This is a genomic window from uncultured Pseudomonas sp. (assembly GCF_913774235.1).
GTDB lineage: Bacteria > Pseudomonadota > Gammaproteobacteria > Pseudomonadales > Pseudomonadaceae > Chryseomonas.
On the sequence record NZ_CAJYDW010000017.1, the window covers coordinates 282,486 to 391,068 of the forward strand.

Genomic DNA, 108,583 nt, shown 5'->3' on the forward strand with positions numbered 1-108,583 from the left:
GCCTGCCAGGTAACGCACAACACCGGCCTGGGCATAGCCAGCGCCGCCGCCGTAGCCGCCGTAGTCTCGGCCGGTGTACGGGGCGCTGATTTGCAGGCCGCCCTAGAACTGGGCATCAAAGCCGCCCGCTGGGGCCACAGCCGCGGTCACTGGGTGGCGGGCGGTAACATCGCGGCCCGCATTCTTTGGTCGCGGGCGGTGTGCGCCAGTTGCAACGCCGACAGCCTGCCGGACGTGATCTACGACGTCATCGGTACCTCGGTAGCCTCCCAGGAATCCGTGGTTGCCGCCTTCGCCTTGGCCCAGGCAGTGGCCGAGGGCCAGCTCGAGGCCTGTCCGGCGCTAGGCGTGGCCGCCAGCCTAGGCGGCGACACCGACACCATCGCCGCAATGCTCGGCGCGATGCTCGGCGCCACCCATGGGCTGGAAGTGTGGCCGCTGGAGGCCATCGCCCAGATCAAGGCCGTCAACGGGCTTGATCTCGAACCCCTAACCGAACAACTGCTGACCCTACGCAGCTCAGGTGCCGCCGCACGACCCTGATAGGTATTCGCTACCCAATCGCTGTTTATACCTGCCCCAACCACAACAAGTAATCGCAGGAGTCATCCATGAGTACCTCTAACAACGCGGGACAACTGGAAACACGCGGCATAGAACCGGTGCCGGAGCAGGAGTGCGGCGGCCATCCCCTCCAGCTGTTTTGGGTGTGGTTCGCCGCAAACATCAGTATCCTAGGTTTACCGCTGGGGGCGACGCTGGTTGCCTTTCAGGGCTTGTCGATCGGTCAGGCATTCATCGTCGCGGTATTGGGTGCCGGCGGTTCATTCGCGGTGGTGGGTCTGCTGTCCATCGCTGGTCGTCGGGGCCGCGCGCCGAGCCTGACGTTGTCGCGGGCGATCTTCGGGGTGCGTGGCAATATCGGCCCTACCCTGGTGTCGCTAGGCTCGCGACTGGGCTGGGAAACGGTCAACACCACCACTGCGGCCTTCGTGCTGCTGTCATTGGTCTCGATCATACAAGGCACGCCGGTGGAGGCTAAGTCGGCGCCGATGCTGACCCTGCTGTTCATCGCCGTGTTCGTACTGTTGACCCTGTGCGTCTCGGGCTTGGGTCACGCCACCTTGCTGGTAATCCAGAAGTGGGCGACCTGGGTGTTTGGAGCTCTGAACCTGATCGTGGGCGGTTTCCTGGCGCTGCATATCGATTGGACTGCCGTATGGGCCGCAACCCCTGCGCCGCTGTCGGCCGTGCTGATTGGTGTCGGGACCATGGCTGCGGGCACCGGTATCGGCTGGGCCAACGCCGGCGCTGACATGTCGCGCTATCAGCATAAAAGCGTAAAGGCCGGTGCCCTGGTAGCTTCCGCGGCCTTTGGCGCGGGCATTCCGTTGGTGCTGCTGATCACCCTCGGCGGCCTGATTTCGGTAGGTGACAACCACTTGGCCTCAGCTGCCGATCCGATCGTAGCAATCCGCGAACTGCTGCCGGCCTGGATGGCGGTGCCGTACCTGATCACCGCCTTTGGTGGCTTGCTGCTGTCCAACAACCTGTCGGTGTATTCGGCGGGCCTCACTACTTTGACCCTTGGCCTACGAGTGAAGCGCGTGCACGCTGTCGTGGTCGACGTGGTCGTCATCTTTGCTGGCTCAATCTATTTCATGCTTTTTGCCGACAGCTTCTACGGCCCCTTCATCACCTTCATCTCCCTGCTGGCAGTGCCGATCACCGCCTGGGTGGGCATCTTCCTGGTCGACCTGCTGCATCGCCATCGTTACGTGCCGGCAGATCTGATGAATGTCGGCCCCACCAGTGCCTACTGGTACCAAGGCGGCGTGGAATGGCGCGCGCTGGGTGCCTGGGCAGCGGCCATCTTGCTCGGCTTCAGCTTCACCACGGTCAAGACCACCGCCACCAACGTGCTGTTTCACGGCTGGTTGGCGGACTCCTGGTTCGGCCAAAACGGCCTGGGCTGGATTGTCACCTTCGTGATCGCCGGGGGCCTCTATGCCCTGCTGGGCGGCTGCCGTGACCGCCAGCCTGCTACCCTGATGCAAGAGAACCTCCATGCCCGCTAGATTGCTCTATACCGGCCAGGTGGTCATCGACTTGGTGATGGCGGTGGACGCCTTGCCCACCGCCGGCCAGGACGTGCTCGCCAGCTGCGCGCGCTTTGAAACCGGCGGCGGTTTCAATGTGATGGCTGCCGCCGCGCGCAATGGGCTGGCGACTTGGTACCTGGGGCGCCACGGCAGTGGCCGCTTTGGCGAGCTGGCTCGCCAGGCCATGGTCGAGGAAGGGATCACGGTCCTCCTGCCGATCACCACGGGCGCGGACACGGGCCTGTCGGTTGCGCTGACGGATGCCAGCGCAGAGCGCTCTTTCATCTCCCATGTTGGCGCTGAGGGCGGGTTAGCCGCCGCCGACCTCTCGGAGGTGGTACTCACGGCTGAAGACTGGATCATGGTCAGCGGCTACAGCCTGTTGCACCCAGGCAAGGCCGAGGGTCTGCTGGACTGGTTGGCGCAGCATGCTAGCAGTTGCTCGCTGATGTTCGATCCTGGGCCCTTGGTGACTGAACCGGACGCGCCGTCGATGGCGCGCCTATTACCGTGGGTAAGCTTGTGGAGCAGTAACCGCGATGAAGCCTTGCGCTTCACCAGCGCAGACAATACGGAAGATGCCCTGCAAAGACTGGTTGAGCGGTTACCGGCCAATGCCTTGGTGGTTGTCCGCGACGGTCCCGCAGGCTGCTGGCTGGCGCAAGGCGATTGGCGCCAGAGGGTCGAGGGCTTCGCGGTAAAGGCCATCGACAGCAACGGCGCGGGTGATGCCCATGCTGGTGTGCTGCTGGCGTGCTTGGCGCGTGGTTTGAGCAAGGTGCAGGCCGCTCGCTTGGCGAACGCGGCCGCGGCAATCGCCGTCACTCGGCGGGGGCCGGCGACTTGCCCGGCAAGGGCGGAGTTAGAGGCGTTCATGAAAGAGAGAGAGGCATAACAAAAGCGCTTCAGCACGCCCAGCAGTAGCAGCTTTTCGTGTGCGGGCGGCTAATCTCCGGCGCTGGACAGACAGCGAAATAGCCAGCTTGGCGTCATGATGCGATCTTCTACCGGATAGCAATGTGATTCATCGCAGTCTTTCGGCCATGCGCAGGCTTAGCTTAGGCAGGATGTCCGGCAGCCATGGCAGCGCTGCGGCCATCGGCGAGCGCTGAACATCCCGTTCTTGCCGTTGGGCACCACGAACTAACCATACTGTACAGCTCCGGCTATGAGCTGGATGGACGGCTGCAGGTGAAGTGGCACCGCCGCCAGCACTTCATGAACAGCGTCCGCCTGAAGAGAGTACCGTCGCGCCCAGGGATAAGCCTCGCTGCACAGGATCGCCTGCCGATAGTGGTCTGGGGGGGAGGTAGCCCGTTCCGGGGCGAGGGATTCTATGGATTTCATCTTGGCTGCATGCAGTTGATGCAATCAGCGTATGGAGAATCGATAGAACGCAAAGTTGTCAGCTTTCGGCCAGAGCCGGACAGGTAGAAAAAAGCTAGCAGTGAAGCAGTTCACCTGTCATGTAATCAAACCTATAGACAGACTTGTTGAAGTCAATGGCCTCAATATAGCCTGGCATTAAACGAAATTCCTCAGAAAATATGTCTGCCCCATAGACTTGCCAGATTATGCTGCCATCTGGGGATAGGCGAGTAATCGCCAGCTCGCCGTGTGAATACAGGGCACCTCGCTCATTTTGCAGGTGGATACCAAAACATGTTGCGCTATCGGCCTGAATTGACCAGAGCTTCCGAAAGGGAGGCTCCAGCGAAAAACAGGCGACATGGTCGCCGACGGCCAAGTAAAGCTTATCGCCGAGCGCTAGTGCCGAATTCTTATGGACGGAAGTGCATCCTCCACCAGCACCAACTGCCAGAATGCCGTCTCCGTTTAATCTCACACCATGGATTGACGTGATCCGCTCACTTGAAAGGATGATATCGAGAGTATAGGGCCGAGCATTGTCAGCAGAGTTAAAAGAGTAAGTCGGCTCGTTAACAATTGCTACCAGTCCATATGAAGTGGGTATTTCCATTTGATTGCTAATTTTTAGCCTATTCACGAACATATTATGCATCAGGCTCTGATCCGAGAAGACGTTGTGTGGCGCCATCTGGCTCTGATCGGTTTCTGCCATGGCTGACCGGCCGCTATGGGTCGATAACAGCCCTTCGAGCCTTTCCCTCGTCATTAAAGGCTATCTCTAAACTATTTACCGAAAATTCCGCAGACAGTCGCAGCCAGTACTAGCAGAACCTAGGACCATTGCATTAATCGCCACCAGCAATCGCGCCTATTTCGAAAATCTGGAGCCGCCGATTGGGGCCTTCGCTGGCGAGGAGTCGCCTTTGTTTCGAAACCCGGCAGCTTTCGCTGCTTGTGGCCTTGTAACGGATGCTCAGAGTACTGGCGAGAACACCCGCGCGACCCGCATGGCCACCCGCCGCCAGCGGCGCAAGGCGGCGTTGTCCTCGGGAGTGAGTTCGCGGGAACGGCTGAAATCCTGCTCCAGCATCTTGCGCACCTCCCAGGCGAACTGCACGTCCATGACCATGACCATCACCTCGAAGTTGAGGCGGAAGGAGCGGTTGTCCAGGTTGGCACTGCCCACCGCGGCCACGTCCTCGTCGATCAGCACCACCTTCTGGTGCAGGAAGCCCGGGCCGTAGCGGAATACCCGGATGCCGGCGTGCACCGCCTCGAAGGCATAGAGGTAGGAGGCGGCATAGACCACCTTGTGGTCCGGTCGCGAGGGCAAGAGGATGCGCACGTCCACCCCGCGCAGGGCAGCCAGGCGCAGGGCCGCCGAGACCGCTTCATCGGGGATGAAGTAGGGCGAGGTGATCCAGATGCGATGGCGCGCCGAGTGGATGGCCTCGACGAAGAACAGCGAGCAGGTCTCCTGGTCGTCCGCCGGACCGCTGGGCACCACCTGGCAGAGCACCCCGCCGTCCTCGTAGCGCTCCGGCAGCAGCAGGGTGGGCAGCTTTCTGGTCACCCAGTACCAGTCTTGGGCAAAGGTCTCCTGCAGGGTGGCCAGCGCCGGCCCGCGCAACTCGATATGGGTGTCGCGCCAGGGCGCCAGGGGCGGTTTGAGGCCCATGTATTCGTCGCCGACGTTGAGCCCGCCGGTGAAGCCCACCTCGCCATCGACGATCACGATCTTGCGGTGGTTGCGGAAATTGACCTGGAACCTGTTGATCAGTCCGCGTCGATTGCTGAAGCCCTTCACCTCGCAACCGGCCTCGCGCAACTTCTCCACATAGGCGCGCGGCAGGGCATGGCTGCCGATGGCGTCGTACAGCAGAAAGACCTTGACCCCGGCGCGGGCGCGGTCGAGCAGGGTGTTCTGCAGGGCCAGGCCCAGGGCGTCGTCGTGGATGATGAAGAACTGCACCAGCACCACCTGCTGCGCACCGCGAATGGCACCGAGGATGGCGGCGAAGGTCTCCTCGCCATTGACCAGCAGCCGCACCTGGTTGTTGGCCACACAGGGGGTGCCGGTGAGGGCGGTCATGGCCTTGAGCTTGCGGTTGGCCGCGCTGCACTGCTGGGCGGCCATGGCCTCGGCGATCCAGGGTCGCCAGTCCAGCTCGGCGGCCTGGCGCGCCATCTCCTCGTCCGCCTGGCGCCGCGCCTTCACGTAGCTGTCGAAGCGGCGCCGACCGAACACCAGGTAGGGAATCAGGCTGAGGAAGGGCATGAACACCAGCGCCATGGCCCAGGCCATGGCGCCCTGGGCAGTGCGCACCGTGACGATGGCGTGTACCGCCGCGCTGATGCCGATCAGTTCGAGGACCAGGGCGATGTAGTGGAGATCGAGGGGCAGGGATGGCACGCGGGCGGCTCTCTTCTCCAGGGTGATGTCAGAGGGGTTGGACCGCCTTGAGTATCACGAATTTCGGCGTGGCCGCGATCTGTTCGACGCGCTTGAACAGCCGCTTGAGCTTGACGTGATACCCCAGATGGCGATTGCCCACCAGCCAGAGTTCGCCTTGGGCATCCAGCGCCGCGCGGGCCTGCTGGAACATGCGCCAGGCGAGGAAATCGCCCACCACCTGCTGCTGGTGGAAGGGCGGATTGCACAGGATCAGGTCCAGCGAGCGCGGCGGTTGGTCGGCCAGGCCGTCGGCGGCCTGGATCGTCACCGGGCGCTCGCCGCAGGCCGTGGCCCAGTTCTCCCGCGCCGACTGCACCGCCATGTAGGACTCGTCCACCAGGGTGAACCGGGCCTCCGGATTGGCCAGGGCACAGGCCAGCGCCAGCACCCCGTTGCCGCAACCCAGGTCGGCCACCCAGGCAGTGCCCAGACCTTGGGGCAGATGTGGCAGGAAGGCACGGGTACCGATGTCCAGGCCCTCGCGGCAGAAGACATTCGCGTGGTTGACCAGCGTCAAGGGCGGCGCGTCCAGCCGATAGCGACTGGGGTAGGGCGAGGCCACCGCGGGCCGCGCCTCGGGAGTGGCGAAGAGCAGCCGCGCCTTCTTCACCGCCAGCGAAGCCTGCACCGGGCCGATATGGCGCTCCAGCAGATCGCCGGCAGCGCGGGGCAGGTGCTTGAGCATGCCGGCGGCGATCACCCGGGCGCCGGGTGCCAGCTGGCCATGCAGGCGAATCAGCTGCTCTTCCAGCAATGCCAGGGTCTTGGGCACCCGCACCAGCACCAGGTCGAAAGGACCGTTGATCGCTTCACTGGCCGGCACGAAGGTCACGGCATCGGCGGCGAGGCCGTTGCGCACCAGGTTGGCCGTCAGCGCCAGGGCCGCCAGGTGCGAGTCGCCGCTGGAGGTCACCCGCGCATGAGCGGCAAGACTGGCGGCCAGGGCGCCGAAGCCGTCGTTGAGCACCAGCACCCGGGCGGCCGGGTCCAGGCCGTCCTCGGCGACCTGCTGCAGCAGGTATTCGTCGGCGGCGTCGAAGGCCTGCAGGGGATCGTCGCGGCGTGGTGGCTGACGGTCGAGTTCGAGGGTGGCGAAGGGCGAGACGAGAGAAGGCATGGTTTCTGTCGGTGTTTATCGGCGGCCCAGTGCGGGACAATGGCGCCAAGCAATCGGGAAAAGAGGCCAGTATGACCGCCACCGAAGACAAGTTCACCCGCGAGACGATCACCGCCGTCTGGCCCTGGAGCGACAACCTCTTCAGCCTGAGGACCACCCGTGACCCGCGCTTTCGCTTCCGCGCCGGCCAGTTCGCCCGCCTGGGCGTGCGCAAGGCCGATGGCGACGTGGTCTGGCGTGCCTACTCCATGGTCTCGGCCCCCCATGACGACTTCCTCGAATTCTTCTCCATCGTGGTCCCCGGCGGCGCCTTCACCAGCGAATTGAGTCGCTTGCGTGAGGGCGACGAACTGTTGGTGGAAAAGCAGCCCTACGGCTATCTCACCCTGGAGCGCTTCGGCGGCGGTCGCGACCTCTGGCTGCTGGCCACCGGCACCGGCCTCGCGCCCTTCCTGTCGATGCTGCAGGAGCCCGATACCTGGGAGCGCTTCGAGCGCATTGTGCTGGTCTACAGCGTGCGCGAAGCCCGCGACCTGGCCTACCAGGAGGTCATCCGCGGTTACGGCCAGGTGGAGCACCTCGAAGGCCTCACCGACCGCCTGGTCTATGTCCCTGTGGTGACTCGCGAAGACCATCCCGGCGCCCTGCGTGGCCGCATCACCAGCCTGATCGAGAACGGCGAGCTGGAACGTGCTGCCGGCGTCGAACTCGCGCCCGAGCACTCGCGCATCCTCATCTGCGGCAACCCCGAGATGGTCGACGACACCCGCCAACTGCTCAAGACCCGCGATTTGCAACTGGCCCTGAGTCGCCGGCCCGGTCAGGTGGCGGTGGAAAATTACTGGTAACGCGAGTCGACACCGGCGTCTTTACGTTTTCTTCACAATTGGAAAAGGTTGGGCCTTTAGCTTTGGCCCTGCCTTGCTCTAGGATCGGAATTTCCAAGGTTACTTTCCGAGTCCCGATGAGCAGTGACAGATCCGAGCCGCCCCCGGCCTCCTGGCCAGGTGCGGCTGACACCCCCTCCCGTCTTTCTTCCTCCGTGGCCGTTCGGCCCTCTAGCGCGGAGGCCTACCGCTAATGGAATGGATCGCCGATCCCACCGCCTGGTTGGGCCTGCTGACCCTGATCGTCCTGGAAATCGTCCTGGGCATCGACAACCTGGTCTTCATCGCCATCCTCGCCGACAAGCTGCCGCCCGCGCAGCGTGACAAGGCGCGGGTCATCGGCCTGTCGCTGGCGCTGATCATGCGCCTGGGCCTGCTGGCCAGCATTTCCTGGATGGTCACCCTCACCGAGCCGCTGTTCGAGGTGTTCGGCAAGGCCTTCTCCGGCCGTGACCTCATCATGCTGTTCGGCGGTATCTTCCTGCTGTTCAAGGCCACCACCGAGCTGCACGAACGCATCGAGGGCCACACCCACAAGACCGGTGGCAGCCGTACCTACGCCGCCTTCTGGCCGGTGGTGGCGCAGATCGTGGTGCTCGACGCCGTGTTCTCGCTGGACGCCGTCATCACCGCCGTGGGCATGGTCGAGCACCTGAGCGTGATGATGATCGCCGTGATCATCTCCATCGGCCTGATGCTGGTGGCGAGCAAGCCGCTGACCGCCTTCGTCAACGCCCACCCCACGGTGATCATGCTGTGCCTGGGCTTCCTGATGATGATCGGCCTGAGCCTGACCGCCGAAGGCCTGGGTTTCCACATTCCCAAGGGCTACCTATACGCCGCCATCGGCTTCTCGATCCTCATCGAGCTGGCCAACCAGGTGGTGCGCTGGAAGCGCAAGCGGCAGATGCACGAACGCCTCGGCATGCGCGAGCGCACCTCCCAGGCCGTGCTGCGACTGCTGGGCGGTCGCCTGCGCGAAGACGAAGTGGACGAGGACATCGCCGACCTAATGGACGGCGAGAAGGGCGAAGGCCCGGTGTTCGATCGCCGTGAGCGCCTGATGATCAGTGGCGTGCTACAGCTGGGCGAGCGCCCGGTACGGGCAGTGATGACCGCCCGTGCCGACGTCGACATCCTCGATGCCGACGCCCCGCCGGAGCGCCTGCGCGAGCAATTGCTGGCCTCGGCTCACTCGCGCCTGCCGCTGGTGGTCAACGGCAACATCGACGAACCCCTGGGCTACGTGCACAAGAAGGAGCTGTTCGCCGACATCCTCCAGGGCCAGTCGCCCGACCTGCGTGCCCGGGTGCGCACCCCCATCCACCTGCCGGCCCAGGCCACGGTGCTGGGCGCCCTGGAACAGCTGCGCGCCGCCTCGACCCACGTGGCCTTCGTGGTCAACGAATTCGGTGGCTTCGAAGGTTTGCTGACGCTGACCGACATCCTCGAGGCAATCGCCGGCGAATTGCCGGATGCCAGTGAGGAAAGCCTGCCGGAGCTGGAAAAGGTGGAGAACGGCTATCGCGCCAGTGGTGGCCTGAACCTGCACCCCCTGGCCCAGCGCACCGGCTTCCAGATCCCGGAAAACGAGGATTACCAGACCCTGGGCGGGCTGGTGGTGGACCTCTTGGGACGTCTGCCGACGGTGGGTGACCGCCTGGAGTACCAGGGCTGGCAACTGACGGTCGAGTCGGTCAAGGATCGGCGGATCGGCTGGATCCGCCTGGAGCGACCCGCCTCCGAGTGAGGCGGGCTCAGCTAAGCAATTACAGCGGGTTGATCGGCGGTTCCTGTTTGACCACGGGAACCTCGGTCGCCTTGCTGTTTTGCTCCTTGAGGAGGTCGCGGATCTCGGTCAGCAGCACCTGATCCTTGGTCGGACCGGACGGCGCGGCATCCTGGTGCAGACGCAGGCGGTTGAGCACCTTGATCGCCATGAAGATGGCGAAGGCGATGATCACGAAGTCGAAGATGGTCTGCAGGAACTTGCCGTAGGACATCACCACCGCCGGCTGGTCGCCCACGGCGGCCCTCAGGGTGATCGCCAACTGCGAGAAATCCACGCCCCCCAGCAACAGGCCCAGCGGCGGCGTGATGATGTCGGCGACGAAGGACGACACGATCTTGCCAAAGGCGGCGCCCAGGATGATGCCGACCGCCAGGTCGACCACGTTGCCCCTCATGGCGAATTTCTTGAACTCGGCGATGATGCTCATGCTGCACTCCTTTGGATGGTTTCGAAGAGACGATAGACGATTGTGCTCGCTTCGCTCGAGTTTGGAACCTTGCTAACGGTCTTGAGGTTCCCCGGCAACGGCAAATCACCGGCAAATCGGCAGCTGGTCGTGGCTGTCGCACTTTGTCGAAGGGCTTGGGTCCACCCTTGTACGACGAGGGCAACGGCCCTTGCGACCTCAACCTTTCGAGCCCAGGAGCCCTAGATGGTTGCCAAACACGACCTGCACAAAGACTTTCCCGAATACGCCGAACAGCTGGACAGCCGGCCGCAAACCGATGCCGCCTTCGCCAAGCTGCTGGACGACTACGCGAAACTCGACCAGCAGATCCTCGATCTGGAAGAAGTGGAAGAATCCAGTGGTGACGAGGAACTGGGTCGTCTGCGCCGCGAGCGCGTCCTGCTCAAGGACAAGATCGCGCAGCAACTGAAATACCCTTCCTAGAACGCCCGGTCCCGGCTGTCACCTTTGGCCGCGCTTATCGCGATTGGCAAGGCCAGCGGGCATCGCCATCATGGCCGCTCTCGAGGAGAGCAGCAGATGATCGATGAAGCGGCGATGTACCGGCAGTGGCAGTTGTGGATCACCGAGGCGGCCGTAGAGGCGCAACGCCGACGGGTGCAGCAGGAGTTCGCTGAATACAGTCGGCTTCTGGCCAAGCTCCATCAGTTGGAGCAGTCGCAGTGGCAGGAGGCGTTACCCAGTTGGCTAAGGGGTAATGCAGCCTTGGCGTCGACCCTCAAACACTGAATCCAGAGCTCGCCCGAAGCGAGCTTTGGTCATCGGCGATGAACGTCGAGCGGCGCCTTGCGGTCAATGCCTTAACCCCAGGCGAGTTGCGTGGGGTCAGCGAGAATTGCCCGGCCGAACTGGCCCTCCCGACGAGGATGTCCCATGAAGCGTACCGCCCTGATCGCCCTGATGATGTTTGCCGCCGCTCCCGTGTTCGCCAAGGATCTGTGCGCGGTCCAGCTGCAGAAGCTGGACGATGCCAGCAAGATGAAGACCAACATGATCGGCCCGGGTAGTTCCCAGGCTCAGCAGATCGCCAATTTCCGTAAGAACGCCATGGAAGCCCAGAAAGCCGGTGATGAGAAGAAGTGCATCGCCCAGGCCAACCAGGCTCTGACCATGCTGCGTCAGCCGGGCGGAGAGGGCGGCCAATAAGGCCTGTCGCTTCCGCCTCGCCAAGGCGCGCTCCGCGAGGATCGCGCCTTTTTACTGTCCATGCATCCAGTCGTGCTATGCTCGTCGCCTTCCTTTCGCGACAGGAGCTTCCGGCATGGCCAAGGCCAAGCGTCTCTACGGCTGCACCGAGTGTGGCGCCACCTTTCCCAAGTGGGCAGGCCAGTGCGGCGAGTGCGGTGCCTGGAACACCCTGGTGGAAACCGTCGTCGAAACCTCCGCCGTACCCTCCGGTCGCGCTGGCTGGGCGGGTCAACAGGCGACCATCAAGACCCTGGCCGAGGTCAGCGTCGAGGAAACCCCGCGCTTCACTACCGACTCCACCGAACTTGACCGGGTCCTGGGTGGCGGTCTGGTGGATGGCTCCGTGGTGCTGATCGGCGGCGATCCCGGCATCGGCAAGTCCACCATCCTGTTGCAGACCCTCTGTCACCTGGCTGCGCGCATGCCGGCGCTCTATGTCACCGGCGAGGAATCCCAGCAGCAGGTGGCCATGCGCGCCCGCCGCCTGGGCCTGCCGGAAGACAAGCTCAAGGTCATGACCGAGACCTGCATCGAGTCCATCGTCGCCACTGCCCGCCAGGAAAAGCCGCGGGTCATGGTGATCGACTCCATCCAGACCATCTTCACCGAGCAACTGCAGTCCGCTCCGGGCGGCGTGGCCCAGGTGCGCGAGAGCGCGGCGCTGCTGGTGCGCTTCGCCAAGCAGACCGGCACCGCCATCTTCCTGGTCGGCCACGTCACCAAGGAAGGTGCCCTGGCCGGCCCGCGGGTGCTGGAGCACATGGTCGACACCGTGCTCTATTTCGAGGGCGAATCCGACGGCCGCCTGCGCATGCTGAGAGCGGTGAAGAATCGCTTCGGCGCGGTCAACGAACTGGGCGTGTTCGGCATGACCGACAAGGGCCTCAAGGAAGTCTCCAATCCCTCGGCGATCTTTCTTAACCGCGCCCAGGAAGCGGTGGCCGGCAGTGTGGTCATGGCCACCTGGGAAGGCTCGCGGCCCATGCTGGTGGAGGTGCAGGCGTTGGTGGACACCAGTCACCTGGCCAATCCGCGCCGGGTCACCGTGGGCCTGGACCAAAATCGCCTGGCCATGCTGCTGGCGGTGCTGCACCGTCACGGCAGCATTCCCACCTACGACCAGGACGTCTTCATCAACGTGGTCGGCGGGGTCAAGGTGCTCGAAACAGCGGTCGACCTGGCGCTGATGTCCGCAGTCATCTCCAGCCTTAGGGACCGTGCTCTGCCGCACGACCTGCTGGTGTTCGGCGAGATCGGCCTGTCCGGCGAGATCCGCCCGGTGCCCAGTGGTCAGGAGCGGCTGAAGGAAGCCGCCAAGCATGGCTTCAAACGGGCCATCGTACCCAAGGGCAATGCGCCGAAGGACCCGCCGCCCGGTTTGCAGGTGGTCGCGGTGACCCGGCTGGAGCAGGCCCTGGATGCGCTGTTCGAATAGTCAAAGCGGCTATTCGTAATATTTTTTAAAACTATGGGTGGGGCAGGGCGGTCTATCAGGCGCTTCCATGATCCTGGATAACTGCCATGTCTCGTCTGTTCCCGCTGTCCTTGCTCTTCGCCGGCCTTGCCGCCAGCACCCTCGTCCAGGCCGCCGATCCCAGTGCCCGCGCGCCGGCCAGTCTGGAAGTGGATCAATTGGAATGGCAGCGAGCCGACGAGGGCAGCATCTTCAATTGGGACCTGGAAGGCTGGGCCTTCGGCGGCGGCGCCAATCGCCTGGATTTCCGCAGCCAGGGCGAGCGTAGCAACGGCCACACCGAGCAGGCCGAGGTCCAGGCGCTCTGGGGGCATGAACTGGCCAAGGGCTGGGGCAGCGTGGCCGGCATCCGCCAGCATTTCAAACCCGGCTCGCCGCAGACCTGGGCCGCCCTGGGTATCCAGGAGCACGACCCCGAGGATCTCGACGTCGAGATCACCGCCTTCTTCGGCGAGAACAACCAGACGGCGCTGCGCCTGGAAGCCGAATACGACTGGTCCCTGACCCAGCGCCTGATCCTGCAGCCGCATACCGAGCTCAACTTCTACGGCCGCAACGATGAAGCCCGTGGGCAGGGCGCGGGCTTTGCTGAAAGCGAGGCGGGATTGCGGCTGAGATACCAGGTAACGCCGGAAGTCGCGCCCTATGTCGGCGTCTCCTGGAACGCCACCCACGGCAACACCGCCGCCATGGCCCGCGAAGAGGGCGAAGACACCCACCACGCCCGGCTGGTGGTGGGTCTGCATCTGGAGTTTTGAGGGGCGAGAGCGTCGATAGCCCCAGCCGGAGGCCTGGCGCCCTAGTGGACAAGGCTACGTCGTACTGTCCAGGCCCCACCGTTAGCCGGAGCTATGCGCCAATCTTTGCGCTCGCCATGTCCAGGGCGGCCTTTACGGCTACCGGCGCATCGCGGCCATGCCGTGTGCCCTAGCGACCGCTCCTAAGGGGCATCACACCACTGTAGGAGCAACTGTCTTTATCACAGCTTATCGCGGCCATGGGCCGCTCCTACAGGATAGGTCGGACTCTGTAGGAGCGGTCGCTACGGCGCACCGGCATGGCCGCGATAAAAAGGCAGTATCTAATGACCTAGGGCGCGCCCAGCGCGGCCAGTTCGCGCTCCAGCAGCGTCTCGTCGCCCAGGTTCAGCTCCACTAGGCGGCGCAGGTGGCTGATGGAGTCCAGGTCGATCTGCCGGCAGGCGAAGGCCAGTTGGCCTGCGGTTTCCCGCACCAGCTCCACGTCCATGCTCACCTGGGTCTCGTCGTTGAGCGCGATACTTAGCTGATAGGCGGCGCTCGCCTGCGCTTCCCAGCCGGTGGGGCGGCTCAGCAGCACGCCCTTGAGCGAGATGTCGTCCACGGGCGCTGCCCACTGGCGCTCACCCTGGTGCAACTGCGCGGGGGCATCGAAGGTGAAGCGGGTAAAGCGGCGACGCTCGTTGGTGTCGTTCATGGAAAGGCTTCCTGAGGTTTCCTGATCACTGTAGACGACCGCGGTCGTCCCGTATCGACTGCGCCTGGAAGGGTAGCCGGCTGCGGCCGGCGGAGCCAGAACGAGAGGGCTCATTGGTCGCCTGGATGCGAGCAGCGGCCTTATCGTCAGACGTTGGACGTGCCCTCGGGCCGCCAGCCGTACTCGCGCGCATGCCGGACCAGGTCGGCCGGCTTCTGGATGTCGAGCTTGCGGCGGATGCTCAGGCGATGGGTCTCCACGGTACGCACGCTGAGGTGCAGTCGCTGGGCCATGGCCTTGTTGTTGAGGCCCTGGGCCATCAGCAGCAGGACCTGGCGTTCGCGCGGGGTGAGCTCCCCCTCGCTGGGGCCGCCTTCGCCCAGGCGCGCGGCGATGGCGCGGCTGTAGAAGCGTCCACCCACCGCCAGGGCCTCGACCGCGGCGATGATCTCCTCGGACGGGGCATCCTTGAGCACGTAGCCGGCTGCGCCGACGCGCAGCGAGGTGCTCACGTACTCGCGATTGTCGTACATGCTCAGGATCAGTACCCGGGCGCGCGGTGCGCGCTCGGTGATCAGGGCGGTCAGCTCCAGGCCGTTGATGTCCTTGAGGCCGATATCCACCAGCAGGATGTCCGGATCGAGCTGTTCCAGCAGTTCGAGCGCCTCTTCGCCACTGCTCGCCTCGCCGACCACGGCGAAGCGCTCGATGGTGCCCAGCAAGGCCCGCACCCCGGCACGGACCAGGGCGTGGTCGTCGACCAGGACGATGCGGATCGGCGTCATGTCGGGTTCTCTTCGTCGGCGGGGAGGTCGGAGCGTAGCAGAACCACGTCCAGGGTCGTGCCGCCGGGCCCGGACTGGATGGCGCAGCGGCCGCCGAACAGCTCTACCCGCTCGCGAATGTTGCGCAGGCCGATGCCGCCGCTCTGGTGTTCCACCTGCTGGGTGTCGAAGCCACGACCATCGTCGTGCACGGTCAGGCAGAGCCAGCGGCCACGGCGTTGCAGGTCGATGACCACGTGACTGGCGTCGGCATGGCGTTCGATGTTGGTCAGCGCCTCCTGGACGATGCGGAACAGAGCGACGTCCAGGTCGCCGCCGGACGGGGTGCCCTCCAGGGTCTGGCGATAGTCCACCGCCAGGCCGCTGCGCTGGCGAAATTCCTCCACCAGTTGGCCAAGGGCGGCGGGCAGGCCGAGGGTATCCAGCAGGGAAGGGTGCAGGTCATGGGAGATGCGGCGGATCTCACCGATGGCCGCGGCCAGGCGCTGGGTGCCCTCGCGCAACGAGTCGCTGGCGCTGGCCTTGCCGGCGCCCAGTTCGCGGCTGGCCAGTTCGAACTGGAACTTGATGGACACCAGCAACTGGCTGATGCCGTCGTGCAGTTCCCGCGACAGCCGCGAGCGCTCCTCTTCCTGGGAGGTGATGAGTCTCTGGGTCAGCTGCTTGAGCTTGCGGTCGGCCAGGCGGTGTTCGCTGACGTTGAGCGTCAGGCCGCCGGCGAACACCAGCAGCACCGCCACCAGGGCCACCCCGGCGCTGGCCAGCAGGGTGGTGCGGATGCCGGCGGCCACGTCGTGGCGCACCTGGGCCAGGGCGGCGTCGACGTCATCGAGGTAGAGCCCGGTGCCGAGCACCCAGCCCCACCGCTGTAGCTGGGTGACGTAGGCCAGCTTTTCCGCCATCTGCCCGCTGGAGGGCTTCTGCCAGCCATAGCGTTGGAAGCCGTCGCCTTCGCGGGCGCTCCTGAGCAGCGCCTGGATCACCAGCAGGCCGGTACCATCGGTGAGCTGCCAGAGATCCTGGCCGACCAGCTCCGGCTGGCGCGGATGCATGAGGTTGCGGCCGTGCTGGTCATAGACGAAGAAGTAACCGTCGCTGCCGAAATTCAGGCTGGCCAGTAGCGCCAGGACCCTGGCCTTGGTGTCCTCGTCGTCGCGGCCGCTGCCGTACAGCGGCTGGATGGCGCTGACGCCCATCTCCACGTAGTTGCGCAGCTCAGCCTTCTTGCTGCTGAGGATACTGTGCTCCAGCAGGCGTGCCTGTTGCTCGCCGAGGCGCTGGCTCTGCTCCAGCACCACCAGGCAGACCGCGGCCACTGCCAGCAGCAAGGGGAGGATGCCGAGGGCGACCATCTTGTATTTGAGCTGCATCGGGACCCGTCCAGGTTCTGTACGAAAAGTCGCCGAGCGAAGGTCAGGCGAGGCGAAAAAGATTGAGGAAGCGGATCGGACTCGCGAACGAGTTTACGAGTGGTAAATGAGCAGTCCGAAGTCTTTTTCAACGAAGCATCACCGAGCGCAGGCACTTTTCGTACAGAACTAGGGTGTCTACGTAGAACTACGTAGTAGTCCTTGGGTAGTTCTGCGAATTTCGCTGTCGCGCCGCGCCGCCGATAGTAATATGGCTCCGCTGTGGGCTCTCAACAATAACAAGTATCGCCGCGGCCATAGATGCGCGGCAGGAGAACAAGCATGACCCGAATGGCCAGCCATCTAGCCTGGTTCGCCGTTGCCGTACTGGGCGCCTTCGCGCTGGGTACCGTGGCGCTGAGTCGAGGCGAAGCGATCAACGCCCTCTGGATCGTGGTCGCCGCCGTGGCGATCTACCTCGTTGCCTACCGCTACTACAGCCTGTTCATCGCCACCAAGGTGATGGGGCTCGACTCCAAAAGAGCCACGCCCGCCGTCCTCAACAACGACGGCCTGGACTACGTCCCCACCAACAAGCACATTCTCTTCGGCCACCACTTCGCCGCCATCGCTGGTGCCGGTCCGCTGGTCGGTCCCGTGCTCGCCGCCCAGATGGGCTATCTGCCCGGCACCCTCTGGTTGATCGCCGGGGTGGTCTTCGCCGGGGCGGTGCAGGACTTCGTGGTGCTGTTCCTCTCCACTCGCCGCAATGGCCGCTCCCTGGGCGACATGGTGCGCGAGGAGATGGGTCGCATCCCCGGCACCATCGCGCTGTTCGGCTGCTTCCTGATCATGATCATCATCCTCGCGGTGCTGGCGCTGATCGTGGTCAAGGCCCTGGCCGAGAGTCCCTGGGGCATGTTCACGGTGATCGCCACCCTGCCGATCGCCATGTTCATGGGCGTCTACATGAGATACATCCGCCCCGGTCGCATCGGCGAGATCTCGCTGATCGGTGTGGTGCTGCTGCTGGCCTCCATCTGGGTGGGTGGCCTGGTCGCCGCCGATCCGGTCTGGGGTCCGGCCTTCACCTTCACCGGCGTGCAGATCACCTGGATGCTGATCGGCTACGGCTTCGTCGCCGCCGTGCTGCCGGTCTGGCTGGTGCTGGCCCCGCGTGACTACCTCTCCACCTTCCTCAAGATCGGCACCATCATCGCCCTGGCCATCGGCATCCTGGTGACCATGCCGATGCTGAAGATGCCGGCCCTGACTCAGTTCGTCGACGGCACCGGTCCGGTGTGGAAGGGCACCCTGTTCCCCTTCCTGTTCATCACCATCGCCTGCGGCGCGGTGTCCGGCTTCCATGCCCTGATCAGCTCGGGCACCACGCCCAAGCTGATCGCCAAGGAAACCCATGCCCGCTACATCGGCTACGGTGCCATGCTGATGGAGTCCTTCGTCGCCATCATGGCCATGGTCGCCGCCTCGGTGATCGAGCCGGGCGTCTACTTCGCCATGAACAGCCCGGCCGCCGTGGTCGGTGCCGACGTGGTATCGGTCGCGGCCAAGATCAGCACCTGGGGCTTCGTGGTGACGCCCGAGATGCTGCAGGCCACCGCCACCGAGATCGGTGAGCACACCATCCTGGCCCGCGCCGGCGGTGCGCCGACCCTGGCGGTGGGCATCGCCCAGATCATGCACAACGTGCTGCCGGGCGAGAACACCATGGCCTTCTGGTACCACTTCGCCATCCTGTTCGAGGCGCTGTTCATCCTCACCGCGGTGGACGCCGGCACCCGCGCCGGACGCTTCATGCTGCAGGACCTGCTGGGCAGCTTCGTACCGGCGCTGAAGAAGACCGACTCCTGGACCGCCAACGTCATCGGCACCGCCGGTTGCGTCGCCCTTTGGGGCTGGCTGCTGTACCAGGGCGTGGTCGATCCGCTGGGCGGCATCAACACCCTCTGGCCGTTGTTCGGCATCTCCAACCAGATGCTCGCCGGTATCGCCCTGATGCTGGGCTCGGTGGTGCTGATCAAGATGAAGCGCCAGCGCTATGTCTGGGTGACCCTGGTGCCGGCGGTGTGGCTGCTGATCTGCACCACCACCGCCAGCCTGATCAAGCTGTTCGATTCCAATCCGGCGGTCGGTTTCCTGGCCCTGGCCAAGAAGTACAGCACCGCCATGGCCCAGGGCCAGGTGATCGCCCCGGCCAAGAGCATGGAGCAGATGCAGCACATCGTCTTCAACGCCTACACCAACGCCACCCTCTCGGTGCTGTTCCTGGTGGTGGTGATGAGCATCCTGTTCTTTTCCATCAAGGTCGGTCGCGCCGCCCTGGCCAAGCCCGAGCGCAGCGACCGCGAGACCCCGTTCCAGCCGGCCACGGGCGTTTAAAGGAGAATCCTCATGTTCAACGACCTGGGTCGCATGGGTAAGTACCTGGGGCAGGCCGCCAAGATGTTGGTGGGCATGCCCGACTACGACACCTATGTCGAGCACATGCGCGGCAAGCATCCGGACCAGCCGGTGATGAGCTACGAAGCCTTCTTCCGCGAGCGCCAGGAGGCGCGTTACGGTGGTGGCAAGTCGGGCGCCATACGCTGCTGCTGACCCAGGATCGTTTCCAGGCCGGGCTCCAAGCCCGGCCTCTTTCTGTCTGGAGTTTCCATGCACGAACCCATTCCCGTCACCGTCCTGACCGGCTTTCTCGGCGCCGGCAAGACCACCCTGCTCAAGCACATCCTGCAGGCCGAGCATGGCCTCAAGATCGCCGTGATCGAAAACGAATTCAGCGCCCTGGACGTCGATGGCGAATTGCTGGAAGACGCTGGCGCCGTACAACTGATGAAGGTCGCCAACGGTTGCGTCTGCTGCACCGGCAGCAAGGACCTGGCCTACGCCCTGACCGTGCTGTTGGAGCGGCTGGACAGCGGCGAACTGGACTTCGAACGCCTGGTGGTGGAATGCACCGGCCTTGCCGATCCCGGTCCGGTAGCCCAGACCTTCTTCACCGACGACCTGCTGCGCGAGCGCTATCTGCTCGACGGGGTGCTGACCCTGGTGGATGCCGTCCACGCCAGCGAGCAACTAAGCGATCCGCTGCTGCAGGCGCAGATCGGTTTCGCTGATCGCCTCTTGCTGACCAAGCTCGACCTGGCCGAGCCGGCCGCCGTCGAGGCACTGGAGAATCGCCTGCAGCGCATCAATCGCCGCGCGCCCATCCGCCATGTCGACCATGGCCGTATCGAGCTGGCCGAATTGCTGGACATCCGCGGCTTCAACCTGCACGACGAAGACCTGGCGCCGCCGGCGCTGTTCCGTCCGCTGCGGCCGGTATCGGAAGCCGTCAGCCTCACCGAGCGCATCCAGTCCATCGCCATCCGCGAGGCGCGTCCGTACGACCAGGACAAGATCGGCAAGGTGATGGAGATGCTCCTCGACACCCTCGGCTGCGACCTGCTGCGCTACAAGGGCCTGCTCAACATCGCCGGCGAGGATCGGCGCCTGCTGTTCCAGGGCGTGCAGCAGATCTATGCCGCCGACTGGGAGCGCGACTGGGCGCCGGAGGAGGAACGCGAAAGCCGCGTTGTGCTGATCGGCATGGACCTGCCGGAAGAGCGCATCCGCGCCGCCTTCGAGCGAGCGGTGGCGCGCGCCTGAACCTGGCGGGGCGCGTCGAGCCCTAAGGCGCGTTTGGCAACGCCCTGCGCAGGGGCACGAAGGCAGTGGCGCAGTCGCGGGTGGTGGTGTCCTTGTCGCCATTGCCGGGGGTGACGATCTCGGCGCCTGCGGCCCTCAACTGATCGGCGAAGCTGACCGGTCCCGGCCCCAGGCGGAGCTGCGCCGCCTGCAGCTGCTGCAGCTGCGGTGGGCGGCCGTCGATCACCACGTCGTCCAGCTGGAGCTGCAGCGGATGCTCTGGATAGCCGGCCAGGATCAGTTGGGCCGGCTCACCGTCAACCCGGCCCAGGTCGTGTAGGCCATGGATGGCGATGTCGCGAAATTCGGGTACCTGGATACCCCTGTCCTTGGCGTAGAAGCCGTCGAACACCAGCGGATGGGCCACGCCCTTCAGGCAGATGCCGCTGTAGCTCACCCGGCGCACCAGGCCGCCCACCGCGGCGTTCGACTTGATGCGCAGCCCGTTGCCGTTAGGTTCGTCACCGCCATCCATGACCAGATCCCGGGCCTGCACATCGCTCACCCCGGCCTGGGTCTCGCTGCCGATCGACAGGCCATGGCCGAAGTAGAACCTGTTGTGCGCGAACACCAGCGCCCGGCTGCCCGGCGCCTTGCCAGCCTTGATGGCGACCTGGTCGTCGCCGGTGCTGATAGCGGAATGGGTGAGGAGTACCTGACTCGATCGCATGGGATCGAAGCCGTCGGTGTTCTGCACCGTACCCGGGGTGAAGCAGGTCGCCGGGGTACGCCGATCCGGCGTACTGCCGGGCGGACAGGCATAGCCGGGGCAGCTGTAGGCGCCACTGGGGGTGAGGATCTTCAGCCCCCAGGCGGTGACCCCCTGGACGCCATCGGTCACGACATGGAAATTCGGCGCGTCCTGCAGGCTGAGGTCATAGAGGGTGAAGTCGCGGCCACCATCCACCTGGAGCAGCCGGGGATTCTGGGCGTGCAGGCCCTGGCTCTTGTGCTGGTAGGCCACGTCCCACCAGCTGCGGCGGCCGCGATTCGGACCGGCGGTGAGCAGGCTGCCGCCGCGGCCTTCGATCACCCCACCGCCATAGAGGCCGCTGCCGCGGGTGTCGGTGGCGGTGATCAGCGCCCGGCAGGAGCGGTGCTCATCCGCCGTGGCGCTACCGCAGGTACCGCCGCCGTTGTCGTAGTCGCGCGGATTGCGCGAGGCGAAGAGCGTCACGCCACGGTCGATCCAGAGGCTGACCCCGCTCTTGAGGGTGAGGGGGCCGCTGAGAAAGGCCGCGCCAGCGGGGCCGGCGACCAGCTTGACGGCCCCGCCAGGCGCGCAGGCATCGAGGGCCTGCTGGATACGCACCTGGTCGGGTTGCGAATCCTGCGGATTCTCGTCCAGCGCGTCCAGTCGGCCGTCCGTGGCGCGCAGGTGCGCCTGCAGCGGGGCGCCGCACAGGACGCTGGGTAGTCGCGGCTCGGCAACGCGGCCCCAGGGGGTGGCGACGCCGTCGTCCGCGGTAGCGCTCAGGACGTGCAGCGCCAAACCCAGGACGAGCGCACGCAGCGGCAAGTGGTTTGCAGGGCAGGGCATGGCAGGACTCGCGACCCGGACGACAGGGAAAGCGAACCTTGGTCGGTACGGCTTAAGGCGGCCTTAAAAGGTTGCGCTCCTGGCGCCAGGGTCAGCCGGCTGGAGGCTAGGCGTCGTCTGCGCTCGGCGTCACCTGGGTGCCGGTACGACTGGCCAGTCGCTCCAGGGCTGCCTTGAGCTTGGGGTCGCGGATGCCAGCGGCCACCTCGCGCAGGCTGTCGGCACCCACCTGGCTGACCTGCCGTACCGGCCGCGGCCGCGTGGCCGTGCCCGGATTCGGCTGCATCTTGAACTGCAGGCGCGTCAGCCCGGCGAACTCCGGCGCCTTCTGCAAGAAGCGCAGCAGGCGCGGCTGCTGGTAGCGCAGTCGCGTCGCCCAATGGGCGTCGTTGACCACCAGCAGCAGGGTGCCGTCGCGCCAGCTGGCCACCCGGCAATGGGGGCGCGCGGCGGGCTGCAACTGCTCTTCCAGCAACTGCTGCAGCCGACCCAGGCGCTCGGCCTCGCGAAACAACGCCTTGAGCGGTTTCGCCTGGCGCAGCAGGGCGGCGGGAGCGACGGCGGGAAGGGGACGAAAGGCCATGCGCAGGACTCGCGATGGGCGAAGGGGAGTCGTGGATGGTAACAGATCGCCCGGGCGTCCTGGCGGCTGGGGGCCCGTCGTTCTTTCCTCATCGGCATTTCCGAGTAGAATGCCCGATTACCATTGCGGGACATCGCGGGCCTAGAGTCCGTGCCCAGGCGTCTGGCCAGGCCTTGCCGCCCGTTTCGCTCCCCCCATTCCAGCGGAAGAATTCCAGTCGATATGTTTGCGCCTTTGTTGAAGAAATTCTTTGGAAGCAAGAACGAACGAGACGTCAAACGCCTCGGCAAGGTGGTCCAGGCCACCAATGCGTTGGAGTCTCAGATTGCCTCCCTGAGCGACGAGCAACTGCGCGCCAAGACCGAGGAATTCAAGCAGCGCGTGGCCAAGGGCGAGTCCCTCGACACCCTGATGCCCGAAGCCTTCGCCGTGGTCCGCGAAGCGGGCAAGCGGGTCATGGGCATGCGTCACTTCGACGTCCAGCTGATCGGCGGCGCCGCGCTGCACGAAGGCAAGATCGCCGAGATGCGTACCGGTGAGGGCAAGACCCTGGTGGGTACCCTGCCGGTCTACCTCAATGCGCTGTCCGGCAAGGGCGTGCACGTGGTCACGGTGAACGACTACCTGGCCCGCCGCGACGCCAACTGGATGCGGCCGCTCTATGAATTCCTCGGCCTGTCGGTGGGCATCATCCTGCCGTTCCAGCCGCCGGAAGAGAAACGCGCCGCCTACGCCGCCGACATCACCTACGGCACCAACAACGAATTCGGCTTCGACTACCTGCGCGACAACATGGCCTTCAGCCTGGCCGAGAAATTCCAGCGCGAGCTGAATTTCGCCGTGGTCGACGAAGTGGACTCCATCCTCATCGACGAAGCCCGTACCCCGCTGATCATCTCCGGTCAGGCCGAGGACAGCTCGGAGCTGTACCAGAAGATCAACCTGCTGATCCCGCGTCTGCAGCAGCACATCGAGGAAGAGGAAGGCAATCCGACCCAGGTCGGCCACTACACCATCGATGAGAAGACCCGCCAGGTGGAGATCACCGAGCTGGGTCACCAGTACATCGAGGAGATGCTCACCGAGGCCGGGCTGCTGGCCGAGGGCGAGAGCCTCTACTCGGCGCACAACCTGGGCCTGCTGACCCATGTGTTCGCCGGCCTGCGCGCCCACACCCTGTTCCATCGCAACGTCGAGTACATCGTCCAGCAGGACCAGGTGCTGCTGATCGACGAGCACACCGGCCGGACCATGCCGGGTCGCCGTCTTTCCGAAGGCCTGCACCAGGCCATCGAGGCCAAGGAAGGACTGCCGATCCAGCCCGAGAGCCAGACCCTGGCCTCGACCACCTTCCAGAACTACTTCCGCCTCTACAACAAGCTCGGTGGCATGACCGGCACCGCCGACACCGAGGCCTTCGAATTCCGCCAGATCTACAACCTCGACGTGCTGGTGATCCCGACCCACCGCGCCATCGCCCGGAAGGACTTCAACGACCTGGTCTACCTGACCCAGGCCGAGAAGTACCAGGCGATCATCGAGGACGTGAAGCAGTGCCAGGCCGAAGGCCGTCCGGTGCTGGTGGGTACCGCCTCCATCGAGAGCTCCGAGTACGTCGACCAGTTGCTGACCCAGGCCGGCATCGAGCACAAGGTGCTCAACGCCAAGTATCACGAGCGCGAAGCCGAGATCATCGCCCAGGCCGGGCGTCCGGGCGCCGTGACCATCGCCACCAACATGGCCGGTCGCGGTACCGACATCCTGCTCGGCGGCAACTGGGAAGTGGAAGTCGCGGCCCTGGAGAATCCCACCGAGGAGCAGATCGCCGCGATCAAGGCCGCCTGGCAAGAGCGCCACAAGCAGGTCATCGACGCCGGCGGCCTGCACGTGATCGCCTCCGAGCGCCACGAATCCCGCCGCATCGACAACCAGCTGCGCGGCCGTGCCGGTCGCCAGGGCGACCCGGGTTCCAGCCGCTTCTATCTGTCGCTGGAAGACAGCCTGATGCGCATCTTCGCCTCCGACCGGGTGAAGAACTTCATGAAGGCCCTGGGCATGCAGGGCGGCGAGGCCATCGAGCACCGCATGGTCACCAACGCCATCGAGAAGGCGCAGCGCAAGGTCGAAGGCCGCAACTTCGACATCCGCAAGCAGTTGCTGGAATACGATGACGTGGCCAACGAGCAGCGCAAGGTGATCTATCACATGCGCGATACCCTGCTGGCCAACGAGGATGTCGGCGACACCATCAAGGGCTTCCGCGAGGAGACCCTGACCCAGGTGATCAACGAGCACATCCCGCCGCAGTCGCTGCCCGAGCAGTGGGACGTTCCCGGCCTGGAAGCCGAGATCTACAGCGTCTTCGGTCTGCAACTGCCCATCGGTCAGTGGCTGGACGAAGACGACAAGCTGTACGAGGACACCCTGCGGGTGAAGATCCTCGAGCAGCTCGAAGCCGCCTACATGGAAAAGGAAGACATGGCCGGCCGCGAGGCCCTGCGCAACTTCGAGAAGCAGATGCTGCTGCGGGTGGTCGACGATCTCTGGAAGGACCACCTCACCACCATGGATCACCTGCGTCATGGTATCCACCTGCGCGGTTACGCCCAGAAGAACCCCAAGCAGGAATACAAGCGCGAATCCTTCAACCTGTTCCAGGAGCTGCTGGACAGCATCAAGCGCGACACCATTCGCGTGCTGTCCCATGTCCAGGTGCGCCGCGAAGATCCGGCCGAGGAAGAGGAGCGCATGCGCCGCGAGGCCGAGGCCATGGCCCAGCGCATGCAGTTCCAGCATGCCGAGGCGCCTTCGCTGGTCGACCCCGAGGTGCTCGAGGACGAGCAGGGCGAAGACACCGTGGTGCCCTTGCAGCCCCAGCGCAACGATCAGAAGATCGGTCGCAACGAACCGTGCCCCTGTGGCTCCGGCAAGAAGTACAAGCAGTGCCACGGTAAGCTCGACTGATCGCCCCGGACTGCCGGCCGTCGTCGCAGGCGATGGCGGCGGTCCGCAGCAGGTGACAGCCCGTCGGCAGCGTTGCCGCCAGGCTGTAAACTCCGCCCGCTAGGCTGTCCGCTTCAGGTGCTTGGCGTCGTCGCAAGAGACGCCTGAAGCTTGGTTATCACGCCGCGACCGGCCGTCCGTTCGCGGCGTTTCCTTTTCTCTCACTGGAGTTTTCCCATGGCTGTCGGTCTCGGTCCGCTCTCCACGCTGCACCCGGTTCCCGGTTTCGAACTCGGTATCGCCTCCGCCGGCATCAAGCGCCCCGGGCGCAAGGACGTGGTGGTGATGCGCTGCGCCGAAGGCTCCAGCGTGGCCGGGGTCTTCACCCTCAACGCCTTCTGCGCGGCGCCGGTGATCATCGCCCGTCAGCGTTTCACCGGTCCGGTGCGTTACCTGCTCACCAACACCGGCAATGCCAATGCCGGTACCGGCCAGCCGGGCCTCGCCGCTGCCGAGCGCACCACCAAGGCCCTGGCGACCCTGGCCAGCGTGGGCGAAGAGGCGGTGCTGCCGTTTTCCACCGGAGTGATCGGCGAGCCGTTGCCGGTGGAGAAGATCGAGGCCGCGCTGCCGGCCGCCCTGGCCGATCTGGCCGAGGACAACTGGGCCGCCGCCGCCAGCGGCATCATGACCACCGATACCCTACCCAAGGGCGCCAGCCGCCAATTCCAGGTGGGCGGAACCACCATTACCGTCACCGGCATCAGCAAGGGCGCCGGCATGATCAAGCCGAACATGGCCACCATGCTCGGTTACGTGGCCACCGACGCCAAGGTCAAGCGCGAGCTGCTGCAGGACCTGCTGGCCGACGCCGCCAACCGCTCCTTCAACCGCATCACCATCGATGGCGATACCTCCACCAACGATTGCTGCATGCTGGTCGCTACCGGCCGCGCTGACATGGCGGAGATCACCCAGGCCAGCGGCGAAGCCTTCCAGCAGCTGCGCGAGGCGGTCTTCGCGGTGTTCGCCGAGCTGGCCCAGGCCATCGTGCGGGATGGCGAGGGTGCCACCAAGTTCGTCACCGTGCAGGTCAACGGCGGCGCCAATGCCCAGGAATGCCTGGACGTCGGCTATGCCGTGGCTCATTCGCCGCTGATCAAGACTGCGCTGTTCGCTTCCGACCCGAACTGGGGGCGTATCCTCGCCGCCGTCGGGCGGGCCGGGGTGCCCAATCTGGACGTCAGCCTGATCGACGTCTTCCTCGGCGGCGTGCAGATCTGCCAGCAAGGTGGTCGTGCGGCGACCTATACCGAAGACCAGGGCGCGCGGGTCATGGCCCAGGCGGAGATCGAGATCCGCATCGAGCTGGGTCGCGGTAGCCACCAGGAGACCATCTGGACCACCGACCTGTCCCACGACTATGTGAAGATCAACGCCGAGTACCGTACCTGACCGGCGCTGTGGCGTGCGGCCTGGCCGCATGCCTGCTGCGGTCCCGATGGTCGCATCGTTTCGAGGAATCCTGCATGTCCCAGCTGCAACTCGTGATCGGCAACAAGAACTTCTCCTCCTGGTCGCTGCGGGCCTGGCTGGCCATGGAACTCAGCGGCGCCCCCTATGAGGAGGTGTCGATCCCGCTCTACGCGCCCAACAGCCGGGCTTTGCTCAAGGCGCAGTCGCCCACCGGCAAGGTGCCGGTGCTCAAGCTGGCCGAGGGCACCATCTGGGATTCCTTGGCCATCGTCGAATACCTGGCCGAAGCCTATCCCGAGGCCGGTCTGTGGCCCGCCGATACCCTGGCCCGCGCCCATGCCCGGGCGCTGTGCGCCGAGATGCACAGCGGCTTCCTCGCCCTGCGGCGTGAGTTGCCGATGGACATGCGCCGGCGCCAGCGGCTGAAGTCGACCACCGCGGAAGCCGTGGAAGACATCCAGCGTATCCAGCGCCTGTGGCGCGAATGCCGCGAACGCTACGGTGCCGAGGGCCCTTATCTGTTCGGCGCCCCGACCATCGCCGATGCCTTCTATGCACCGGTGGCTAGTCGCTTCCGCAGCTATGGCGTGGAGCTGTCGGCCGAGGCGGCCGCCTATGTCGAGACCATCCACGCCTGGCCGGCTTTCCAGCGCTGGCTGGCGGAGGCCGAAACGGAGGAACAGGACGCATGAGTCGTCTGCATGTCGTTGCCGCAGTGATCCGCAATCCCCAAGGGCAGATCCTCATCGCCCAGCGTCCGGCGCACAAGCACCAGGGTGGACTCTGGGAGTTTCCGGGCGGCAAGGTCGAGGCCGGCGAGGCCCCGGCCGCTGCCCTGGCGCGCGAGCTGGTCGAGGAGCTGGGCATCCAGGTGACGGCGGCCCGACCGCTGTTGCAGGTGCGCCATGACTATCCCGACCAGGCGGTGCTGCTGGACGTCTGGCAGGTGGATGCCTTCACCGGCGAGGCCCATGGTGCCGAAGGCCAGCCGCTGGCCTGGGTCGCCCCACGCGAACTCGCCGGCTACGACTTCCCGGCGGCCAATAGGCCCATCGTCCAGGCGGCGCGTCTGCCGGAGCGCTATCTGATCACCCCCGGCGAGCTGACCACCGCGGAATTGCTCAATGGGCTGCATCGGGCATTGGATAACGGCATTCGCCTGGTACAGCTGCGCACGCCGGACAACTTCGATCCCCAGTACCGCGATCTGGCGGGGGACGTCCAAGGCCTTTGCACTGGCCGCGCCCAGCTAATGCTCAAGGGCCCTTTGGAATGGCTGGGCGACTTCCCCGCAGCCGGCTGGCACCTGACCGCGGAGCAACTGCGCCGCTATGCGCCCAATGGCCGACCCTTCCCGGAGCACCGCCTGCTGGCGGCCTCTTGCCACGATGCCGAGGAACTGGCCCTGGCCCAGCAGATGGGCGTGGACTTCGTCACCCTGTCGCCGGTGATGCCCACCACCAGCCACCCCGGCGCGCCGACCCTGGGTTGGGTCAAGGCCCAGCAGTTGCTGGCCGACTGCAACCTACCGGCTTACCTGCTGGGCGGGCTGGGCGAGGACGATCTCACCAGCGCCTGGCAGGCCGGTGCCCAGGGCGTAGCGGCGATCCGGGCGTTCTGGCCTGGGGCTGTCTAAGTCGGTTAGCGCGGCGGCGGGAATGGAGCATAAGCAATCGCGGCCATGGGCCGCTCCTACAGGTTCAGACATTCCTGTAGGAGCGGCCCATGGCCGCGATATCGTCACAAAAAAGCCCGCCAACCGGCGGGCTTTTTCATCCAAGCGAAAACCTACAGCCGCGGATAGTCGATGTAGCCCACCGGGCCCTTGCTGTAGAAGGTGTCCGGGCGCGGTTCGTTGAGCGGCGCATCTTCGGCCAGGCGCTGGGGCAGGTCCGGGTTGGCGATGAAGGGCACGCCGAAGGCCACGGCGTCGGCCTTGCCTTCTTCCAGCCAGGCATTGGCCTGGGCCTTGTCGAACTTCTCGTTGGCGATATAGACACCGCCGAACGCCGCCTTGAGCTGCGGGCCGAGGCTGTCGCTGCCGGCCGCTTCGCGGATGCAGATGAAGGCGACCTGGCGCTGACCCAGTTCGCGAGCGACATGGCCGAAGGTGGCGGCGGGATCACTGTCACCCATGGTGTGCATGTCGCCACGGGTGGACAGGTGCACGCCGACGCGATCGGCGCCCCAGACGTCGATGCAGGCGTCAGTCACCTCCAGCAGCAGGCGGGCACGATTCTCGATGGAGCCGCCGTAGGCATCGCTGCGCTGGTTGGTATCGCTCTGCAGGAATTGGTCGAGCAGATAGCCGTTGGCGCCATGCACCTCGACGCCATCGAAACCGGCACGCTTGGCGTTCTCGGCGCCACGGCGATAGGCGGCGACGATGCCGGGGATTTCCGCGGTTTCCAGCGCCCTGGGGGTGACATAGTCACGCTTGGGTCGCAGCAGGCTGACATGGCCCTGGGCGGCGATGGCACTCGGTGCTACCGGCAGCTCGCCATCGAGATAGCTGGGATCGGAGATGCGGCCCACGTGCCAGAGTTGCAGCACGATGCGGCCACCGGCCTTGTGCACGGCGCTGGTCACGCGCTGCCAGCCGGCTACCTGCTCGTCGGACCAGATGCCGGGGGTGTCGGGATAGCCCACGCCCTGGGGGTCCACCGAGGTGGCCTCGGTGATGATCAGGCCGGCGGAGGCGCGCTGGGTGTAGTACTCGACCATCAGGTCGCCGGGTACGCGACCCGGTTCGGCGCGGCAGCGGGTGAGGGGCGCCATGATGACGCGGTTGGACAGTTCCAGGGCGCCGATCTTGATCGGGTCGAACAGCTGAGTCATGGCTAGCTCTCTTGGTTAGCTGGCGGTAGCCAGGCCGCTCTTGCGGGCCTGGCTGGCGGTCAGCAGGGTGGCGATGAGCGCCAGCAGGGCGAGCCCGCTGGCGGCGAGGGGTACTGCGGTAAGACCCAGGCCGTGATCGATGACCAGGCCGCCGACCCAGGCGCCGAGGGCATTGCCCACGTTGAAGGCGCCGATGTTGAGGGTCGAGACCAGGTTCGGCGCGTCCTTGCCGAAGGTGACCACGTTGATCTGCAGGGCCGGTACGGCGGCAAAGGCGGCCGCGGCCCAGAGGAAGAGGGTGATCTCGGCCGGCAGGAAGGCCTGGCCGGTCCAGCGCAGGGCGGCGGAAGTCAGCGCCAGGGCGACGAAGATGCCTACCAGACTGGTGGCCAGCCGCCAGTCGGCCAGGCGCCCGCCGATGAAGTTGCCCAGGGTCAGGCCCAGGCCGATCAGCAGCAGGGTGCCGGTCACGCCACGGGGCGAGACGCCGGTGACTTCCTGCAGCAGCGGTGCCACATAGGTGAAGAGGGCGAACATGGAGGCGGCGAAGAACACCGTCATCGACAGCGCCAGCCAGAAGCCCAGACCCCGCAGGGCGAGCAGTTCGCGGCGCAGGTCGGCACGGGTCTGGTTACGGTCGGCGGGCAGCACGCGCCAGAGGCCGAGCAGGGCCAGCACGCCGATGGCTGCCACCGCCCAGAAGGTCGAGCGCCAGCCGGCGGCCTGGCCCAGGGCGGTACCCAGGGGCACGCCCAGCACATTGGCCAGGGTGAGGCCAGTGAACATCAGGGCCACCGCCGAGGCGCGACGATTCTCCGGGACCAGGCTCGCGGCCACCACCGCACCAATGCCAAAGAAGGCGCCGTGGCAGAGGGCGGTGACCACCCGCGCCAGCATCAGCATCTCGTAGCCACTGGCCAGGGCGCAGAGCAGGTTGCCGACGATGAAGATGCCCATCAGCGCGAGCAGGGCGCGCTTGCGTGGCCAATGTGCCGTGGCCAGCGCCATGAAGGGGGCACCGACGGCCACGCCCAGGGCATAGCCGGTGACCAGCCAGCCGGCGCTGGGGATGGAGACACCCAGGTCGGCGGCGACATTGGGCAACAGGCCCATGATGACGAATTCGGTGGTGCCGATGGCGAAAGCGCTCAGCGCCAGCACGATGAGAGAAGCGGGCATAGGATTCCTTGCACAGACTAGAGATCGCGAGCGAGGTGTTGCAGGAAGGCCTGGATGGCCGCCTCGTCGCGTTGGTAGAACACCCATTGGCCGACCCGCCGTGTAGTGACCAGGCCGGCCCGGGCCAACACCGCCAGGTGCGCGGACACCGTGGATTGCGACAGACCCGCCCGCGCCTCGATCTGCCCGGCGCAGACACCTACACCCAGGTCGTGCTCCTGGTGCGGGAAATACTGCCGGGGCTCGCGCAGCCAGCCGAGGATCTGTCGACGCAGGGGATTGGCCAGGGCCTTGAGGATGTCGTCCATCACGGAGGTATCGTCATATCGGGTTGCCACGAACCTTAGATCGCAAAAAATCGATATGCAAGCTATCTATCTTCGTTTCTTCCTATCACCTGTTTAGAGTCGCGCTATCGCCAGAGGTGTCCGGGGTCGCCGCTTCGTTCAGTCGCGATTCAGATCGGACGGCTAGAATTCAAGGTGCGGCTCAGTCCGCCGCGATCGTTCAAGGAGTAAAGACATGGCGCTGCCCACCCGTATCCTTCTCGCCAGCCTGGCCGTGGCCACCCTGGCCGGATGCGCATCCCCCAACCCCTACGAAAACCAGGGCCAGGCTGGTGGTGGTATGTCCAATACCGCCAAGTATGGCGGTATTGGAGCGCTGGCCGGCGCGGTTGCCGGCGCCGCCATCGATCACAATCATCGCGGCAAGGGTGCTCTGATCGGTGCCGCCGCCGTGGGTGCCGCGGCCGCGGGCTATGGCTACTATGCCGATCGCCAGGAAGCCGAGCTGCGCAAGCAGATGGAGAACACCGGCGTTCAGGTACAGCGCCAGGGTGACGACATCAAGCTGATCATGCCCGGCAACATCACCTTCGCCACCGACTCGGCGGACATCGCTGGCAGCTTCTACAAGCCGCTCAACGATCTGGCCAATTCCTTCAAGCAATTCGACCAGAACAGCATCGAGATCGTCGGCTACACCGACAGCACCGGCAGTCGCGCGCACAACATGGACCTGTCGCAGCGCCGCGCCCAGGCCGTGGCCAACTACCTGACCGCTCAGGGCGTCCCGGCGGCGCGCCTGAGTACCCGCGGCGCCGGCCCGGACAATCCCATCGCCAGCAACGCCACCGCCGATGGCCGGGCGCAGAATCGCCGCGTCGAGGTCAACCTGCGCGCCCTGCCGGGTGCCACCGGAACCCCCGCCCAGTAACGACCGTCCGTCGTCCCTGACCAGCAGTTTCCGCCCCTTTGCCAGTCGGGGTTGAAACTGCTTTTTCATTTTGCGTTCTGAGACACGTCGCGAAGGATCCCGTCTGCCGATCGGCAGAGGGCAGACGCCTGTCTGGCTGCTACCCTAGTAAGGTTGGAGAGACACTTCGTACAACGATCACGACGGGAAGGGATAGTCAGCCGCCTTGGCTGCTGCATGGCGGCCCAGGGCCGCGGGGAGAAGAGGTTGATGGAGTGCCCGTTGCCGCAGACAGAGCAAGGCCCGGTATTACTGGTGGTGGACGACCGCCTGGAGAACCTGCTCGCCATGCAGGCCGTGCTGGAGGTGGGAAACTGGCGGGTGATCACCGCGGCCTCGGGTGAACGCGCCCTGCAGTACCTGTTGGACGAAACCGTGGATCTGGTGCTGCTCGACGTGCAGATGCCGATCATGGACGGCTTCGAGGTCGCGCGCATCATGCGCAGCAATCTGCGCACCCGCTTCACCCCGATCATCTTCGTCTCCGCCGAAGCCCACTCCTACGAATCGGTACTGCGCGGCTACGCCACCGGCGCGGTGGACTACCTGCTCAAGCCGGTCGATCCCAACATCCTCAGGCACAAGGTGCGCTCGCTGCTCGATCACGAGCGCAATCGCCGCGAGCTGCTGCAAGCCACCCAGCAGCTGGAGCTGGCCAAGTCCTTCAGCGACTCGCTGCTGGACAACGCCGCCGAGGGCATCCTCACCGTCAACGAACAGGGGCGGGTGACCTTCGCCAACGCCGCCATCGCGCGGATGCTCAGGTGTAGCGTCAGCGACCTGGTGCACGCCAATTTCCTCGATTTCCTCGAAGGTGGCAGCGGTCTGGACGACTGGCAGACGTCGCCCTTCATGGAGCATTACGACCGCCGCGAGACCTATCGCCTGCACGACGCCCGGCTGCGTACCAGCCGAGGCGACAGCCTGCCGGTGGCGCTCTCCTGCGCGCCGCTGCCGCGCATGCAGCGCGCCATGGTGATCATCGCGCTGGACATGTCGCGCATGCGCGAGCTGCAGGAGCAGCTGGAATCCCAGGCGGTCACCGATGCCCTGACCGGGCTGCTCAATCGCCGCGGCTTCAACCAGACACTGGAAGCGGCGCTGGCGCGGACCGGGCGCAACGGCAAGCGCATGGCGGTGCTCTATATCGACCTCGACGGCTTCAAGCGCATCAACGACTCCCTAGGTCACGAGGCCGGGGATCGAGTGCTGTGCATCGTCGCCGAGCAGCTCAAGAGCTGCATGAGACCCTATGACATCCTGGCGCGCATGGGCGGCGATGAATTCACCGCGCTGCTCGATTCCCTGGAGCACCCCGAGGATGCCGCCCGGGTCGCCGAAAAGCTGCTGGAGCTGCTGGCCACGGTGCATCGCATCGATGGCATGGAGGTCAGCCTGGGCGCCAGCATCGGCATCGCCAGCTATCCCGACTGCGGCCATACCGTCGACGGCCTGCTGAGATCCGCCGACATCGCCATGTACGAGGCGAAGCGCGGCGGGCGCCAGCAATATCGCTTCTTCTCGCCGGAGATGAACGGCCGTGCCCGCTCGCGGCTGATGCTCGAAGAAAGCGTGCGCAACGCCATCGACAACAAGGACTTCGTGCTCGCCTACCAGCCGCAGGTCTATCTGCGCGACGGTCGCCTGCGTGGCTTCGAGGCGCTGCTGCGCTGGGAGCACACCGTGGCCGGCAAGGTCTCGCCCAGCGTCTTCATCCCGCTGCTGGAGGAGACGCGCCTGATCAACCGGATCGGCGACTGGATCTTCCGCGAAGGCGCGACCAAGTTGCAGTCTCTGCAGGAAATCTACGGCGATGACCTGCTGTTGAGCATCAACCTGAGCCCGGTGCAATTCGGCATGCCGCAACTGGCGGAAAGCCTGCGCCAGATCATCGAGACCCACGGCCTGCGTCCGGAGCAGATGGAAATCGAGGTCACCGAGTCGGCGCTGATGCACGACATCGACTACACCCGCGCCCAACTGTCGCAGTTGCGTGCCCTGGGTGTGCGCATCGCCGTGGACGACTTCGGCACCGGCTATTCCTCGCTGGCCTACCTGCGCCACTTCGAGCTGGATACGCTGAAGATCGACCAGTTGTTCATCGCCAACATGCTGGATTCCTCCCGCGATGCGGCCATCGTCAGCACCATCCTCGAACTGGGCCGTAACCTGGATCTCGAGGTCATCGCCGAGGGGGTGGAAACCCTGGAGCAGCGCGACTGGCTGATCGATCACGGCTGCGAGATCATGCAGGGCTTCCTGGTCTCCCGGCCGCTCAGTGCCGAGGTGACCGGGCGCTTTCCGCAGCAGGTGGACTGGACCGCGCGCCGGCCGGAGCCGACGCTCTAGCCCGGCCAGGCAGGCAAGGCTGCACCGCCTTGCTGTCCGTCCGTCAGCCGGATGGCGCGGGCAGACGGGGTACCCCGGACTAGACCTTTCGCGCTCGGACGCTGCCCCGCCAGGCGCCGAATGCCAGTGAACGAACCTGCGGCAGCGCCTTCTTATGCTGTGGCCATCGGCACGGAGTAGGAAGCATGCGGGGCGCCGTCTTTCCATGGCGGGAAAACAACAGGTTCGAATTGCTGGTGGACGGCGGACGGTTCTTTCCGGCCATGCTCGAATCCATCGCTGGCGCCCAGCGCCAGATCGACGTCGAACTCTATCTGGTGGAAGCCGGCAGCTGCGCCGAGCGTTTGCTCGTGGCCCTGACGGAGGCGGCTCGCCGCGGCGTCAGGGTGCGGTGCCTGTTCGATGGTTTCGGCACCCTGAAGATGGATGGCGAGCGGCGCCGCGAGCTGGAAGCGGCCGGCGCCGAGATCCGGCTGTTCAATCCGGTGCGCTTCCTGCACGGCCTGCACAACCTGCACCGGGATCACCGCAAGATCTTCATCGTCGACGGCCACGAGGCCTTCGTCGGCGGTAGCGGTGCGACCGACGACTTCTGGGACCCGGACCAGAGCGACTGCAATTGGCACGAGGTCATGGTCCGTATCCAGGGCCCGCTGGTGGACGACTGGCTGGCCCTGTTCGAGCGCCAGTGGGAGGCGGTCCGCCGCCGCCGCGCCTGGAAACCGCGAGCCAGCCGGGGGCGGGAACGCCCACCGCCGCCGCCCGTGGGGCAGGAAGGGCAGGGCCGGGTCGCCTATGCCGATGCCCGCCAGCACCGCGACATCCTGCAGGCGCTGATCCGCGCCCTGGTGGGCGGTCGCGAGCGGATCTGGTTCGCCACGCCCTATTTCCTGCCGACCTGGCGCGTGCGCTGGGCGCTGCGTCGCGCCGCTCGCCGCGGCGTCGACGTGCGCCTGCTGCTCACCGGTCGCCACACCGACAATCCGCCGGTGCGCTTCGCCGGACAGCGTTACTACCGCAGCCTGCTGCGCGCGGGAGTGCGTATCTACGAATACCAGCCCCGCTTCATCCACGCCAAGATGGTGCTGGTGGATCACTGGGTGAGCGTCGGTTCCTGCAATTTCGATCACTGGAATTTGAGATTCAACCTGGAAGCCAATGTCGAAGCCGTAGACAGGGGGCTGAGCCAGGCCGTCGCGGCCAGCTTCGTCAAGGATTTCGCCCAGAGCCGGGAGATCACCCTCGACTTCTGGCGCAGTCGCCCCTGGTGGTTGCGTGCCCGCGAGTGGCTGTGGGGCTCGCTGGATCGGTTGGTGATCGGAGTACTGGGGCGCGGTTAGCAGCCCCGGGTGTCAGGTGCGGGTAACATAACCGGTCCGGCGCGGTTGGCCGGATCCATCGTCCCTTGGACGAGGCCAGACGAGTAACGCTCTAGTGCAGACTTTAGATAAACACCGCTTCATCGGTCTGGAGTGGCTCAGGTTCCTGATGGGTTTCTATGTGGTCGTCTACCACACCATCCATTTCTATCCCGAGCGCAAGACCGTCCCCCTGCTGGACGAAATCACCAGCATGGGCTTCTTCGCCACCAGCACCTTCTTCGTGCTCTCCGGCTTCCTGCTTGCCCACGTCTACTGTGGGCGCGGCAGCCTGCGCGAGCCGGCGCGCAGCTTCTGGATCAAGAGATTCGCCAACCTCTATCCGATCCATATCTTCGCCTTGCTGCTGGCGATGGCGGTGGTGACCTGGATCGGCAGCCTGGGCATTCCGCCGGGTGCGGCCACGGCCAGTGTGCGCTTCGTGGTGTTCGACACCAACGAACCCCTGGCACGGACCAATCCCGAGTTGTTCCAGCACTTCATGACCAACGGCGAGCTGGCCTTCAACGCCGTGCTGCAGCTGTTCATGCTGCAGGCCTGGAATCCCTATTACCTCACCTTCAACGCACCGCTCTGGTCGATCTCGGCGCTGTTCTTCTTCTACCTGACCTTTCCCAAGCTGGCTCCGCGACTGATGACCAGCGAGCGGCCCTGGCAGCTGTTGCTGCTGGTCTGGGCGCTCTATCTGATCCCGCCGGTGCTGGTGATCATCCACCAGAACTACGGCATGCCCTTCACCGGGCTGCTGCAGCGGGTACCCCTGTTGCGTCTGCCGGAATTCCTCGCCGGCATCCTGCTGTACGCCATCTTCCGCCGGCAGCACGAAAGCGGCTGGGCGCCCTCCGAGCGGCAGCGGACGCTGTTGGCGAGCTATCTGATCCTGAGTTTCGCCGTAGGGACGGCGCTGTTCACCCACGGGCCCAAGTTCTGGTACTTCCTGTTCCACAACGGCCTGTTCCTGCCGTCGCAGCTGATCCTGGTGTACCTCGCGGCCCTGGCGCGGGAGCCGGCGAGCGAACGCATTCGCCACTGGTCACCACGGTTGGGTGGGGCGTCCTTGTCGATGTTCGCTCTGCACGTCCCCCTGTCGGGCATCTATATGACGCTGGAGCAACTGATCGGCGGCGATCTCAAGGCCTGTCTGGCGGGCCAGCACCAGACCTGCATCGCGGCGGCCGGCGCCTACACCAACTCCATCGAGTGGTACTGGCTGTTCCTGCTGCTGGTGGTGGTGCTTTGCGTACTGTTCCAAGAGCGGCTGGTGGTACCTACCCGCAAGCGTATCCTCGCGGTACTGCTGCCGCGGCTGGCGCCGCAGCAGCCACCGGCCCAGCCTAGCGGCGGAAGCCTTCGGCCATGACGAAGAAGCGGGCGTTCAGCGCTGCCAGGGGCTCGCGCAGCAGTTCCAACTGGTCCGCGGCGCCGAACACCTCGAAACGCTCCAGGGTGGCGATGGCCTGGGCCTGCTCCAGCAGATCGCCGACGTTCTCCAGATGCGCGAGCAGCGCCTGGGCATCGCGATAGCCCTCGCGGCAGCGCGCCGTGGCACCGTCGTAGCAGAAGCCGTAGTAGAGGCAGCCAGGTTCGTTACGGGTGCGTTGCAGCATGGCCTCGCCCAGGCGCTTGAAGGCCTCGAGCTGATCGGGCTGGATGGCGAAGACGGGTGCCAGGCTGCAGACGGAATCGCTGGGAAGGGGGGACATGAGAGGCTCCGAGGTCGGGGGACGTCTGCATGCGACACCCCACCGGCGCCCTGTGCTCCCGGCAGCTGACGGGCGTCAGCCGTCGACCTGGGCGATCCAGTCGCCGAGGTTGTAGTAGTTGGTCACCCGCGCCACCTTGCCGTCGCGAATCTCGAAGAAGGCGCCCACCGGCAGTTCGTAGGTCTGGCCCCTGGCCTCGGGCAAGCCCTCATCGCTGACCAGATACTCGCCGTGGATGACGAATTCGGCGGCAGCCCGTCGACCACTGGGTTCGGTCATCACCACCAGGTCGGTCAGGCGCTCGCGGTAGCAGCGATTCATGTGCGCCATGAAGTCCGCGAAGGCGGCTTTGCCCACCTGGCGCTCGCCCTGGTTGATGTCGTGGACGACGTCCTCGGTGAGCAGCTCCAGGAAGATGTCCATGTCGCCGGCGTTGAAGGCGGCGTAGTAGGCGTCGATGAGGTCGGTCGTGGTCATGGTGGCTCCTGTCGTTGGCGAAAAAGCGCGATCGCCGGCGCATGGTAGGGTGCCTGGACGATCCCGACATTGCCATTCGCGTCTCCCGCTTAACCGAGAGAGTCCATGGACATCCAACGCCTGCATGGCACCGCCATTGCCCCGCTGATTCCCGAACTCGCCGAACTGCGCATCACTGTCTTTCGCGAGTACCCCTATCTCTACGACGGTACCCTGGACTACGAGTCCCGCTATCTGCAGACCTATGCCAATGCACCGGACAGCCTCTGCGTGCTGGTCCGCGACGCCGGTCGGATAGTGGGCGCCGCCACCGCCCTGCCGCTGGCCGATGAAACAGTGGAGTTCCAGCAGCCCTTCCGTGAAGGCGGTTGGCCGGTGGAGCGGCTCTACTATTTCGGCGAATCCCTGCTGCTACCGGCCTATCGCGGCCGTGGCCTGGGCCGGCGCTTCTTCGCCGAGCGCGAGGCGCGGGCACGGCAGCTGGGGCGTTTCGCCTGGTGCGCCTTCTGCGCCGTGCAGCGCCCGGACGACCATCCACGCCGGCCATCGGACTACCGATCGCTGCACGGCCTCTGGCACCGCGAGGGCTTCGTCGAGCATCCCGAGTTGACCACCCAGTACCTGTGGCAGGATCTCGACGAGGCGACCGAGTCGCCCAAACCCCTGACCTTCTGGCTCAAGGAATTGCCATGATTCGCCTCGCCGCTTGCCAATACGCCATCGACCTACTGGAGACCTGGGACGCCTATGCCGCGCACCTGAGCGAACTCTGCGAAGAGGCGGCCGCCGAAGGCAGCCAACTGCTGCTGCTACCCGAATACGCCGGGTTGGTGCTCAGCGGTCAGTTGCCTTCGGCCGAACGCGGCGATCTGCAGGGCTCCATCGTCGGTATCCAGCCGCTGATTCCTGCCTGGCGCGAACTCTGCGAAGGGCTGGCGCGACGGCTGCAGCTCTACCTGCAACCCGGCTCGCTTCCGGTCCTCGATGCGGATGGTCGGTACCGCAACCGCGCCTGGCTGTTCGGCCCGGAAGGCTGCCTGGGCTACCAGGACAAACTGATGATGACCCGCTTCGAGCGGGAGGAATGGAACATCGCTGGTGGCCGCGAAGGCTTGCGGGTGTTCGACACGTCCCTGGGGCGTCTCGGCATCCTGATCTGCTACGACAGTGAATTCCCGCTGTTGGCCCGGCACCTGGCTGACGCGGGGGTGGATCTGATCTTGGTGCCGAGCTGTACCGATACCGTCGCCGGTTTCCACCGGGTGCGAGTGGGCGCCCAGGCGCGAGCGCTGGAAAACCAGCTCGCCGTGCTGCAATCACCGACGGTGGGGTTGGCGCCCTGGTCGCCGGCGCTGGACGAGAACGTCGGGCGGGCCGGACTCTTCGTCCCACCGGATCGGGGCATGCCGGCCGATGGGGTGATCGCCCAGAGCAGTGAACTATGCCCCGAGTTCAGCCAGTGGCTCTATGCCGACCTCGATCTGGACGAGGTGCGGCGGGTGCGAACCCAGGGCCAGGTGTTCATCCGCCGTGACTGGCCGGAGCAGTGGCAGGTACTGAACGCAGGTCACTGAATGAAAAAAGCCCAGCGCTGGGCTGGGCTTCTTCAAGGGCGCAGTGTTAGATCTCGACGGCTAGGCTGTCGGCGATCTTCTTCTGCCACACCTGCGGACCGGTGATGTGCACCGACTCGCCACGGGTGTCGACCGCCACGGTCACCGGCATGTCCTTCACCTCGAACTCATAGATGGCTTCCATACCGAGTTCCGGGAAGGCCAGCACCTTGGCGCCCTTGATGGCCTGGGCCACCAGGTAGGCGGCGCCGCCGACGGCCATCAGGTAGACCGCCTTGTGGTCCTTGATCGCCTCGATGGCGATGGGGCCACGTTCGGACTTGCCGATCATGCCCAGCAGGCCGGTCTGGTCGAGGATCTGGCGAGTGAACTTGTCCATGCGGGTGGCGGTGGTGGGGCCCGCCGGGCCGACCACTTCGTCGCCCACCGGATCGACCGGGCCGACGTAATAGATGAAGCGGCCCTTGAGGTCCACCGGCAACGGCTCGCCCTTGTTGAGCATGTCGACCATGCGCTTGTGGGCAGCGTCGCGGCCAGTGAGCATCTTGCCGTTGAGCAGGACGGTCTCGCCCGGCTGCCAGCTCTGGACTTCTTCCGGAGTCAGGGTGTCGAGGTCGACGCGGCGCGCGCTCGGACCGGCTTCCCAGACGATTTCCGGGTAGGCGTCCAGTGGTGGGGCTTCCAGGCTGGCGGGGCCTGAGCCGTCCAGCACGAAGTGGGCGTGACGGGTGGCGGCGCAGTTGGGGATCATGCATACCGGCAGGGAGGCGGCGTGGGTCGGGTAGTCCTTGATCTTGACGTCCAGCACCGTGGTCAGGCCGCCCAGGCCCTGGGCACCGATGCCCAGCTGGTTGACCTTGTCGAAGATCTCCAGGCGCAGCTCTTCCAGACGATTCTGCGGGCCGCGGGCCTTCAGCTCATGGATGTCGATCTCGTCCATCAGCGATTCCTTGGCGAGTACCGCGGCCTTCTCGGCGGTACCGCCGATGCCGATGCCCAGCATGCCCGGCGGGCACCAGCCGGCGCCCATGGTCGGCACGGTCTTGAGCACCCAGTCGACGATGGAGTCGGACGGGTTGAGCATGGCCATCTTCGACTTGTTCTCGGAGCCGCCGCCCTTGGCCGCGACATCGATCTCCACGGTGTTGCCGGGGACGATCTGGTAGTGGATCACCGCCGGGGTGTTGTCCTTGGTGTTCTTGCGGGCACCGGCCGGGTCGGCCAGGATCGAAGCGCGCAGGACGTTTTCCGGCAGGTTGTAGGCGCGGCGCACGCCCTCGTTGATCATCTCGTCCAGGCTCAGGGTGGCGCCGTCCCAGCGCACGTCCATGCCGACCTTGGCGAAGACGGTGACGATACCGGTGTCCTGGCAGATCGGCCGGTGGCCGGTGGCGCACATCCGCGAGTTGATCAGGATCTGGGCGATGGAATCGCGCGCGGCGGCGGACTCTTCGCGCAGGTAGGCCTCGTGCATGGCCTGGATGAAGTCGACGGGGTGGTAATAGGAGATGAACTGCAGGGCGTCGGCGACGCTCTGGATCAGATCATCCTGCTTGATCACGGTCATGTACGCGCTCCTCTTGGCGGTTTCTTGCGCCTCGCCACAGGTGGTGGCGAGGCGGGCGCGCAATTCGGGTCGCACGGACCGGGCCGCGAGGGAGCCCGATCGGAGGGGTGGCCTGGACACACTGAGAGGCCCACCCGGCCGGGGCGGCCGACCCGAGAGCGGCGCGGCAGTATAGCCCGTTCAGGCGCCCGACGGCAGCGACTCCAGTCGGCGCTGGGCGATCAGCGCTCAGCGGCGCTCGAGGGCTGCCGGATTGACCAGGTCTGTCGGGCGCTCGCCGGTGAGGGCCGCGATCAGATTGTCTACCGCCCGCTCGGCCATGGCGTAGCGGGTTTCGTGGGTGGCCGAGCCGATGTGCGGCAGGGTGACCACGTTGGGCAGCTCGAACAGCGGCGAGGCCTCCAGGGGTTCGCGGGTATAGACGTCCAGGCCCGCACCGCGGATCTGGCGGCTACGCAACGCCTCGATCAGCGCCGGCTCGTCGATCACCGCACCGCGCGCCAGGTTGATCAGGATGGCACTGGACTTCATCAGCCCCAACTCGCGTTCGCCGATGAGCTTCTCGGTGGCGGCCGACAGGGGCACCACCAGGCAGACGAAATCGGCTTCTCGGAGCAGGTCATCCAGTTCCCGGCGTTGGGCGCCCATCTGCTCTTCCAGCTCGGGCTTGGTGCTGTTGGCGGTATAGAGAATGGGCATGTCGAAGCCGAAGTGGCCACGCTTGGCGATGGCCGCCCCGATGCGACCGGCGCCGACGATGCCCAGGGTGCGGCCATGAATGTCGGTGCCGAAGTGCTCTTCGCCGATGCCCTTGCGCCAGAGACCCGCCTTGACGAAGGCGTCCAGCTCCGGCACTCGCCGGGCGGCGCTCATCAGCAGGGTGAAGCCGAGGTCGGCGGTGGTGTCGGTAAGGACGTCCGGGGTGTTGGTGAGCAGGATGCCGCGCTCAGTCAGGTAGTCGACGTCATAGCTGTCGTAACCCACCGAGACGCTGGCGATGGCTTCCAGGGTAGTGGCCATTGCCAGTTCCTTCGCGCCCAGCTTGCGGCTGGCGCCGATCAGGCCCTGAGCCTTGGCCGCGGCTGCGGCGAAGAGGTCGAGGTTGGCGCTGGCGGGAAGCACCTCGACGGTGAAGTGTTCGCGCAGGCGCTCCACCAGCGTGTCGGGCAGGCGGTTGAAGACCAGTACGTGCTTCTTGCTCATCGATACCTCGGCGTGTGGAAAAAATATTAGGCCAGGCCAGCCGCGGCGAAGCGCGGACGCTCGGGATGCTGGCTCAGCAGGCTTTCGAGTCCCTCGCGGCTGGGCTCTTGGTTGAATGCCAGTCCCAGGGCTTCCCGGTGGATGCCGGTAGCGGCCAGCCAGAGGCAGTCGATCTCCGCCGCGACTGCGCCCGGAACGTCGGTCACCAGGGAGTCACCGACGAACAGCAAGCGGCTGGCGCCTCGCTCGCGCAGCTCCTGCGCCGCACAGCGATAGGCATAGGGATCGGGCTTGCCATACCAGGTCACCGCGCCGCCCAGCTCGGCGAAGCGATCGGCCAGCTTGCCGGCCGCGTAGAAGGGTAGACCCCCGGACACCACGTTGCGATCCGGGTTGGCACAGAGAAAAGGCTTGTCGAGTGCGCCGGCCAGGGGCGCGAAGCGGGCTTCCAGTTCGTCTTCCGGGAAGCTGCCGACGCCGAGGATGATGGCGGCTTGGTCGATGTCGTCGACGAAGCGTTCGCGGATAACCGCGGGCCAGCCTACCTGGCCGGTACCGGGGCCGGACAGATAGATACCGCCCTGGCTGAATGTGGGGTCCTTGAGAAAGGCATCGATGGCCAACTGACCGGAGGTCGTCACGCCAGCGAAGAGGTGGCGGGGCACGCCCAGCTTGACCAGCTCTTCGGCCATACCCTCGGCATCGCGCGAGGCGTTGCTGAGGAACCACACCGGCTTGCCCTCGGCCGCGCGGCGTTCCAGCCAGGCCAGGGCGCCGGGGAAGGTCTCGTAGCCGTCGATCAGCACGCCCCAGAGGTCGAGGATGAAGCCATCGTAGCCGGCCAGGGCTTCGTCCAGTTGATCGAGGCGGAGCAGGGTGGGGGCGGTCATGCAGAGGAATCCGATGGCGAAAGGGGAAACGACAAGCCTAACCGGTTTTGCCGAGCGGCTGCCGAAAACGCAGACACCGGCCTGGGCCGGTGTCTGTTTGTTGCTCTAGACGAGGCTTAGCGCGTGGACGCCTTGCCCGCCTTGGCGACTTCCAGGGCCTGGGTGTCGACGCGGCCGTAGATGTCCTCGAAACGGACGATGTCGTCCTCGCCCAGGTAACCACCAGACTGCACTTCGATCAGCTCCAGCGGTACCTTGCCGGGGTTGGCCAGGCGGTGCACGGAGGTCATCGGCAGGTAGGTGGACTGGTTTTCGGTCAGCAGGAAGACCTTGTCGTCACAGGTGACCTCGGCGGTACCCGACACCACGATCCAGTGTTCGGCACGGTGGTGGTGCATCTGCAGCGACAGCTGGGCGCCCGGCTTGACGGTGATGCGCTTGACCTGGAAGCGCTGGCCCATGTCGATGGAGTCGTAGGAGCCCCAGGGACGGAAGACTTCCTGGTGCGCCTTGACCTCGTTGCGGTTCTGCTTCTCGAGGGCGTTGACCAGCTTCTTGACGTCCTGGACCTTGTCCTTGTGGGCGATCATGACGGCGTCCTTGGTTTCCACCACGACCACGTCATCCAGGCCGACCAGGGTCACCAGCTTGCCGTTGCCGTGCACCAGGCAGTTGCGGCTGTCGTGCAGGACGACGTCGCCCTTGAGCACGTTGCCGTTGCTGTCCTTGGCATGGACGTCCCACAGCGCGGACCAGGAACCGACATCGTTCCAACCGGCGCTCATGGGCACCACGCAGGCGCGGGTGGTCTTTTCCATCACGGCGTAGTCGATGGAGTTGTCCGGGCAGACGGCGAAGGTGGCGGCATCGATGCTGATGTTGATGCCGTCGATGCTGCTGCGCTCCAGCGCCAGCAGGCAGGTGTCGTAGATATCGGTGTCGTGCTTCTTCAGCTCTTCCAGGAAACGGCTGGCGCGGAACAGGAAGATGCCGCTGTTCCAGCAGTAGTCGCCGGAAGCTACGTATTCGGTGGCGGTGATGGCATCGGGCTTCTCGACGAAGCGCTCGACGCGGGCCACGCCCTCGGGCAGGCCGTCGTTGGTGCCGGTCTTGATATAGCCATAACCGGTCTCGGGCGCGGTGGCAGGGATGCCGAACAGCACCATTTCGCCACGCTCGGCGGCGGCGGCAGCCTGTTGCAGGGCAGCCTTGAATTGGGCTTCGTCCTCGATCACGTGATCGGCGGGCAGCACCAGCATCAGGTCGTCCTTGCCGTCAGCGACCAGTTGCATGGCGGCGATGGCCACGGCTGGCGCGGTGTTACGGCCGAAGGGCTCCATGATCAACGCCTGGGGTTTGCACTCCACGGCCTTGAGCTGCTCTTCCACCAGGTAGCGGTGTTCGGCGTTGCAGACGATGATCGGGCAATCGATGCTGCCCTCGCAGCCCAGGCGGTTGATGGTCTCCTGGAACATGGTCTGTTCGCTGGTCAGGGCCAGGAACTGCTTGGGGTAGAGCTTGCGCGAGAGGGGCCAGAGTCGCGAGCCGCTACCACCGGACAGGATGACGGGAATCATGGGCGTTACTCCTTCAGCGTCTGCTGATTTGTGGCCGCTGTCCCTAGGGTCGGGACGAAGCGTCCGTGCTTCGAAAGGTCAACCGTCCGGAAACCGTGACGGTACAACTTGAACTATGCGGACTGATTGCCAAGGGCCATCACGGCCGCTGGCAAGGACCAGACAAAGACAGAATCAAACGAAAGTGGTTCTCAGCGAAGTTTCCTTTTTCCGGAAAGGCGACGGTTTTGAGAGGTCCGGCAACTTTTCTCATCCGGAACTCCACCGCTGCGCGGCTGAAACCTTTTTATTGGAGGGAGATGACAGTCTTTCACGGAAGTGGATCACCGAATGTGAGCTCTTCACCAGTTCTGGGGCGCAAGACAGGGTTCGCGCGGTCATCCGTCGATTCTACGAGTTATTCCGCGGGTGAATCACGCAGAAAAATCAACTTGTCGGCCGTGGAACGCTCGGCGCAGAAGGCATAGCCCTGCTCGGCAAAGTCGCGGAGGTCAGCCACCTGGGTGATACGCCCCTTGATGACATGCCGCGCCATCAGGCCGCGGGCCTTCTTGGCGTAGAAGCTGATGATCTTGTAGTCACCGTTCTTGAGATCGCGAAACTCCACCTCGACCACCCGGGCCCGCAGGTGCTTGCGCCGCACGGCGCTGAAGTACTCGTTCGACGCCAGGTTGAGCAGGACGTCATCGCCCTGGGCGGCAAGGTCCGCATTGAGCCATTCGCTGATGCGCTCGCCCCAGAAGGCGTAGAGGTCCTTGCCGCGAGCGTTGGCGAACTTGGTGCCCATCTCCAGGCGGTAGGGCTGCATCAGATCCAGCGGACGCAACAGGCCGTAGAGTCCGGACAGCATGCGCAGGTGGCGCTGGGCGAAGTCGAAATCATCCTCCTCGAAGCCGTCGGCGGCCAGGCCGGTATAGACGTCGCCCTTGAAGGCCAGGATGGCCTGCTTGGCGTTCTCCGGGGTGAATTCGGGTGTCCAGCTGCCGAAGCGAGCGACATTGAGGGCCGCGATCTTGTCGGACACGCCCATGAGCTGGGCCACATCCGCGGGAGTCAGGGCACGCAGTCCCTCGATCAGTTCGCGGGAATGCACCAGGTGTTGCGGCAGGGTATGACGAGACGTGCGGGGCGGGGTGTCGTAGTCCAGCGTCTTGGCCGGCGAAATCACCATCAACATCGGCTTGGCTCCTCTTGGCGAGGCGCCATTCTAGAGGCCGGCCAGGCGCTACTCCAGTACGCCTTGCCGATGGCATCGATAGATATCGACCGCAGGTTTACGACGACGTTACCCGCCTGACCGACGATCTATACCGGTCCGCGAAAAAAACCGGGCGCGGACAAAAAAAGCTTTTGTGCCCAAGGTCTTTTGCGTTATTACCGAAGTGTCCGTCGCATCTCTCGGGTCCCGTGCCCTCATGTTGGCCGGTCCGTGAACCCGTTGCTGGAGCGACGGCACCTTTCGCCGCGGAGCGCCGCCTGGTGCTCCGTCGACTGGCTTGCGAGTCAAGCGTTTCTGACGAGGTGACCGAGTATGGATGATCACGGACGTTCCCGCCCCACCCAGCCCACCCTCTATGTGCTCGACACCAACGTACTGATCCACGACCCGAACGCTCTGCTCAATTTCGAGGAGCACCACGTCGCCATTCCCATGACGGTCCTGGAGGAACTCGACAAGCTCAAGACCGGCAAGCACAACGTCGCTGCCGAGTGCCGGCAGGCGATCCGCCTGATCGACAGTGTCCTGGCCGAATCCTCGCCCGAGGACGTCGAGCGGGGCGTACCCATCCCCCGCGGCAAGGGCGAGGCCAAGGGGCGCCTCTCCATCCTCATGGGCCGCCGGGCTGGTCCCATGGCCTGCCTGCCCGACGACATCAACGACAACCGCATCATCAACCAGCTCGTCGAACTGCGTACCCAGCATCCCCAGGAGCGGGTCGTCCTCGTCACCAAGGACATCAACATGCGCCTCAAGGCGCGGGGTTGCGGCATCGCGGCGGAGGATTACCAGACCGATCAGTTGCTCGACGACGTTTCCCTGCTCTCCCAGGGCTACCACAACATCCCTGGGTCCTTCTGGGACAACGTCAGCAAGGTGGAAAGCCGTCAGGAGCTGGGCCGGGTCTGGCATCGCGTCCAGCTCTCCGCCGAGTTGCCGCCCTTCAACGTCAACGACTTCGTGCTCGACGAGCAGGGCTTCGTCGGCTGGGTCAAGGCGGTGCGCGACGGCGAGGTGATCCTGCTCGATATGCATCAGGAACCCTTGATGCACCAGGAAGCCTGGGGCCTCAAGCCACGTGACATCTATCAGGCGCTGGCGCTGTTCGCCCTGCTGGAGCCGGACATCCACTTGGTCAACCTCACCGGCGCCGCCGGTTCGGGCAAGACCATCCTGGCGCTGGCCGCGGCCATCGAACAGACCATGGTCACCAAGAGGTATCGCCGGATCATCGCCACCCGTAGCGTTCAAGGGCTGGACGAGGACATCGGCTTCCTGCCCGGCACCGAAGCCGAGAAGATGGAGCCCTGGTTGGGTGCCATTACCGATAACCTCGAAGCCCTGCACATGGATGATCACAACCCCCACGGCAGTGTGGACTACATCCTGAGCAAGGTGCCGCTGCAGTTCAAATCCCTGAACTACATCCGCGGTCGCAGCTTCCAGCAGAGCCTGATCCTCATCGACGAATGCCAGAACCTCACCCCGCACCAGATGAAAACCATCATCACCCGTGCCGGCAGCGGTTCCAAGGTGATCTGCCTGGGTAACCTGGCGCAGATCGACACCCCCTACCTCTCGGCCACCAGCTCGGGCCTCACCTACCTCTCCGAGCGTTTCAAGGGCTTCAACCACGGCGTGCATATCACCCTGCAGGGCGTGCCGCGTTCCGTCCTCGCCGAATACGCCGAGGCTCATCTGTAACAGCCAAGATCTCCGCCCGGCCACGGGCGGGGATCAAATCCCTAGTGGCGGGTCTACAATGGCAGGTCTTTTTCAGGAGTCATGCCGTGCTGACCCATCTCGATTCCCAAGGCCGTGCCAACATGGTCGACGTCACCGACAAGCAGGTGACCTTCCGTGAAGCCACCGCCGAAGCCCGGGTGCGCATGCGTCCGGAAACCCTCGACCTGATCCAGAGCGGCGGCCATCCCAAGGGCGACGTCTTCGCCGTCGCCCGTATCGCCGGCATCCAGGCGGCCAAGAAGACTGCCGATCTCATCCCGCTCTGCCATCCGTTGATGCTCACCAGCGTCAAGGTCGCCCTCATCGCCGAAGCGCCCGATGCCGTGCGGATCACGGCCACCTGCAAACTCTCCGGCCAGACCGGCGTGGAGATGGAGGCCCTGACCGCTGCCAGCGTGGCGGCGCTCACCCTCTATGACATGTGCAAGGCAGTCGACCGCGGCATGACCATCGAGGCGGTGCGCCTGTTGGAAAAGAGCGGTGGCAAGAGCGGTCACTTCCGCGCCGAGGAGCAGTCGGCATGATCCGCGTGCAATTTTTCGCTCGCTATCGGGAAGCTTTGGGCTGCGCCGAGGAAAGCCTGGCCTGGGAGCCGGACCTCGCCACCGTGGGCGATCTGCGTGAGCACCTGGTACAGCGCGGTGGCCGCTGGGCCGAAATCCTGGGCGAGCAGGGCTTGATGTGTGCCCGCAACGAAGAACTCTGCGGTCTGGCCGAGCCGCTGCGCGACGGCGATGAGGTGGCCTTCTTCCCCACCGTGACCGGAGGTTGACCATGGCTATCCGTGTGCAGGCTGATGCCTTCGATCCCGGCCAGGAGCTCAATGCCCTGCATGCCGCCAACACCGGTGTCGGTGCCGTAGTAGGTTTCGTTGGCTACGTCCGCGACTTCAACGACGGACGCGACGTCGGTGGACTGTTCCTCGAACACTTCCCTGGCATGACCGAGAAGGCCTTGGCGCGCATTGTCGAAGAGGCCCACCAGCGCTGGCCGCTGCTCAATGTCGATATCCTGCATCGCATTGGCCGGCTGGAGCCGGGCGAGCCCATCGTCTTCGTCGGCACCGCCAGCGCCCATCGCCTCGCCGCCTTCGAGGCCTGCAACTTCGTGATGGACTACCTCAAGACCCGCGCACCCTTCTGGAAGAAGGAAGACACGTCCGAAGGCCCGCGCTGGGTGGAGGGGCGCGCCAGCGATCAGGATGCCGCGGAGCGTTGGGCGAAGGAGTGATGGGGTAGGGTAGAAACCTCGTTAGCGTTTTCCACCTGCTGCCTCAAGGCTGGCGATGGATGAGGCTACGCCGTCATCCACCCTAGGATTGTGGCCATTTCTAGAGCTTGGTCAGCAATTCGTGTACGCGTTGCGGGATATCGCGGCCATGGGCCGCTCCTACAGATGCATCAAGCTCTGTAGGAGCGGCCCATGGCCGCGATGGGGCCGACACAACTTAGGAGCAGCACAGCCGGCTGACCGCCATAGCCGCGGTCGAATGGACTACCTCAGCGCTGCCGGGGCACCGACTTGAGCAACTCGGCCGGCGGCATCTCGCAGGAGATCTTGCGGCCGAGCAGGGTCTCGATGGGCGGCAGGGCGAAGGCGTCGTCCTCGCCGGCGAAGCTGATGGAGGTGCCGCTGGCGCCGGCACGACCGGTACGGCCGATGCGGTGCACGTAGTCGTCCGGGTCTTCCGGCAGGGTGAAGTTGATCACGTGGCTGATGCCGTCGACGTGGATGCCGCGACCGGCCACGTCCGTAGCCACCAGCACGCGGATCTTGCCGGCGCGGAAACCTTCCAGGGTCTTGATGCGCTTGTGCTGAGGGACGTCGCCCGACATCTGGGCGGCGCTGATGCCGTCCTTGGTCAGGCGTTCCTCGATACGGCGCACCTCGTCACGACGGTTGGCGAACACCATCACCCGCTCCCAGTTGTTCTGGGCCACCAGGTTATAGAGCAGCTTGTACTTGTCGCTGGAGGAGACGGCGTAGACGTGCTGCTCGACGGTGTCGCTGGCCACGTTTTCCGGCTCGATCTCGACGATGGCCGGGTTGGTGGTCCACTGCCGCGCCAGGTTCATCACGTCTTCGGTGAAGGTGGCGGAGAACAGCAGCGTCTGCCGCTCGCTCTTGGGCGGGGTCTGGCGGATGATCTGGCGTACCTGGGGGATGAAGCCCATGTCCAGCATGCGGTCGGCTTCGTCCAGCACCATGACCTCGACCATGTCCAGGTGCACCTCGCCACGCTGGTTGAAGTCCAGCAGACGACCCGGAGTGGCCACCAGGATGTCGCAGTAGCGGGCTTCGAGCTGCTTGAGCTGCTTGTCGAAGTCCATGCCGCCGACGAAGCTCATGACGTTCAGCCCGGTGTACTTGGCCAGGTCCAGGGCGTCGTTGGCGATCTGCACCACCAGCTCGCGGGTTGGCGCGATGATCAGCGCCCGCGGCTCGCCCATGTATCTTTCCTTGGGCGGTGGCGTGGTCAGCAGTTGGGTGATGGTGGAGATCAGGAAGGCCGCGGTCTTGCCAGTGCCGGTCTGGGCGCGGCCGATGGCGTCCTGGCCCTTGAGGGTGAAGCCCAGCACCTGCGCCTGGATCGGCGTGCAATAGGGGAAGCCGAGGTCATGGATGCCGTGCATCAGCCGCGGGTCCAGCTTGAAGTCATGGAAGCGCGTCTTGCCTTCCTGGGGCTCGACCACGAAGTCTTCCAGTTTCCAGGTATCGACCGGCTTGGGTTTGCGCGGGCTGCGTTCGCGGCGGGGCTTGGCCGGCTTTTCCGCGGGCGCACGGGCGTCCTGCGCGGGGGCGCTGTCCTGGGGCTTGGGTTTACGGGGCGCGCGCTCGGCCTGGGGCGCGGGTGCAGCGACAGCAGGCGCCGCAGGGGTTGCGGGGGCGACGCTGGGGTTCACGTGGGGCGTAGCGGGGGAGGTCGGCTGAGCGCCGTCCTGGTCCTTGCCCAGAAATTTTTTGAGTGCCTTGAGCACGGAGGGTCTCGATCATCGAAAGCGGAATGAGACCGCAGTGTAAAGCAACCTACGTGCCCAGCAACAACTACCTGCCGAATGCAGTGACGGCCGGGCTAGCCGCAGATCCGATTTCGCCCGGCGCCCTTCGCCTGGTAGAGCGACTTGTCGGCGCGCCCCACCAGTTCGTCGAGGGTATCGGCCTTGCGCATCTGCGCCAGGCCGATGGAAACGGTGACGCCCGGCAGCTTGCCGCAGGGCGAATAGAAGTCCTTGATGTCCGCCAGGCTCTGGCGCAGGCGCTCGGCGATGGCGATGGACTCGTCGCGGTCGATCTCCGGCAACAGGATGACGAATTCCTCGCCACCGTAGCGGGCCATGCTGTCCTTGGGGCGCAGCTGATCCCGCAGCGTATTGGCAACCAGGCACAACGCATAGTCGCCCGCTAGGTGGCCATAGGTATCGTTGTAGTGCTTGAAGTGATCGACATCGAGCATCAGCAGGCTGAGCGGCTGCCGATTGAAGGCGCAACGGGTGCTCTCGCGCTCGAACAGTTGCTCGAGTCGCCGGCGGTTGAACAGGCCGGTCAGGGTATCGACGTTGGCGTTGCGTTCGGTGTCGACGATGAGCTGGTTGCCCCGGCGCATCCGCTCGCACAGGATGCCGAGCAGGTTGTGCATGGCCTTGGCGGAGCGCTCGATCAGCTCCAGCACCAGGTCGCGATGCAGGCAGAGGACCCGGGTGTCGGCCTCGGCGATGACATGGGCACTGGGTCTTTCGCTATCCAGAAAGCTGATCTCGCCCGAGCACTCACCCACTCCCAGCAGATAGATGGGGGGATTCTCCAGAGAGCCCAGATGCACCCGCAACCGTCCCTCGAGGATGAGGTACATAAAGTGGTTGGGCTGCGCGGGCGACAGCAGGCATTCGCCAGCCACCAGGCTACGCGTCGCCGAACGGGCGATAAGGGCTTCCAGCAGATAGGTTTCCACGCCCTTGAACAGGCGCAGATCCTTCAGGGAAGAGACCGGCACTTCGGCCAACCATAGCGACAAGGGCGCAGCCATCAACAGATCACCCCATGGGCTGAAAGGAAAACTCGGACCATAGCTGCTCCATGCACATCACGACCTTCAGGCACCCACACTGGACCGGACGAGCCCTGCAAAGTTCGTTCGTTTCCCACCATGGGAGCCCGCTTTCAGCGCCAGATGTCGCGAAGTGTCGACCGGTTTCCAAAAATCGCCCCGAAGCGAAATGTTGCCTGTCGTGTCAGCCGAGGCGGCCCTGCAACCAGGCCTGGATGTCCTTGATTTCCGCCGGAATGACCTCGTGGCGCATGGGATAGTCGTGCCAGAGCGCTTCGACGCCCGCGGCCGCCAGTGCCTCGTAGGCGGCTCGTCCCAAGGCGAGGGGTACCACGTCGTCCTGGACCCCATGCAGGCACAGCGCCGGCGTGGTACCGCCGCGGTTCGGCTGGTCACTGTCGAAGCTGGGGGCGTAGGTCGAGAGCGCCATGACGCCGCCGAGCGTCACGCACGGTGTGTTGTAGGCGGCGTGTAACACCACTGCGCCACCCTGGGAAAAGCCCGCCAGTACGATGCGCTCGGCGGGGATGCCCAAACCGCGCTGTTCCGCGATGAGCGCCTGGACGGTGGCAGCGGACTCTTCGAGCTGCGCCCGATCGATGGCGCGGGCCGGATTCATGGCCAGGATGTCGTACCAGGACGGCATGGCCCAGCCGCCGTTGATGGTCACGGGGCGGGTCGGCGCCTGGGGCAGCACGAAGCGGGTACGTGGGAGCCTTTGTTGCAGCAGCTCGGCCACGGGCTCGAAGTCGTGTCGGGAGGCGCCCAGGCCATGCAGCCAGATAACGCAGCTATCGGCCGATCCGCTCGCCGATTCCAGCACAAGAGGGAGGTTTTCCAAGGTTTTGCTCCAAAGTGGGGCTCTCAAAGAGCGGTGTGGTAACAGTTGGTGCGTAGCGCTGATGTCGCATTATCGTAATTTTTTTTGGCGAATTTTTGCCAGAAGTCCACAACCCGGCGCTTTGCGAAGAGAACGGACTTGTCGCATCCGCTGGTCCGCTAATTGCCTCAATCAATGCAAGACTGGGCAGTGCACCAACAGGTAACACCGCCGCGCTGCCTGGTTGTGCCCATGTCAGACCGCTGTCTTCGCACTGTCGAAGAGCGCCGGTTCGGGCAAGTTGTACGGTCATCACGCGAGAGACATCGCGGTGCCGTGCCGCTGGAACGCAATTCATAAACACATTGGAGCTTATCGATGAAGATGGTGAAGTCCACCCTGGCAATTCTGACCACCGCCGCCGCTCTGGGTCTTTCCAGCATGGCTCATGCGGGCGCTACTCTGGATGCAGTGAAGAACAAGGGTTTCGTGCAATGCGGCGTCAGCGATGGCCTGCCGGGTTTCTCCTTCACCGACTCCAAGGGTGAATACAAGGGTATCGACGTGGACGTCTGCCGCGCCGTCGCCGCCGCCGTCTTCGGCGATGCCTCCAAGGTGCGTTTCACCCCCCTGACCGCCAAGGAGCGCTTCACCGCGCTGCAGTCCGGTGAGATCGACGTCCTGTCGCGCAACACCACCTGGACCAGCTCCCGCGATGGCGGCATGGGCCTGATGTTCACCGCCGTGACCTATTACGATGGCCAGGGCTTCCTGGTGAACAAGAAGCTGGGTGTGAAGAGCGCCAAGGAACTGGACGGCGCCACCGTGTGCATCCAGGCCGGTACCACCACCGAGCTGAACCTGGCTGACTACTTCCGCTCCAGCGGCATGAAGTTCACTCCCATCACCTACAGCACCTCCGACGAAAGCGCCAAATCCATGGAAGCCGGTCGTTGCGACGTGCTGACCTCCGACCAGTCGCAGCTGTACGCCCAGCGCATCAAGCTGGCCAAGCCCGACGACTACGTCGTATTGCCCGAAGTCATCTCCAAGGAGCCCCTGGCTCCCGCCGTCCGCCGTGGCGACGAAGACTGGTTCACCATCGTCAAGTGGGCACAGTTCGCCATGGTCAGCGCCGAGGAAATGGGTCTGACCTCCGCCAACGTGGAAGCCCAGGCCAAGGATTCCAAGAATCCCGACGTCCGTCGCCTGCTGGGCGTCGACGGCGAATTCGGCAAGGACCTGAAGCTGCCGAAAGACTGGGCGCTGAACATCGTCAAGCAGGTCGGCAACTACGGCGAAGTCTTCGAGCGTAACGTCGGCATGGGTTCCGATCTGAAGATCAAGCGTGGTCTCAACGCCCTGTGGAACGCAGGCGGCCTGCAGTACTCCCCGCCGGTCCGTTGATCTCGGCGCCTTAGTCGCCGACACCTTCCGGATGTGCAGATTCTCGCCCTGCAGCGCTTGTCGTGCTGCGGGGCGAGGGTTTAATGAGGCTTCCAGTAGATGCAAAACGTTAGCAAAACCTCGCCACCAGTTCGTGGGTCGCTACTGACCGACCCGCAGGTACGTTCGTGGCTGTTTCAGGTAGTCGCCGTAGTCGCCGTCGTGGCCTTCGGCTGGTTCCTGTTCAACAATACCCAGACCAACCTGTCTCACCGGGGGATCACCTCGGGCTTCGGCTTCCTCAACAATTCCGCCGGCTTCGGCATTCCCCAGCACCTGATTCCCTATACCGAGGGTGATACCTACGGCCGAGTGTTCCTGGTCGGCCTGCTCAACACCCTGCTGGTCTCGGTGATCGGCATCGTGTTGGCGACCATCATCGGCTTCACGGTGGGCGTGGCGCGGTTGTCGAACAACTGGCTGCTGCGCAAGGTCGCCACCGTCTACATCGAGATCTTCCGCAACATTCCGCCGTTGCTGCTGATCTTCTTCGTGTACTTCGCCGTACTCGCCCCCCTGCCGGGTCCGCGCCAGAGTCTGAGCCTGGGTGACGCCTTCTTCGTCAACAACCGCGGCCTCTATATGCCGGCCCCGACTGCCGATACGGGCTTCATCCCGGGCCTGATCGCGTTTCTGATCGCCGTCGTGGCCAGCGTCGTGGTGTTCCGTTGGGCCCGCAAGCGTCGGCACGCCACCGGTGAACGCTTCCCGGTGCTGTGGACGATCCTGGCGCTGCTGATCGGCATTCCGCTGCTGGCGACCCTGGTGTTCGGCAAGCCGTTCCACTGGGAGCTGCCGGAGCTGCAAGGCTTCAACCTGCGCGGTGGCTGGGTGATCATCCCGGAACTGGTTTCCCTGGCGCTGGCGCTGTCAGTCTATACCGCCGCCTTCATCGGTGAGACGGTACGGGGCGGTATCCAGGCGGTCAGCCATGGTCAGACCGAGGCGGCTAGCTCCCTGGGCCTGCGCCCGGGGCTGACGCTGCGCCTGGTGATCATTCCCCAGGCCATGCGGGTGATCATTCCCCCGCTGACCAACCAGTATCTGAACCTGATGAAGAACTCCTCCCTGGGCGCCGCGGTGGGCTATCCGGAGATGGTGGCGCTGTTCGCCGGTACCACGCTGAACCAGACCGGCCAGGCCATCGAGACCATGGCCATCACCATGAGCGTGTACCTGGCCATCAGCATCAGCATCAGCATCCTGATGAACTGGTACAACAAGCGCATCGCGCTGATCGAGCGTTAAGGAGCGCGTATGAGTAACCAGACCCATACCTTCAAACCGGACCTTCCGCCGCCGCCCTCCAGCGTCGGTGCCCTGGCCTGGATTCGTGGCAACCTGTTCTCCAGCGTCGGCAATACCCTGCTGACCCTGCTCGGCCTCTACCTGGTCTGGCTGATCGTGCCGCCAGTGGTGAACTGGGCCTTCCTCAATGCCACCTGGAGTGGCACGACCCGGTCCGATTGCGCGCCGGGTGGTGCCTGCTGGGTGTTCATCAAGGAACGCATCGGCCAGTTCATGTACGGCTTCTACCCGGAAGACCAGCGCTGGCGGTTCGATCTGACCGTGGTGCTGGCCGTGGTCGGCGCCATTCCGCTGCTCCTCGACAGCTTCAAGCACAAGGCCCGCTACGGCCTGTCGCTGCTGGTGATCTACCCGTTGGTGGCCTTCTGGCTGCTGTACGGTGGTCTGGGTCTGCGCGTGGTTCCTACCAGCGAGTGGGGCGGCCTGATGCTGACCATCGTCATCGCCGCGGTGGGCATCGTCGGTGCACTGCCGCTGGGTATCCTGCTGGCCCTCGGTCGCCGCTCGAAGCTGCCGGCGATCAAGGTCATCTCCGTGACCATGATCGAGTTCTGGCGGGGTATTCCGCTGATCACGGTGCTGTTCCTGTCGTCGGTGATGCTGCCGTTGTTCCTGCCGGAAGGCATGAACCTCGATAAGTTGCTGCGCGCCATCGTGATGGTGATCATCTTCGAGGCGGCCTACATCGCCGAGGTGGTCCGTGGCGGCATGCAGGCCATTCCCAAGGGCCAGTACGAGGCCGCTGCGGCGATGGGCCTGGGCTACTGGCGCACCATGGGCCTGGTGATCCTGCCCCAGGCGCTGAAGCTGGTGATCCCGGGTATCGTCAACACCTTCATCGCGCTGTTCAAGGATTCGAGCCTGGTGATCATCATCGGCCTGTTCGACCTGCTCAACAGCATCAAGCGCGCCACCTCGGACCCGGCCTGGCTGGGCATGTCCACCGAGGGCTACGTATTCGCGGCGCTGATCTACTGGATTTTCTGTTTCGCCATGTCCAGCTACTCCGCTCGCCTGGAGCGCAAGCTGAACACCGGCCACAAGCGTTAGGAGTCATCAGATGAACGTAAGCAACAAGCAGCAGGTCGACAGCAGCAAGGTCATGATCCAGCTCAAGGACGTGAACAAGTGGTACGGCCAGTTCCACGTGCTCAAGGACATCAACCTGACCGTGACCCAGGGCGAGCGTATCGTGCTGTGCGGCCCCTCCGGTTCGGGCAAGTCCACCACCATCCGTTGCATCAACCGCCTGGAAGAACACCAGAAGGGCCAGATCATCGTCGATGGCACCGAGCTGACCAACGATCTCAAGCAGATCGAAACCATTCGCAGCGAAGTCGGCATGGTGTTCCAGCACTTCAACCTCTTCCCGCACCTCACCGTGCTGCAGAACTGCACCCTGGCGCCCATGTGGGTGCGCAAGATGCCGAAGAAGCAGGCCGAAGAGATCGCCATGCACTATCTGCAGCGAGTGCGTATCCCGGAGCAGGCCAACAAGTTCCCGGGGCAGCTCTCCGGCGGCCAGCAGCAGCGGGTGGCCATCGCCCGGGCGCTGTGCATGCAGCCGCGCATCATGCTGTTCGATGAGCCGACCTCGGCTCTCGACCCGGAGATGGTGAAGGAGGTGCTGGACACCATGATCGGCCTGGCGCAGGACGGCATGACCATGCTCTGCGTGACCCACGAGATGGGCTTCGCCCGCACCGTGGCGAACCGGGTGATCTTCATGGACAAGGGCGAGATCGTCGAACAGGCCGCACCGGACCAGTTCTTCGACAATCCGCAGAACGAGCGGACGAGGCTGTTCCTGGGGCAGATCCTCCACTGAGGAAGAGCGGGGCGGGCCTTGGTCCGCCCCGTCAGCCTGCGAACCCAATCACGGGCGTTCGGCGGGAAGGCGGGCAAAGCGCGCCAAGGCGCGGTATCCTCGATCTTTGGCGCCCGGTTTCCGGGGTCGGCGGCTGAGGCTCGCCCTGCCGTGCACAGGCTTCTTCGCCGATTTCGTGACGCATCGTCAGAACATGCGCTGCGCCGGGCAGTCGAAGCCGTCATCATAGAGAGACGCCCGTGAACTCCATTTCCCATCCGCTCATGCTGACAAAAGCCAAAGCCTGGAGCGCCCATGCGGTGACTTCCAGCGGTGTGATCCTCGCGCTCCTGGCGCTGCTCGCCCTGGTCGACGGCCAGCCCAAGGGTTGCCTCATGTGGCTCGGCATCGCGCTGCTCGTCGATGGCCTCGACGGCACCCTGGCGCGCAAGTTCGAGGTCAAGCGGGTACTGCCCCATTTCGATGGGTCCGCCCTGGACCTGGTGGTCGACTACCTGACCTACGTCTTCATTCCAGCGATCTTCATTTATCGCTTCGTGCCGCTGCCCGTGCACTTCGAGCTGGTGGCGGTGGGCATCATCCTATTGTCGTCGCTGTTCTGTTTCTGCAATGTGAACATGAAGAGCGCGGACAACTACTTCGTCGGCTTCCCCGCGGCCTGGAACGTGGTAGCCCTCTATTTCTATGTGCTAGACCTGGCGCCCTGGTTCAGCATGGCGGTAGTGCTGGTGCTGGCGGCCCTGACCCTGACCCGGGTCAAGTTTCTGCATCCCTTCCGCGTCCGCCAGTTGATGGCGCTTAACATCACCGTGACTTCCATCTGGCTGCTCAGCAGCGCCCTGATGGTGTTCGTGCATCCCGACAAACCGCTGTGGCTGATGGTGCTCTGGTTCGCCAGCGGCATCTACTTCGTCGGCGTGTGCGTCTGGCGTACCGCCCGGGAGTGGTTCGCCTGACGGTGAGCGACGCCCCTCAGCCAGCCCCGCGCACCTGGTACGTCTACCTAGTGCGCGCCGAGAATCAGGCGCTCTACTGCGGCATCAGTGATGATCCCGAGCGCCGTTTCGCCCAGCACTGCAGCGGCCGCGGTGCCCGCTTCTTCGCCTCCAGCCCGGCCCAGGCGCTGGTCTACGTGGAAGCCTGCGCGGACAAGTCGAGCGCCCTGCGCCGGGAAATTCAGATCAAGAAACTACCCAAACGAGCCAAGGAAGCGCTGGTGCTAACCCCGTCCGCTGCGCTGCCCACGGCTGCCTCAGGAGCGTTGTCATGTCCGAGTTGATTCTGCATCACTATTGGCAATCGCCCTTCGCCGAGAAGGCGCGCCTGCTGCTGGGCTTCAAGGGTCTGGCCTGGCGTTCGGTGATCATTCCGCGGATGCTGCCCAAGCCCGAGTTGACGGCGCTGACCGGTGGCTATCGCAAGACGCCGGTGCTGCAGGTGGGGGCCGACGTCTATTGCGACACGGCGCTGATCGCCCGCCGTCTGGAGCAGCAAAAGGCGGTGCCGGCGCTGTTCCCGGAGGGACAGGAAGCCGTGGTCGCCACCTTCGCCGGTTGGGCGGACTCGGTGATGTTCCAGCATGCGGTGGCCCTGATGTTCCAGCCCGAGATCATGGGACCGCGCCTGGCCAGTCTGCCACCGGAGCAGGCCCAGGCCTTCCTCGATGATCGCAAGGCGCTGTTCAGCGGTGGCAACCAGACCCGGTTGACGCCGGAGCAGGCTCGCCAGCAACTGCCAACGCTGCTGGCGCGCCTGGAAACCCAGCTGCAGCGCAGCCAGGGCGACTACCTGTTCGGCGCGCCCTCGGTGGCCGATATCGCCTTGGCGCACAACCTCTGGTTCCTCAAGAGCACGCCGCAGCTGGCGCCGTTGGTGGACGAGCGACCGGCGATCGCCGCCTGGTTCGCCCGGGTGCTGGGCTTCGGTCACGGCACCCATGAAGAATTGAGTGCAGAGCAGGCGCTGGAAATTGCGCAGAAGGCCGAGCCGGTCGCCTTGGCGCGCGAACGGGCACTGCCGGTGGAGGGCTTCGCCTGGGGCGCTAGGGTAAGCGTGGCCGCGACCGATTACGGGGTGGATCCGGTGGTCGGAGAGTTGGTCCATGCCGATGCCGAGTCCCTGGTGATCCGCCGCCAGGATGAACGCCTGGGGGCGATCCAGGTGCATTTCCCGCGGCTGAATTTCCGCGTCAGTGCGGTCGAGTAGGGCGTTGCGGCAAAGCGAACGGCGCCCAGGGGCGCCGTTTTGCATGGTGGAAGAGGGCGGGTCGCTCAGTCGGGGCGGCGCATCCGAAACAGCGTGGACTCGGTGATCTCGAAATAGTCGGCCGGACCACCGCCACGGACGATGGGGCGGGCTGCCGCGGTCTGGTAGATGCCATCCTTGAGCAGGCGCTTGTCGATATGGGCAGCGACCACTTCGCCCAGCACCAGCCATTGATCCAGTTCTTCGCCAGCGGCGGTCTTGAGGCGGACGATCTGGCTGAGCTTGCATTCGAAGGCCACCTGGGCGCGGGCCACCCGTGGCACCTTGACCACCGTCGACGCAGCAGGCTCCAGACCGGCCAGGGCGAACTCATCCACTTCCGGCGCGACCATGGCGCTGCTGGCGTTCATTTCCTCGGCCAGTTCGCGGGTGGCCAGATTCCAGACGAATTCGCCGGTGCGCTCGATGTTGGCCACGCTGTCCTTGTAGCCCTGGCTGGAAAAGCCGATCAGCGGTGGCTTGTAGTTGAAGGCATTGAAGAAGCTATAGGGCGCCAGATTGAGGATGCCGGTTTCGCTATGAGAGGAAATCCAGCCGATCGGGCGTGGGGCGACGATGGCGTTGAAGGGGTCATGGGGCAGGCCGTGGCCCTGGCTGGGTTCGTAGTAGTGGTAATCGATGCTCATCGGAATTCCTTCAGGGGGTGAGTTCCAGGATCTCGGCCTGGACCTGGCCGGCGTCCAGAGTCAGGCGGCCGACGCTGATCGGCAGCCGAAAGCGGCGCGGACCGGCACTGCCGGGGTTGACGTAGAGTACGCCATCGCGCTCTTCGATCAGCGGCTTGTGCGAGTGCCCGCTGACCACCACGCGCACCTTGGCACCGGCGGCCTGCAGATCGAGCTCGGGCAGGATGTGCAGCATATGGATATCGACCCCGCCCAGGGTGAGGGTGACGCGCTCGGGGATGTCGTCGGCCCAGGGCAGGTCGTCATTGTTGCCCCGGACCACGGCCAGGGGGGCCAGCTCGCGCAGGGCATCAAGGATCTCGGGTTTGCCGATGTCACCGGCGTGCAGAATGAAGTCGCTGCCGGCGAGGGCCTCGAGGGCCTCGGGCCGTAGCAGGCCATGGGTGTCGGCGATCAGGCCGATCTGGAAGGGCTGGGGCATGGGATGTGCCTCGGAGTGGGGAAAGCAGGTTTCATTGATCCAGGACAGTCTCGCTGGATGACCGCTGGGGCCATCATCGACGTCAGCTTTTGACGCATGAGGAGCAGGGCATGCGGGCACCAGGACGTCTTGAGATCGAACACCTGGCGGTGGGGGCGTGCGGCTTCCATCTGATACTGACCTATCAGCTGGAGCCGGTCCGGACACCGCGCGAGGTCCATTTCCGGTTGCGCGGCACCTTGGGTGACCAGCCGCTGGACGAAGCTTTCGTCCTGCCAGCGGACCGGGCCTTCGATTTTCTGCATGAGGTGGATCGTCGCCTGCGCCTGAAAGGTCTGCCCCTGGCAGAATCGCGAGTCTTCACCACTCATGCCGACTACGATCCCTTCTTCGCCGAATTGCAGTCTGCGCTTGGCCGACATTCCGGTGATCCCGTTGACTTGAGCCATCTCGACTAGTCGGCCGCCAGGACCGCGAGCGCCCGCGCCCGCGGCAGTGGCTGGCGCATGAGCTGGGCCAAGATGGCAGTGGCACGTTCCCGCTGACAGGCCACGACGCCCACCACCAGATCCTCGGCCAGCAGCAGGGCGACGAAGCTCTGGTCGCCCAGGCTGCCGTCGAGGTGCATGTCATCCCAGTGGCGCGGATGGCCGAGATATTCGTATCTCTTGCCATGGTGCAGCGTCCAGAAAAACGGCACGTCCGCGTAGCTCTCGGCCTGACCGAGCAGGTTGCGCGCCGCCAGTCGGCCATGCTGTTGGGCCAGACGCCAGTGCTCGATGCGGGTCGGCTGACCGGCGAAGGGGAAGGTGGCCAGATCGCCGACGGCATAGAGACCTTCGGCGGCCTTGAGCTGGGCATCCACCGGGACGCTGCCGTCATCCGCCAGCGGCAGATTGGCGATAAAGCCGGTCTCCGGCGCGATGCCGGTGCCGACCAGCACGAGCTCGGCGGACAGGCGAGAGCCGTCCCTGAGTAATACCTGGCGTACGCGACCATCGCCTTCGAAGGCCACTACCTCATTGGGCGCGTGAAAGATCACGCCGTTGGCCTCGTGCAGGGTCTTGAAATGCTGGCCGAGGGTCTCGCCCATTTGCTTGACGAAGGGCAGGGAAGCGGTGGAGACCACGTCCACCGCCAGGCCCTGCTTGCGCAGGGCTGAGGCCGCTTCCAGACCGATGAAGCTGGCACCAACGATCACCGCCCGGCCCTCAGCGGGCAGGTCGGCCAGGATGGCGGCCGCGTCGGCACGGGTTCGCAGCAGGTGAATGCCCTCGAGGTCGGCACCGGGCACGGCCAGCGGCCTGGGGTTGCCGCCGGTGGCGAGTACGCAGCCGCCGTAGGTCAGGGTCTGGCCATTGCTCAGTTGTAGCTGGCGCGCCTGGGCGTCCAGGCGTACCACCTCGGCGTGCAGGCGCTCGATGCGCTGCTGGCGGAAAAAGTCGGCGTCACGTAGCGGTGGAGTTTCCTCCGGGGCCTTGTCGCCCTGCAAAACGAATTTGGACAGGGCTGTCCGGTCATAGGGCTCGCCGGGTTCACGGCCGATCAACAGGAGGCGCCCGCCGAAGCCGAATTCGCGCAAGGCCGCAGCTGCGGCGGTACCCGCAGCGCCCGCGCCGACGATGATGAACAGGCGGTCGTCGGGCCGGGTTACGGCTGTCTGCGGGGCGAGGGGTTCGCTGCCGACCAGGACTTCGCCATCACGCACTTCCACCGGATAGCGTTGCAGGGCGTCCAGCGCCGGCGGTTCGCAGAGGCTGCCGTCGTCGACGGCGAAGCTCGCCTTGTGCCAAGGGCAGGCCAGTCGCCCCTGGCAGACCGCGCCCTCGGCCAGCGGCGCGCCGGCGTGGGGGCACTTGGCCTGAAAGGCGCGGGCTTCGTCGCCGACGCGCAGCAGCAGGATGTCGATGTCTTCGATCTTGACCGCGGTACCACGGTCTTCGCGCAGGTCGGCGAAGCGCGCGACCGGGTGCATGGCTTTCATGGTGGACTCCGGCGCCATCTGGGGCGCTCTCAAATCAGGCTCAGCAGATTCGAGAGAGCGCAGCGGCGCCGGGTTCCGCTCAGGTGGCGGGCGGCAGGGGATGGCGGTGCGGGACGTCCGGGGCATCCAGCGGATCGGCGTGGACCAGCACCTCGGCCTGGGGATATTCGGCGCGAATGGCGGCTTCCACCTCTTCGCACAGCACATGGGCGCGGGACAGGCTCATCTCGCCCGGCAGTTCCAGGTGCAGTTGCACGAACCAGTGATTGCCGGAGATACGGGTGCGCAGGTCATGGGCACCGGCTACGCCGGGTACCTGGCAGGCCAGCTGGAGCATGTGCTCGCTGATATCGGTGGGCAGTTCCTGATCCATCAGCACGCCGAAGGAATCGCGGGCGATGCCGTAGGCACTCCAGAGGATATACAGGGCGATCAGCAGGCCGAACAACGGGTCCAGCCAGTACCAGCCGAAGCCGGTCAGCGCCAGGGCGATGAGGATGCCCAGGTTGAGCAGCAGGTCGGAGCGGTAGTGCAGGGCGTCGGCGCGGATCACGGTGGAGTCGGTGAGGCGGATGACGTGCTGTTGGTAGGCCACCAGGACGGCAGTGAGGGCCAGCGAGAACAGGGTGACGGCGATGCCCAGCGCCTGGGCACCCAGTGGTTCGGGGTGTTGCAGGCGGCCGATGGCCTGCCAGGCGATGAGCACGGCGCTGACGCCGATGAAGACCGCCTGAGCGATGCCGGCGAGGGACTCGGCCTTGCCGTGGCCGTAGCGATGGTCGTCATCGGCCGGCTTGAGGGCGTAGCGCACGGCCAGCAGGTTGAAGATCGAGGCCAGGCCGTCGAGCAGGGAATCGGTCAGCCCGGCGAGCAGGCTGACCGAACCGCTGAGCCACCAGGCCACGGCCTTGGCCAGGATCAGCGTGGTCGCCACCACCACCGAAGCGGTGGTGGCACGACGCAGCAGCCGTTCGGTGCGATGTGGATCGCTCATCAGCCGCGGGCTACCAGACCCAGGCTGGCGAGTTGCTCGTTGCTGCCGCTGCGCTGCAGCAGACGCGGATCGTCCAGCGGCAGGTTGTGGCCGGTGGCTTGTTGGATGATGGCCTTCAGGCGAGCGCGGTCGACGCTGCCGTCGGGATTCACGGCCTTGTTCAGCTCGGCCGGGTCCACTTCGGCGCGCTTGTTGTCGGGCAGGTAGATGGCGCCGCTGGCGAAGTCCACGCCGAAGGCGATCAGGCCCGGGATGATGTAGAACAGCAGACCGATGGCATCCAGGGCGACGATGCCCGGATCGATACGACCACTGCCGGTGATCTGGCCGCGGCGATCAGGATAGAACAGGGTGCCGCAGGCGGTCAGTTGGGTGAACAGGGCGGCGGCGAGGACGCCACACACCGCGCGGGTACGCATCGACATAGACAACCTCCTGTTGGATGAGGCCGCCACTATAGCGGCCGGAATCAAGGCGGGCGAGACGCTTTAGAGCGACAAACAAAACTACTGAGCGTCTGCCATACAGGCGCGTGCAGTGCTCGGAATCCTCATGTACCACTTGTACACTCCGGTTCCTGCGCGCCGCGCGCACCTGCCTGACAGCCGCTCGCTACGTTTTGTTAGCCGCTCTTATACTGCCCGCCCCGTTGAGACCACCGGCCGCAGCAAATGACGCCCTTGCCCATCGATGTTGTCCTGCCCGCCCTGTGTGACGCCCTCGCCAGCCGCGATGACTGCGTGCTGGAGGCGCCGCCCGGAGCCGGCAAGACCACCCGGGTACCCCTGGCGCTGCTTGGAGAGCCCTGGCTGGCCGGCCAGCGCATCCTGCTGCTAGAGCCCCGGCGGCTGGCGGCCCGCGCCGCGGCCGAGCGCCTGGCCGCGGAGCTGGGCGAGGCCGTGGGCGAGACGGTGGGCTATCGCATCCGCCTGGAGAGCAAGGTCGGGCCACGTACCCGGATCGAGGTGGTCACCGAGGGCATCCTCACCCGTCGCCTGCAGGACGATCCGGCGCTGGACGGCGTCGGCCTGGTGATCTTCGATGAATTCCACGAGCGCAGCCTGGACGCCGACCTGGCCCTGGCGCTGACCCTGAGCGGTCGCGAGCTGCTGCGCGACACGCCGCTCAAGGTGCTGGTGATGTCCGCCACCCTGGAGGGCGAGCGCCTGGCGTCCTTGCTGGGCGGCGCGCCGGTGGTGCGCAGCGAGGGGCGGATGTTTCCAGTCACGACCCGCTGGAGCCGGCCACTCGGCCAGGACGAGCGCCTGGAGGGACGGGTGGCTGCCACGGTGCTGCAGGCGCTGGACGAGGAAACTGGCAGTCTGCTGGTATTCCTGCCCGGTCAGGCGGAGATTCGCCGTGTCGCCGAGCGTCTGACGGACCAGTTGCCGGCCGGGGTGCTGCTCTGTCCGCTGCATGGCGAGCTGGAGCTGGCCGCCCAGCGTGCCGCCATCGAGCCGGCACCGGCCGGCGGCCGCAAGGTGGTGCTGGCCACCAATATCGCCGAGACCAGTCTGACCATCGAAGGCGTACGGGTGGTGGTCGACGCCGGCCTGGCACGGGTGCCGGCCTTCGATCCGGGTAGCGGCATGACCCGCCTGACCACCCGGCGGATCTCGCGTGCCTCGGCTACCCAGCGCCAGGGGCGGGCGGGACGGTTGGAGCCGGGCGTCTGCTATCGACTCTGGTCGGAGGAGTTGCACCAACAACTGCCGGCCTACGATAGCGCCGAGATCCTCCAGGCCGATCTGGCCGGGCTGGCGCTGCAATTGGCGCGCTGGGGCATGAGCGCCGACGACTTGGCCTGGCTCGATCCACCGCCCGCGGCTGCCCTGGCCCAGGCCCGTGACCTGCTGGTGCGCCTGGGCGCCCTCGACAATCAGGGAGTGCTCACCCCCCACGGTCAGGCCATGAGCGGCCTGCCGGCACATCCACGCCTGGCGCACCTCTTGTTGCGCGGTCAAGCCTGGGGCCTGGCCGACCGCGCCTGCGAGATCGCCGCCCTGCTGGGCGAGCGCGACCTGGCACCGGGGCAGGGCGCCGACCTGCACACCCGCTTGCTGCTGCTGGCCGGCGAAGGTCGGGGCCCGCGCGGCGGGGTGGCACGTATCCGTCAGTTGGTCCGTCAGTACCGCGGCCTGTTGCGTGGCAAGGCCGAAGCGTCGGTGGCCGATCCCGAGCACCCGCGCTGGACCGGGGCGCTGTTGGCCTGCGCCTATCCGGATCGCATCGCCCAGCAGCGTAAGGCCGGCGGCCAGGACTATCGGCTGGCCAATGGCCGGGCCGCCAGCTTTGGTGAGCCGGATGCGTTGATGAAATCCCCCTGGCTGGTGGTGGCCGACCTGGGCAGTCGCCAGGGGCAACGCGAAGAGCGTATCTATCTGGCTGCCGAACTGGACCCGGCGCTGTTCGACGGCCCCCTGGCCGAGCAGGTCGTGAGCCACGACGAATTGGATTGGGACGAACGCGAGGGCGTGCTGCGTGCCGAGCGCCAGCGGCGGATCGGCCAACTGGTGCTGAGTCATGAACCCTTGAAGAATCTGGATGCCGCCGCTCGTAGCCGGGCCCTGCTTGGCCTGGTGCGGCGCAAGGGGCTGGAGCTGCTGCCCTGGACACCTGAGTTGTGCCAGTGGCAGGCGCGCGTTGGCCTGTTGCGCGAGCTGGATCTGCAGCAGAGGGGGGCAAGCGATTGGCCGGACGTGAGCGACAGTGCGCTGCTGGCGACGCTGGAAGACTGGCTGCTGCCCTACCTGGATCGTGTCACCCGTCTGGCCCACTTCGCCAACCTGGATCTGGCTGCCATGCTTCAAGGCCTGCTGCCCTGGCCGTTGCCGCGGCAGTTGGACGAGCTGGCGCCACGCAGTCTGGCCGTACCCTCGGGGTCCAGTATCCGCCTGGACTACAGCGAGCAGCCCCCGGTGCTGGCCGTGCGCTTGCAGGAACTGTTCGGCCTGGCTGACACGCCGCGCATTGCCGGCGGACGCCTGGCGGTCAAGCTCCATCTGCTCTCGCCGGCGCGGCGGCCGGTACAGGTCACCCAGGATCTGGCGAGCTTCTGGGCCAACACCTACGCCGAGGTGAAGAAGGACCTCAAGGGACGCTATCCCAAGCACTACTGGCCGGACGATCCGCTGATCGCCTCACCGACCGCGCGAGCCAAGCCGCGCGGCCAGTGAGGCAACCATGTCTGCGTAGCGTCACTCGGTCTGCCAGGCCTTCTGCAGGTTGGACCAGAAGGCGCCGCCATCCTTGAAGGGCACGCTCGCGGCACCGAAGTCGTAGCTGTTGAGGGTGTTCTTGGCGGGGACCGGCATCCGGCTCCAGCTGATCAGCGGCTGGTTCCGGCCGTTGTCGTTGGTCCAGTCGAGAGAGTGATCGGCGAAGCCACCGTAGGTGGCGTGGTAGCCGACCTTGGGATGCACGCCGTTGACCAGGTAGCCGTCTCGGCCACGCCAGAGCGGCGGGTTGTAGTTGACCCGATACTTGCCGTGGGTCGAGTAGTCTATCTTGAGGATGGGCGAGCCGACCTTGCACTGGTTGGTCCAGACCACGATGTTTTCCCAGTCATGGCGATGACCGGGGCCGGTGCCCAGATAGTTCGGCGGTTGATCCTTGGGGAAGTAGTAGGAATACATGATCGCGCAGTGATCATAGTATTCGGCCATGCGCGAATAGACCTGGCCATTGGTGCCGCGGCAGTGGCCATCCGGAGCGCCCGAGGGGTGCAGGCCGCCGCTGACATTGCCAGCGGAGTCCACGGCGGGATAGTTGTTACAGGAGTCCGGGCCGTCGGCAATCATCGGCTGGTAGTAGAGTTCCACATCAGTGGCATTGGCAGGAATCTGTTGTACCTGGTCATGGTCGAGCACGGCGGCGAAGGCCGGGGTCGTCAGGCAAAAGGTGGTGGCTGCCAGGCATAGCGAGATCTTACGGCTCATAAAGACTCTCTCCATGAAGTCGTGCAGTGGATGTTCGGGAATCCTCGTCGAGCTGAAACCGGGCAGGACCCGGATCGGCGCTCATTGTCCTGGCGGTTCTTGTTAGTTCTGTTTAAGCGCGATGACGCTTGGGTGGCAGTGGCGAGTCAGGCAGGCGCCAAGGCCGGGTTTTCCCGTGGCCGTCTCCTGCCCGGCGCTATTCGTATAGCGACCTGCAGGCCGATGGGTATCTGTCCTGCAGCGGCCCGAGGTGGCTTGTCAGGGCACTCTCGACCGGCCGCCATGCCGCTGGCCGCGTGCTCCGCGGTCGCGATACGCCCCTCGTCCGAAAAACCCCAGGCGTCTCGTCACGGCGGAACCGAGCGGCATCGGCTCCCGGTCTGAAGGCAGACGGGCACTGCCTGCCCGTTCAACTGGAGCGACCCCCCATGGCCGACAAGACCCTGCACGACCTTTCCAAAGCGATGCGTGATCTGGATTTCTGCATGCTGACCACCGGCCGCGGACGCCTGAGCAGCCGACCGATGAGCAACAACGGCGACGTCGAATACGACGGCGATTCCTGGTTCTACGCCTACGAGGACTCGGCCAAGATCCGCGACATCGAGGAGGACCCGGCGGTGGGACTGAGCTTCAGCGAAGGCAAGAGCCTGCTGGGCAAGCCTGGTCTCTTCGTCGCCATCGATGGCCGGGCCGAACTGATCCGCGATAAGGCGCAATTCGAGGCGCACTGGACCAAGAGTCTGGACCGCTGGTTTCCTCAAGGTACCGACACGCCCGGCATGATCCTCATCAAGGTGCATGCCGAGCGCATCCGTTACTGGGATGGGGAGGAAGAGGGCGAGCTGCGCCCCTAGGCTTTGTCTGAAAGGTGCCTGCACTCGGTCATGCTGCGTTAAAAATCTGTTCGGAATGCTCATTTACCATTCGTAAACTCCGCTTCCTCACAGATTTTTGCCTTGCCTGACCTTCGTTCGACGACCTTTCAAACAAGCCTAAAAGCAGGTCGCGAAGGTCTCCACGACCTGCAGTCCTTCGTCGACGATGCAGCCCTGGCGCCACTTGTCGAAGGTCAGGCAAGGGTGGGAAGTGCCCAGGGCGATGATGTCGCCGATGGCCAACGCGGTCCCCGGGGCCACGACCATGAAGGCGTGCTGGTCCATGATGGCCGTGACCGTGCAGTCGCTGACGTCGACGACTTCGGCTGCGGTCTGGCCGGGCTGGTAGCGGCGCAGCGGCAGCGGCAGGCCGGCGTCATGGGCGATGTCACGCTTGCCCAGGGCCAGGATGGCGAAACCGGGTTCGGGCAGGGATTGCACGTGAGCCCACACTTCCAGCGCCGGTTGCAGGCCCTCGTTCAGCCCTGTGCGGGCCAGGACGCCACACTGGGCATCGCGATAGATCCCGTGGTCGTGGACCACATAGCTGCCCGGGCGCATGACGGCGAGAAAGCGCTCGCGAACTTCCAACTGGTCGAAGGCGGTGGCGATCAGGTCGTACCAGGCTGACCCCGAGGCGGTGACGATGGGCCGGTCGAGGGCGAAGGCGCCCTGGCCGCGCAGTTCTTCGGCCAGGCGCACCAGGGAATCGGCGAAGGTGCGGATGTCGGTGGCCGCCTCGGCGCCGTGGATGACCCCTTCGTAGCCTTCGATACCGGTCAGGCGCAGGGCGGGCTGGGCGGCGATGGCCTTGGCCAGTTCGCGCACCTCGGCTTCGCTGCGGCAACCGCAACGGCCGCCGGGTACGCCGTATTCGATCATCACCTGCAGCGCCAGGCCGCGCTCGCCGAAGAAGGCGCCCAGGGCGGCGATCTGGTCGGGATGATCCACCAGGCAATGGAAGTCGAAGTCCGGGTCAGCACTGAGCAACTCTGCGATCAGCGCCATGTTCGGTGCGCCGACCAACTGGTTGGCCATCAGCACCCGGCGCACGCCCTGAGCCTGGGCGGCGCGGGTCTGCACCGCGGTGGCCAGGGTCATGCCCCAGGCACCCGCGGCCAGCTGCCGCTGGAACAGCGCCGGGGCCATGCTGGTCTTGCCGTGGGGCGCCAGTTCGGCGCCGCGCTCGCGGGCGAAGGCCTGCATCCAGGCGATGTTGTGGTCGAGGGCTTGCTGGTGGACGACCAGGGCGGGCAAGGCGACGTCGTTGAGCAGGCTGTCGCCCGGATTGGCGGCGCCTTTCTCGGGGGCGGTGAGGATGGTCATGAATTCTCCTGGCCGCCGAGGCGCTGGGACAGGCGACGGGCACTGTCGACCAGTACCTGGCGGTACTCGGCATGGTGGGCCTGGGCATCGGCGCGGGGCGCCACGATGCACAGGGTGGCGATGCACAGGCCGCTGGCGTCGAGCACCGGGGCGGCGAAGCAGTGGGTGTAGGTGTCGGCGATACTGTCGAAGGAAAAGAAGCCGGCGGCGCTGGCGCTGCGGATCTCGGCGATGAAGGTCTCTGGCGGCAGGCGACTGCCGTCGGGCAGGATGAAGTCATCCGCGTCGATCAGGGCGAGGATTTCCGCATCGCTCAGGTGGCCGAGCAGCAGCCGGCCGGAGGCGGTCCAGGGAATGGGTGCGTCCTCGCCGACGTTGGACGAGATACGAAAGGCGCGGGCACCTTCCTTCATCAGGGAGACGGTGTACTTGCGGCCATTGAGCTGGCACAGCTGGGCGGTCTCGCGAGTCTGGGCGACGATGTCGTCCAGCAGCAGTCCGGCCTCGCGGGCCAGATCGAAATGGCGCAGGTGCGCCTGGCCGAGAAAGTACAGCTCGCGGCCCAGGTAGACCTGACCGTCGCGGCCCACGGCATCGAGCATGTGTCGCTCCAGCAGCAGGCCGACCAGGTCGTAGACGGTGGACTTGGGAATGCCCAGGCCCGCAGCGATCTCGTTGGGTCGCAGCGGCCGACCCACCCGCTTGAGGTGATCGAGGATGTCGAAGGCGCGGTCCAGGCCGCGGGCTCTCTGGCGGGTAGGTTCGGTCATCTGTGCGGTTTGTCTCAGGCCTTGGGTTTGTAGGCGATGCAGTCGATCTCGACCTTGCAGTCCACCATCATGGAGGACTGCACGCAGGCGCGCGCCGGAGCCTGGCCGGCGAAGTACTCGGCGAACACCTTGTTGAAGCTCCAGAAGTCGCGCGGATCGTCCAGCCAGACGCCAGCGCGTACCACGTGCTCCAGACCGTAGCCGGCTTCGTGCAGGATGGCGATCAGATTCTGCATGGTCTTGTGGGTCTGGGCGACGATGCCGCCGTCGATGATCTCGCCATTCTCCATGGCTACCTGGCCGGAGACGTGCAGCCAGCCATCGGCTTCCACCGCGCGGGCGAAGGGCAGGGGTTGGCCGCCTGCGCCACGTTCGCCGGCGCCGTAACGGGTGATGCTCATAGGGTTGCTCCTGTAACGAGGGGATGATTCAAAAGGAGGTCCGGCCGAGGAATTCGGCGAGACGGGTGGATTTGGGCTGCTCGAACAGCTCGCGGGGCGGACCCTGCTCCTCGATGCGACCCTGGCTCATGAAGACGATGCGATCGGACACCTCGTAGGCGAATCTCATCTCGTGGGTCACCAGCAGCATGGTCATGCCGTCCTGGGCCAGGTCCTTGATCACCGCCAGCACCTCGCCGACCAGCTCCGGGTCCAGCGCCGAGGTGGGCTCGTCGAACAGCATCAGGCTGGGATTCATGGCGATGGCCCGGGCGATGGCCACGCGTTGCTGCTGGCCGCCGGAGAGTTGGCCGGGATGATGGTCGCGCCGTTCGATCAGGCCGACCCGGCGCAGCCACTGCTCGCCGATGGCGATGGCTTCGTCCTTGCCCAGCTTCTTCACCTTGCGCAGGCCGAGGGTGACGTTTTCCAGGGCGGTGAGGTGGGGAAACAGATTGAATTGCTGGAAGGCCATGCCGGTGAGCGAGCGTTGGCGCGCGATCTCCCGCTCCGGCAGGCGCTGGCGGCGACCGCCGTCCTCGCGATAGCCGATGGCCTCGCCGGCCAGCTGGATGCTGCCGCCCTGGAAGTCTTCCAGCAAATTGACGCAGCGCAGCAGAGTGGTCTTGCCCGAGCCACTGGAGCCGATCAGGGTGACCACGTCGCCGCGGTCAAGGGACAGGTCGATGCCCTTGAGCACCTCAGTGGCGCCGAAGCTCTTGTGCAGGCCGTTGATGCTGAGCAGGGGTTCGGTCATGGCAGGGTCACCCGTTTTTCCAGGTAGCGGCCAAGCCGCTCGATGGCGAAGTTGATGAGAAAGAACAGCAGGCCGGCGAACAGATAGAACTGCAGGGTCATGAAGGTGCGGGCGATGACCTGCTGGCTGCTCAGCAGCAACTCGGCCACGCCGATCACCGAGAGCAGGGTGGAAGCCTTGACGATCTCGGTGGAGGCGTTGACCCAGGTCGGCAGGATCTGGCGCAGTGCCTGGGGCAGAAGCACCTCCTTGAGACTCTGGGTAAAGGTCAGGCCGATGGCCTTGGCCGCCTCGTGCTGGCCACGGGGGATGGCTTGCAACGCGCCGCGGACGATCTCCGCCACGTGGGAGCCGCAGAACAGCAGCAGCGCCGCGGTGCCGGCCTGGAAGGGCGTGGGCTTGAGACCCAGAGCGGGCGCCATGTAGTAGCAGGCCAGCACCAGCACGAACACCGGGGTGCCGCGGATCAGGTCGGCATAGAGGCGGAACGGCAGGCGCACCGGCCAGCGGCCGTAGGTCAGCGCCAGGCCGCCAAGGGTACCGAGGAGGGTGCCGCCCAGCACGGCCAGCAGCGAGCAGGCCAGGGTGGTGGCGAAACCGGCGGCCAGGGTCTGGCGGGCGTTCCACAATTCCAGGAACCAGGAGGGGGCTTCGTACAAGATCGGGCTCCTAGCGGGCGAGGCTCAGCCGTCGCTCCAGCTGGCGCAGCAGCAGGGCGATGGCGTAGCAGGTGAGGATGTAGAGGGCGCTGGTCACCAGCCAGGTCTCGATGACCCGGTAGCTCTCCAGGTTGATCTTGCGCGCCTGGTAGGTCAGCTCCGGCACGGCGATGGCCGCCGCCAGAGAGGTGTCCTTGAACAGCGAGATGAAACTATTGGAAAGCGACGGCAGCACGTTGCGCAGCATCACCGGAATGATGACGTAGGCCTTGATTTGCCACTCGCGCAGGCCAATGGCCAGGCCCGCCTCGCGCTGGCCCTTGGGAATGGCCATGAGCCCACCGCGAAACACCTCGGCCAGGTAGGCCCCGGCATAGAGCGCCAGGGTGATGAGAAAGGAGCTGAGCTTGTCCAGGCGGATGCCGACGCTGGGCAGGGCGAAGTACAGCAGCAGGATCAGCACCAGGATCGGGGTGTTGCGCACCAGGGTGACATAGCCCCCCGCCAGCCAGCGCAGCGCCCGCACCGGCGAGAGCAGGGCGAAGGCGGTGGCCAGGCCGATCAGGCAGCCGATGGCGATGCCCACCAGTGCCAACTGCAGGCCGAGGGCGAGCCCGGCCAGCAGATGGTCCAGGTTCTGCCACACGGGGGCGAAGTTGAGGGTGTAGTTCATGCTCGACGTCTACCTAGAGGGCGCGGACGGGCCGCGCCGGGGCCAGGATCACTTGAACTCGACGGGGAAGCCGATCGCCGGGGAGGGCAGCTCGACGCCGAACCACTTCTTGAAGGAGGCCTGATAGGTGGGGAATTCCACACCGGTCATGGCCTCGTGCAGGGCGGTGTTGACGAAGTTCAGCCAGTCCTGATCGCCACGCTTGACCGCGCAGGCGTAGGTCTGGGGACTCCAGGCGTAGTCGGGCGAGCGGTAGCGACCGGGATTCTGGGTCATCAGGTACTTGACCGAAGACTGGTCGGTGGCCACGGCGTCGGCGCGGCCGGTGCCGAGGGCCTGGTAGAGCAGGTCGACGCTGTCGTACTGGTCGACCTTGGCGCCGGGCAGCGCCTGGTGCACCAATTCCTCGGCATAGACGTTCTGCAGCACGGCCACGGTCAGGTCGCCCTTGGCCGCCTTGAGGTCGTCGATCTGCTGGTAGCGGCTGTTGGCCGGCAACAGCAGGGCCACGCCTTCGCGGTAGTAGGGCAGGGTGAAGGCCACCTGCTGGGCGCGGCTGGCGGTCACGGTGATGAACTGGCAGCTGATGTCGACCTTGTCGGTGAGCAGGTTGGGGATGCGCGCATCCGAACCCTGGACCACGAACTCGACCTTTTCCGGATCGTTGAACAGGCCCTTGGCGATGACCTTGGAGATATCGATATCGAAGCCCTGCAACTTGCCGTCGGCGCCTTGGAAGTGCCAGGGCGCATTGGTGCTGCCGGTGCCCACGACCAGATGGCCGCGCTTGAGCACGTCATCCAGCTTGGCCGCCTGGGCGCCGGTCATGGCGACCAGGCCGACCAGCAGCGCCAGCGTCTTCCACCCCTTCGTTTTGCCTGTCATCGCGTCTCTCCTTTTCCGTTATAGCGGAATTATGTTCGTAACAACGGAATAGACTGCAGCGACTGTGCCAGCTCTTCGCGTGGCGTTGCAAATCAAGGGCTTGGCATGGGGGACAGGCAGCGGAAGGTGCTCCCGGTGTGCAGGAGGGCACCGGGAGGTGGCGGAAGGTAACGGGGATGCACCAGGTAGAGGCGTTACCCGGTAGCGCTTAGCAGGAACTTGGGAAGGTCGACCGCAGATCCCCAGCACGGGGCAGGAAACGACCATGACGCGCTTCGATGGCCTGGTCCGGGGCGTAGGCCAGCCGGCCATTCACCCAGACGGCGTGGATGCCTTCGGCAGGCCGCTGCGGCTCGCTGAAGTCGGCCACGTCGCGGATGCGGGCGGGATCGAACAGCACCAGGTCGGCTTGGGCGCCCGGCTCGATCAGGCCGCGGCCCCTGAGACCGAAGCGGGCGGCGGAGAGGCCGGTCATCTTGTGCACGGCCGTGTGCAGAGGGAAGAGACCGAGGTCGCGGCTGAAATGGCCCAGCACCCGGGGGAAGGCGCCCCAGAGGCGCGGATGGGGGAAGGGGTCCTCGGGCAGGCCGTCGGAGCCGATCATGCTCAACGGATGGGCGAGGATCAGCCGCACATCGGCCTCGCTCATGCCGTAGTAGACGGCGCCGGCCGGTTGCAGGCGGCGCGCGGTGCTCTCCAGGTCCAGGCCCCAGTCGGCGGCGATGGCGGCCAGGTCAAGGCCGCCGCATTCCGGATGCGGGGTGGACCAGGTGATGGTGATGCGGTGGCGGTCGGTGACCTGCTTGAGATCGAGGGTGGAGGAGCTGGCGGCGTAGGGATAGCAGTCGCAGCCAACCGGCTGGCGTTGGGCGGCCCGCTCCAGGGCACCGAGCAATTCCGGCGCCCGGCCCCAGTTATCCACCCCGGCGCACTTGAAGTGGGAGACCACCACCGGTGCCCGGGCCCGGCGACCGATGTCCAGGGCTTCGTCCAGCGCCTCGTGCACCGCGGCGAATTCGCTGCGCAGGTGAGTGGCATAGAGGCCGCCCACCGCATCCAGCTCCGCGGCCAGTTGCGCGACTTCCTCGGTCGGCGCCGCGGCGGCGGACGCATAGGCGAGGCCACTGGAGAGGCCCAGGGCGCCAGCAGCCAGGCTGTCGCGCAATTCAGCGCGCATGGCGGCGATCTCCGCTGGCGTGGCGGCGCGCTGGAGATCGTCCAGATGATTGCTGCGCAGCGCCGTATGGCCAACCAGGGCGGCGACGTTGACCCCGGGGCGGGCCTGCTCCACCGCCGCGCGATAGGCGGCAAAGGTGGGATAGCCGAAGGCCGCCGCCGGGCCGAGCAAATTCAAGGGGTCCGGCGGCTCACCGCGCAGCCGCACCGGGGCAGCGCTGATGCCGCAGTTACCGACCACCACGGTGGTCACCCCCTGGCTGAGCTTGGGCAACTGCTCGGGGCGGCGGATGACCATGGTGTCATCGTGGGTATGGACATCGATGAAGCCGGGGGCCAGCACCAGGCCGCGGCCGTCACGGACCTCTTGCGCCAGTTGGCCGGCAAGCTCGCCCAGGGCGACGATACGCCCCGCCTTGACGGCCAGGTCGGCCATCCGGCCGGCGTGGTTGCGACCGTCCAGAACGAAGGCGTCGCGAATGAGCAGGTCATGCATGAGCGGACCTCGCATTACCTCGCACCACATCAAGCCAACCGTTTGGCGCCAACTTTTGACCGTATGGTGGCAAATAGCCGTGCAAATTAGTTATCGCGCATACGGGCAGCGCACTATCTATGAAAAAATCTGTCCATTCGCCCGTCCAGACCGTGACCAAACACGGCTTCCAACGCCTTTCCCTTTTTGAGTCTGCCATGAATCTTCTCACCCCCGTCGTTGCCGTAATGAATCGTCTGAGGTTTTCCGCCAAGTTCGCCTGTCTCGCGACCATCGTGCTGATCCCCTTGCTGTTGCTCAGCTACTACCTCTACCAGGACATCCAGGAGCAACGCGCCAGCCTGGAATTGGAAATTCAGGGGCAGCGCTACCTAGTGCAACTGACGCCGATCGCCCGCCTGAGCATGCTGCAGCGGGCGCTGACCAAGCGCCTCCAGGACGGGGATGCATCCGCCCAACAGGATTGGCAGAACAACCGCGATGCCCTGCTCAGGGCCTATGACGAGCTGGGCCGCCTGGATCGGGAACTTGGTGGCCAACTGGAGACCGGGAGTCGCGTCGCCCAACTGCGGCAGAACGCCGAGCGGCTGTTGCAGGGCGTACCGGGAACCCCCCTGGAGGTGTTCGAGGCCTGGAGCGAGCAACTGACGCAGACCCTGAACCTCTTCTATTACGTCTCGGCTACCTCGGGTCTGGTACTGGATTCCGACTATGCCAGCCTCTTTCTCATCGATATCTCCTCGCTGCGCTTGCCGCGGGAGATCAACCTCATCGGTCAGCTACGCGGCCTGGCCTCCGGGCTGAGCGCCACCAATAGCTTCGATCCGGCCAGTCTCAACGTGGCGCGTAGTGTCATGCGCCAGGAACGCCAGGCTGCCGAAGAATTGGAGCAAGCTCTGGGGCTGCTGGCACGCCAGATGCCTGAGCTGGCCCAACGGCTCAAGACGTCGCTAGGACAGGCCCAGGACGACTATGGCAATTTCCGGCAGGGCATGCTGGCCGTGATGAAGGGTGAGGGCACGGTCTCCGGAAAGACCTTGGGTGCCCAGGGTAATGCCGTAGTCACGCGCTACTACAAGGTGCAGGAAGAAGCCCAGGGCATGCTCTCCCAGTTGCTGGTCGAGCGCCTGGCCCAGGAGACCCTGGTACGCGATCTGGTGCTGGGCATGATCGCGGCGGCCCTGTTGCTGCTGAGCTATACCTTCGCCGGTATCTATCAGGCCTTGCGCCTGGGAATCGCCGAACTGGTCAGCGTGACCGCCGCCGCTGCCCAGGGCGATCTGAGTCGCCGGGCCGCCTTGCCCGGTCGCGACGAGATCGCCGACATCGGCCGCAGCCTGGATGCCATGCTGGCAGCCTTCGGCCGCTCGCTGCGCGAGGTCGATCAGGCCTCCGATGCGGTCGCCCAGGCCTCCGGTGACCTGGCCAGTTCCATCGGTCAGGCACGCTCTACCATGCAGACGCAACAGGGCGAGACCGATCAGGTGGCCACCGCCATCACCGAGATGACCGCCAGTGTGGCGGACGTCGCCAACAACACTGAGGGCGCGGTAGCGGCTGCCCAGCAGGCCGATCAGGCCACGCGAGAAGGCACCCGGGTGATGCAACAGACGCAACAGGCCATCGAGGCCCTGGCCGCCGAGGTGGATCTGAGCGCCAACAAGGTCGCTGCCCTGGAAAGCCATAGCCAGGCCATTGGTGGGGTCATCGCGGTGATTCGTACCATCGCCGAGCAGACCAATCTGCTGGCGCTCAACGCCGCCATCGAGGCCGCCCGGGCCGGTGAGCAGGGGCGCGGCTTCGCCGTGGTAGCCGACGAGGTCCGCACCCTGGCCTCGCGTACCCAGACCTCCACCGAGGAGATCCGCCGCATCATCGAGCAACTGCAGTCGGCGACCGGCGATGCCGTGGCCCAGATGCAGGCCAGTCGCGGTCATGCCCTGAATGGCGTGGCGGCCGCCGAGCAGGCCAGCGTCAGTCTGAACAGCATCGGCTCCGCCGTGGAGCGCATCGTCGACGTCAACGTCCAGATCGCCAGCGCGGCGGAACAGCAGGCCGCGGTCTCCGAAGACATCAACCGCAACACCACAGGCATCCGCGCCAGTACCGTGCAGGTGCTGAGCGGGATCGAGTCCGACGCCGCTACCGCGGAGCAACTGGCGGGGCTGTCCCAAGAGCTGCGTAGCGTCGTTTCACGTTTCCGCTTCAGCGCCTGATCGCGCCACTCATCGGCCGGTCCCGAGCGGCGCTTTACAGGCTTGGCTCCTGTGGATAACTGTATATATAGACAGTTATTTGCAGGAGCGCCTTGTCATGTCCGTTACCGTCCTGGGTCCGCTGGAATCTTCGGCGATCCAGTTGCCGCTCTACGATTTCCGCCTGCCGTGTGGCTTCCCCTCGCCGGCCCAGGATCATCTGGAGCGCCAGGTATCGCTGGACGAACTGGTCGACCTGCGCGCGCCCCACACCTACGTCATTCAGGTCAGTGGCGACAGCATGACCGGCGTGGGCATCTTTCCCGGTGACCTGGTCATCGTCGACCGGGCGCGGCCAGCGCGGGTCGGCGACATCGTGGTGGCGGTGCGCGACCGCGAGCCCACCCTCAAGCGCCTGGGCCGGCGTGGCGCGAATTTCGTCCTGCTGGCGGAGAACCCGGCTTACGCGCCCCTGGTCATCGGCGAGGGTAACGACTTCGAGGTCTGGGGCGTGGCCACCCACAGTCTGCGGCGCTTCGGCCATGGCTGAGTCGATCCTGGCGCTGATCGACTGCAACTCCTTCTATTGCAGCTGCGAACGGGTCTTCCGTCCGGATTTGGCCGAGCGGGCGGTGGTGGTGCTCTCCAACAACGACGGTTGCGTGATCGCCCGTTCGCCCGAGGCCAAGCGCCTGGGCATCGCCATGGCCGCGCCCTGGTTCCAGGTGCGCGAGCTGGCGCAACAGGGCCTGGTGACCGCCTTCAGTTCCAACTACGCCCTCTACGGCGACCTCAGCGACCGGGTCATGCGCACCCTGGCGACCCTGGTGCCGCGCCTGGAGCGCTACAGCATCGACGAGGTGTTCGCCGATCTCGCCGGTCTGCCCGAGCCCCTGGATGCCCTCGGTCACCGGCTGCAGGCGCGGGTGCAGAAATGGACGGGCATCCCGGTCAGCGTTGGCATCGCCGGCACCAAGACCCTGGCCAAACTGGCCAATGCCGCGGCCAAGCGCTGGCCGCAGCGGACCGGTGGGGTGCTGGATCTGCGCGATCCGACGGTGCGGGAGTGGGTCCTGCGTCATTCGCCGGTGGACGACGTCTGGGGCGTCGGGCGACGCCTGGCGGCGCGGCTGCGGGCGGATGGTGTGACCACCGCCGGGGAGCTGGCGCGCCAGGATGCCTGGTCGCTGCGGCAGAGATACAGCGTGGTGCTGGAGAAGACCGCCCGCGAGCTGCGCGGGCTGGCCTGCCTCGGCCTGGAGGAACTGGAGGCGCCACGGCAGACGATCTGCAGCAGTCGCATGTTCGGCCGGCGGCAATACCAGTTCGGTGCCCTGGCCGAGGCGGTGGCCAGCTACACCGCCCGCGCCGCGGAAAAGCTGCGGGCCCAGGGGGCGCTCTGCCGCGCCCTGAGGGTCAGCATCCAGACCGGCATGCATGGCGCCGACGAGGGACGTTACGCCAACGCCAGCCTGCTCAATCTGCCTGTGCCCAGTGACGATACCCGGGTGCTCAACGACTACGCCCAGGCCGGCCTGCGCGAGATCTTTCGCGATGGCTTCGGCTACGCCAAGGCAGAAATCCTGTTGCTCGATCTCTGTCCGCGCGAGGCACTGGCCGCCGATCTCTTCGCCACGACGCCGGACCCCGCCAGCACCCGGCTGATGGCGACTCTGGACGCCATCAACGGCAAGTTCGGTCGCGAGACCCTGAGACCTGCGCGCATCCCCCGCGATCCGGCCTGGCAGATGCGCCGCGACCTGCTCAGCCCGCGCTACACGACCCGCCTCGATGAACTCTGGACAGTCAGCTGACGCCAGCCGTCAGGCGGCCCGGGTGGTGCGGCGTCGCTGCCAGGCATAGCCCGCGCCCAGCAGCAGGAACCACAGGGGGCTGGCCAGCAGCGCCTGGCGGGTGTCGTCCTGCAGGGTCAGCAGCACCAGCACCGCGGCGAAGAAGGCCAGCACGGCGTAGCACACCCAGCGCCCGCCCGGCAGGCGGAAGGTCGCGGCGGCATGCTGTGCGGGTCGCTTGCGTCGGTAGGCCAACCAGGCCAGCAGGATCAGCGACCAGACGAACATGAACAGCACCGCGGCCAGGGTGGTGACCAGGGTGAAGGCGGTGACCAGGTTCGGGATCAGGTAAATCAGCAGCGTGCCCAGCAGCAGGCACAGGCAGGACAGCAGCAGCCCGCGCGCCGGCACCGCCGCCCGCGACAGGCGCGTGAGGGCGCGCGGCGCATGGCCTTCGCGGGCCAGGCCATAGAGCATCCGGCTGGTGGAGAAGATGCCGCTGTTGGCCGAGGAGGTGGCCGAGGTCAGCACCACGAAATTGATCAGGCTGGCGGCCATGGGTACCCCGGCCAGCACGAAGAGTTCGACGAAGGGACTCTTGTCCGGCACCACCTGACGCCAGGGCGTCACCGCCATGATCACCACCAGTGCCAGCACATAGAACACCAGGATGCGCACGGGAATGGAGTTGATGGCCCGCGGCAGGTTGCGCCTGGGGTCGGCGGTCTCGGCGGCGGTGGTGCCCACCAGCTCGATACCGACGAAGGCGAAGACGGCGATCTGGAAGCCGGCGCAGAAGCCGCCCAGCCCCATGGGGAAGAAACCGCCGTCGTTCCACAGGTTGGCCAGGCTCGCCACATTGCCCGAAGGCGACTGGAAGCCCCAGGCCACCAAGCCAAAGCCGGTGACGATCAGGGCGCAGATGGCGACGATCTTGATCAGCGCGAACCAGAATTCCAGTTCGCCGAACAGCCGTACCGTCACCAGGTTGAGCCCCAGCAGGAGCAGCACGCAGAGCAGCGCCGGGATCCAGGGTGCCAGGCTGGGAAACCAGAACTGGGCATAGGCGGCGATGGCGATGACATCGGCGATGGCGGTGACGATCCAGCAGAACCAGTAAGTCCAGCCGCAGAAGAAACCGGCCCAGGGTCCGAGCAGGTCGCTGCAGAAATCGATGAAGGACTGGTACTCCAGATTGGACAGCAGCAACTCGCCCAGGGCGCGCATGACGAAGAACAGCGCGCTGCCGATGATCAGGTAGACCAATAGGATCGAGGGACCGGCCAGGGCGATGGTCTTGCCCGAGCCCATGAACAGTCCGGTGCCGATGGCGCCGCCGATGGCGATGAGTTGCAGATGACGGTTGGACAGGCTGCGTTGCAGCCCTTCGGGCGGGGTGGAGGACGCGGACATGAGGAGCGGATACCTGACAGCGACAGCGGGGGCGACAAGGTAAGAGATGCACGCCGGCCGTGCCAGTCGTTTTGCCCGGACAGCATGCCGCAGGGGTGAGCTACCGCTGATGGCTGGCCTCGCACCGTCGGTCATGCGTGGGGCTACTGGACGAGCGCCGGGCTGTCTATCATGGCGCGACCGGGCCCAATGCAGAGGACCCGGGCGACCTCGTGGTCCATCAGTGCCTCTGCCAGTGAGTCGCCCTTGTCCTATCTCGAATCCTTCGCCTGGGAAACCACCCCGCTGGGGCGGCGCGCCGACTGGTCGGCCGCGCTGGAAGCCATCTATGACATGCTGATGGCCTCGCCCTTCGCCATGTGCGCCACCTGGGGGCCGGAGCAGACGCTGATCTACAACCATGGCTATGCGCCCTTTCTCGGCGCTCGGCATCCCGCGGCACTGGGCCAGCCGGTCCAGGAAGTTTGGGCGGAGTTGTGGGACGAGATCGGGCCGCTGATCGACCAGGTCCTGGCCGGCGAGGCCCTGCACTTCGTTGACAAGCATTTCGTGATGACCCGCAACGGCTATCCCGAGGACACCTACTGGAGCTTTTCCTATAGCCCGCTACGGGATGGCGCGGCCATCGTCGGCATGCTCAACATCACCACCGAGACTACCGCCAGCGTCCAGGCCCACCGCCAGCGCGACGTGGCGGAAGCCGCGCTGCGGCGGCACAACCTGACCCTCGAACAGGAACTCTCCGCACGCATCGACGAGCTCGACAGCGCCCGCGCCGCGGAAAGCAGCGTGCTGGCGGCCGCCGAGCGTGTGCAGCTGGCCCTGGCCGCCGGTGCCATCATCGGCACCTGGTACTGGGACCTGCCCACCGACAGATTCACCGTCGACGAGGCCTTCGCCGTCAATTTCGGTCTCGATCCGGCCCTGGGGCGCGATGGCCTGAGCCTGGCCCAGGTGGTGGCCACCGTGCACCCGGACGACCAGGCCGGGCTCGCCGCTGCGATCGCCGAGGTGATCGGCCGCGGCGGCCGCTATGCCCACCAATACCGGGTGCGCCGCCGCGACGGCCGCTACTACTGGCTGGAAGCCAACGGTCACGTCGAGCTGGCGCCGGACGGCACCCCTTTGCGCTTCCCCGGCGTACTGCTGGACGTGGATGCCCGCCGCGCCCTGGCCGACGAGCGCGACCGTGCCCTGGCAGATCTGCGCGACCTCACCGCCACCCTGGAGCAGCGCGTCGAAGAACGCACCGAAGAACTGCGGCGCTCGGAAGAGGCGCTGCGCCAGTCGCAGAAGATGGAGGCCGTCGGCCAGCTCACCGGGGGCATCGCTCACGATTTCAACAACCTGCTGGCGGGAATCTCCGGCAGTCTCGACCTGATGAACCTGCGCATCGGCCAGGGTCGCTTCACCGAACTGGACAAGTACCTGACCGCCGCCCAGGGCAGCGCCAAGCGCGCCGCGGCCCTGACCCACCGGCTGCTGGCCTTCGCCCGCCGCCAGACCCTGGCGCCCGAGGCGACCGACGTCAACCAACTGGTGGGCGGCATGCTCGACCTGGTGCAGCGCACCGTCGGCCCGGCCATCCAGGTGCAGTTCAGCAGTCTGCCGGACAACCAGCCGCTGCTGGTGGACCAGTCCCAGCTGGAAAACGCCCTGCTCAACCTCTGCATCAATGCCCGCGATGCCATGCCCGCCGGTGGCCGCATCCTCATCGCGGCCAGCGAGCGCCTCATCGAAGTGCAAGGGGCTAACGGCTTCGAACTGGTTCCCGGCCGCTACCTGCACCTGAGCGTGACCGACACCGGCAGCGGCATGACTCCAGAGGTGGCGGCCAAGGCCTGCGAGCCCTTCTTCACCACCAAGCCAATGGGGCAGGGTACCGGCCTCGGCCTGTCGATGATCTACGGCTTCGCTCGCCAATCCGGAGGCCAGCTGCGCCTGCGCTCGGTGGTGGGCGAAGGCACCACCGTCTGTCTCTACCTGCCCCTGCGCCCGGCGGAGTGCCCGAGCGAATCCGCGCGCACCTGCGGTCTAGCTGGCACCCTGGAAGGGGTCAACGCCACCGTGCTGGTGGTCGACGACGAACCCACCGTCCGCATGCTGGTCACCGACCTGCTGCGCGAACTGGGCTACGTCATCATCGAAGCCGCCGATGGCGCTGGCGGCCTGGAAGTGCTGCACTCCGATGCTCGCGTCGACCTGCTGGTCACCGACGTCGGTCTGCCCGGCGGCATGAACGGCCGCCAACTGGCCGACGCCGCCCGCGTCCACCGCCCGGCGCTCAAGGTGCTCTTCATCACCGGCTTCGCCGAAACCTCGCTGCTCAGCGACGGCCACCTGGAACCCGGCATGGCCATCCTGACCAAGCCCTTTGCGGTGGATACCCTGGCGCAGCGGGTGAAGGGGTTGGTGGAGGGGTAGGGTCTTCGCCATTACCGTTTCACCGCCTGCTGCACCGTCGCCTTGCTAGCGTAGAGGTGCTGCAGTCGCCGGGGCTTTGTCTGATCACCCGCGGTGAGGGTGCTTCACGGGCCGTGCGGCGGCATCTACCGATCAGGCCGCCCTGGATTCCACTTCCCATCCCCGCATGGCCAAGGCAACGGTGCGGGGTACCGGCCTGGCACCGCTGCGGTAGTAGGCCAACATCCGACGACTCAGGCCGAGGGCCTCGGCGGCGCTGTCGAGGGTGAGTTCGTGCTTGGCCATCCAGTTCCAGAGGCGTTCGTGGGAGCAGCCACCGGCTTGCTCGATGGCGCGGGCGCGCAAGTTGTCGGCAGCCAGTTCCAGGGCGTCGTCGTCGCTCCAGCTGACGCTACCTCCCCATTCACCCAGGCGGGCTGTGGCGAAGATTGCAGGCTCGTTTAAGGCTGCCAGGCTCTTGTGCGTGGCGATGAGGCCTGCCACGTCGACGACGAAGTGCTGGTCGTCGGCGTAGGTCAGGTGAAGGGTGGCAGGAGCCTCGGCCCGGACATGGGTCAGGGTGAAGTGCTTGTTCATGGGTTGAGTTCCTTCCATTTGCTACATAGCAAGGCGCGGTTATTGGCGGCCCAGGCCAGTGCGGGGGCCAGTTCACGACGGGCGATACGCCCGGAAAGCACGCTCAGGTCGCTGATCTGCACCAGGGCCTCGCGGCCATCCTGCATCCGGACGTGGAAATGGGGCGGCAGGTGGTCCGCGGCGTAGAGGGCGATGGTGCAGTTGGGTAGGCGCGCGAGTGTTGGCATGCCTCCATCTTAGGTGCAACCATTGCACCATTCAACTGTACTACGCTGGGCCAGGGGTTGCCTGACCCAGCGCGAGCTACAGGCAGAAGAATAAGCAGATTGTCTGAAGACGTAGCGGCCACGGTCAGAGCCTCCGTAAGGACTGATTGGAAACGGGTAAGGGCGAAGGGAATCGAACCCTCGTCATGAGCTTGGGAAGCTCTACCACCTGCTATCTCAATCCATCTCTCTTGATTCCAGCCTGACTCGAAAGCCTTGTAGAATGCGGGCTTCGTGCAAGGTCGCGGGTCTGGGGTCGTCTCAGCGGGTCTCACCTTGTTTCAGGCCAACTGTCACCAGGAACTGTCACCAGATGCTCACCGAACGGCAGATTCGCGCGCTCAAGCCGCGGGAGAAGGACTATGTCACCTCCGATGGCCGCGGCGCGCGGGGGGAGGGGGTGTTGGTGCTCAAGGTGCGGCCCAGTGGCACCAAGGAGTTCTATTTCCAGCGCCACGTGGGTGGGGCGAAGAAGCTGACCAAGCTGGGCAACTGGCCGGAGCTGTCCCTGACCCAGGCGCGGGATAAATGCCGGGCGGAGGCCGAGGTGCTGGTGACGGCCGGGACCTTCCAGGAGTTGCTGTCGGCCTATGTGGCCAAGCTGGAGGGGGAGGGCGCGGCCTCGGCCGGTAACGTGGCCTGGTCGTTCCGCCATTACGTCAGCGAGCCCTTTCCGGAGCTGGTGCGACGGCCGGCGGCGCTGGTGGGGCCGGCGCAGATCCGCGACATCCTCAGCCGCATGATCGACCAGGGCGTGACCACCTATTGCAACCGGTTGAGATCCCAGCTGCATGCGGCCTTCCAGGTGGGGTTGGAGCAGGAGTACAACCCGCGCAGCTATCTTCAGGTGAAGGTGCGCTTCGGTCTGCAGAGCAATCCGGTGGCGAGCATTCCGGTGCAGGAGGATTGGGAGCAGCCGGGCGACCGGGCGCTGTCGAAGGCGGAATTGCGCACCCTGTGGCAACTGCTGCCGGAGCAGCTGTCCCTGACCACCGCCGAGCTGATTCGCTTCCTCATCGCCGCCGGCGGGCAGCGGCCGGAGCAGTTACTGGCGTCGGAGCGGGCGCTGTACCAGGACGATCACCTGGTGATCCGCAGCACCAAGGGGCGGGTGCAGGGCGAGCGGCAGTTGCATGTGGTGCCCTTCAATGCGCCGATGCGCCAGGTGTTGCAGACCATGGCGGAGATCGATGCTCAGGGCGCCTATCCGTTCCAGGGCCGGGTGCCGGGGCAGCCGCTGAATGTGCAGTCGTTGTCGCGGGCGGTGACCAATCTCTATCGCCGCCATGCCGCGGCGTTCACCGCGCCCTTCACCCTGCGCGACCTGCGGCGGACCTGCAAGACGCTGATGGCCAGCGCCGGTCTGAGTAAGGAATTGCGCGATCGAATCCAGGGCCATGCCTTCAACGATGTCTCTTCCAAGCACTACGACCGCTACGACTATTTCGCCGAGAAGCGCGCCGGCCTGGAGATCTGGGCGGACTGGTTAGAGAAACACATCATCCACTGAACGCTGCTTCAGGCCGCACCGTCGGCATTCCAGCGCATGGGGTCGACCTGCCAGGCGGCGATCGCCGATTCGCGCCAGCCGACGCGGCCGGCGCTGAGGTTCACCGGGCTGGGGAACTGCTTGGCCTTGATCGCCCGCCAAAGGGTGGCGCGCGACAGGGAGGTGACCCGCAGCACCTCGTCCTCGCGCAGGAATCTATCCAGTTGGGTCATGGTGCTCTATCTCCTCGGGTGGCCGGCACGGCCGGCGGCGGTCGGGGTACGCGACGGCTGCCGCGGGGTGCGTGGGGTGGCGTGCTTCATGCCGGACTCCGGCTGGCCGGGCGGCCATGTTCGGCGGGGCTGTAGTGCGGATTGGCGAACACCCAGCAGCGCACCTTGTCCGGGCGGTCTTCCAGCGGATTGCGCTGTTTCTGCAGGGCGCGGATGCGGCTGGTGACCACCTTGTTGTCGATGAATCTGAATTGGCGGCTGTCCTTGAGCAGTTCTCTCAGGGTGCCGAGGTCGGCCAGGCGCTGGCGGTGCTCGGCGGCGCGCTCGACGAATTCGTTGAGGTTGATGGCGATCTCCCAGCCGTGGAGGCTGTGGTTGACCACCGGGTCGCCGCTGAGCGACTGCAGGTAGTCGTAGACCTGCCAGAACTCGACGACCGCCGGGTGATCGGCGCTGATGGCCGCCTGGCGCTCCAGGGCGATGCGCACCAGGGCGCGCTGGGTCTCGGCCACCATGCCCGGTGGCAGTTCCACCACCAGGCCCAGGCCGTCGAGCAGGGCCAGCAGCATGGCGTGGTTCTTGACGATACGTTCGATGCGCAGGTGGCCGACCAGCTCGTTCTGGCAGCTGCGGCAGCGGTGCTCGTTGGCCGCGAGCGGGGCGCCGCAGCAGAAGCAGTTGTCGCCCAGCCGGCGCAGCTTGCTTTCGTAGCGGGGAAAGGCCTCGTGGAACAGCGCCAGCACCTCGGCTTCCCGGCGGGTGGCCAGCAGCAGGAAGTGGCTGAGGGCGGCGCCGTCCATGCGGCTCAGGCTGTCGGCGGCGGCGCGGCTGGCGTCGGTCAGCACGGGGCGGGTGAAGTGCAGCTTCACGATCCGCGTGAGGATGGCCTCGGAAGCGCTCACCGGGGCGTTCTGGCTGATGGCGATGGTGCCGCGGAAGGGCGGTTCGTAGGTTTCGTTGCCGGCGGTCTTCATGCCGCGGGTGCGCAAGGTACCGCCGCCGAAGAAGTCCTTGAGTTCGTCCCAGTCGAAGCTCTTGGCGTGGGCCTTTTCCGGGTCGTTGCGGTCACCCTCGATGAGCACGATGGGCATGCCGGCGACCTGACCCATGGCGCGGCTGCGGCCGGCGGTGGAGGACTTGGACGGGTCGAAGCCCTCGTAGCCGGCGCGGCCGAACAGCTTCCAGAGAAAGGTCAGCAGGGTGGTCTTGCCGGCGCCGGCCTCGCCGGTAGCTTCCAGGAAGGGGAAGGACTGGTAGCGGGCGCGCAGCTGCTCGGCGAATAGCGAGCCGAACCAGAAGGTGAGGGCGGTCAGGCCATTGCTGCCGAAGCAGGTCCACAGCAGCGGCAACCAGTCGTGGCGGTAGTCGCCGGCGGCCGGGTTGGGCTTGAGGCCGATGGTCTTCTGCAGGGTCTTGAGGCGCAGCCGGCCGAAGTCGAAGTAGTCCTCGTCGTTGACCCGGTGCAGTTGGCCATCGCGCACCGCCAGGTCGCCGAAGACGTAGCAGCCGTGCTCGCGGCTGTAGCCGACGTAGTCGATGGTCTCCACGGTCTTCAGGCCGAACAGCTGGTCCTTCATGATCTTGTCCAGCTGGGTGCCAGTGCCGGTGAAGACGGCGCCGGCGGCCATGCCCAGCAGGCGTTTCTTGAATTCGCTGGCGGCGGCGACCTGGGCGCCGGTGAAGGTGTTCTTCACTGCCGGACCGTCGTGGGGGAAGTCGACGCGGAAGTAGTACCAGGATTCGTCGGTGATCTCGTTGCGCTGGAAGTACAGCGCCTGGGGCGCGCAGTTGGCGATCTCCACCACGTTGCCGGCCAGGCGCATGGCCTTGTCGCGCTGCTGCTGGCTAGTGAGCTGGCGATCCTCGTCGCGCTCGGACTCCTCGAGGTGGGTGAGGGCCTTGTTGTACTTGTCCAGGTCGAGCTTGAACCAGTAGAGGCGATTGTCGAAGGTGAAGTGGAATTCGTGGCGCTCGCGCCATTCGTAGAGCAGCACGGCCTTTTCGCTGGCGGTCTCGGCCAGCAGCAGGGCGCCGTGGTGGCGGGCTTCGGCCAGGTCGCGTTCGCGTTGTTCGGCGCGCGTCGCCGCCTCGGGCTCGAAGGCCCAGCGCTGGTGCAGGTCGTTCCAGTCGACCTTGCGCCCGGGCTGGGGGATCTGCGCGGCGGTGCAGGGGTAGCCCAGCGCCCGCGCCTGGCGTACCCAGCGGCGGGTGTAGCGCTGGGCGCCGGGTTCGTTGTCCAGCGCCCAGACCAGCCGGGGCAGGCGACCGCCGCGCAGCCGCGCCAGCTCCTGCAAGGACTCTTCCGGATAGGCGTTGCTGCTCATTGCCGAGACGGTGGCGAGGCCGTGGTGGCGCAGGGCGATGGCGTCGAAGATGCCCTCGACGATCCACAGTTCCTCCACCTGCAAGAGGTCCAGGTCCGGCGGGCACCACCAGACACCCTTGTAGCTGGCTCCGGGCTGGAAGCGGGCCTTCTGCTTGCCGAAGCGCGCCGGGCGATCGATCAGCCGTTCCCAGTAGCCGCCCTTGGCCAGCGGGAAGCGCACCGTGGCCGAGCCGATGCCTTGGGCGCGGTCCCAGTAGGTTTCCTGGCTGTACCAGCCCCTGATCAGGCCCAGGTCGAAGCCGCGGGCGAATTGCAGGTAGCCGTCGGCGCTGGCGGCCGGGGCCGCGGCGCTGGGCTTGAAGCGCTCCGACCAGTCGTCGAAGAGATCGGCGAACAGCTCCTTGACGTGCCAGCTCTGGCCGCACTTAGCCTCGCGACCGCACTTGACCACCCAGGGGGCGTCGTAGTCGGTGAACAGCTCGCGTTGGTGGCAGGCCGGGCATTCGCCCTTGCGCAGGTAGTGGGTGCCGGGGCTGAGCTTGAGGCCCAGCTCGCGTTCGAGGCGTGGCAGCAGGTCGGCGCGCAGTTGCGGGTCCATGGAGTAGCGGCTCAAGGGTTCACCTGTGCATCCGCGGTGAGCTCCCGTACCAGGCGCAGCGCACCCTGAGGCTGGCGCTCGGCGTCGTGGGCGAGGATCTGGAAGCTGCGGGCGATTTCGCGTAACTGGGCGCAGCTGTAGGCCTGCTGCACCTGCAGCAGGGGCAGGTTGAAGACGATCCGCGGCGGCTGCTGCGGATCGCGGATCAGGGTGACATCGAGGCACAGCTTCACGGACGCTTCTCCAGGTTGCGCAATTCATCGCGCAGGGCGCGGGCGGTACCGGCCACGGCGGCCAGCGCCGGGTGGTCGTGGTGGATGCGCCAGCGGCGCAGGGGACCGGCCGGGACCGTGCGGTAGCGGTCGTCCCACCAGTGCTCCTGCAGGCCGGCGCGATACTGGGCCGCCAGCCAGCGCAGATAGGCCCGGGCTTGCGTAGGGGTGAGTTGGAGCGGAACGCGGAGGTCGGCGGGCATGGTCTTTCCCCTCTTCAGGGCGCAACTCGCCCCTACCCACGCAAGGCGGGCATAGCGGGGACGTGGAGGCGGGCGGTTTAGCGGCTGGAAGGGCGCGTGGGTGCTTCGATCAGGGCGGCGGAGATGTCCGCCACCGGGATGCGATAGCGCTGGCCGTGCGGGTCGACCAGTACCAGATGGTCGGCGCTGCTGGCGGCCAGGTCGAGCCAGGGGCCCTGTGGCTGGGTGTCACGTCGGCGGCGAAAGCCGGCAGGGGGCAGGTCGTGGCGGGTCATGGCGTGGGCTCCTCGAGCGGATCCAGTAGGTCTTTCTGGTTGCTGGTCATGCGGCTGGCCTGGGTGGCGGCGCGCTTGAGCTTCGAGGGCGCCAGCGGCAACACCAGGCGCGGTGCCTCCAGTCCCGAGGGGCTGAGCTGGTAGTCGATGGTCTGGGTACCGCCGAAGGTGGCGCCGCACGCCAGGTTCTTGCACTGGTACCAGAGCGAGCGGAAGCAGGGGGTTTCACCCTTGCTGCAGCGGATCACCAAGGGGCCGTTGCAGGCGGGGCAGACCAGACGGAATTCACTCATGGCAGGCTCCAGGTGCGCGATGGACGCGCGCTGCAGTGAGACGATGCAAGGGGTGACAGGCTGAACGCGGTTCCGGGGTGGACATGACTTCCTCCAGGGGATGTTCCGGGGCAACGGCCCCTAGGGGTGATCGATGACGACCACGGATGGCTCCGGCTTGATACCGAGCAACACCGCACTGCGGTGAGCCTCGCCGCGCAGGCACTTCTTCTGCCCGTTCAGTACCGCGTAGACGGTGCTGGGGCTGAGTTGGTGGCGCAGAGCGAACTCCTTGACGGAAATACCCTGCATTTCCAGGCGTTTTCGCGCCTCTTTGCAGGCTTGCTCGGTGGCATAGGTGTCGGCCATAGTTCACATTCGTGTGATTTCAAGTGATTAAGGTGAACCATATTCAACGTTTGTTGGATAGTCAATCGCCTAAGAGAGGCTTTTGTTGAAAATCGGTGATCGATTACGGCTTGAGCGCCTCCGGTTGGGTCTGAACCAGGCCGATTTCGCGGCCTTGGCGGGCGTGACCAAGACCAGTCAGTTCAACTACGAGAAGGGTGAGCGCAGTCCGGATGCCAACTACCTGGCGGCCCTCCAGCCCCACGGCGTGGACATCCACTTCGTCATCACCGGCGAGGCGCTGCCCGTGGCCGAGTCGGCGCTCTCCAAGGTTGAGACGGAGCTGCTCGGCTACTTCCGGGGGATGTCCGAGACCAGTCGCGATGCGGTGCGCCGGATGGCGTTCGCCATGGCGGTGGCCGACGGCGCGTTGGATACGGGAGCGCAGTAGGGCGCTGGCCTGCTAGGAAGTTGCGTAGGCTTGGCAAGCTTTTGCACAGCTACGACGAGAAGCACTTGGCGATCCGCATCACAAAAATGTACTGTATTCGTATACAGTGTTTTTGGAGCCGGCGACCGATGGAACAGGCGCGTTTGACATTTCTATGGCATGAGCGACAACCGGTGCTGCTACCCACTCGCTTCGAGTTGGAGCTGGTACAGGCGTTTCGTCAGCTGTCCTGCGACGATCAGGCGATGCTCTGCCGCCTCGCCAATAGCCTGGTGCAGGTAGAAGGCCCCTTGCCGCCCCGCATCGATCAGCCAGTCGCCGCCCCACGCTTTCTGCCCCGTCCGCACTGAGTCCACCCGGACTCGCCAGGCCCCTCCCGGTCGTATCGGTCTGGCTGACCTGCAGATTCGCCTGCTCTGAGTTTCGCTGTCGCCTGACTTGGCGTCTGGCCTCAGCTCAACGGCTTGGTCGTTCCCTGGCGCTCCTCGATCTTCTTGGCCTCGCGCTCCACGGCCCTGAGCGCCGCTTCCTTGCTCGCATAGAGAAAGCGCAGGTGGTAGGGGTTGCTCTGGTCGCCCTGGGTCAGGCTGACCTGCTTGCCGGTCGCCGGATCCCGGTAATAGGCCAGCACGCCGCTGTACTTGGGCGGCACCTCGGTGACCAGGTCCGCGATTAGATCCTCCGGCTGCCTGGCCTGCAGGCCGCTGAGTTCGGTGACGAAGCCGCCGTCCGCGCTCAGGCTGTGCTTGATATCGCCGCCGTACCAGATGATGTCGTCGATCTCCGGCTTGATGCCCGTCAGGGTGTAGCTGAGTTCCGGGATGAGGTCGGCGCAGCCGAGGGCCAGGTGGTAGGAGAGGGTGGCGGCGCCGCGCTGCAGACTCTGCCATTCCGTCTCGGCCGCCTGGTGCGCCTGGGTTTTGTTGGCATAGGTGTGGCGCAGGTCGCGCGGATTCTTGCCGTCGCCGACCACCTCTTCCAGGCGCTTGCCCTGGTCCACGTCGTAGTAATAGGCGCGCACCCCATCGTTGGGGACGGTGAGCAGGTACTGGTGCTGATCGCCGTCCTGGCGACTGAGGATGATATGGGGCAGGTCCTTGCCGCTGGCCGTCTTGCCCTGGCCCTTGGGCATGAACAGCAGGCGCCCGGCCTTGACCGTGGCGACGGCATCGTACTCTTCACCGAGGCGGGTCAGCAGGTTGGCGTCGGATTCCCGCGCCTGGTCCAGCTGGAGAATCGGTTTCGCCTCCAGGGTGGCATCCACGGCGGCGGTAAGGCCCTGGCGCGCGGCCAGGATGCGCAGCACCTCGCCCAGGGTGGTGTTGCTGTAGCTTTGGTCACGCTGGGTCTTGAAACTCTTGCTCAGGTCGGCGCTGCGGGCGCGCAGCTTGAGCAGATCCGGCGCGCCGTTGTGGTTGATCTCGGCGATCAGGTAGCTGCCCTTGTCGACCAGGCCGGTGTTGCTCCAGCCCAGTTCCAGCTGGAGGGTGCCCCCGAGCGGCGGCAGCGGCAGGCGGCCGTCGTGGTCGGACAGGGTCAGGGTCAACTCGTCCACCTCCAGGCCGCGCTTGTCGGTCAACTCCAGGCTGACCAGGCGCGGGGCCAGGCGATCGCTGATGTCCTTGCCATCGAGCCGCAGGCGATAGATCGGCTGGGGATAGTCGCCACGCTCCGGCCCGCGCAGGAAGGTCCGGCGCACCTGGCCGGTGGTGGGGTCCAGGACTTCGCTGATCATAGGAGTTTCCGCAGCAGGCCATTGGTGGCGGCCAGCGCGGTCCCGAGGAATTCGGCGGCCTGGTTGTCGTCGATGCGCTTGAGGGTGAGGGTGAAGCCGATGCGCCGCGGGGTGCCGTCGGAAAAGAAGATCGTCTTGGTCTCGTTGACGCTTTCGATCACCCAGAGGCCATAGATCCGGCCGGAGCCCTCGATCAGTGGCCAGGCGCTGCCGGTACTGGCCATGAGGCGCAGCACATCGAGGCTGGTGGGCGAGCCGGCCAACTCCGGGGCGAGCCAGCCGGGCAGGGTGATGGAGTCGTCGCCCTTGCCGACGAACTGGCGGGCCGGCTGGGCGCCGACGCGCTTGGTCACGGCGTGGGTGTAGGCCGTAGTACGGTTGAGCTCGTTGTAGGCCAGGGTATGAAGGCTGAAGACGAAGGTGCCGAGGGCCATCATCATGGTGGTCAACTCCAGTCTCGGAGGCTGCTGCGGTTACGCGCGGCCTGTTCGGTTTTCTCGCGGGCGATCTCGCTGCGTACCAGGGTGGCGATCTGCTGGGCGTCCGCATTGGCCGGGGCGTTGATGGTGATGTTGAAGAGGTCGTTGCCGGCCGGTGCCGCGGCGGCGGGACTGGTCAAGGGTGGGCGGCTGTCGATGGTCAGGGGCGCGCCGATCCCGGGTAGCGGGGCGGTGGCCGGGGCGGTCAGCAAGGGGTTGCTGCCGGTGAGGCGTTGCGCAGCATCCAACTGCGGCAAAGGGGCGCCGATTCCAGGTAGTGGGGCGGCCGCGGCTCCCAGCACCAGGGCACCGGCACCGACGAGACGCTTGGTGCCGCCCAGTTGCGGCAGAGCCGCACTGGCGCTGCTGACCGTTTCGGGCAAGGCACAGGTGCAGGCTTGCTGGGTGGCGTTCGAATCCTTCCCACCGAAGATTGAGCTCAGCCAGCTGCGTACGCGGCTGCCCACGTTACCTATGGTTTGTTGAACGGCTGCCAGACGGCCGCTGAGGCCGCCGATCAATCCGTCCAGCAATTGGCTGCCGAGGGTAGTAAAGGTGTTCGGTAAGTCCTTGCCGAAGTAGGTCAGCAGGGGCTGGAACGCCTGATAGAGCAGATTCAGCGGCGAGAAGCTGATCAGCAGCGTGCCGAGGCCATCGAGCGCCGTCGAGAAGGTCTGCTTGATGCTGTCCCATAGACCTCCCAGCCAGGGCAGCAGGGATTCCTGGAGGCTGCCTAGGCTTATGCCGAGGCTACTCATCAGGCCGCCAAACAGCTGTCCGCCCAGTTCGCTGAGCTTGCTCGGCAGGTCAAAGCCGAAGTAGTCGAGCAGGGCACTGAAGCCCCGGTAGATCAGGCCGATCGGGGAAAAGTCGAGCAGCACGCTGGCGATGCCACCCAGGCCCCCGGAAACCCCTGCTTTGATTTCTTCCCAGAGACCGGTGAACCAGGGGCCGATGGTGCCCCAGTTGGCGTAGATCAGGGTTGCGGCGGCGGCTATGCCGGCGATGATGGCCAGGATGGGGTTGGCCAGCATGGCGGCGCCAAGCAGGCGGACGCCATTGATGAGCAGGTTGAAGGCGCCCGTACCGATTTCGCCCAGCAGCCGCAGACTGCCGCCGGCTACGCTCAGGGTACCGCCACCCAGCTTGGCGAGGAGCTCTAGGGTGCCGAACAGTGCCGGGCCGGTCAGGCTCAGCATGCCTTTGAACAGCGTGAAGGGCGCCATCAAGCCGGCCAGGCCCACGGCCAGGGCGCCGAAGGTGGCGGACAGGATGCTCGCACCCATGGCGAGATCGACCAGGACGATACCGGTTTTGGGATTGTCCTCCAGCCACTGGGTCACCTTCTGGGTGACCGCCGCCACGATCTCCAGCGCCTTGACGTAGGTCGGCAGGATGGTCGAGCCCAACTGACGGTACAAGTCGGCCTTGCGTGCCTGCAGTTCGAGCTCCGCGCCTGCGGGGGATTGCTGGGCCTGGGTGACCAAGCCATCGATACCCGCGGAGCCCCGCGTCTTGGCGGAGCTTTTGTCGAGTTGCTCGCGCTGCTTATAGATCTGGGTGAAGAGTTCGGCACCGGCCTTATCGGGCAGGATGGTGCGGATGGCGTCGAGGGTCTGGCGATCACCGGTGATGCCCTTGGCCTTGAGCGCAGGCAGCAGGACCTGTTGCAGCCAGGCGGCCTGATCCTGGGCGAACAGTTCGCTGCCTTTGAGCGCGCCGGCGTCCAGGGTGGCGTGGGTGCCATTGGTCTTGACCCGCCCCGGATCGACCAGGCCCAAGCTCTGCAGCTTGCTCGCCGCCGCGGCGGTGGTAGTGCCTTGGTAAAGATTGCGATAGCTGGCAGATAGGCCATTACCCACCTTTTCGCCACCCAGTTGTTGTACCAGCGGCTCGAGACCGTTGTAGAAGGCGTCGGCATTCAGGCCGCGCGCGGCTTGCCCACCTTTTTCCACCACCTTGAGCCATTCCGGCGCGGCGACCCGCCCCTGGGTGTTGGCCAGGGTCTTCTGTACGGCGTCGGCCTGCTGCTTGAAGTCGGCCTCGTCCTTCGGACCGCCGCGGGCGGCGATGACCTGCAGCATGGCGGTGAATTGGGCGGATTTGGCTGCCCCTGCGTCTTTGCCGTAAAGGGCTTGGTTGGCGAATTGGAGCTTGGCCAAGGTGGGCGCGGCCAGTTTAGCGCTGCTGACGTCGCCGAAAGCCTCCAGGGCCTGGCGCATGGCGCCCAGTTTTTCGGTGGTGCTGGAGCCATAGACCCCCATGGCCTTGGCGTATTTGACGGCGTCGGCGGTGGCTTTTTCGCCCAGGTTGAGGGCGCCGATACGGTTGAGTTCTTGGTTGAAGCGTTTGGCTTCTTCTATAGCGGGGCTCAGCAGGCCGAGGCTCTGCTCGACGGTGGCAGAGCCCGTCTCGCGCAAGGCGGTCAGGCGCTCGGAGACCTTGTCGAAAGCCTCGCCGCGTTTCTCCGCCTTGGTTTGGGCAGTCGCCCGGGAGGCTGCCAGGCGCTGCTCAAGGAGCTTGATGGAGGCCTGAATCCTACCGGTGGCGGATGGCATGCTGCGGGTCTGGGGATCATTCGCCATCGGGAGCGGCTCTCATACGGGCGCGTTCGCGCCAGTCCATCAATTCGGCCAGGCTCATGGCAGCGAGCTGGTCCAGTGGCCAGTGGAAGGTGATGGCGAGATCTGCCATCGCATCCTCTACGTGGCGGGGAAGAGCGCCGCCTTGTCGGACTTCTTCAGCAAAAAACCGACGATTTTCCCGCCCAGGTCGACCAGGTCGGCCGGGTCCAGGGCACGCACCTCGGCATCGCTCAGGCTGGGCTGGCTGATGCGCGGGACGATGCGGACGATGGCGTCGACGTTGAGGTTGAGCAGTTCGGAGAGCGACACGCCGCGCAGTTCGCCGGCAGTGGGCTTGCGCAGGCTGAGCTCTTCGATGCGGGTTTCGCCGCGCTGCACGGGTTGGTCGAGAAGCACGAGGTTGTCTTGGGTGGTAGCGGTCATGGGGCAATTCCTTGAAGGGTGGACCGGACCCGCCGCGGCGGGCCCGGGTGGGGTCAGATGCCGAGGGCGGCGCGTTGCTGGGCCAGACGATCCTTGCCGTCGACCTTCTCGACGAAGGCCAGCAGATCGATCTCGATGACGGTGACGCCATCCACGGTCAGCTTGTAGTAGCTGCAGGTGGTGGTGATCTTGTGCTCGGTGGTGCCACCGGCACTGGCTTCGCCCATCTCGATGGATTCGTGGCGACCGCGCACGACGATCTCCACGGCGGTGACGTCGCCGCTGTCGTCCTGCTGGTAGGCGCCGGCGAAGCGCAGCGGCACGGCGTCGGCGCCGACCGCGCCAAATTGCTTGAGCGCCGTCAGGTCCAGGCCGCCGAGGGTCCAGTCCAGTTGGATGCCCTCTTCGCTGAGGCCCATGTCGGCCTTGACCGGGCCGCTCATGCCGGCGCCGCGGAAGGCTTCCATCTTGCGCGCCAGCTTGGGCAGGGTGCAGGACTTGGCAACGCCGAGGTAGCTGTTGCCGTCGTTGAACAGATTGAGATTCTTGAGGGTGCGGGGCAGGGCCATGGGATGCTCTCCAGAGGCGCGCCGCGGGGCGCGCCGGATCAGGTTCAGGCGTTGACGCGGGCGGCGAAGTCGACCAGGAAGCGGTCGGTGATGCGCTGGCGCAGGGTGAGGTCTTCCAGCGGCGGCACTGGGGTGTAGTCGTAGTCGAGGAACAGCTTGCCGGCCTTGAGCGACTCCTTCTCGTTGCCGTCGGCGTCGTACCAGCACTCGCCGCCCAGCAGGTAGCCCTGGCGGGTCAACTCGCGGAACTTGGCGTTGATGCCTTCGACGATGTCGCGCACCAGGCTCGGGTGCATGGGGCGGTCGTTGGCCCAGAAGTGCGCCTCGGCCATGGTGTCGGCCAGCACCTGGGCGGTGCGGGTGTAGTTCTCGAAGGCGAACAGCGGATCGGCGCTGGTGGTGCGCGAGCCCCAGAAGCGGTAGCCGTCGTGGTTGATCAGGGTGGTGACCTGGTTGCCGTTCAGATAGTCGCTGTCGGTGGCGGTGTTCTGCAGATCCCAGAACACGTCCTTGCTGATGCCGGTGACACCGTCGACGGCGACGTTGGACAGGGTCTTGTGCCAGCCGATGCTCTGGTCCAGCTGGGCACGCAGGCCCAGGGCGCGGGCGGTGGCATTGGCGGTGACGGTGCTGTTGGTGCTGGTGGACCAGGCCAGGAAGTCCGGCCAGTGCAGCATCAGCTCGCGGGCGCCGAATTGCTTACGGTAGGCGACGGCATCTTCCTTGGTCACGCAGCCGTTGCAGCTGGCGTAGACGAAGCCGCGCAACTGCTTGGCGATGGCCACCAGGGCGGTGGTCACGGGTTGGGTGTCCAGGCCGGGCACGCCGAGGATGCGCGGGGTGACGCCGAGCTGGGCCTTGGCGGCCAGCAGGGCCTTCATGCCGGTGTACTTGCCGTTGGCCGCGCCACCGATGATGTTGGTGGTGAGCTCGGCGGCGTTGGCGCCGTCGGCGACCCGTACCACGACCACCAGGGGTTGGGCCTGGTCGGCGATGGCCTGCAGCGAGGCCGCCAGGGTGCCCTTGGTGCCGGCCTTGGCGACGGCGGCCTGGACGTTGGTCAGCAGGACGGGGGTGTCCAGCGGGAAGGCGGTGGCGTCGGCGTCGCTGGCGGTGCAGACCATGCCGATGACCGCGGTAGAAACGGTGGAAATGGAGCGGGTGCCTTCGTTGATTTCGAGGACACGGACGCCGTGATGATAGTCAGCCATGAGGGTTTGCCTGCGCGGATGGTGAGGTGACGTTGCACAGGCTGGCGCAATCCCTGGCGCCTGTCGTGGTGGGGGAGTTGTGGGCGCTGGGGGTACAAGTCAACAGCTTGTCAGGCGGGTTGGGGCAGAAATGAAAAGCCCCCTGGGCGGGGGCTTGTCGGTACCAGGTGGGCTAGCCGCGCATCAGTACTTGATGCAGGCGAGCAGGGCGATGTTACGCGGGCGGGACTCGTTGCCGCCGGAGGCCGCGATACTGATGGTGTGGGTGTGATCGCCGGCCACGGACGATGTTAGGGGAACGTTGTCGCTATACCAGTTCTCGTCGCCGTAGACGGCATTGCCTTCGCCATTGGCACGGTCGGCTTTCACCGAGGTGGTGTGACTGTGGGCACCCGCGTTACTTGCCGTAGCGGCATGGCTGTGGCTGGCGTTCTGACCACTTTGCAGGCTGCCGAAGGTCCGTCCGCTATCCACCCCGCGGCTGTCATCCCAGCCGCGAATGAATTCACCGCGCAGATCGGGCAGGTTGAAGGTGGTGGAACCGTCGCCGGCCCCGAAGGAGGTACCGATGGCGGCGAATAGCGTCGCATAGGTGGTGCGGCTGACGGCGGCACCGTTGGCCTTGAGATAGCCATTCGGAGCGGTGGTGCGGGCGAAGTATTCGATGGCACCGGCACGATCGCCGATGGCGTTGAGCACGTAGGCAGTGGAGGCCGCGTTGTTGCTGCGGTCACCATAGGCGACGGTCAGGGTCTCGAGTCCGGCGGACATGGCTACCCGGCCGGTAGCCAGATTCACGGCGAAGGGACGTAGGTCGTTCCAGTTGCCATAGGCATCACCTTTGGCGGTGAGCAATAGATAGAGTGCAGTACCATCGTTGCGCCAGAAGGAGCCGTAATCGCTGCCCACATGGCGCCAGCCGTTCGAATTGGCAGTCTGGACTTCGCCATTGAAGCGCTTGGTACCGTTGGCCGCCTGATCGCCTTCGCTGGTCAGGATCTGTCCGGTACGGCCAGCAGGTAAGGTGGCACCGCCCAGCTTCACCACGCCATCGGTGTAGACGGACAGCCACTCGACCCGGCGGTCCTTGGCGATATCTCCCGGCGGCGTATAGAAAAGTCTTTGCGACCAGCCACCATTCCCGTCCTGGACACCTTGAATGGATCCGACAATCCAGCCCCCAGCGTTGGCCATCTCCAGGGCAAGGTTGCCGGTGGGCTCCTGGTTCTGCAGGTAGACGCTTTTCCAGCCATTGGTAGCGGATTTGCCAGCGAGCCAATGTTGCAGCTCGTTGGGTAGGTCAGCGAAGCGACCGCCGGTGGCGACCTTGGCCAGGGTGTCGGTCATCGCCAGCTCACGCCAGTCGAACCAGGTGCTGTCATGCCGGACGCGCATGAAGGAGCGTGCCCGGCTACCAGAGCTGCCGAACACCTCGGTGGCCAGCTGCACAGTGCGGATAGACGAACCATGGGTGATGACGTCGAAGGCGACTAGCGCGGAGTCGGTAGCGGTGACGCGTGGGTAGTTCTGGGCGACGGCCTTGCCCTGAGTCCCCTCGTAGCGGACGGTGCTGCCGAGTGTGGCCTGATTGAGGTTCAGGTCGATGCCGTTCACCGACTCGGCGCCCACGCCGAAGGCCGCTAATTGCGCCAGTACGCCAGCTGCGGTCTGCACCTGGTCGCTGGTGGTGCCCGGTGCTGGACGCGGCGCAATGGGCTTGCCGGTCAGCGTGGGCGAGTCGAGCGGTGCCTTGGTGGCGTCCTGGACGGTGATGTCGGTGCTGCCGTCGAAGGCCACGCCGTTGATCTTGCGGGGCGTGGCCAGGCGAGTGGCCAGGGCGGCGCTACGGCTGCCGTCGAGCAGGCCGTCCAGGCGTGTCTTGAGCCAGCGGGTGCGGTTAGCCAACTGGTTGGCCTGGCGGTTGGAGATGCCGTCCGCACCGCCGACCACCGGGTCGCTCTTCTCGATCTGGTAGATCCCGTCTTCGTACTGGTTTTGCTCGGTGAGATTGGTCATCAGGCGACTCCGTAGGTATAGCTTGCGTCGTAGTGGAAGGTGCCGCTGTGGTCGTTGAGTGCGGCGGTGAAGTTGAGGGACAGCAGCTCGCAGCGCGCCGGGGCGACGTCGGCCAGGGTGCTGCGGATCAGTGCCGCCTGGGCGACGCTGATGGGTTGCCGGACGTACAGGCGGTACTGGGCCCAGTGCTCGGCATGGCTGTGGAAGCGCTCGCCGTCGTAGACGTAGCTGGCGTCGTAGTGACCGCCCTGGGCGCCTTCGAGCAGGGTGAAGTCCTGGTTACCGAGCAGGTTGGCCAGCGCCCGGCTCACCGCGCCGCGGGTACCCTTATGGCGATGGATGCGCACCGAGTCGGCGATCACCTGGCGCTTCCTGTCCTCGCCCCAGTTGGCGTCCCAGTCGTCCACCGAGACGGCCCAGGCCAGCCAGGGCAGCAGGCCGGCCGGGCACTGCCAAGGATTCCAGAGATCGCGCAAGGGCACGGGCAGCGCCGCGAGGTCGGCGCCGGCCGTGGCCAGGGCCGTTTCGAGACGGGTGCGGTTGGGTGGCAGCAGCGACTCAGGCGTCATCGGCAACCTCCGTGATCAGGCTGATGGCGCTGCAATAGGCCGCCTGGTCGGCGGCCACCACGAGGTCGCTCGCCGGGCTGGCCAGGCGCACGTTGTGCACGCCGCTCTGGTGCAGGGCGGCGAACAGGCCGGAGCGGGTGACGTCCTTGCCCAGGGCATGGCGTTCGGCGACATAGGCCTGGGCCTTGGCCAGGGCATTCTGCCGGACCACGGTCAGTTCGGGACCGGGGTAAAGCTGCAGGGTGGCCTTGACCTCGTAGGTGACGATCGCAGCGGCACCGACCTCGACGGTGTCGCACAGCGGGCGCACGTCTTCGTCATTGAGGGTGGCCGCCACCTGAGCCAGCAGGGCGGAGTCGGGGGTGCCGTCGCCCGTGGCCGCGAGCACCACCACCCGTACCGTGCCCTGGAGTGGGCGCAGGATGGCCACGTCCTTGACCTGAGGCGAGGCGGACAGGGCGTGGTAGCGGTAGGCGTTGCGCGAGCCGGCGGTGGTGAAGCCCTCCAGCGCCAGCTGGGTGCGCTGGCGCAGGCGTTCATCGCTTTCGTAGACGGCTGCGCGAGGCGGCTTAGCGGTGGAATCGGCTGGAGTGACCAGTGCCCGGGTGACGCCATACCAGGCGGCCAGGTTCTCCAGGTCACTACCGGTCGCATAGGCCAGCAGCGTGGCCTTGGCGCCTTCGTTGATGCGCTGGCGCAGCAGCAACTCGCGATAGGTGTTTTCCTCGAGCAGCTTGGTCAGCGGCTCGGATTCCAGCGCCAGCCGGGCGGCCAGGGACTCCTGCTCGGCCGCCGGCCAGAGGGACAGCAGCCGCGCCTTGCGCTGCGCCAGCAGCGTCTCGAAATCGAGCGGCTCGACGACGGTCGGTGGGGGGAGTTGCGAGAGATCGATCATTGGTGGACTCCGCGAGGGTGGGGCGGATGGGCAACGCCGGGGGCACGCGCTCGGCGCTCCGGATCGCGGTTGGAGTTGGATCGGCAACGGCGATGTGCAGGACTGGACTGGCGGCTGGGTATCGCGGGATCGGCCATGGTAGGGAGGCGCCGGGAAGGGATGACGCTGCACAGGCTGGCGGACCCGGCGAGCCGGGTCATGGGGTGGGGGTTGTAACGGGGAGCACTACAAGATCGAGCTCAGATTAGTGGCCCGGCCTGGGCCAACTTTGCTGGGCTGTAGAGTTGTGACTGCGTGAGCCCTGGTACTTGGTCGCAGAACGCCGAGGAGAACCAGCCTGGTTGGCTCCACAGCACCAGTTGGTGTCCTCAATAGCTAAATCGGCGAAAACTTCTTTCCGACGTGCAGCGTGATGCGCAACTACGATAGAACGCTGTACAAGGCGTGGCACTGATCGAAAACTTCTTCGCCAAGCTCAAGCAGCATCGTGCTATAGCCACCCGCTACGATAAGCAATATGGTTCGAAATTTCCTGGGTGCTATTGCGTCGCTACTGTCATCTCGCTCAATTGATTACGCCCTAGGCGGTCGAGTGGCCGCCAGCCAGGTTGGAGCGACCGGGCGTGACGTGCCGTCAGGGAACGCTTTCGCCGCGGGCCAGTGGCGCAGCGCCTGCCGGTAGGCTAGTAGCTCGGCGAACTGATCCGCCGAGAGAGTGGTGGTGGTGCCGGCGTCGAGCTCGTCGCGGTGCCGTGCAACCTGCCATTCTGTCTCGCCCAACTCGGCATCACGCCAGGCGCGTTCGGCGGCGATGGCTGCAAGACCGGATGCAGCAACCGCCGCAGCGGCCAGGACCTCGGTGCCAGGGGCCTTACTATCGAGATTCCATTGCGCGATGTAATCGCCGTCGCCATCGTTCCGCAGCACCCAGGATATCGCGGGATCAACGGATGGAAACAGACTAACTAACGCATCATGTAGCGAGGCGACCATCAAATAACCCTCCTGCCTGAGCACCACGACAGAGCTTGATCAACATAAGTATCGTCTGCGATGCTGGTGTTGTAATAGAAAGAAACAACGTCGCCTGCCGAAAGTTTCACGACGCCACTTGTTCCACACATTGCTGATTGATTGGCGACATAGGTGTCTTCTTGCAGTCTGCTTATTTCTGCGCCATTTGCATATAGCATTAATACACGCGATGCTTGTTTATTTGAGCTGGGGATGCCATGTATGGCTGCCGAAAATTCATATAACCCATCATAGGTGGTCGTGAATTCACCACGCGCTGCGTTATATTCTCCGAGCACATCTATAGTTTTTGTGGAATAAATTAATTTGGTAAATGTAGACGCTGAGATCGATTGCGAAACAGAGTTCCAGGCCCGGAACGCGCTCATGTTTATCTGCGCGCCAACCTTGGCGCCTAACGAACCGCCTGTTACAAACCAGTTAATCCCGTCCGTAACGGACAGCTCAACGCTTTCGCCTGGTGCCAGAACTAATGACTTAACAGCAATCAAATTGCCTCTGGCGATATAGTCGTCACTACCGCTAACTTTAAGAATAAAAGGATGATCAGTGTTCGAGAAAAATCTAAATGTATCACCAATCCTGCATGTCGCCACAATAGGGAGTGTTATGGTAACCGTAGATGTCGCGCACATTTGAAAAATAGCACCAGCCATTTCTGGCTTTAAAGCAGTCGATACGTATATTTGCGCAGAGCTTGAGCTTCTATTGCCTATAACTTTTTCAACATAAGCGACGTCCGCGAGCTCCTTTGAAGTGCTCGACCGATTTGGCGATAAGGTTCGCTTCGGCGCGACAAGTTCAGGGCTATTGATATTAGCTTTCTTGTCCAGCATGGCTGCCAGCTGCGTGCCGTTGTAGAACGGCACGAAGTTCAGCGACGTCGTGCCGAGCACAATCGGCCCATCGGTCACCAACTGCCAAAGGGTGTCTGCATTTGTCGTGCCCTCCTCGACGGCCACCAACAGGCCTGATGTTACTTCGGTAGCGCTGTCAGTATCGGACGTGCGCGACCAAGACCCAGCTGCCACGATGTATAGACCATTTGCCGAGGCGGTAGCTTGGTCCTTCACCAGCACCCGCTCACCCACCACCAAGGCCACGCCATCGACAGTCTGGGTACCGCTCAGCGTGAGGTTCGCAGTGGTAGCCACCCGCACCGACTGCTTGAAGTCCAGCCGGTTGACGGCCACGGTAATGGCATCGTCCACATACTGCCGAGTGGCCAGGATCACGCTGGGATCGATCTTGAGCTCCACGGCACTGGTGCTGCTCACCACCAGGATCATGCGCAGCACCTGGGTCCGGCCGGAGCCCTCGGCCAATTGTGGCTTGTAGCTGGGCGGGGTGTTGGCCACGGCGATCAGGTTGCCGTCGCTGTCGTAAAGCCCCATTTCGCGGATCCAGTTGCCGCCGGTGGCTTCGGGAATGACCAGCTCGGCAATGATCTGGCTGCTGTTGCTGGGATCGACGCTCAGGGTATTGAGGCCGGCGCGGTACCACTCGCCGGCCAGGGCCGTCTGGGTGCGTGTGGGCGTAGGCACGGCGCCACCACCATCGCCGACCGCCATCTTGGCGATCTTCAGGGTGGTGTTGAGCGCCGCGGCGTTGGCCAGCTTGGCCTCGCCGATGGCCGTGAGGATGGCGTAGTAGGTCTGGCTCATGGATAGATGCTCAGGGTGTCGAGGGTGTGGGTGCTGCCGGCGCCGAGCAGGGCTTGGCCGCTGACGACGATGGCGTCGGGCTGATAGGCGTAGACGCTGAGGATCTCGCCCTGGTAGGTCGCGAGGCCGACACCTGCGGTACCGCGGGTTTCCAGGCTGATGGCCAAACCGATCAGGTGCCGGCCGACTGGGCGGGCATCGTCGATCAGCAGGCTCATGGCGTCATACATGGTCTCGGTGATGCCGCTGTCGAGTACCCCGACGTCCAGGCGGAAGGTGCCCGGGATGCCGGTCGGGCTCTCCTGCCACCACTCGTGCACGCGGATCAGGTAGCCCAGGGGTTCCACCACCCGACGCAGGGCGCCGATGGTGCCCTTGTGGGCATGGACGAAGTAGGCGGACTTGATGACCTGGCGCTTGGTGGCCTCGCTCCAGGTGCTGTCCCAGCGATCCACCGAGCGGGCCCAGGCCAGGTAGGGCAACAGTTCTTCTGGGCAACGGTCGGGGTCGGCCAGGTCGCGCAGCGGGACGGGCACCTCGCCGATGCCGGCCAGGGCTTCGGCGGCTAGGCGTTCCAGCGGGGTGCTGTTGGGCGGCAGCAGCGTCTTCATGGTCAGGCGCCCAGGGTGACGCTAATAGCGGAGCAGTAGGCCGCCTGGGCTTCGGTCGGGGTCAGGTCCTGCCAGTCCTTGAGCTCGACCCAGGCCACCCCGGCGACGTGCAGCGCGGCATCGATGCCGGAGCGCGATACTCGCACACCGAGACGGCGACGCTGGTTAACGTAGGCGGCCAGTTGCTGGCGGGCGGTGGCCAGGATGACTTCGCCCTCGGCCCCGGTGTTGGCCAGGTGCAGCACGGCCTTGACCTGGTAGGTGAGGATCTGCGCCGATTGCACGGTGAGACGATCGCCCACCGGACGCACGTCCTCGTCGTTGAGGGCCTGGCTGACGGTAGCCAGCAACTCCGCCGAGGCACTGCCGTCGCCCTCCAGACTCTGCACGGTGACGGTCACCACGGCGGGGCTGGGACTGATGGCGCTGGCGTCGGCGACCTTACCGCTGGCGTTGCGCGCATGCAGGATGTAGGCATTGCGCGGCCCGGCCACGCTGAGGCCCTCCCAGGCCATCTGCACCCGTTCGCGCAGGGCATCGTCCGTCTCCAGCACGGCCGCGGTGGGCGGCATGGCGTTGGGGTTGGCGGGGGTGACGACCAGGCGCGCGAGGTTGACGCCCGCGGCGATCTGCTCCAGGTCGCTGCCAAGCGCCTTGGCCAGCATGGTGCCCAGCGCCGCCTCGTTGACCCGCTGGCGCAGCAGCAATTCGCGATAGGTGTTTTCCTCGAGCAGCTTGGTCAGCGGCTCGGACTCCAGCGCCAGACGGGCGCGCAGGGCGGCCTGCTCGGCTACGGGCCAGAGGCTGACCAGCCGCTCCTTGCGCGCCTGCAACAGGCTTTCGAAATCCAGCGGCTCCACCACGCTCGGCGCTGGCAGCTGGCTCAGGTCGATGGGGGTGAAGGTAGTCATGACAGGCCACCGAGCACCAGCGGAGCGCGCAGGTTGACGGCCGCGTCGTTGACGGTGCTGTAGCCCTCCAGCTCGATGAAGGCCTGGCCGGGACGTTCGCCCTGCACCAGATCGATATGGGTGAGGTTGAGGCGCGGCTCCCAGCGCAGCAGGGCGATCACCGCGACGGCCTTGGCCTGCAGGCCGAGAGCACCGTTGAGCGGCTGGTCGAGCAGGCGGAACAGGTCGCAACCGTAGTCGCGCCGCATCAGGCGGCTGCCGATCGGCGTGGTGAGGATGTCGGTGACCGATTGTTGCAGGTGCTCGAGGTCGCCCAGGGCCTGGCCGGTGTTGCGATTCATGCGGGTGCTCCTGTCTGGCTGCCGCCGCTCTGGACGCCGCCGTGGGTGTGCTTGACCAGGCTGATGCCGGCCGCCACCACGTCCTGGCTGACGGTGACCTGGCCGGTGACCTGCTGGTTGCCGGTCTGGGTGTAGTCGCCCTGGTGGGTGATGGGGCCGACGATGGTGATGCCGCCGGGGCTGGTCAGCTGCGTGACCCCGCCCGCGGGCAACACGGCGCTCAGGCGATGGGCCTGGCTGTCGTATTCGATGACGGCGCCGTCCGGGTAGCTGCGTCTATGCAGGTCGGCACGATCGCCATTGGCCGGCAGCAGCTGGCTGAACAGACCGCAGAGGACGATGCCCTGTGTGGTCTGGCCGCTGGGGCTGAGCAGCACGACCTGCTCGCCGATAGTCGGCGGGTCCCACTCGCGGCTGCTGCCGGCGCGTAGCGTCAGCCAGGGCAGCCAGCCGGTGAGCAGCTCGCCGCTCTGCACGCGCACGCGGGCGGGGCGGGGTTCGGTGAGACTGCCGTGGTCCACCGCGGCGATGGTGCCGAGGCGGATCAGGTTCTCGAGGAGGCGGGAGAGCGCGGCGAAATCGTTCATGCCACCAGCATGGCGCTCGCCCGGGCGCCGTGCAGCCGGCGGGCGTTGTCGGCACACGGCCGACAAGTTCAGGCGGTGCCGATCAGCCGGGCCACGTCCGGGTTGGCCGCCAGGAAGGCCTTGAGCTTGTCGACCGGGTCCTCGGCTGCGTAGGCCTTGGGACGGTTGACCAGGCGCCAGGCGCTGCCGTCCCAGCGCGGCCACTGGCTGTCTTCCCAGGTGGTGGGCGGCGGCGTTTCCACGCAACGCGCCGGCAGGAGATAGACGCCGGGATCGAGCGGGGACTCGTCGGCGACGGTCTCGCCCAGGTAGAAGCCGGTGTGGTCGAGCTGATAGACGAGCTTGTCCATGGGCACTCCTTCAGTACTTGATGCTGGCCAGCAGGGCGATGTCGTGCGGGCGGCCGGTGCCCTCGCTGAAGGCGCGGCAGGCCTGGGTCGACAGCGCTATGACGACAGGCGGTCGCCTCAGCCCTGACTGCGCTTCGGATGCGGCATGGCCAGCGCCACGGCGTCGCCGGCGGCGCTGGACTGCCATTCGCCGAGGGTGCCATCCGCCGTGGACAGCTGCCAGGTACCGGCGTCCAGGTAGGGGCTGTAGTGCGGCTCGGCGGGGCGGGTCAGTTGGTAGGAGCCGTCCGCCTGGCGCTCGGTCACCACTCTTTCGGTGAGCGGCAGCAGCAGGGTGAGGCCGTTCGCGGTCATCTCGAAGCCGATGCCCTGGGCGGCCTGGTCGAGATTGACCAGCAAGTCGGACTGGTTCTCCCGGACCCAGAGCAGCAGCGCCAGGAGCACCAGGTCGACGTCGCCGGCGAAGTCGCTGAGGCTCAGGCGCACCTGGTAGGCGTACTCCCAGGACAGGCTGGTGGCGCCGGTGCAGTGCAGCCGGCCCTGGGTGACGGTGAGCGCCAGGCGACTGGGGTTGTCGTGCAGTTCCGGGATGCTGGCGAGCAACTGGGCGCGAAGACTAGCGGGTTTGTTCATGCTGGGCCTGCTGTAGGGTGTAGATCTGGTCGACCTGGGCGGCGCAGTCTGCCCACGCCGCCTCCAGGGTGTCGGCGTCGGCGAGCAGGTCGCCGTTACTGCGCGGCGCCGTGGCCGGCAGCTGGCAGGGCGTCACCAGCGGACAGCCAGTCACGGTAAGCGCCGGCACCGTCGAGGGTGGGGCGCTGGCGCAGCCGGCGAGCTGCAGCAGGCAGAGGCTGAGCAGCCCAGGCCTTGAGATCGCGGTTTTCATCTTCGAGCTCCTGCAACCGGCGCCGGCGAAGATCCAGTTCGCGGCGCAGGTCGTGTTGGGTGGTCTGGAGTTGGCGCTGGGCGGCGCGTTGCTGGTCCAGCACCTGCTGTAGCTGGCGCAGTTCGGCCTGGGCTGTGCCGGCGGCCTGGCGGGCACTGTCGCGCTCGGCACCGGTCAGCTGCAGGCGCAACTGCTGGGCATGCAGCAGCAAGCCGAGCAGGACGCAGCCGACCAGCAGCGCCAGGGCGCCGAGCAGACGTGCCGCCAGCAGGTTCATAGCGGTCGCCAGCCGGCGTGGCCGAGCGCCGCGCGGTCCAGGTGGCGGGGATCGCCGACCACCACGATGGCCTTGACCCCCGGGCTGGTGCGCTGGATGGTCTCGGCCAGGCGTTCGGCGTCTTCCAGGGAGGCCCCGGCCGGCAGGATGAAAACGTCGCCATCGCTGCTGGGCCACTGCGGGTCGTGGCTCATCGAGCGGACTCCGCTTTATAGCGAGCGAAGGCGCGCGCCAGCTTGATGTCGTAGAGATTGCGCGCATAGCCGGGGCCGTTGTAGCCGCGGGCGAAATCCGCCCATTTGCCGGTGCGCAGCGCCTGCAGCAGCCCCGGCTGGGTGCGCAGGAAGCGCACGAAGGCCTCAAGTTGCGCCGCCGCGCCGCTGCTCAGGCGCTCGGCGAAGTCCTGGATCCCGGCATAGCCCAGCGTCTGCCAGTGGTAGCCCATGATCTGGAACAGGCCCCAGCTGGCCGACTCCAGGGCCAGGTTCTCGTCGAGCTGGCGCGCCAGGGTGATCCGTTGCCATTCGCTGGCGCCGTTGCCATAGCCGCCGGGTTGCGGATTGACCAGGTTGGGATAGTCCCGAGCCAGCAACTCGGCCGTGGCGCGGCCGCGGCGTTCAACCAGGCGGGCGTAGAAGACGTGGCGTTCGAAGAGGATCACCGGACGGCCGTCTTCCAGGAAGCCACTGCCACGGGATTCGACTTCGGTGACCGCCTGGACGGCGGCCAGGGGCACGGCCAGGGTGGCGGCGGCGCTCTGCAGATCGGCGGGGGCCAACTGGCGGGGATCCGCGGCGCCGCCCAACGCGGCCAGGGTACGCGGACCGGCGAGGCCATCCGCCGGCAGGCCGGCACGGCTCT

Annotated in this window: 111 protein-coding genes, 1 other RNA gene and 1 pseudogene (2 of these 113 only partly in view); 45 read left to right on the forward strand and 68 right to left on the reverse strand. The window is 65.6% G+C overall.

From position 1 onward, the window contains the following. From QZ471_RS18310 to QZ471_RS18320, 3 genes are all read left to right on the forward strand, one after another. Nucleotides 1–543: the 3' portion of an ADP-ribosylglycohydrolase family protein gene (locus QZ471_RS18310; protein WP_295466426.1), read on the forward strand. The gene continues 492 nt to the left of window position 1, outside the view; 543 of the gene's 1,035 nt are visible here — the last part of the coding sequence; its start codon lies beyond the left edge, outside the window; it ends in the stop codon at nucleotides 541–543. Between the two features lie 68 nt (nucleotides 544–611). Next, nucleotides 612–2,078, forward strand: coding sequence for a cytosine permease (locus QZ471_RS18315; RefSeq protein WP_295466428.1), 1,467 nt, complete (start codon nucleotides 612–614; stop codon nucleotides 2,076–2,078). Then, the gene (locus tag QZ471_RS18320; RefSeq protein ID WP_295466430.1) at nucleotides 2,068–2,997 is read left to right on the forward strand and encodes a PfkB family carbohydrate kinase; all 930 of its coding nucleotides are present in this window, start codon (nucleotides 2,068–2,070) and stop codon (nucleotides 2,995–2,997) included. Before QZ471_RS18315 ends, QZ471_RS18320 begins: the two co-directional genes overlap by 11 nt. A gap of 546 nt (nucleotides 2,998–3,543) precedes the next feature. On the opposite strand, the gene QZ471_RS18325 is transcribed toward QZ471_RS18320, so the two are convergent. The 3 genes from QZ471_RS18325 to QZ471_RS18335 form a co-directional block, all read right to left on the reverse strand. Further along, nucleotides 3,544–4,185, reverse strand: a complete 642-nt coding sequence (locus tag QZ471_RS18325) for a hypothetical protein (protein ID WP_295466432.1) — start codon at nucleotides 4,183–4,185, stop codon at nucleotides 3,544–3,546. A 261-nt stretch (nucleotides 4,186–4,446) separates the two neighbouring features. Next, the gene (cls, locus tag QZ471_RS18330) at nucleotides 4,447–5,886 is read right to left on the reverse strand and encodes a cardiolipin synthase (RefSeq protein WP_059230255.1); all 1,440 of its coding nucleotides are present in this window, start codon (nucleotides 5,884–5,886) and stop codon (nucleotides 4,447–4,449) included. Between the two features lie 28 nt (nucleotides 5,887–5,914). After that, a complete protein-coding gene (locus QZ471_RS18335) occupies nucleotides 5,915–7,045 on the reverse strand; it encodes a class I SAM-dependent methyltransferase (RefSeq protein ID WP_295466434.1) in 1,131 nt (376 codons plus the stop codon). 71 nt (nucleotides 7,046–7,116) lie between these two features. On the opposite strand from QZ471_RS18335, the gene QZ471_RS18340 reads away from it, so the two are divergent. Both QZ471_RS18340 and QZ471_RS18345 read left to right on the forward strand, forming a co-directional pair. Then, on the forward strand, nucleotides 7,117–7,893 hold the full coding sequence (locus QZ471_RS18340; protein WP_295466436.1) for a ferredoxin--NADP reductase: 777 nt from the start codon (nucleotides 7,117–7,119) through the stop codon (nucleotides 7,891–7,893). Nucleotides 7,894–8,125: 232 nt separating this feature from the next. Beyond that, nucleotides 8,126–9,682: a TerC family protein gene (locus QZ471_RS18345; protein WP_295466438.1), complete on the forward strand. Its 1,557-nt coding sequence runs from the start codon at nucleotides 8,126–8,128 to the stop codon at nucleotides 9,680–9,682. 19 nt (nucleotides 9,683–9,701) lie between these two features. Here QZ471_RS18345 and mscL read toward each other — a convergent pair whose 3' ends face one another. Beyond that, the gene (gene mscL, locus QZ471_RS18350) at nucleotides 9,702–10,151 is read right to left on the reverse strand and encodes a large-conductance mechanosensitive channel protein MscL (protein WP_007162692.1); all 450 of its coding nucleotides are present in this window, start codon (nucleotides 10,149–10,151) and stop codon (nucleotides 9,702–9,704) included. A 225-nt stretch (nucleotides 10,152–10,376) separates the two neighbouring features. Here mscL and QZ471_RS18355 point away from each other — a divergent pair, with 225 nt between their 5' ends. From QZ471_RS18355 to QZ471_RS18375, 5 genes are all read left to right on the forward strand, one after another. After that, entirely contained in the window at nucleotides 10,377–10,616 is a 240-nt protein-coding gene (locus tag QZ471_RS18355; protein WP_059230250.1) for a DUF465 domain-containing protein, read from the forward strand. Between the two features lie 96 nt (nucleotides 10,617–10,712). Then, nucleotides 10,713–10,922, forward strand: a complete 210-nt coding sequence (locus QZ471_RS18360; RefSeq protein WP_295466442.1) for a hypothetical protein — start codon at nucleotides 10,713–10,715, stop codon at nucleotides 10,920–10,922. Between the two features lie 144 nt (nucleotides 10,923–11,066). Continuing rightward, nucleotides 11,067–11,339 carry a hypothetical protein gene (locus tag QZ471_RS18365; protein WP_295466444.1) on the forward strand — a complete coding sequence of 91 codons (273 nt, stop codon included), beginning with the start codon at nucleotides 11,067–11,069 and terminating at the stop codon, nucleotides 11,337–11,339. 115 nt (nucleotides 11,340–11,454) lie between these two features. Further along, the gene (gene radA / locus QZ471_RS18370; RefSeq protein ID WP_286736979.1) at nucleotides 11,455–12,816 is read left to right on the forward strand and encodes a DNA repair protein RadA; all 1,362 of its coding nucleotides are present in this window, start codon (nucleotides 11,455–11,457) and stop codon (nucleotides 12,814–12,816) included. A gap of 86 nt (nucleotides 12,817–12,902) precedes the next feature. Next, a complete protein-coding gene (locus tag QZ471_RS18375) occupies nucleotides 12,903–13,613 on the forward strand; it encodes a copper resistance protein B (RefSeq protein WP_295466447.1) in 711 nt (236 codons plus the stop codon). Nucleotides 13,614–13,944: 331 nt separating this feature from the next. Here QZ471_RS18375 and QZ471_RS18380 read toward each other — a convergent pair whose 3' ends face one another. The 3 genes from QZ471_RS18380 to QZ471_RS18390 all read right to left on the reverse strand — a co-directional run bounded on the left by QZ471_RS18380 (nucleotide 13,945) and on the right by QZ471_RS18390 (nucleotide 16,465). Beyond that, nucleotides 13,945–14,310, reverse strand: a complete 366-nt coding sequence (locus QZ471_RS18380) for a PilZ domain-containing protein (protein ID WP_295466449.1) — start codon at nucleotides 14,308–14,310, stop codon at nucleotides 13,945–13,947. A gap of 146 nt (nucleotides 14,311–14,456) precedes the next feature. Further along, nucleotides 14,457–15,095: a response regulator transcription factor gene (locus tag QZ471_RS18385; protein ID WP_295466451.1), complete on the reverse strand. Its 639-nt coding sequence runs from the start codon at nucleotides 15,093–15,095 to the stop codon at nucleotides 14,457–14,459. Then, complete coding sequence (locus QZ471_RS18390; RefSeq protein ID WP_295466453.1) at nucleotides 15,092–16,465, reverse strand: cache domain-containing protein; 1,374 nt, start codon at nucleotides 16,463–16,465, stop codon at nucleotides 15,092–15,094. The genes QZ471_RS18385 and QZ471_RS18390 overlap by 4 nt, the downstream gene beginning before the upstream one ends. 321 nt (nucleotides 16,466–16,786) lie before the next feature. Between QZ471_RS18390 and QZ471_RS18395 the strand changes: the two genes are divergently transcribed. From QZ471_RS18395 to yjiA, 3 genes are read left to right on the forward strand one after another with little or no spacing between them, the layout of a single operon-like run. Continuing rightward, a complete protein-coding gene (locus QZ471_RS18395) occupies nucleotides 16,787–18,844 on the forward strand; it encodes a carbon starvation CstA family protein (protein ID WP_295466455.1) in 2,058 nt (685 codons plus the stop codon). Between the two features lie 12 nt (nucleotides 18,845–18,856). Continuing rightward, nucleotides 18,857–19,060, forward strand: coding sequence for a YbdD/YjiX family protein (locus QZ471_RS18400; protein ID WP_007162682.1), 204 nt, complete (start codon nucleotides 18,857–18,859; stop codon nucleotides 19,058–19,060). Nucleotides 19,061–19,117: 57 nt separating this feature from the next. Continuing rightward, nucleotides 19,118–20,110: a GTPase gene (gene yjiA, locus QZ471_RS18405; protein ID WP_295466458.1), complete on the forward strand. Its 993-nt coding sequence runs from the start codon at nucleotides 19,118–19,120 to the stop codon at nucleotides 20,108–20,110. A 22-nt stretch (nucleotides 20,111–20,132) separates the two neighbouring features. Here yjiA and QZ471_RS18410 read toward each other — a convergent pair whose 3' ends face one another. Continuing rightward, entirely contained in the window at nucleotides 20,133–21,689 is a 1,557-nt protein-coding gene (locus QZ471_RS18410) for a glycosyl hydrolase family 28 protein (RefSeq protein ID WP_295466460.1), read from the reverse strand. Nucleotides 21,690–21,795: 106 nt separating this feature from the next. Then, nucleotides 21,796–22,272 (reverse strand): DUF721 domain-containing protein, encoded by a 477-nt coding sequence (locus QZ471_RS18415; RefSeq protein WP_295466462.1) that lies wholly within the window; start codon nucleotides 22,270–22,272, stop codon nucleotides 21,796–21,798. A 222-nt stretch (nucleotides 22,273–22,494) separates the two neighbouring features. Here QZ471_RS18415 and secA point away from each other — a divergent pair, with 222 nt between their 5' ends. From secA to QZ471_RS18435, 4 genes are all read left to right on the forward strand, one after another. Continuing rightward, nucleotides 22,495–25,236 carry a preprotein translocase subunit SecA gene (gene secA / locus QZ471_RS18420; protein WP_295466464.1) on the forward strand — a complete coding sequence of 914 codons (2,742 nt, stop codon included), beginning with the start codon at nucleotides 22,495–22,497 and terminating at the stop codon, nucleotides 25,234–25,236. A 216-nt stretch (nucleotides 25,237–25,452) separates the two neighbouring features. Next, nucleotides 25,453–26,670 (forward strand): bifunctional glutamate N-acetyltransferase/amino-acid acetyltransferase ArgJ, encoded by a 1,218-nt coding sequence (gene argJ, locus QZ471_RS18425; RefSeq protein WP_295466466.1) that lies wholly within the window; start codon nucleotides 25,453–25,455, stop codon nucleotides 26,668–26,670. Nucleotides 26,671–26,744: 74 nt separating this feature from the next. Beyond that, nucleotides 26,745–27,383: a glutathione S-transferase family protein gene (locus QZ471_RS18430; RefSeq protein ID WP_295466468.1), complete on the forward strand. Its 639-nt coding sequence runs from the start codon at nucleotides 26,745–26,747 to the stop codon at nucleotides 27,381–27,383. After that, complete coding sequence (locus tag QZ471_RS18435; RefSeq protein ID WP_295466470.1) at nucleotides 27,380–28,327, forward strand: Nudix family hydrolase; 948 nt, start codon at nucleotides 27,380–27,382, stop codon at nucleotides 28,325–28,327. The genes QZ471_RS18430 and QZ471_RS18435 overlap by 4 nt, the downstream gene beginning before the upstream one ends. Before the next feature lie 152 nt (nucleotides 28,328–28,479). Here the strand turns inward: QZ471_RS18435 and QZ471_RS18440 are convergent, their stop codons facing one another. Genes QZ471_RS18440 through QZ471_RS18450 form a run of 3 tightly spaced genes read right to left on the reverse strand, consistent with a single transcriptional unit; the run spans nucleotide 28,480 to nucleotide 31,016 of the window. Further along, nucleotides 28,480–29,529 (reverse strand): alkene reductase, encoded by a 1,050-nt coding sequence (locus QZ471_RS18440; protein WP_295466472.1) that lies wholly within the window; start codon nucleotides 29,527–29,529, stop codon nucleotides 28,480–28,482. 15 nt (nucleotides 29,530–29,544) lie between these two features. Continuing rightward, on the reverse strand, nucleotides 29,545–30,708 hold the full coding sequence (locus tag QZ471_RS18445; protein WP_295466474.1) for an MFS transporter: 1,164 nt from the start codon (nucleotides 30,706–30,708) through the stop codon (nucleotides 29,545–29,547). A 17-nt stretch (nucleotides 30,709–30,725) separates the two neighbouring features. Further along, nucleotides 30,726–31,016, reverse strand: coding sequence for a metalloregulator ArsR/SmtB family transcription factor (locus QZ471_RS18450; RefSeq protein WP_295466774.1), 291 nt, complete (start codon nucleotides 31,014–31,016; stop codon nucleotides 30,726–30,728). A 214-nt stretch (nucleotides 31,017–31,230) separates the two neighbouring features. Here QZ471_RS18450 and QZ471_RS18455 point away from each other — a divergent pair, with 214 nt between their 5' ends. From QZ471_RS18455 to QZ471_RS18470, 4 genes are all read left to right on the forward strand, one after another. After that, nucleotides 31,231–31,926 carry an OmpA family protein gene (locus tag QZ471_RS18455; RefSeq protein ID WP_295466476.1) on the forward strand — a complete coding sequence of 232 codons (696 nt, stop codon included), beginning with the start codon at nucleotides 31,231–31,233 and terminating at the stop codon, nucleotides 31,924–31,926. Nucleotides 31,927–32,175: 249 nt separating this feature from the next. Then, on the forward strand, nucleotides 32,176–34,314 hold the full coding sequence (locus QZ471_RS18460) for an EAL domain-containing protein (protein WP_295466478.1): 2,139 nt from the start codon (nucleotides 32,176–32,178) through the stop codon (nucleotides 34,312–34,314). A 185-nt stretch (nucleotides 34,315–34,499) separates the two neighbouring features. Next, on the forward strand, nucleotides 34,500–35,654 hold the full coding sequence (locus QZ471_RS18465; protein ID WP_295466480.1) for a phosphatidylserine/phosphatidylglycerophosphate/cardiolipin synthase family protein: 1,155 nt from the start codon (nucleotides 34,500–34,502) through the stop codon (nucleotides 35,652–35,654). Nucleotides 35,655–35,748: 94 nt separating this feature from the next. Beyond that, nucleotides 35,749–37,053, forward strand: coding sequence for an acyltransferase (locus QZ471_RS18470; RefSeq protein ID WP_295466482.1), 1,305 nt, complete (start codon nucleotides 35,749–35,751; stop codon nucleotides 37,051–37,053). Here QZ471_RS18470 and QZ471_RS18475 read toward each other — a convergent pair. Further along, nucleotides 37,028–37,396 carry an antibiotic biosynthesis monooxygenase gene (locus QZ471_RS18475; protein WP_295466484.1) on the reverse strand — a complete coding sequence of 123 codons (369 nt, stop codon included), beginning with the start codon at nucleotides 37,394–37,396 and terminating at the stop codon, nucleotides 37,028–37,030. The two genes, QZ471_RS18470 and QZ471_RS18475, sit on opposite strands and share 26 nt — an antisense overlap. A 75-nt stretch (nucleotides 37,397–37,471) precedes the next feature. Beyond that, nucleotides 37,472–37,873, reverse strand: a complete 402-nt coding sequence (locus QZ471_RS18480; RefSeq protein ID WP_295466486.1) for a ketosteroid isomerase-related protein — start codon at nucleotides 37,871–37,873, stop codon at nucleotides 37,472–37,474. 105 nt (nucleotides 37,874–37,978) lie between these two features. Here QZ471_RS18480 and QZ471_RS18485 point away from each other — a divergent pair, with 105 nt between their 5' ends. Both QZ471_RS18485 and QZ471_RS18490 read left to right on the forward strand, forming a co-directional pair. Continuing rightward, nucleotides 37,979–38,566, forward strand: a complete 588-nt coding sequence (locus QZ471_RS18485) for a GNAT family N-acetyltransferase (RefSeq protein ID WP_295466488.1) — start codon at nucleotides 37,979–37,981, stop codon at nucleotides 38,564–38,566. Then, complete coding sequence (locus tag QZ471_RS18490; protein WP_295466490.1) at nucleotides 38,563–39,447, forward strand: carbon-nitrogen hydrolase family protein; 885 nt, start codon at nucleotides 38,563–38,565, stop codon at nucleotides 39,445–39,447. Before QZ471_RS18485 ends, QZ471_RS18490 begins: the two co-directional genes overlap by 4 nt. A gap of 46 nt (nucleotides 39,448–39,493) precedes the next feature. Here the strand turns inward: QZ471_RS18490 and QZ471_RS18495 are convergent, their stop codons facing one another. The 5 genes from QZ471_RS18495 to yaaA all read right to left on the reverse strand — a co-directional run bounded on the left by QZ471_RS18495 (nucleotide 39,494) and on the right by yaaA (nucleotide 45,861). Then, nucleotides 39,494–41,014: a fumarate hydratase gene (locus QZ471_RS18495; protein ID WP_027598481.1), complete on the reverse strand. Its 1,521-nt coding sequence runs from the start codon at nucleotides 41,012–41,014 to the stop codon at nucleotides 39,494–39,496. A gap of 228 nt (nucleotides 41,015–41,242) precedes the next feature. Continuing rightward, nucleotides 41,243–42,217, reverse strand: a complete 975-nt coding sequence (locus QZ471_RS18500) for a D-glycerate dehydrogenase (protein ID WP_295466492.1) — start codon at nucleotides 42,215–42,217, stop codon at nucleotides 41,243–41,245. Between the two features lie 26 nt (nucleotides 42,218–42,243). Then, nucleotides 42,244–43,107, reverse strand: coding sequence for a TIGR01459 family HAD-type hydrolase (locus tag QZ471_RS18505; RefSeq protein WP_295466494.1), 864 nt, complete (start codon nucleotides 43,105–43,107; stop codon nucleotides 42,244–42,246). 116 nt (nucleotides 43,108–43,223) lie between these two features. Beyond that, nucleotides 43,224–44,684: a mannose-1-phosphate guanylyltransferase/mannose-6-phosphate isomerase gene (locus QZ471_RS18510; protein ID WP_295466497.1), complete on the reverse strand. Its 1,461-nt coding sequence runs from the start codon at nucleotides 44,682–44,684 to the stop codon at nucleotides 43,224–43,226. A 397-nt stretch (nucleotides 44,685–45,081) separates the two neighbouring features. Next, nucleotides 45,082–45,861, reverse strand: coding sequence for a peroxide stress protein YaaA (gene yaaA, locus QZ471_RS18515; RefSeq protein WP_295466499.1), 780 nt, complete (start codon nucleotides 45,859–45,861; stop codon nucleotides 45,082–45,084). Between the two features lie 354 nt (nucleotides 45,862–46,215). On the opposite strand from yaaA, the gene QZ471_RS18520 reads away from it, so the two are divergent. The 4 genes from QZ471_RS18520 (at nucleotide 46,216) to moaE (ending at nucleotide 48,879) form a co-directional block, all read left to right on the forward strand. Next, nucleotides 46,216–47,607 carry a PhoH family protein gene (locus tag QZ471_RS18520; protein ID WP_295466501.1) on the forward strand — a complete coding sequence of 464 codons (1,392 nt, stop codon included), beginning with the start codon at nucleotides 46,216–46,218 and terminating at the stop codon, nucleotides 47,605–47,607. Between the two features lie 86 nt (nucleotides 47,608–47,693). After that, nucleotides 47,694–48,173: a cyclic pyranopterin monophosphate synthase MoaC gene (gene moaC / locus QZ471_RS18525; protein ID WP_295466503.1), complete on the forward strand. Its 480-nt coding sequence runs from the start codon at nucleotides 47,694–47,696 to the stop codon at nucleotides 48,171–48,173. Then, on the forward strand, nucleotides 48,170–48,421 hold the full coding sequence (locus tag QZ471_RS18530) for a MoaD/ThiS family protein (RefSeq protein WP_295466505.1): 252 nt from the start codon (nucleotides 48,170–48,172) through the stop codon (nucleotides 48,419–48,421). The genes moaC and QZ471_RS18530 overlap by 4 nt, the downstream gene beginning before the upstream one ends. Before the next feature lie 2 nt (nucleotides 48,422–48,423). Further along, a complete protein-coding gene (gene moaE / locus QZ471_RS18535; RefSeq protein ID WP_295466507.1) occupies nucleotides 48,424–48,879 on the forward strand; it encodes a molybdopterin synthase catalytic subunit MoaE in 456 nt (151 codons plus the stop codon). 269 nt (nucleotides 48,880–49,148) lie between these two features. Here moaE and rhlB read toward each other — a convergent pair whose 3' ends face one another. The 3 genes from rhlB to QZ471_RS18550 form a co-directional block, all read right to left on the reverse strand. Continuing rightward, nucleotides 49,149–50,627, reverse strand: coding sequence for an ATP-dependent RNA helicase RhlB (gene rhlB / locus QZ471_RS18540; protein WP_295466509.1), 1,479 nt, complete (start codon nucleotides 50,625–50,627; stop codon nucleotides 49,149–49,151). Nucleotides 50,628–50,722: 95 nt separating this feature from the next. Next, nucleotides 50,723–51,673: a GGDEF domain-containing protein gene (locus tag QZ471_RS18545; RefSeq protein ID WP_295466511.1), complete on the reverse strand. Its 951-nt coding sequence runs from the start codon at nucleotides 51,671–51,673 to the stop codon at nucleotides 50,723–50,725. 205 nt (nucleotides 51,674–51,878) lie between these two features. After that, nucleotides 51,879–52,535 carry an alpha/beta fold hydrolase gene (locus QZ471_RS18550; protein WP_295466513.1) on the reverse strand — a complete coding sequence of 219 codons (657 nt, stop codon included), beginning with the start codon at nucleotides 52,533–52,535 and terminating at the stop codon, nucleotides 51,879–51,881. A gap of 357 nt (nucleotides 52,536–52,892) precedes the next feature. On the opposite strand from QZ471_RS18550, the gene QZ471_RS18555 reads away from it, so the two are divergent. The 7 genes from QZ471_RS18555 (at nucleotide 52,893) to QZ471_RS18585 (ending at nucleotide 59,301) form a co-directional block, all read left to right on the forward strand. Beyond that, a complete protein-coding gene (locus tag QZ471_RS18555) occupies nucleotides 52,893–53,921 on the forward strand; it encodes an amino acid ABC transporter substrate-binding protein (RefSeq protein ID WP_295466515.1) in 1,029 nt (342 codons plus the stop codon). Nucleotides 53,922–54,020: 99 nt separating this feature from the next. Continuing rightward, complete coding sequence (locus QZ471_RS18560; protein WP_295466517.1) at nucleotides 54,021–55,208, forward strand: amino acid ABC transporter permease; 1,188 nt, start codon at nucleotides 54,021–54,023, stop codon at nucleotides 55,206–55,208. 9 nt (nucleotides 55,209–55,217) lie between these two features. Beyond that, a complete protein-coding gene (locus QZ471_RS18565) occupies nucleotides 55,218–56,318 on the forward strand; it encodes an amino acid ABC transporter permease (RefSeq protein WP_295466519.1) in 1,101 nt (366 codons plus the stop codon). A 10-nt stretch (nucleotides 56,319–56,328) separates the two neighbouring features. Further along, nucleotides 56,329–57,096, forward strand: a complete 768-nt coding sequence (locus QZ471_RS18570) for an amino acid ABC transporter ATP-binding protein (RefSeq protein WP_027598495.1) — start codon at nucleotides 56,329–56,331, stop codon at nucleotides 57,094–57,096. A 263-nt stretch (nucleotides 57,097–57,359) separates the two neighbouring features. Continuing rightward, entirely contained in the window at nucleotides 57,360–58,052 is a 693-nt protein-coding gene (gene pcsA / locus QZ471_RS18575) for a phosphatidylcholine synthase (RefSeq protein ID WP_153014265.1), read from the forward strand. 2 nt (nucleotides 58,053–58,054) lie between these two features. Continuing rightward, nucleotides 58,055–58,375 carry a GIY-YIG nuclease family protein gene (locus QZ471_RS18580; RefSeq protein WP_295466523.1) on the forward strand — a complete coding sequence of 107 codons (321 nt, stop codon included), beginning with the start codon at nucleotides 58,055–58,057 and terminating at the stop codon, nucleotides 58,373–58,375. Beyond that, entirely contained in the window at nucleotides 58,363–59,301 is a 939-nt protein-coding gene (locus tag QZ471_RS18585; protein WP_295466525.1) for a glutathione S-transferase family protein, read from the forward strand. Before QZ471_RS18580 ends, QZ471_RS18585 begins: the two co-directional genes overlap by 13 nt. Before the next feature lie 65 nt (nucleotides 59,302–59,366). Here the strand turns inward: QZ471_RS18585 and QZ471_RS18590 are convergent, their stop codons facing one another. After that, nucleotides 59,367–59,987 carry a flavin reductase family protein gene (locus tag QZ471_RS18590; protein ID WP_295466527.1) on the reverse strand — a complete coding sequence of 207 codons (621 nt, stop codon included), beginning with the start codon at nucleotides 59,985–59,987 and terminating at the stop codon, nucleotides 59,367–59,369. Between the two features lie 10 nt (nucleotides 59,988–59,997). Next, a complete protein-coding gene (locus tag QZ471_RS18595) occupies nucleotides 59,998–60,468 on the reverse strand; it encodes a metallophosphoesterase family protein (protein ID WP_295466529.1) in 471 nt (156 codons plus the stop codon). A gap of 110 nt (nucleotides 60,469–60,578) precedes the next feature. Between QZ471_RS18595 and QZ471_RS18600 the strand changes: the two genes are divergently transcribed. Further along, complete coding sequence (locus tag QZ471_RS18600; RefSeq protein WP_295466531.1) at nucleotides 60,579–60,926, forward strand: DUF5064 family protein; 348 nt, start codon at nucleotides 60,579–60,581, stop codon at nucleotides 60,924–60,926. On the opposite strand, the gene QZ471_RS18605 is transcribed toward QZ471_RS18600, so the two are convergent. The 3 genes from QZ471_RS18605 to QZ471_RS18615 form a co-directional block, all read right to left on the reverse strand. Continuing rightward, nucleotides 60,923–62,452 (reverse strand): apoptosis inducing factor family protein, encoded by a 1,530-nt coding sequence (locus QZ471_RS18605; RefSeq protein ID WP_295466533.1) that lies wholly within the window; start codon nucleotides 62,450–62,452, stop codon nucleotides 60,923–60,925. The two genes, QZ471_RS18600 and QZ471_RS18605, sit on opposite strands and share 4 nt — an antisense overlap. A 79-nt stretch (nucleotides 62,453–62,531) precedes the next feature. Next, entirely contained in the window at nucleotides 62,532–63,446 is a 915-nt protein-coding gene (locus QZ471_RS18610; protein ID WP_295466536.1) for a cation diffusion facilitator family transporter, read from the reverse strand. After that, on the reverse strand, nucleotides 63,446–63,871 hold the full coding sequence (locus QZ471_RS18615) for a polyribonucleotide nucleotidyltransferase (RefSeq protein ID WP_295466537.1): 426 nt from the start codon (nucleotides 63,869–63,871) through the stop codon (nucleotides 63,446–63,448). The genes QZ471_RS18610 and QZ471_RS18615 overlap by 1 nt, the downstream gene beginning before the upstream one ends. Before the next feature lie 127 nt (nucleotides 63,872–63,998). On the opposite strand from QZ471_RS18615, the gene QZ471_RS18620 reads away from it, so the two are divergent. Continuing rightward, nucleotides 63,999–64,074: non-coding RNA, sX9 sRNA (locus QZ471_RS18620), on the forward strand. A 43-nt stretch (nucleotides 64,075–64,117) separates the two neighbouring features. Further along, the gene (hrpB, locus tag QZ471_RS18625) at nucleotides 64,118–66,622 is read left to right on the forward strand and encodes an ATP-dependent helicase HrpB (protein WP_295466539.1); all 2,505 of its coding nucleotides are present in this window, start codon (nucleotides 64,118–64,120) and stop codon (nucleotides 66,620–66,622) included. Between the two features lie 21 nt (nucleotides 66,623–66,643). On the opposite strand, the gene QZ471_RS18630 is transcribed toward hrpB, so the two are convergent. Next, nucleotides 66,644–67,384, reverse strand: coding sequence for an NPP1 family protein (locus QZ471_RS18630; RefSeq protein WP_295466542.1), 741 nt, complete (start codon nucleotides 67,382–67,384; stop codon nucleotides 66,644–66,646). A 428-nt stretch (nucleotides 67,385–67,812) separates the two neighbouring features. On the opposite strand from QZ471_RS18630, the gene QZ471_RS18635 reads away from it, so the two are divergent. Then, the gene (locus QZ471_RS18635) at nucleotides 67,813–68,241 is read left to right on the forward strand and encodes a pyridoxamine 5'-phosphate oxidase family protein (RefSeq protein WP_295466544.1); all 429 of its coding nucleotides are present in this window, start codon (nucleotides 67,813–67,815) and stop codon (nucleotides 68,239–68,241) included. Between the two features lie 138 nt (nucleotides 68,242–68,379). Here QZ471_RS18635 and QZ471_RS18640 read toward each other — a convergent pair whose 3' ends face one another. From QZ471_RS18640 to QZ471_RS18675, 8 genes are all read right to left on the reverse strand, one after another. Continuing rightward, entirely contained in the window at nucleotides 68,380–69,588 is a 1,209-nt protein-coding gene (locus QZ471_RS18640; protein ID WP_295466546.1) for an amino acid deaminase, read from the reverse strand. Beyond that, on the reverse strand, nucleotides 69,585–70,358 hold the full coding sequence (locus QZ471_RS18645) for an IclR family transcriptional regulator (protein ID WP_058778829.1): 774 nt from the start codon (nucleotides 70,356–70,358) through the stop codon (nucleotides 69,585–69,587). Before QZ471_RS18645 ends, QZ471_RS18640 begins: the two co-directional genes overlap by 4 nt. A 14-nt stretch (nucleotides 70,359–70,372) precedes the next feature. Then, the gene (locus QZ471_RS18650; RefSeq protein WP_058768196.1) at nucleotides 70,373–70,759 is read right to left on the reverse strand and encodes a RidA family protein; all 387 of its coding nucleotides are present in this window, start codon (nucleotides 70,757–70,759) and stop codon (nucleotides 70,373–70,375) included. A 28-nt stretch (nucleotides 70,760–70,787) separates the two neighbouring features. Then, the gene (locus tag QZ471_RS18655; protein WP_295466549.1) at nucleotides 70,788–71,555 is read right to left on the reverse strand and encodes an amino acid ABC transporter ATP-binding protein; all 768 of its coding nucleotides are present in this window, start codon (nucleotides 71,553–71,555) and stop codon (nucleotides 70,788–70,790) included. Continuing rightward, nucleotides 71,552–72,214 (reverse strand): amino acid ABC transporter permease, encoded by a 663-nt coding sequence (locus QZ471_RS18660; protein WP_058768198.1) that lies wholly within the window; start codon nucleotides 72,212–72,214, stop codon nucleotides 71,552–71,554. The genes QZ471_RS18655 and QZ471_RS18660 overlap by 4 nt, the downstream gene beginning before the upstream one ends. A 10-nt stretch (nucleotides 72,215–72,224) precedes the next feature. Further along, nucleotides 72,225–72,887 carry an amino acid ABC transporter permease gene (locus tag QZ471_RS18665; RefSeq protein ID WP_058768199.1) on the reverse strand — a complete coding sequence of 221 codons (663 nt, stop codon included), beginning with the start codon at nucleotides 72,885–72,887 and terminating at the stop codon, nucleotides 72,225–72,227. Between the two features lie 48 nt (nucleotides 72,888–72,935). Next, nucleotides 72,936–73,715: a transporter substrate-binding domain-containing protein gene (locus QZ471_RS18670; protein WP_223855486.1), complete on the reverse strand. Its 780-nt coding sequence runs from the start codon at nucleotides 73,713–73,715 to the stop codon at nucleotides 72,936–72,938. Between the two features lie 265 nt (nucleotides 73,716–73,980). Further along, a complete protein-coding gene (locus tag QZ471_RS18675) occupies nucleotides 73,981–75,444 on the reverse strand; it encodes a D-aminoacylase (RefSeq protein WP_295466552.1) in 1,464 nt (487 codons plus the stop codon). Between the two features lie 197 nt (nucleotides 75,445–75,641). On the opposite strand from QZ471_RS18675, the gene QZ471_RS18680 reads away from it, so the two are divergent. The 3 genes from QZ471_RS18680 (at nucleotide 75,642) to QZ471_RS18690 (ending at nucleotide 79,453) form a co-directional block, all read left to right on the forward strand. Then, nucleotides 75,642–77,660, forward strand: a complete 2,019-nt coding sequence (locus QZ471_RS18680; RefSeq protein WP_058768200.1) for a methyl-accepting chemotaxis protein — start codon at nucleotides 75,642–75,644, stop codon at nucleotides 77,658–77,660. Nucleotides 77,661–77,757: 97 nt separating this feature from the next. After that, a complete protein-coding gene (gene umuD / locus QZ471_RS18685; RefSeq protein WP_058768201.1) occupies nucleotides 77,758–78,189 on the forward strand; it encodes a translesion error-prone DNA polymerase V autoproteolytic subunit in 432 nt (143 codons plus the stop codon). Further along, on the forward strand, nucleotides 78,182–79,453 hold the full coding sequence (locus QZ471_RS18690) for a Y-family DNA polymerase (protein ID WP_295466557.1): 1,272 nt from the start codon (nucleotides 78,182–78,184) through the stop codon (nucleotides 79,451–79,453). Before umuD ends, QZ471_RS18690 begins: the two co-directional genes overlap by 8 nt. A 9-nt stretch (nucleotides 79,454–79,462) precedes the next feature. On the opposite strand, the gene cycA is transcribed toward QZ471_RS18690, so the two are convergent. Further along, the gene (gene cycA, locus QZ471_RS18695) at nucleotides 79,463–80,845 is read right to left on the reverse strand and encodes a D-serine/D-alanine/glycine transporter (protein WP_295466559.1); all 1,383 of its coding nucleotides are present in this window, start codon (nucleotides 80,843–80,845) and stop codon (nucleotides 79,463–79,465) included. A gap of 246 nt (nucleotides 80,846–81,091) precedes the next feature. On the opposite strand from cycA, the gene QZ471_RS18700 reads away from it, so the two are divergent. After that, nucleotides 81,092–83,269, forward strand: a complete 2,178-nt coding sequence (locus QZ471_RS18700) for an ATP-binding protein (protein WP_295466561.1) — start codon at nucleotides 81,092–81,094, stop codon at nucleotides 83,267–83,269. 132 nt (nucleotides 83,270–83,401) lie between these two features. Here QZ471_RS18700 and QZ471_RS18705 read toward each other — a convergent pair whose 3' ends face one another. Both QZ471_RS18705 and QZ471_RS18710 read right to left on the reverse strand, forming a co-directional pair. After that, entirely contained in the window at nucleotides 83,402–83,845 is a 444-nt protein-coding gene (locus tag QZ471_RS18705; RefSeq protein WP_295466563.1) for a DUF2442 domain-containing protein, read from the reverse strand. Continuing rightward, a complete protein-coding gene (locus QZ471_RS18710) occupies nucleotides 83,842–84,072 on the reverse strand; it encodes a DUF4160 domain-containing protein (RefSeq protein ID WP_295466565.1) in 231 nt (76 codons plus the stop codon). The genes QZ471_RS18705 and QZ471_RS18710 overlap by 4 nt, the downstream gene beginning before the upstream one ends. A gap of 352 nt (nucleotides 84,073–84,424) precedes the next feature. On the opposite strand from QZ471_RS18710, the gene QZ471_RS18715 reads away from it, so the two are divergent. Next, nucleotides 84,425–85,621, forward strand: a complete 1,197-nt coding sequence (locus QZ471_RS18715; protein ID WP_295466567.1) for an integrase family protein — start codon at nucleotides 84,425–84,427, stop codon at nucleotides 85,619–85,621. An 8-nt stretch (nucleotides 85,622–85,629) separates the two neighbouring features. Here QZ471_RS18715 and QZ471_RS18720 read toward each other — a convergent pair whose 3' ends face one another. The 7 genes from QZ471_RS18720 to QZ471_RS18750 form a co-directional block, all read right to left on the reverse strand. Further along, nucleotides 85,630–85,833: an AlpA family phage regulatory protein gene (locus QZ471_RS18720; protein ID WP_295466569.1), complete on the reverse strand. Its 204-nt coding sequence runs from the start codon at nucleotides 85,831–85,833 to the stop codon at nucleotides 85,630–85,632. An 86-nt stretch (nucleotides 85,834–85,919) separates the two neighbouring features. Continuing rightward, complete coding sequence (locus QZ471_RS18725; RefSeq protein WP_295466779.1) at nucleotides 85,920–88,757, reverse strand: toprim domain-containing protein; 2,838 nt, start codon at nucleotides 88,755–88,757, stop codon at nucleotides 85,920–85,922. 11 nt (nucleotides 88,758–88,768) lie between these two features. Continuing rightward, the gene (locus tag QZ471_RS18730; RefSeq protein ID WP_295466571.1) at nucleotides 88,769–88,990 is read right to left on the reverse strand and encodes a hypothetical protein; all 222 of its coding nucleotides are present in this window, start codon (nucleotides 88,988–88,990) and stop codon (nucleotides 88,769–88,771) included. Continuing rightward, complete coding sequence (locus tag QZ471_RS18735; RefSeq protein WP_295466573.1) at nucleotides 88,987–89,232, reverse strand: hypothetical protein; 246 nt, start codon at nucleotides 89,230–89,232, stop codon at nucleotides 88,987–88,989. The genes QZ471_RS18730 and QZ471_RS18735 overlap by 4 nt, the downstream gene beginning before the upstream one ends. A 77-nt stretch (nucleotides 89,233–89,309) precedes the next feature. After that, on the reverse strand, nucleotides 89,310–89,507 hold the full coding sequence (locus QZ471_RS18740; protein ID WP_295466575.1) for a hypothetical protein: 198 nt from the start codon (nucleotides 89,505–89,507) through the stop codon (nucleotides 89,310–89,312). Continuing rightward, nucleotides 89,504–89,800: an ogr/Delta-like zinc finger family protein gene (locus QZ471_RS18745; RefSeq protein ID WP_295466577.1), complete on the reverse strand. Its 297-nt coding sequence runs from the start codon at nucleotides 89,798–89,800 to the stop codon at nucleotides 89,504–89,506. The genes QZ471_RS18740 and QZ471_RS18745 overlap by 4 nt, the downstream gene beginning before the upstream one ends. Before the next feature lie 120 nt (nucleotides 89,801–89,920). Then, a complete protein-coding gene (locus tag QZ471_RS18750) occupies nucleotides 89,921–90,148 on the reverse strand; it encodes a DNA-binding protein (protein WP_295466579.1) in 228 nt (75 codons plus the stop codon). Nucleotides 90,149–90,233: 85 nt separating this feature from the next. Between QZ471_RS18750 and QZ471_RS18755 the strand changes: the two genes are divergently transcribed. Together QZ471_RS18755 and QZ471_RS18760 are read left to right on the forward strand one after the other, a co-directional pair. After that, entirely contained in the window at nucleotides 90,234–90,578 is a 345-nt protein-coding gene (locus QZ471_RS18755) for a helix-turn-helix domain-containing protein (RefSeq protein ID WP_295466581.1), read from the forward strand. A gap of 173 nt (nucleotides 90,579–90,751) precedes the next feature. Then, the gene (locus QZ471_RS18760) at nucleotides 90,752–90,928 is read left to right on the forward strand and encodes a hypothetical protein (RefSeq protein WP_295466583.1); all 177 of its coding nucleotides are present in this window, start codon (nucleotides 90,752–90,754) and stop codon (nucleotides 90,926–90,928) included. Between the two features lie 101 nt (nucleotides 90,929–91,029). Here QZ471_RS18760 and QZ471_RS18765 read toward each other — a convergent pair whose 3' ends face one another. From QZ471_RS18765 to QZ471_RS18870, 22 genes and pseudogenes are all read right to left on the reverse strand, one after another. Beyond that, a complete protein-coding gene (locus QZ471_RS18765; protein WP_295466585.1) occupies nucleotides 91,030–92,313 on the reverse strand; it encodes a contractile injection system protein, VgrG/Pvc8 family in 1,284 nt (427 codons plus the stop codon). Beyond that, nucleotides 92,310–92,753, reverse strand: coding sequence for a phage tail protein (locus QZ471_RS18770; RefSeq protein ID WP_295466587.1), 444 nt, complete (start codon nucleotides 92,751–92,753; stop codon nucleotides 92,310–92,312). The genes QZ471_RS18765 and QZ471_RS18770 overlap by 4 nt, the downstream gene beginning before the upstream one ends. Nucleotides 92,754–92,758: 5 nt before the next feature. Further along, the gene (locus QZ471_RS18775) at nucleotides 92,759–95,377 is read right to left on the reverse strand and encodes a hypothetical protein (protein ID WP_295466589.1); all 2,619 of its coding nucleotides are present in this window, start codon (nucleotides 95,375–95,377) and stop codon (nucleotides 92,759–92,761) included. After that, the gene (locus tag QZ471_RS18780; RefSeq protein WP_074529353.1) at nucleotides 95,367–95,486 is read right to left on the reverse strand and encodes a GpE family phage tail protein; all 120 of its coding nucleotides are present in this window, start codon (nucleotides 95,484–95,486) and stop codon (nucleotides 95,367–95,369) included. The genes QZ471_RS18775 and QZ471_RS18780 overlap by 11 nt, the downstream gene beginning before the upstream one ends. Before the next feature lie 8 nt (nucleotides 95,487–95,494). Further along, nucleotides 95,495–95,800, reverse strand: coding sequence for a phage tail assembly protein (locus tag QZ471_RS18785; protein ID WP_295466592.1), 306 nt, complete (start codon nucleotides 95,798–95,800; stop codon nucleotides 95,495–95,497). 53 nt (nucleotides 95,801–95,853) lie between these two features. Further along, entirely contained in the window at nucleotides 95,854–96,369 is a 516-nt protein-coding gene (locus QZ471_RS18790; protein WP_295466594.1) for a phage major tail tube protein, read from the reverse strand. Between the two features lie 44 nt (nucleotides 96,370–96,413). Beyond that, nucleotides 96,414–97,580, reverse strand: coding sequence for a phage tail sheath protein (locus QZ471_RS18795; protein WP_295466596.1), 1,167 nt, complete (start codon nucleotides 97,578–97,580; stop codon nucleotides 96,414–96,416). Between the two features lie 183 nt (nucleotides 97,581–97,763). Further along, entirely contained in the window at nucleotides 97,764–99,596 is a 1,833-nt protein-coding gene (locus QZ471_RS18800) for a phage tail protein (protein ID WP_295466598.1), read from the reverse strand. After that, nucleotides 99,596–100,165 carry a phage tail protein I gene (locus tag QZ471_RS18805; protein ID WP_295466600.1) on the reverse strand — a complete coding sequence of 190 codons (570 nt, stop codon included), beginning with the start codon at nucleotides 100,163–100,165 and terminating at the stop codon, nucleotides 99,596–99,598. Before QZ471_RS18805 ends, QZ471_RS18800 begins: the two co-directional genes overlap by 1 nt. Then, nucleotides 100,155–101,060 carry a baseplate J/gp47 family protein gene (locus QZ471_RS18810; protein ID WP_295466602.1) on the reverse strand — a complete coding sequence of 302 codons (906 nt, stop codon included), beginning with the start codon at nucleotides 101,058–101,060 and terminating at the stop codon, nucleotides 100,155–100,157. The genes QZ471_RS18805 and QZ471_RS18810 overlap by 11 nt, the downstream gene beginning before the upstream one ends. A 573-nt stretch (nucleotides 101,061–101,633) precedes the next feature. Continuing rightward, nucleotides 101,634–102,053: an XkdW family protein gene (locus QZ471_RS18815; RefSeq protein ID WP_295466604.1), complete on the reverse strand. Its 420-nt coding sequence runs from the start codon at nucleotides 102,051–102,053 to the stop codon at nucleotides 101,634–101,636. Beyond that, a complete protein-coding gene (locus QZ471_RS18820; RefSeq protein ID WP_295466606.1) occupies nucleotides 102,053–103,759 on the reverse strand; it encodes a phage tail protein in 1,707 nt (568 codons plus the stop codon). Before QZ471_RS18820 ends, QZ471_RS18815 begins: the two co-directional genes overlap by 1 nt. Then, complete coding sequence (locus QZ471_RS18825) at nucleotides 103,756–104,376, reverse strand: phage tail protein I (RefSeq protein ID WP_295466781.1); 621 nt, start codon at nucleotides 104,374–104,376, stop codon at nucleotides 103,756–103,758. The genes QZ471_RS18820 and QZ471_RS18825 overlap by 4 nt, the downstream gene beginning before the upstream one ends. Next, a complete protein-coding gene (locus tag QZ471_RS18830) occupies nucleotides 104,373–105,281 on the reverse strand; it encodes a baseplate J/gp47 family protein (protein ID WP_295466608.1) in 909 nt (302 codons plus the stop codon). The genes QZ471_RS18825 and QZ471_RS18830 overlap by 4 nt, the downstream gene beginning before the upstream one ends. After that, entirely contained in the window at nucleotides 105,278–105,622 is a 345-nt protein-coding gene (locus QZ471_RS18835; RefSeq protein ID WP_295466610.1) for a GPW/gp25 family protein, read from the reverse strand. Before QZ471_RS18835 ends, QZ471_RS18830 begins: the two co-directional genes overlap by 4 nt. Beyond that, nucleotides 105,619–106,209 carry a phage baseplate assembly protein V gene (locus QZ471_RS18840; protein WP_295466612.1) on the reverse strand — a complete coding sequence of 197 codons (591 nt, stop codon included), beginning with the start codon at nucleotides 106,207–106,209 and terminating at the stop codon, nucleotides 105,619–105,621. Before QZ471_RS18840 ends, QZ471_RS18835 begins: the two co-directional genes overlap by 4 nt. A gap of 68 nt (nucleotides 106,210–106,277) precedes the next feature. Continuing rightward, nucleotides 106,278–106,559, reverse strand: coding sequence for a phage tail protein (locus tag QZ471_RS18845; protein WP_295466614.1), 282 nt, complete (start codon nucleotides 106,557–106,559; stop codon nucleotides 106,278–106,280). Nucleotides 106,560–106,676: 117 nt separating this feature from the next. Continuing rightward, nucleotides 106,677–107,192, reverse strand: coding sequence for a phage tail protein (locus QZ471_RS18850; protein WP_295466616.1), 516 nt, complete (start codon nucleotides 107,190–107,192; stop codon nucleotides 106,677–106,679). After that, a complete protein-coding gene (gene lysC, locus QZ471_RS18855) occupies nucleotides 107,176–107,445 on the reverse strand; it encodes an Rz1-like lysis system protein LysC (protein ID WP_295466618.1) in 270 nt (89 codons plus the stop codon). The genes QZ471_RS18850 and lysC overlap by 17 nt, the downstream gene beginning before the upstream one ends. Further along, nucleotides 107,366–107,722 (reverse strand): annotated as a pseudogene (locus QZ471_RS18860) (LysB family phage lysis regulatory protein); the annotation flags it as partial. The pseudogene QZ471_RS18860 and the gene lysC, both read right to left, overlap by 80 nt. Then, on the reverse strand, nucleotides 107,719–107,916 hold the full coding sequence (locus QZ471_RS18865; RefSeq protein WP_295466620.1) for a hypothetical protein: 198 nt from the start codon (nucleotides 107,914–107,916) through the stop codon (nucleotides 107,719–107,721). The gene QZ471_RS18865 and the pseudogene QZ471_RS18860, both read right to left, overlap by 4 nt. Then, nucleotides 107,913–108,583 carry the 3' portion of an N-acetylmuramidase family protein gene (locus tag QZ471_RS18870; RefSeq protein WP_295466622.1) on the reverse strand. Its footprint extends 142 nt past the window's final position, so 671 of the gene's 813 nt are visible here — the last part of the coding sequence; the start codon falls outside the window, past its right edge — the gene reads right to left on this strand; it ends in the stop codon at nucleotides 107,913–107,915. Before QZ471_RS18870 ends, QZ471_RS18865 begins: the two co-directional genes overlap by 4 nt.

What these genes read in the sequence shown, in the direction of transcription:
- QZ471_RS18740 (WP_295466575.1), bottom strand. Translation starts at nt 89,507, where the DNA reads ATGACCCGCCACGACCTGCCCCCTGCCGGCTTTCGCCGCCGACGTGAC.
- QZ471_RS18710 (WP_295466565.1), bottom strand. Translation starts at nt 84,072, where the DNA reads ATGCCAACACTCGCGCGCCTACCCAACTGCACCATCGCCCTCTACGCC.
- QZ471_RS18450 (WP_295466774.1), bottom strand. Translation starts at nt 31,016, where the DNA reads ATGGACGACATCCTCAAGGCCCTGGCCAATCCCCTGCGTCGACAGATC.
- QZ471_RS18340 (WP_295466436.1), top strand. Translation starts at nt 7,117, where the DNA reads ATGACCGCCACCGAAGACAAGTTCACCCGCGAGACGATCACCGCCGTC.
- QZ471_RS18675 (WP_295466552.1), bottom strand. Translation starts at nt 75,444, where the DNA reads ATGCATGACCTGCTCATTCGCGACGCCTTCGTTCTGGACGGTCGCAAC.
- QZ471_RS18690 (WP_295466557.1), top strand. Translation starts at nt 78,182, where the DNA reads ATGGCTGAGTCGATCCTGGCGCTGATCGACTGCAACTCCTTCTATTGC.
- QZ471_RS18335 (WP_295466434.1), bottom strand. Translation starts at nt 7,045, where the DNA reads ATGCCTTCTCTCGTCTCGCCCTTCGCCACCCTCGAACTCGACCGTCAG.
- QZ471_RS18770 (WP_295466587.1), bottom strand. Translation starts at nt 92,753, where the DNA reads ATGATGATGGCCCTCGGCACCTTCGTCTTCAGCCTTCATACCCTGGCC.
- QZ471_RS18665 (WP_058768199.1), bottom strand. Translation starts at nt 72,887, where the DNA reads ATGAACTACACCCTCAACTTCGCCCCCGTGTGGCAGAACCTGGACCAT.
- QZ471_RS18505 (WP_295466494.1), bottom strand. Translation starts at nt 43,107, where the DNA reads ATGACCGCCCCCACCCTGCTCCGCCTCGATCAACTGGACGAAGCCCTG.
- QZ471_RS18720 (WP_295466569.1), bottom strand. Translation starts at nt 85,833, where the DNA reads ATGACCCAACTGGATAGATTCCTGCGCGAGGACGAGGTGCTGCGGGTC.
- QZ471_RS18480 (WP_295466486.1), bottom strand. Translation starts at nt 37,873, where the DNA reads ATGACCACGACCGACCTCATCGACGCCTACTACGCCGCCTTCAACGCC.
- QZ471_RS18410 (WP_295466460.1), bottom strand. Translation starts at nt 21,689, where the DNA reads ATGCCCTGCCCTGCAAACCACTTGCCGCTGCGTGCGCTCGTCCTGGGT.
- QZ471_RS18455 (WP_295466476.1), top strand. Translation starts at nt 31,231, where the DNA reads ATGGCGCTGCCCACCCGTATCCTTCTCGCCAGCCTGGCCGTGGCCACC.
- QZ471_RS18465 (WP_295466480.1), top strand. Translation starts at nt 34,500, where the DNA reads ATGCGGGGCGCCGTCTTTCCATGGCGGGAAAACAACAGGTTCGAATTG.
- QZ471_RS18315 (WP_295466428.1), top strand. Translation starts at nt 612, where the DNA reads ATGAGTACCTCTAACAACGCGGGACAACTGGAAACACGCGGCATAGAA.
- QZ471_RS18615 (WP_295466537.1), bottom strand. Translation starts at nt 63,871, where the DNA reads ATGTCGATGCGTACCCGCGCGGTGTGTGGCGTCCTCGCCGCCGCCCTG.
- QZ471_RS18750 (WP_295466579.1), bottom strand. Translation starts at nt 90,148, where the DNA reads ATGGCCGACACCTATGCCACCGAGCAAGCCTGCAAAGAGGCGCGAAAA.
- yjiA (WP_295466458.1), top strand. Translation starts at nt 19,118, where the DNA reads ATGCACGAACCCATTCCCGTCACCGTCCTGACCGGCTTTCTCGGCGCC.
- QZ471_RS18415 (WP_295466462.1), bottom strand. Translation starts at nt 22,272, where the DNA reads ATGGCCTTTCGTCCCCTTCCCGCCGTCGCTCCCGCCGCCCTGCTGCGC.
- QZ471_RS18705 (WP_295466563.1), bottom strand. Translation starts at nt 83,845, where the DNA reads ATGAACAAGCACTTCACCCTGACCCATGTCCGGGCCGAGGCTCCTGCC.
- QZ471_RS18490 (WP_295466490.1), top strand. Translation starts at nt 38,563, where the DNA reads ATGATTCGCCTCGCCGCTTGCCAATACGCCATCGACCTACTGGAGACC.
- QZ471_RS18845 (WP_295466614.1), bottom strand. Translation starts at nt 106,559, where the DNA reads ATGGACAAGCTCGTCTATCAGCTCGACCACACCGGCTTCTACCTGGGC.
- QZ471_RS18590 (WP_295466527.1), bottom strand. Translation starts at nt 59,987, where the DNA reads ATGAGCATCGATTACCACTACTACGAACCCAGCCAGGGCCACGGCCTG.
- QZ471_RS18600 (WP_295466531.1), top strand. Translation starts at nt 60,579, where the DNA reads ATGCGGGCACCAGGACGTCTTGAGATCGAACACCTGGCGGTGGGGGCG.
- QZ471_RS18395 (WP_295466455.1), top strand. Translation starts at nt 16,787, where the DNA reads ATGACCCGAATGGCCAGCCATCTAGCCTGGTTCGCCGTTGCCGTACTG.
- QZ471_RS18400 (WP_007162682.1), top strand. Translation starts at nt 18,857, where the DNA reads ATGTTCAACGACCTGGGTCGCATGGGTAAGTACCTGGGGCAGGCCGCC.
- QZ471_RS18325 (WP_295466432.1), bottom strand. Translation starts at nt 4,185, where the DNA reads ATGGCAGAAACCGATCAGAGCCAGATGGCGCCACACAACGTCTTCTCG.
- QZ471_RS18830 (WP_295466608.1), bottom strand. Translation starts at nt 105,281, where the DNA reads ATGACTACCTTCACCCCCATCGACCTGAGCCAGCTGCCAGCGCCGAGC.
- QZ471_RS18795 (WP_295466596.1), bottom strand. Translation starts at nt 97,580, where the DNA reads ATGGCTGACTATCATCACGGCGTCCGTGTCCTCGAAATCAACGAAGGC.
- QZ471_RS18640 (WP_295466546.1), bottom strand. Translation starts at nt 69,588, where the DNA reads ATGACCATCCTCACCGCCCCCGAGAAAGGCGCCGCCAATCCGGGCGAC.
- QZ471_RS18630 (WP_295466542.1), bottom strand. Translation starts at nt 67,384, where the DNA reads ATGAGCCGTAAGATCTCGCTATGCCTGGCAGCCACCACCTTTTGCCTG.
- QZ471_RS18725 (WP_295466779.1), bottom strand. Translation starts at nt 88,757, where the DNA reads ATGGACCCGCAACTGCGCGCCGACCTGCTGCCACGCCTCGAACGCGAG.
- QZ471_RS18460 (WP_295466478.1), top strand. Translation starts at nt 32,176, where the DNA reads ATGGAGTGCCCGTTGCCGCAGACAGAGCAAGGCCCGGTATTACTGGTG.
- moaE (WP_295466507.1), top strand. Translation starts at nt 48,424, where the DNA reads ATGGCTATCCGTGTGCAGGCTGATGCCTTCGATCCCGGCCAGGAGCTC.
- QZ471_RS18485 (WP_295466488.1), top strand. Translation starts at nt 37,979, where the DNA reads ATGGACATCCAACGCCTGCATGGCACCGCCATTGCCCCGCTGATTCCC.
- QZ471_RS18495 (WP_027598481.1), bottom strand. Translation starts at nt 41,014, where the DNA reads ATGACCGTGATCAAGCAGGATGATCTGATCCAGAGCGTCGCCGACGCC.
- QZ471_RS18800 (WP_295466598.1), bottom strand. Translation starts at nt 99,596, where the DNA reads ATGACCAATCTCACCGAGCAAAACCAGTACGAAGACGGGATCTACCAG.
- QZ471_RS18555 (WP_295466515.1), top strand. Translation starts at nt 52,893, where the DNA reads ATGAAGATGGTGAAGTCCACCCTGGCAATTCTGACCACCGCCGCCGCT.
- QZ471_RS18545 (WP_295466511.1), bottom strand. Translation starts at nt 51,673, where the DNA reads ATGGCTGCGCCCTTGTCGCTATGGTTGGCCGAAGTGCCGGTCTCTTCC.
- QZ471_RS18530 (WP_295466505.1), top strand. Translation starts at nt 48,170, where the DNA reads ATGATCCGCGTGCAATTTTTCGCTCGCTATCGGGAAGCTTTGGGCTGC.
- QZ471_RS18475 (WP_295466484.1), bottom strand. Translation starts at nt 37,396, where the DNA reads ATGTCCCCCCTTCCCAGCGATTCCGTCTGCAGCCTGGCACCCGTCTTC.
- QZ471_RS18345 (WP_295466438.1), top strand. Translation starts at nt 8,126, where the DNA reads ATGGAATGGATCGCCGATCCCACCGCCTGGTTGGGCCTGCTGACCCTG.
- QZ471_RS18680 (WP_058768200.1), top strand. Translation starts at nt 75,642, where the DNA reads ATGAATCTTCTCACCCCCGTCGTTGCCGTAATGAATCGTCTGAGGTTT.
- QZ471_RS18560 (WP_295466517.1), top strand. Translation starts at nt 54,021, where the DNA reads ATGCAAAACGTTAGCAAAACCTCGCCACCAGTTCGTGGGTCGCTACTG.
- cycA (WP_295466559.1), bottom strand. Translation starts at nt 80,845, where the DNA reads ATGTCCGCGTCCTCCACCCCGCCCGAAGGGCTGCAACGCAGCCTGTCC.
- QZ471_RS18500 (WP_295466492.1), bottom strand. Translation starts at nt 42,217, where the DNA reads ATGAGCAAGAAGCACGTACTGGTCTTCAACCGCCTGCCCGACACGCTG.
- umuD (WP_058768201.1), top strand. Translation starts at nt 77,758, where the DNA reads ATGTCCGTTACCGTCCTGGGTCCGCTGGAATCTTCGGCGATCCAGTTG.
- QZ471_RS18435 (WP_295466470.1), top strand. Translation starts at nt 27,380, where the DNA reads ATGAGTCGTCTGCATGTCGTTGCCGCAGTGATCCGCAATCCCCAAGGG.
- radA (WP_286736979.1), top strand. Translation starts at nt 11,455, where the DNA reads ATGGCCAAGGCCAAGCGTCTCTACGGCTGCACCGAGTGTGGCGCCACC.
- QZ471_RS18715 (WP_295466567.1), top strand. Translation starts at nt 84,425, where the DNA reads ATGCTCACCGAACGGCAGATTCGCGCGCTCAAGCCGCGGGAGAAGGAC.
- yaaA (WP_295466499.1), bottom strand. Translation starts at nt 45,861, where the DNA reads ATGTTGATGGTGATTTCGCCGGCCAAGACGCTGGACTACGACACCCCG.
- QZ471_RS18375 (WP_295466447.1), top strand. Translation starts at nt 12,903, where the DNA reads ATGTCTCGTCTGTTCCCGCTGTCCTTGCTCTTCGCCGGCCTTGCCGCC.
- QZ471_RS18645 (WP_058778829.1), bottom strand. Translation starts at nt 70,358, where the DNA reads ATGACCGAACCTACCCGCCAGAGAGCCCGCGGCCTGGACCGCGCCTTC.
- QZ471_RS18570 (WP_027598495.1), top strand. Translation starts at nt 56,329, where the DNA reads ATGAACGTAAGCAACAAGCAGCAGGTCGACAGCAGCAAGGTCATGATC.
- QZ471_RS18380 (WP_295466449.1), bottom strand. Translation starts at nt 14,310, where the DNA reads ATGAACGACACCAACGAGCGTCGCCGCTTTACCCGCTTCACCTTCGAT.
- mscL (WP_007162692.1), bottom strand. Translation starts at nt 10,151, where the DNA reads ATGAGCATCATCGCCGAGTTCAAGAAATTCGCCATGAGGGGCAACGTG.
- QZ471_RS18820 (WP_295466606.1), bottom strand. Translation starts at nt 103,759, where the DNA reads ATGAGCCAGACCTACTACGCCATCCTCACGGCCATCGGCGAGGCCAAG.
- QZ471_RS18850 (WP_295466616.1), bottom strand. Translation starts at nt 107,192, where the DNA reads ATGAACAAACCCGCTAGTCTTCGCGCCCAGTTGCTCGCCAGCATCCCG.
- QZ471_RS18390 (WP_295466453.1), bottom strand. Translation starts at nt 16,465, where the DNA reads ATGCAGCTCAAATACAAGATGGTCGCCCTCGGCATCCTCCCCTTGCTG.
- QZ471_RS18865 (WP_295466620.1), bottom strand. Translation starts at nt 107,916, where the DNA reads ATGAGCCACGACCCGCAGTGGCCCAGCAGCGATGGCGACGTTTTCATC.
- QZ471_RS18320 (WP_295466430.1), top strand. Translation starts at nt 2,068, where the DNA reads ATGCCCGCTAGATTGCTCTATACCGGCCAGGTGGTCATCGACTTGGTG.
- QZ471_RS18585 (WP_295466525.1), top strand. Translation starts at nt 58,363, where the DNA reads ATGTCCGAGTTGATTCTGCATCACTATTGGCAATCGCCCTTCGCCGAG.
- QZ471_RS18670 (WP_223855486.1), bottom strand. Translation starts at nt 73,715, where the DNA reads ATGACCGGCGCCCAGGCGGCCAAGCTGGATGACGTGCTCAAGCGCGGC.
- QZ471_RS18430 (WP_295466468.1), top strand. Translation starts at nt 26,745, where the DNA reads ATGTCCCAGCTGCAACTCGTGATCGGCAACAAGAACTTCTCCTCCTGG.
- QZ471_RS18365 (WP_295466444.1), top strand. Translation starts at nt 11,067, where the DNA reads ATGAAGCGTACCGCCCTGATCGCCCTGATGATGTTTGCCGCCGCTCCC.
- secA (WP_295466464.1), top strand. Translation starts at nt 22,495, where the DNA reads ATGTTTGCGCCTTTGTTGAAGAAATTCTTTGGAAGCAAGAACGAACGA.
- QZ471_RS18775 (WP_295466589.1), bottom strand. Translation starts at nt 95,377, where the DNA reads ATGGCGAATGATCCCCAGACCCGCAGCATGCCATCCGCCACCGGTAGG.
- QZ471_RS18445 (WP_295466474.1), bottom strand. Translation starts at nt 30,708, where the DNA reads ATGCCCGCTTCTCTCATCGTGCTGGCGCTGAGCGCTTTCGCCATCGGC.
- QZ471_RS18355 (WP_059230250.1), top strand. Translation starts at nt 10,377, where the DNA reads ATGGTTGCCAAACACGACCTGCACAAAGACTTTCCCGAATACGCCGAA.
- QZ471_RS18765 (WP_295466585.1), bottom strand. Translation starts at nt 92,313, where the DNA reads ATGATCAGCGAAGTCCTGGACCCCACCACCGGCCAGGTGCGCCGGACC.
- QZ471_RS18510 (WP_295466497.1), bottom strand. Translation starts at nt 44,684, where the DNA reads ATGATTCCCGTCATCCTGTCCGGTGGTAGCGGCTCGCGACTCTGGCCC.
- QZ471_RS18520 (WP_295466501.1), top strand. Translation starts at nt 46,216, where the DNA reads ATGGATGATCACGGACGTTCCCGCCCCACCCAGCCCACCCTCTATGTG.
- QZ471_RS18565 (WP_295466519.1), top strand. Translation starts at nt 55,218, where the DNA reads ATGAGTAACCAGACCCATACCTTCAAACCGGACCTTCCGCCGCCGCCC.
- argJ (WP_295466466.1), top strand. Translation starts at nt 25,453, where the DNA reads ATGGCTGTCGGTCTCGGTCCGCTCTCCACGCTGCACCCGGTTCCCGGT.
- QZ471_RS18780 (WP_074529353.1), bottom strand. Translation starts at nt 95,486, where the DNA reads ATGGCAGATCTCGCCATCACCTTCCACTGGCCACTGGACCAGCTCGCT.
- hrpB (WP_295466539.1), top strand. Translation starts at nt 64,118, where the DNA reads ATGACGCCCTTGCCCATCGATGTTGTCCTGCCCGCCCTGTGTGACGCC.
- QZ471_RS18815 (WP_295466604.1), bottom strand. Translation starts at nt 102,053, where the DNA reads ATGGTCGCCTCGCTACATGATGCGTTAGTTAGTCTGTTTCCATCCGTT.
- QZ471_RS18840 (WP_295466612.1), bottom strand. Translation starts at nt 106,209, where the DNA reads ATGAACGATTTCGCCGCGCTCTCCCGCCTCCTCGAGAACCTGATCCGC.
- QZ471_RS18735 (WP_295466573.1), bottom strand. Translation starts at nt 89,232, where the DNA reads ATGCCCGCCGACCTCCGCGTTCCGCTCCAACTCACCCCTACGCAAGCC.
- pcsA (WP_153014265.1), top strand. Translation starts at nt 57,360, where the DNA reads ATGCTGACAAAAGCCAAAGCCTGGAGCGCCCATGCGGTGACTTCCAGC.
- QZ471_RS18635 (WP_295466544.1), top strand. Translation starts at nt 67,813, where the DNA reads ATGGCCGACAAGACCCTGCACGACCTTTCCAAAGCGATGCGTGATCTG.
- lysC (WP_295466618.1), bottom strand. Translation starts at nt 107,445, where the DNA reads ATGAAAACCGCGATCTCAAGGCCTGGGCTGCTCAGCCTCTGCCTGCTG.
- QZ471_RS18785 (WP_295466592.1), bottom strand. Translation starts at nt 95,800, where the DNA reads ATGACCGCTACCACCCAAGACAACCTCGTGCTTCTCGACCAACCCGTG.
- QZ471_RS18810 (WP_295466602.1), bottom strand. Translation starts at nt 101,060, where the DNA reads ATGATCGATCTCTCGCAACTCCCCCCACCGACCGTCGTCGAGCCGCTC.
- QZ471_RS18360 (WP_295466442.1), top strand. Translation starts at nt 10,713, where the DNA reads ATGATCGATGAAGCGGCGATGTACCGGCAGTGGCAGTTGTGGATCACC.
- QZ471_RS18605 (WP_295466533.1), bottom strand. Translation starts at nt 62,452, where the DNA reads ATGAAAGCCATGCACCCGGTCGCGCGCTTCGCCGACCTGCGCGAAGAC.
- QZ471_RS18745 (WP_295466577.1), bottom strand. Translation starts at nt 89,800, where the DNA reads ATGAGTGAATTCCGTCTGGTCTGCCCCGCCTGCAACGGCCCCTTGGTG.
- QZ471_RS18440 (WP_295466472.1), bottom strand. Translation starts at nt 29,529, where the DNA reads ATGACTCAGCTGTTCGACCCGATCAAGATCGGCGCCCTGGAACTGTCC.
- QZ471_RS18595 (WP_295466529.1), bottom strand. Translation starts at nt 60,468, where the DNA reads ATGCCCCAGCCCTTCCAGATCGGCCTGATCGCCGACACCCATGGCCTG.
- QZ471_RS18655 (WP_295466549.1), bottom strand. Translation starts at nt 71,555, where the DNA reads ATGACCGAACCCCTGCTCAGCATCAACGGCCTGCACAAGAGCTTCGGC.
- QZ471_RS18805 (WP_295466600.1), bottom strand. Translation starts at nt 100,165, where the DNA reads ATGACGCCTGAGTCGCTGCTGCCACCCAACCGCACCCGTCTCGAAACG.
- QZ471_RS18385 (WP_295466451.1), bottom strand. Translation starts at nt 15,095, where the DNA reads ATGACGCCGATCCGCATCGTCCTGGTCGACGACCACGCCCTGGTCCGT.
- QZ471_RS18610 (WP_295466536.1), bottom strand. Translation starts at nt 63,446, where the DNA reads ATGAGCGATCCACATCGCACCGAACGGCTGCTGCGTCGTGCCACCACC.
- QZ471_RS18650 (WP_058768196.1), bottom strand. Translation starts at nt 70,759, where the DNA reads ATGAGCATCACCCGTTACGGCGCCGGCGAACGTGGCGCAGGCGGCCAA.
- QZ471_RS18790 (WP_295466594.1), bottom strand. Translation starts at nt 96,369, where the DNA reads ATGGCCCTGCCCCGCACCCTCAAGAATCTCAATCTGTTCAACGACGGC.
- QZ471_RS18835 (WP_295466610.1), bottom strand. Translation starts at nt 105,622, where the DNA reads ATGAATCGCAACACCGGCCAGGCCCTGGGCGACCTCGAGCACCTGCAA.